Consider the following 115,343-nt stretch of genomic DNA (forward strand, 5'->3'; position numbering starts at 1 on the left):
GGTAGACACTTGTGCCGCAGAGTTTGAGGCCCTATCACCTTACTATTATTCCACTTATGATAAATATGATGAAGTAGTAGTAAGTGACAAAAAGAAGGTAATAGTTATAGGATCAGGACCTATAAGAATAGGTCAAGGGATAGAGTTTGATTATTGTAGTGTGCACTCCATATTAGCTCTTAAAAAACTAGGATATGAGACTATCATAATAAATAATAATCCAGAGACTGTAAGTACGGACTTTAATATATCTGATAAACTATATTTTGAGCCTTTAACAGAAGAGGATGTATTAAATATAATAGACAAGGAAAAGCCGGAAGGAGTTATACTACAGTTTGGTGGTCAAACTTCCATAAAGTTAGCAAAGTTTTTAAATGAGAAGAATGTAAATATACTAGGAACTAGTTATGACAATATAGATAGAGCAGAAGATAGGGAAAGATTTGAGGAACTATTAGATAATCTAGATATAAATAGACCTAAGGGAAAGGCTGTATTTTCCACAGAGGACGGATTATTAGAAGGTGAAAAATTAGGTTATCCACTGTTAGTAAGACCATCCTATGTACTAGGTGGAATGGGTATGGAAATTACCCATAACCATCAAGAACTTGAGAAATACTTGAAAAATGCCTTTAAAAGGGATAAAAAGAATCCTGTGTTAATAGACAAATATTTAGTAGGAAAAGAAATAGAGATAGATGCTATTTGTGATGGAGACCATATACTGATTCCAGGGATAATGGAACACTTAGAAAGGGCAGGAGTTCACTCGGGAGACAGTATTACCATATTCCCTAGTAATGATATAAATGATCATATTAAAAATAAAATAATAGAGTATACTGAAAAAATAGGTAACGGCCTTAATGCTAAAGGTATGATAAACATTCAGTTTATAGAAAGTAACAATGAATTATATGTAATAGAAGTAAATCCACGCTCAAGTAGAACAGTACCATATATAAGTAAAGTAAGTAATGTACCTGTAATAGACATAGCTACTAGGGTAGTTATGGGACAAAAGTTAAAGGATTTAGAATATGGAGTAGGGTTATATAAGAGACCTGAATTAATATCTGTAAAAGTACCTGTATTTTCTACTAGTAAATTACCAGATGTAGAAGTTTCATTAGGACCAGAAATGAGATCAACAGGAGAAGTACTAGGTGTGGGAAGAACCTTAGAAGAAGCCTTATACAAAGGGTTCTTAGGAGCTAACTTCAATATGAAGTGTGAAAATAAAAAAGTATTAGCTACTGTAAAGGATGAAGATAAGGGCGAATTCTTAGAAATAGCTAAGATTCTAGACAAATTGGGATATGAGTTTATATCTACTAGTAAGACCTATGAATTGTTAAAAACTAACAATTTAAGGGTGCAAAAAGTGGATAAACTAAATGAATCTGATGAGTTATTAACTCTTATAAACAGAGATGAAATTCACATGGTAATAAATACACCTACAAAGGGAAATGATTCTAAGAGAGACGGATTTAAAATAAGACGAAAGGCCATTGAGTCTAACGTAAATATATTCACATGTATAGATACCTTTAGGGCCTATGCGGAAGTACTAGAATTTAATAAGGATAATTTAAGAGTATTTAACTTATAAGACGAAGAATAGAGTTATCACCATAACATTGAAAAAACACATTATTTTCAATAATAGCAAATAGACAAAATAAAAAGTTAGAAATTTGAAGGAAGTTTTCTTCAATATTTCTAACTTTTTTGTTTTATTTATCTAGAAGCATCTAATAACAATTCTCTTTGATTTCGTTATTTTTTCAGTGGCGTCCCAATCCCACTCCTTTTTTATTTAATTTTATTGAGGAATAAAAACTTATCACAAATAGTATTAATTAGTCATATATTATATATCGCAAGAATGAACAGGAGCTTAATCTATAAGTTTCAAATATTTTATTTCCTAAAAGGAGGAGTTTTGTAAATGGCAGTTCGTCACTATGTTTTATTAGCAACAGATGGTTTTATAGACCTTCCAAATGAACCAAATACTTGTACAACCGATAGGACAAAAATATATGCTTGGGGATTTATAGGAGGCCTATTTGAGGTAGATGGTAAAAAGGTAAAAGGAAATGAGTACCTTGACTGGAAAGATGAAAAAAATTGGGAGACACTAATGAATCTAAAAGGTACAGCAACAATCCCATCGCCTATAGTTTGGGCAGACGTTGGAGATAGAATATATATTACCCTTATCAACCTTGGTATGAAATATCGTCCTGACCTTCCAGATTTCCATACAATTCATATGCATGGTGCCCATGTTGCCACTCAATTAGATGGTTTCCCTGAAACTTCTTTTGGTGTTCCTATGTGGATGGAAAAAGATGAATCTGGCAAACTTGAAAAACCGCCTGCAGCAACTTACTATTTTAATCCGCAACATCCTGGAACACTTATGTATCATTGTCATATAGAAGCTTCAGAACACGTTCAGATGGGAATGTATGGTGCTTTGATTATATATCCATCAACTGAAAGTTTGGCTAAGGCAGGTATTAAGCAACATAAAGATGGCCGCTGGTTCGTAGGAAAGAAGTGGATACCTTATATTCCTAAAACAGCTACCCACAGAAATTTCGCATATAATAATATCCATACTTACTTTGATAAGGAAAATATTATGCTATTATCAGATATTGATTCAGTATGGCATAAGAGTGTTCTTGAAGACACGGATTTTAATGCTGTAAATTTTAAACCTGATTACTGGCTTGTTAATGGTCGAGCATTCCCTGATACTCTATTACCCCATCCGTTAACACCAGGTAATGAAAGTGACCCGAATCTTACGCAAATTAACTATGAGTCCTACGTTCATGTAAAAACTGACGATAGATTTTTGTTAAGAATGATAAACTTAGGATATCAAGTCGTACCATGGCATATACATGGATGGCATTTTATTCAGGCAGGAAAGGATGCACACCTGAGTCCGTTTTTAGCCCAGCAATCTAGATCTATTAAACTAGATCGTGAGTTAGTAGAGCAAGGATTTACTGCAACTATTGGCTCTGGCGAAACATTTGATTTACTTTTAACAGCAGATAACAAGGCTCCACAATATAGAAATTATATCGTCAATGGTCAAGATGGTTTCCCATCCCTATGTAAGCAAATGAGAGAAATTCAAAAAATTGATAGTGAAGCAATCTTTGATATTCCTACTGAACCAGTAAATTGTCCAGACCCTAATACGGTAAACTATGTGGATATTTGTAATTGTCAATGTGGTGGTAATGATGATAAATTCTTCCCTCAGTTTTACCCAATGCATAATCATGATGACTATAAAGTAACCAATAATGGTGTTTATCCTGGAGGTCAATTAACTTATATTCAAACTGATGCTCCTGAATCATGTGATGGACATAAAGAAGATTATCTAACAGAAACTGAGGATATTATTGATGAAATTGATAGTAAGGAAAATATAACTGAGGTTAATGAAAATATGCCTATAAGAAATAATGAAGACCCTGTAAAGATTGTTTATGATGAAGAGGTTGACAGTATTGATGAAACTATGATTCGCATTATTGAAAAAGATATTAGAGACTGTATAGGAGATATTTAAGCTATAAAAAGAAGACCGTATTAAATCTATATTGAGTAGAATAAAAATACATGTGGAGATATATTTTCCACATGTATTTTTTACTTACTCTACAATTTATAAATTAAAAAAATGATACATGGAGAAGTAAAATGGGTATAAAAGAAAAAGTAGAGAAGAAATTATAATAGAAAAGCTTAAAAAAAGATAAACTATTATCATTGTATATTAATAGGAACATATAATATATGTAGAGAATGATGAAAGTGTAAATGCCATTAGAATAAAGTATGATAAAATAATTATAGGGATATTTTTCTTAGTTTTTTTAAAATTATAAAATTAATAAAAAATTAATATTATAAACTTATCCTTATGTATTAAATATGCTATACTGTAATAATAATGAAAAATAATAAATAAATTTTAATTATACATGGAGATGATGGAAATGAAGTTATGTTCTGCTTGTAATAAAAACATCGCCGTAGTATTCACATCAAAAATGGAAGGCGGTAAAACTGAACTTCAAGGACTTTGTATAGAATGTGCTAAAAAAATGGGCATACCTGTAATAGAGCAATTAATGCAACAAACGGGCATGTCACCAGAAGATGTGGAAAACTTAAATGATCAAATGCTCGGAATGTTTAAGGGAATGGATATGGAAGACTTTGATGAAAAATCTATCATGTCCGAATTATTTGGTCAATCTGAAAATGATGATATGGTAGATAGTCGTGATGAAATAGAAATAGATGAGACTAAAGAAAGTCCTAATGGAGAAGTGAAAAATAAAAGAGATAAAAGTTGGAAGAAAAAGAAGAGAAAACATTTAGAAAAATACGGAATGAATTTAACAGAAAAAGCTAAGAGAAATGAAATAGACAGAATTATAGGTAGAAACAGAGAAATAGACAGGGTAGTACAAATTTTAAATAGAAGAAGTAAAAACAACCCATGCTTAATAGGAGAGCCAGGAGTAGGTAAAACTGCCATAGCAGAAGGATTAGCAGTTAGAATTCATGAGAGACAAGTACCTGCTAAACTATATGATGCAGAAGTTTATCTATTAGATTTAACGGCTGTAGTAGCAGGAACTCAATTTAGAGGCCAATTTGAAGGAAGAATGAAAAATATTATAAACGAAGCTAGGGATAATGGAAACATTATATTAGTTATAGATGAAGTTCATAACATTATGGGAGCTGGAGAAGTTCATGGTGGAGTTATGAATGCAGCTAACATATTAAAGCCAGCTTTAGCTCGTGGAGAAATTCAAATAATTGGAGCTACAACTTTAGAAGAATACAGAAAGCATATAGAAAAGGATGCTGCTTTAGAAAGAAGATTCCAACCAGTACTAGTAGATGAGCCTAGTATAGATGAGTCTATAGAAATACTTGAGGGAATTAAGGAGTATTATGAAGAGTATCATAAAGTAAAAATATCTCATGAAGTAATAGAGGCTGCTGTAAAATTATCAGAAAGATATATTACAGATAGGTATTTGCCCGATAAGGCAATAGATATAATTGATGAAGCTGGTTCACGTGCTAATCTTAAAAATCAAGGATTAGTAGAATTAAAAGCCTTAGAAGAAGAATATGATAAATTAATGGAAGAAATGGAAGCACTATCTAATCAAAATAAGTATGAAGAGGCAGCTAAACTTAAGGTTGAAGAGTGCAGAATAGAAAAGAAAATAAAAGAAATAAAGGCATCTTCCTTAAATATGGATATAACTCCTGAAGATGTGGCCTTTGTGATAGAATCTTGGACAAAAATTCCTGTTCAAAAGATTACAGAGGAAGAAGCTGATAGGTTACTTAGCTTAGAAACTTCACTTCATAAAAGGATAATAGGTCAAAATGAAGCAATAGATAGTATCTCAAAGACCATAAGACGTAATCGTTCTGGATTTAGGAAAAAGAAAAAACCTGCTTCATTCATATTTGTAGGACCAACGGGAGTAGGTAAGACAGAGGTTGTAAAGGCACTTGCTTGTGAATTATTTGGTACAGAGGAAGCTTTAATACGAGTAGATATGTCTGAATACATGGAAAAACATACTGTATCTAAATTAATAGGAGCGCCTCCAGGATATGTAGGATATGATCAAGGAGGACAATTAACAGAAAAGGTGAGAAGAAAGCCTTACTCTGTCATATTAATGGATGAAATAGAAAAGGCCCATCCTGATGTATTTAATATGTTACTTCAAATATTAGAAGATGGAAGACTTACTGATTCCCAAGGAAGAACTGTATTCTTTGAAAATACTGTTATCATAATGACTTCCAATGCAGGAACTAGTATAAAATCTAATACTATTGGATTTGGGAAAGAAGATTATGCTGGCCTTGAGGAGAAAGTTAGGGATGCCCTAAAGAAAATCTTTAGACCAGAGTTTTTAAATAGAATAGATGAAACTATAGTATTTACTCATTTAGAAAAGGATGAGTTAAGACAAATAGTAGACTTAATGTTAGAAGAAGTAAAAGAAGAGGCTCGTGAGGCTGCAGTAACAATAGAAGTAGATGATAAAGTGAAAGAGTTCATATTAGAAAAGGGTTATGATAAAAAATATGGAGCAAGACCTTTGAGACGAACTATTCAAAGTTATATAGAAAATGAAATAGCAGACTTTTATCTACAAAATAGATTAAAAGAAGGAGCTACTATAAAAGTAAAATTAAATGAAGATAATAAGATCGAATTAGAATAGCAGGTTATCACAAGGGACGGTTATATAATTAAAATTAACCGTCCCTATTTAGGTTCAATTCGACAATATCTTTCAAATTTGGAGACATATGTCCTTAAGTGTTATGATGAAAATAAATATAATTAGGATGAGGGATATGAATATAGAGAAATTATTAGATAAAGATTTAGAAATTTTTAAGATTATTTCAAATTCTGAGGAAATTTTCAAAGAAAATTGGGAATATATAAAATATAGGCCAAGAGAGATTCTTTGTGAATATGGAGATGAGTGCAAATATTTTTATGTGATCCTAAGTGGATTTGTAAATATATATCATACTTCGGAAAAGGGGAAAACCTATTCCCAGTCCGTATATGAAAAGGGGTACTACATAGGTGAATTAGAATTGTTCACAGATAAACCCTTCATATGTGGAGTAGAAACTATTACAGATACAGAGATTATAAGACTTAGTAAAGATGTGTTTTTAAAGTGGACAAGGTCTGATATGGATATACTTTATTATCTTATGAAGACCCTATGTGATTCTAGTTATACTTTATCTGAAAAGGCCAGTTATGATACTTTATATTCACTAAAGTTTAGAATCTGTGATTATCTAATAGACTGCAAAAAGAATCCTGATTGTTATAAACACTATAAAATATTTTTAAGTAAAAAATATTTAAGTGAAAGGTTTGTAGTAACTACTAGGAGTATAAACAGAATACTTAAAGAATTACATGAAAAAAATCTCATCGATTTTGAATCTAACTATATAAAAATAGTAGATTTAAAGGGATTAGAAAAAGAAAGAGAAAATGAAAGATTTATGTAAAGAAATAGGTTTAGAGACAAGAGTTAAGAGATTAGAATTTTAATCTCAAAACCCTTAAGCCTAAACTTAAAAAATAAAAATAAAATACAGGGGGAGTAAAAGGTGAAAAAAAAGCTAATTACAATTTTAAGTTTGATACTTATCGTATCAATAGCTTTTGTAGGTTGTGGTTCTAAACCAGCTGAGGAAGCACCTGCAAAGGAAGAAACTAAAGCTGAAGCTTTAAATGTATCTTTAGTAGTTGCGGGAGGATTAGGAGATAGATCTTTCTATGACTCAAGTAATGAAGGAATAACTATGGCTAAGGAAAAGCTAGGTGTAAATGGAACTGTATTAGAGTGTAAGAATGACCCAGCATTATACAGTGACCAATTAGTTCAAGCATCTCAAATTAGTGATGTGGTAGTAGTTGTTGGATTTGAGTTCTATGACGTTATTCAAGAAGTAGCTAAAGAATTCCCAGAGAAAAACTATATCTATATAGATAATACAATCGAAGGTGTATCTAACATCACTTGCATTGACTATATGGAAAATGAAGGGTCTTTCTTAGCTGGAGCATTAGCAGCTATGATGACTACTGATACTTCTGTTGCTGGAATGAACGAAGCAGCTAAGATAGGTATGGTAGGTGGAATGGATATTCCAGTTATAAGAAACTTCCAAGTTGGATATGAAGCAGGAGCTAAGCATGTAAATCCAGATGTGGTAGTAGAAACTATATTTGCTGGAGATTTTGAAGATCCTGCAAAGGGAAAAGAAAGTGCATTAGCTTTATATGCTAAGGACGTAGACATTGTATTCCAAGTTGCTGGAAAAACTGGAGAAGGTGTTTTTGAAGCAGCTAAAGATTCTAATCAATATGCTATAGGTGTAGATTCAGATCAAAGATATATCAACCCTGATAACATTATGGCTAGTATGACTAAGGGTGTTGGACTATCTATATATGAATCTATTGAAAGAATCAAAAAAGGTGAATTCAAAGCTGGAACTGTATATAAGTATGGAATCAACGAAAATGGTGTTGACGTATCTTTCGGAACAGAAGATATGAAGCAAATCGTTAGTGAAGATGTTATGAAAAAAGTTGAAGAATTAAAAGAAAAGATTAAGAGTGGAGAAATCACTGTTCCAGAAGCTAAGTAAATTAAAATGAAGAAGCATAGAGCTTCTTCATTTTTTAACTAAAATATAGTTGAAAAAGGTTAATAGTTACTCGTTAATGGTTGGGCGTTGATCGTTAAACGCCAACGACAAACGAACAACAAATAACGACTAATGAAAGAAAGGAAGAAGGGAGAAAGATGGCTGAAAGGATAATTGAACTTAAGAATGTATCTAAACAGTTTCCAGGAGTTTTAGCAAATGATGACATAAGCCTTCATATAAATAAAGGAGAAATATATGCTATAGTAGGAGAAAATGGAGCGGGAAAATCAACTTTAATGAAGACCATGTATGGCCTACATGCTCCAACTAGTGGTGAAGTATATATAAAGGGAGAGAAGATGGAGCATTTTTCCCCAGGTGAGGCAATTAAAAGGGGTGTTGGGATGGTTCATCAACATTTTATGTTAGTTCCATCATTCACTATTGCTGAAAACATAGTTCTAGGATGTGAACCTAAAAATAATACCCTATTTGTAGACAATAAAAAGAGTGTAGAAATAGTAAAGGATTTAAGTAAGACCTATGGCCTTGAAGTGAATCCCAATATGAAGATAGAAGATGTATCTGTAGGTATCCAACAAAGGGTTGAAATACTAAAGACCTTATACAAGGGAGCGGATATTCTAATATTAGATGAGCCAACGGCCGTTTTAACACCTCAGGAAACGGAAGAATTATTTAAAGTAATTAAAAAACTAGTAAATGAATTAGATAAAACTGTTATAATAATAACTCATAAATTAAATGAAGTATTGGCAATCTCAGACAGAGTTGGAGTTATGAGACAGGGAAAGCTAGAAGGTGTAGTAAACACGACTGATGTAAATGAGAGAATCTTAGCTGAAATGATGGTAGGTAGAGAAGTTTTACTTGGAGACATAAAAAGACCTGAAACTGATGGAGAAAGGCTAATAGAAGTTAAAGACTTAGTATCAAAGGATAACAGGGGATTTGATTCATTAAATAAAATAAGCATTAATGTAGCAGCTGGAGAAATACTGGGAATAGCAGGTATTGAGGGAAATGGTCAAAGTGAGTTAATAGAGGCCATAGCAGGTATGAGAAAAATAGAATCAGGTAAAGTGATTATTAACAATAGAGAGTCTACTACTTTAAATCCAAAGGAAATAAGGGATTTAGGTGTGGCCCATATACCAGAGGATAGACTTGTTACAGGTTTGAGTAAAGAATCATCCATAACAGATAATATACTTATGGGAAAACAACATAGTAATGAATTTAGTAAAAACGGAATTCATTTAAAGAGAGAGAAAATAACTGACTATGCTAAGAATCTAATAAGAAAATTTGATGTGAGAACTGCATCAGAAGAGGTAAAGGTAGGTTCGTTATCTGGAGGGAATATGCAAAAGGTAGTAATTGCAAGGGAGTTTTCCTTCGATACAAAGGTCTTGTTAATATCACAACCTACAAGGGGTGTAGATATAGGAGCCATTGAATTTATTCATGACCAGATTATAAAGAAGCGTAATGAAGGTTGTGCCATTTTGTTAGTGTCAGCAGAGCTAGATGAAATATTTAGATTATCAGATAGAATTATTACCCTTTATGAAGGTGAAATTACTGGTGAATTTAAAAACGGTGAAATCAGTAAGAATGAGATAGGATATTATATGACTGGAAATAGAAAGGAGCTAGAGTAATGTTTAAGATTAAGATAAAAGAGAATATGGAATACTTAACTTCTCTATTTCTGTCTATATTTGCAGCCTTATTAATAGGTGCTATTATAATGGTGTTTAACGGACAAAATCCAATAGTGGGATATGGTGCCCTAGTGGCGGGAGCCTTTGGTTCTAAATACAAAATAGCAACTACCTTTGCAAAGACAGTACCCCTTATATTAACGGGATTAGCCACAGCCATATCATTTATGAGTGGAATATTTAATATAGGCGGAGAAGGACAATTATATTTAGGAGCTTTTGCAGCAGCCTACGTGGGATTCACCTTTGGAAGCTTACCTGTGTTTGTGGCCATAATATTAGCCATAATGGCATCAGCCCTAGTAGGTGGATTATATGCATATTTTCCAGGAGTTTTAAAGGTAAAATATAATATAGATGAAGTTATTACAACTATCATGTTAAATAGTGTGGCAATACTTTTTACTAACTATTTAGTTAACTATCCATTTGCTGCATCTCAAGGTAAAATGGGTGGAACAGACATGATTAGCGAGGCTTTTAAATTTACTAAATTAGTTAGATTATCTAAATTAAACACGAGTATTTTTTACACAGCACTAATAGCTATATTTATGTATTATTTAATTAAGAAGACATCCTTTGGATATAACTTTAAAATGGTTGGAGAGAATAGTATATTTGCTAAATATGCAGGGGTTAATAATAAGAAATACATGATAAGAGCTATGATCATTTCAGGTGCCCTGTGCGGTATAGCAGGAGCTTTTGAAGTATATGGAGTGCACTATAGATTCTTACAAAACATATCTAAGGGATATGCCTTTGATGGAATGTTAATAGCTTTAATCGTTAGAAATAATCCTGTAGGTATTGTACTCATGTCCATATTCTTTGCCATGCTAAAGACAGGTTCAAATTCAATGGAGATTGCAACGGGAATACCATCAGAACTTATATTAGTTATTCAATCCATAATAATACTATTCATAGCAGGAGAAAATGGATTTAAAAACATAATTAAGAAAAGGAAATTAAACAAAGGAAAGTTGGTGAAATAATTATGCAGGACGTATTTAATCTAACCCTACTTCAAAATACTATTAGAACTGCTACGCCTCTTATATTGGCAGCCCTTGGTGGATTATTGACTATGCATGCTGGAATATTAAACATTGGTATGGAGGGAATGATTCTAATAGGAGCATTCTTTGGTGTATTAGGAAGTTACTTTTTTAATAGTGCCCTAATGGGTGTGTTATTAGCAATATTTTCAGGATTATTAATAGGACTTTTATTTGGAGTATTTACTATAGAATTAGAGTCAGATGAATTTATCATTGGTATAGCAATTAATATATTTGCAGGGGGACTTACTGTATTTTTATTAAGAAGTATATTTGGAGTTAAGGGAGCTTTCTCATCGCCAGATATAGTACCCTTACCCGATGTGAATTTTCCTTTCATAGATAAAATAGGATTTTTAGATACTATATTTAATAATCACTCTTTGTTTGTTTATATAAGTTGGATATTAGTTATTTTAGTATATATATTTCTTTATAAGACACCATACGGATATTGGATAAGGGCAGCAGGAGAACATCCTGAGTCTTTAGAAACGGTAGGAATTAGTCCTAAGAAGATGAAGTATATAAGTTCACTACTTTGTGGAGTATTCTGTGGTTTAGCAGGAGCTCATTTATCTTTAGGATACCTAACCCTATTCACAGAGAATATGAGTGCAGGAAAGGGATTTATATCCCTAGCAGCCATCATATTTGGGGCATCTAATCCTATAAAGACCTTCGGAGCAGCATTATTATTTGGATTCTTTGATGCCTTAGGTATAAGACTTCAAGGTGTAGGTATACCATCACAGTTTACTCAAATGATACCTTATTTAGCTACTATATTTGCTCTATTTATAGTGGCAAAGAGAAAGTTAGGTAAGAAGGTAGCATAGTTTATAGATTGACTATGTCCAATCTAAATGTACATGAACTTACTTCGGTCATGTAAATAAAAACGTTTATAAGGTAAGTCACTATCAGACTATAGAGTGTGAATATTATAGTCACGATAGAAGGTTCACAATTGTTTGCAGCATAGGATGTTCTGATGTTCCACCTTCTAAAAATTTTTCATTTACATTCCCTTGTAAGTAGCTAGAGTTTATTGAGTTTGGAAGTGGTATATAGATTTCGACTTGTAGGTATATAGAGCTTGTAGTTTTATAAGTCAGAAGGTAGAAAGAAGGGACAGAAGATGAAATATGATGTGGTAGTATTAGGAGCAGGGCCAGCGGGATATTATTTCGTGAAGGAATTTGCTAAGAGTGGCAAATCTATTGCATTAATAGAGAAATATAAGTTGGGAGGCGTTGGTCTTAGGACTGGATGTCTTCCAGTTAAAAAATATTTAGATACAATAAGAAATATGAACAAGGCTAAGGGCCTTATAGATCATGATATTTTAGATGGTAAATTTAGTTCTCAAAAATTATATGAAAGCGTTAAGGGAAAGCTAAGTAAAGTAGAATCTATGATGGAAGATGAGCTTAATAACCTTAATGTGGACATGTTTTATGGTGAATGTGAGTTTATAGATGAAAATACTATAGTGATAGATGATAAAAGGATAAACTTTCAAAGGGCCGTATTGGCCACAGGAACAAATCCTATTGGGCTAGGTGAACATGAACTAGATGAAGAGTTTATCATAAGTCATATGGGAGCCATAGAATTTGATAAACTACCTGAGTCTATTTGTATAATAGGCGCCAATGTGGAGGGAATAGAATTTGCTTCACTGTTTTCATCATTGGGAGTGAAGGTCACTGTAATAGATATGGATACTCATATATTACAGGGAAATGATGAAGATTTAAAAAAGCTGTCTATTAATTACTTAAAAGAAAATAATGTTACTTTCATACTTGGTGAAAAGGCAGAGAAAATAGAAAAGTATGAAGGTAAAGTTAAAATAGTTTTAGGAAAAGAAGAAATAAGAGCAGACAAAGTACTGGTTACTGGACTTAGAAAACCTAATATTCCAAAGGGTTTAGAGAATATAGGTCTTAAATATGATGAAAATCATATTCCAGTAGATAATAATTTTAAGACAAATGTGGACAATATATATGCTATTGGTGACATAAATGGCACATTAGGCATGGCCCATGTGGCTATAAACCAAGGAATAGAATTAGCTGATTATTTAGAGCGTAATATTGAACCTATGAGAGAATATACTTCCTTACCAAGATCTATTTACACTATCTATGAAATAACTGGAGCTGGGTTCCAAGAAAATGAATTAATGGGTAAAAATATAAATTATAGAGTTGAAAAGACATATTTCAAAGATACTTTTAGAGGATTTTCAAAGGATATAAAAGAGGGTTTTTTAAAGATCATAATCGATGAAAATGAAAGAGTAATAGGTATATGGATTAGTAGTGAAAATGCCTCTGATTTAATAGGACAGATTGGATTATGGATAGATGAAGGTGTCACCATAGATTATATAAAGAAGAAACTTTTTATACATCCAACATTAGGAGAGGCAATTTTAGATACGGCAATAAAATTTTAAGGGGGCAATTATGAAACAACCACATATTCAATGTACTAAAGATGATATTTCAAAAATGGTAATATTGCCAGGAGACCCGGCTAGAGTTGACAGGGTGGCAAAGCATTTGGATGAGTATGAAGAAATAGCTTATAATAGAGAATTTAAGACTATAAAGGGAAAATATAAGGGCATAGATGTGACAGTGACTTCTACGGGCATAGGAGGAGCATCAGCATGTATAGCCTTAGAAGAACTAGTAGCATGTGGAGCTGAGTATTTTATTAGAATAGGAAGCCTGGGGGCCTATCAGGAAGAAATAAAAATAGGTGACTTAATAATAGCAGAGGGCGCCGTTAGGGAAGATGGAGCATCTAAAATGTATATAGGTGAAAACTACCCGGCTGTGGCAAATTCAGAAGTATTAGAAGTATTAAAGAAAAAGGCAAAGGAACTAGAATATGCCCATTATACAGGATTAGTTAGAAGTCATGACTCCTTTTATATAGACAATGAAGATGATGTAGTTAGATATTGGAATAAAAAAGGATTGTTAGGAGCAGATATGGAGACTGCTACTGTAATGACTTTAGGTAGACTTAGGAATGTTAAAGTAGGGTCCATATTAAATAACGTAGTAGTTTATGAAAGTGATGTAAGAGACGGAATTAATGATTATGTAGACAACGGTAAGATGGCTGAAGAAGGAGAAAGAAGAGAAATAATTCTAGCCTTAGAAGCCCTATGTGAGTTAAGTAAAAAATAACATAAAAAAGGCGTGCTTCGTACGCTTCGCTATGGAACCCTATGGTTCCCGCAGGCGTCTGCTAAAGTTGCTGAGCACCCTCCTTCAAAGAGGCAGGGGAATTTTTCCCCTACAACCCCTTCATTTTTTTACTTATGCACAGTGTAAGTAAAAAAATATAAAAGCCTTTGGATTAATCCAAAGGCTTTTGATTATATTAATTCTCTAATATCTTTAGTTGGATGATTTGGGTACTCAAATACTTTTCCTTCCCAAGTTCTAATTGTTGCATAATCTTTTCCTCTCGAAATTAAGTACTGAGGAAGCAGTGGAGTTTTACCATTTCCATTTGGAGCGTTTACAATGTAGTTTGGAATGGCAATACCTGATGTGTATCCTCTTAAGTATTCCATAATCTCTAAACCATCATCAATAGATGTGTTAAAGTGAGCAGTTCCTATAACGTGCTTTGCATGGAATATATAATATGGACGTACTCTTATTTTAACAAGTTCTTGATTCATAGTTCTCATTACAAATTTATCGTTGTTGATTCCATTTAAAAGTACCGCTTGATTTCCTAGAGGAATACCAGCGTTTGCTAACTTTGCACATGCCTCTTTAGATTCAGCTGTAATTTCTTGTGGATGATTAAAGTGTGTGTTTAAGAATACTGGATGATATTTTTTAATCATGTTAACTAAATCATCTGTAATTCTTTGTGGCATAGTTACAGGAGTTCTAGAACCCAAACGTATAACTTCTACGTGGTCTATTTCTCTTAAAGATTTTAAGATCCATTCTAGAGTTTCATCTGTAAGACATAAAGAATCTCCACCAGTTATTAATACGTCTCTGATTTCAGGATTTTCTTTAATGTAATCTATAGATTCCTGAATTACTTCCCTAGATCTATGCTCATCTACTCCACCTATGTTTCTTCTTCTTTGGCAATGTCTACAATACATAGGGCATTGGTTAGTTACGTTTATGATTAATCTATCTGGGTATCTTCTAGTTATAGAACCAGCAGGGTTAGTAGTTTCTTCTCCCATAGGATCTGCGTTAGCATCTGTCTCTACAAGTTCTGTTCCCGTTGGGATAGATAATAATCTTACAGGGTCATATTTATCGTCTGGGTCGATTAAACTTAAATAGTATGGAGTAAGACCCCATCTAAATTCCTCTCCAACTCTTTTTATGTCATTAACTTCTCTTTCAGTTAAGTTTATGAACTTAGATAAAGTATCTATATCTGATATTCTATTTTTTAATTGCCACTTGTGATTTTTCCAATCTTCCATAGTACCATTAAAGTGTTTTAATATATTATCTCTTCTTGCTTGAATTTTATCTTCAATATCTAAACCTCGAGTTATATACTTCTTAGCTTCTAAATAATCTGTGATTCTTCCCTTTAACTCAGCAGCTCTTTCTAGAGATACTAATCGTTTAGCAGTAGTCATTTTATATTCATTCCTTTCAAGTTCTAAAAACTTCAACAATTTATATTAAATGTAAAATTTTTCATGTGGTGTTAGTACCTAGTGCTAAAAGCACGTATTAAATTATAGCATGACATGAAAAAGTTGTAAATGTAAATTTATGATAATTGTAACTTATAGAATATTTTTCAAGGGCTAAAGGTCGTTTAAAGTCATAAAATATATATGAGTGTTTTTTTAGGTTTCATAATAAAAAATTCCAATATTTAAGTGTGAGGTATAAAAGATGAAAAAAATATTTTTCATGAGCATTTTTATTAGTCTTCTCTTTGTTAACATAGTAATGGCTACAACGAAATATGGGGAAAATGAAATACCTATATTAGTGGTTAATGATGAAATTATTAGATATGAAGATAATTATGGTGAAATGAAAGATAATAGGGTATATGTACCCTTAAAGGATTTTTCAAAAGCAATAGGTGGAAAGATGGAATGGAATGAAGATACTAAGAGAGCCATAATTAGAAAAGATACAAAATGGATAGAGTTTGATTGTAATTTGAAAGCTATTTTAACGAGCCATAATATATTAATCTTAGATAGTTTTTATATTAAGGAAAATACTAGCATGATTCCTTTAAGATATGTGGCAGAGTATTTTGGATATGAAATAAGATACGATCTTCATGAAAATTATGTACAAGTATATAACCTTATAGACAGTAAGGAAATGGAAGTACTTAAAATTATAAAAGACAAGGTAAAGAAAGAGAGATTATTCATAAAGGCGGAAATAAAAAGAAAGAGAGAAGAGGAAGCTAGAAGAGCTTCCATGGAAATGAAAAAATATGGAAAAATAGTTTATATAACCTTTGATGATGGACCTGGAAAATATTCCTTAAAAATATTAAATATATTAAAAAAGTACAATGTAAAAGCTACCTTCTTTATGTTATCAAATCGAATAAAAAATTATGAAGATGTGGTAAGGAGTCAAGTGGAGTATGGAAATACCATAGGACTTCATGGAGTAAGCCATAATGTAAAAATAATATATTCTTCTCCTAAGAAGCTGGTATCAGAGATGCAAATATGCAATGATGCATTAGAAAAGGTAACAGGAATTAGGACTAATTTAGTTAGGGTACCATATGGTAGTGTACCTTATATGAAAAAGCCCTTTAGGAGGGCCATTACCAGGGCTGGATATAATGTGTGGGATTGGAATGTGGATAGTAAAGATGGATTAAAACTGAATGTGCCTCCAAATGAAATTATAAGGCAAGTGAAAAAACAATTACCTTATCAGAATCAACCTATAATATTATTTCATGAAACAAAATCCACCGTAGAAGCCCTTCCAATCATATTAGATTATTTGACTAAACAAGGATATATAATATTACCCATAGAAAGTGAAGATAGGCCTTATAATTTTTGGCCAACCATGTAAATTTGATGTTATAATTTAATAGAAATGTAAAAAAGATAGAATACGGAGTAAAAGGTGGGAATGTGATTATGCAATATGTAGAATATGGGAAAACAGGCAAGAAAGTATCTGTAGTAGGCTTTGGTGGTATGCGTTTTGATATGGGACGTTCACTAGAGGAAAACGCAGATATAGTTAGATATGCCTATGAAAAGGGAATAAACTATTTTGATACAGCACCAAATTATTGTGAAGGCCAAAGTGAAATCATATTTGGGGAAGCTTTTAAAAAGATGGACAGAAATAAATTTTATGTTTCAACAAAGGGTATGCCTACAAAATATGATACGGCAGAGAAGGCCATAGAAGCTGTAAAAACATCATTAGAAAGATTAAAAGTCGATAAAATAGATTTTTATCATGTATGGTGCCTAAGAAAAATGGAACATTATCATTTAGCCATGAAACCAGGGGGACAATATGAAGGTTTACTGAAATGTAAAGAAGAAGGATTAATTGATCATATAGTTTTTTCATCTCATCAACCAGGTCATGAAATTAAAGAAATACTTATGGATGATAAGTTTGATGGGGTTTTATTAGGTGTAAATATATTGAACTTCCCTTATAGATGGGACGGAGTAGTAGCAGCTTATGAGAGCGGCTATGGTACAGTTGCCATGAACCCCTTAGCTGGTGGTGCCATTCCTAAAAATGAAGAAAAGCTTTCCTTTTTAAGTGATGGAGAAAAAAGCGCAACAGAAACGGCTTTAGAATTTTTAATTGGGTCTAAAGAAATGACCATAACATTAAATGGCTTTACTACAAAAGAGCAAGTGGATACAGCCTGTAGAATTGCAGATTCTGCTGAAATTAAGCCAGCCCATGTGGAAAATTTAAAAAATAAATTAGGAGAAAATTTAAATTCCATTTGTACAGCCTGCGGATATTGTTGGGATTGTCCTATGAAAATACCAGTACCATCTTATATGCAAGTATATAATGAAAAACAAATGTTTAATGCAACTGATGAAAATATGGGAAAAATATTGAAAGGCTCTAATGAATGGGGACTATTAGTGGGAAAAAAAGCAAGTGCTAAGGATTGTATTCAATGTGGAAAGTGTGAAGAAATTTGTACTCAGCATTTACCAATAATTAAAAGATTAAAGGAAATTGAAAGCTGGGAACAGTAAGGTAAATAAGGGGGACATATGAATAAAGAGTATAAGCGGTCTATAAGCTTAACTTTAATATTTACCATAGCTGTATGTATGGTATTGACAGGAACCTTGACTTACTTGTCCACTTCCCTTACTAAAAACATAATGTTAGATTTAGTAAATGAAAATAGCTTTAGACAGGTACAGGCCTGTTCTAAGGCTATTGGAAAGTGGATAGATAGTAAAGAAACATTATTATATGAATGGGCAATTCCTATAAAAGAAGACGGCAAAATAGACAAAGACGACATAGAAATATTAAAGAGAAGATTAGATTATACATCAAATAAATTTGTGAATTTATTTCTAATAAGTAAAGATGGAATTAAATATGATGTGAATGATAAAAATGAGAATGTAAAATTTCGATATTTTTATTATAAACTAATGAATGGGCAAAAATATACGTCCAATGTAGAAAAATTGGACAGTTTTTTGATACTTAATATGGCCATACCCATAAGGAGTGGGGGAAAAGTTATAGGGGCCATAGGTGGTAGTTTAGATTTAAAATACATAAATGAAATAATGGAAGAATTTAAAATAATATATGATGATTCGTATAGTTATCTGGTAGATAGAGATGGGTATATATTACTTCATCCTGATATGACTATGATAAAAGAAAATGTGAAAATAGAGTCAGATAGAATAAGTGAAGAAATCGTGGTTAAGTTTAAAAATGTATTAGAATCTGATATGGGCATATTAGAATATAACTTTGAAGAAGTTCACTCTAGGGCATATTTTATAGAAATTCCTGGCGCAAATAATTGGAAGCTCATAACAAAAATAGTTACAGATTCCTTATATGCACCCGTTAAAGAAAAAACAGATAGGTTATTATTGTTAGCCACAATGGGTATATTTATTATAGGAATAGTATCCATAATAATAGGAAGAGTAATAGCCAAACCTATTTTAAGTCTAAGTGAAGATGTTACTAATAAAACAAAAGAATTAAAAGAAACAAGGGAATATGATAAGTTGAAAACTGAATTTTTTTCTAATATATCTCACGAATTAAAGACTCCTTTAAATTTAATTTTTTCTACTACTCAATTATTAGAGCTATATGTAAAAAAGGGAAATGGTGTATTAGAGGAAAATGTATTATATAAACATACGAAAATATTGAGACAAAATTCAAATAGGTTACTTAGGCTTATTAATAATTTGTTAGATTCTACTAAAATAGAATCTGGGTTTATGAAGCTCAACTTAAAGAATATGAACATAGTAGAAATTGTAGAGGATATTACCTTATCCACCGTAGAATATGTAAGTAGTGAAAATAAAGAAATAATATTTGATACGGATGTGGAAGAAAAAATAATGGCAATTGATTCGGAAAAAATAGAAAGAATTTTATTAAATTTAATATCTAATGGAGTGAAGTATACTAACCCAAAGGACACTATCCTAGTTAAGATAGAAGACGGAGAGAAATTCATAAGGATTATAGTAAAGGATACGGGCATTGGTATACCTCATGATCATAAAGAGAAAATCTTTAAAAGATTTACCCAAGTTCATTCTTTGTATAATAGGCAAAAGGAAGGCAGTGGAATTGGTCTTTATATAGTGAAATCTTTAGTAGATTTACACAAAGGAAATATAGGACTTGAAAGCGAAGTTAATAAGGGATCCACTTTTATTGTTGAATTACCCATATACACTATTGGAGAAGAGTGTGTACTTCAGTCTAAAAAAATACCAGAACATGAAGGCGATACAAGAAGAGATATAGAATTTTCAGATATATATTAAGAAGAAGTGTTAAGGGGTAGGACCTAGCGTATTGAACATACACTCGTAATCTTAAACCCCAAATTCTTAACCAATAAATAATCCTTTTGAATAGACTTATATTATAATGGTAAGAATGATTAAATGGATATGAAAAATATATGTATAATAAATCAAAAAAATAGTTGACAAACGAAATTTATGATATAATATAAAGGCTATGTAAAAGTTTTATTAAAAAGAATATTAAGGATTTAACAATAGAGGAGGAAATGAAATGAATTCAACATTCGTAAAGAAGGAAAACAATGAAGTAACTTTAAAATTAAACATCCCAGCAGATGATTTTAATAAAGCTGTAGATAAGGCTTACAAGAAGATGAGAGGTAAATTTAACATTCCGGGATTCAGAAAAGGAAAGGCGCCTAAGTTTGTAATTGAAAATAACTATGGAGCAGGAATCTTCTATGAAGAAGCTATAAATGAAATTTTCCCAACAGCTTATGCAGCAGCAATTGATGAGCATAACTTAGAGCCTGTGGATAGACCATCATTAGATGTAGAAGAAATTAAAAAAGGTGAAGATGTAGAGTTAGTTGTAACTGTTACTGTTAAACCAGAAGTAGAATTAGGGGAGTACAAAGGTATAGAAGCTGAGAAAAACGAGTATAATGTTAGTGACGAAGATATTGAAAAAGAAGTTGAAATGTTAAGAGAAAGAAATTCTAGATTATTAGCTGTAGAAAGACCAGTACAAGATGGAGATACAGTTATCATAGATTACAAAGGATTTGCAGGAGATGAGCAATTTGAAGGTGGAACAGCAGAAAAGCAAACTCTAGTAATCGGTTCTGGACAATTTATTCCAGGATTTGAAGAACAATTAGTAGGTAAAAATGTTGGAGATGAACTAGATGTAAATGTAACATTCCCAACTGAGTATCATGCAGAAAATTTAGCAGGAAAAGAAGCTAAGTTTGAAGTTAAAATACATGAAGTAAAAGAAAAGGAATTACCAGAGTTAGATGATGAATTTGCAAAGGATGTAAGTGAATTCGATACTTTAGAAGAATTAAAAGCAGATATTAAGGGTAAAAGAGAAGAAGCAGCAAAGAATAGAGTAGAAGCTGAATATAAAGATGCATTAGTAGAAAAAGCAGTAGAAAACGCTAAAATGGACATTCCAGCATCTATGATTGAATATGAAATAGATGAAGTAGTAAATCAATATGCATATCAATTACAATACCAAGGTCTAGACTTAGATACATACTTAAAGTACACTAACACAACTATGGATGATTTAAGAAACCAAATGAGACCAGAAGGTGAAAAGAGAGTTAAGACTAGACTAGTATTAGAGAAAATTGTTGAAACTGAAAACATTGAAGTAAGCGAAGAAGATGTAGAAAAAGAAATGGAAAGATATGCAACTCAATACAAGATGGAATTAGATAAGTTTAAATCAACTTTAAGAGATGCTGATGTAGATAACATTAAAGACACATTAAAAATGTCACAAGCAGTTACTTTCTTAGCAGATAATGCAAAGAAAGCTGAGTAATTTTCTTAAGCTAGGAGGATTGATACAATGGCTTTAGTACCAATGGTAGTTGAACAAACTAATCGCGGAGAAAGGTCTTATGATATCTATTCAAGATTATTAAAGGATAGAATAATTTTCTTAGGCGATGAAGTGAATGATCATACGGCAAGTTTAGTAGTTGCACAACTTCTATTCTTGGAAGCAGAAGACCCAGATAAAGATATTATGATCTACATAAATTCACCAGGTGGAAGTATTACTGCAGGTATGGCTATTTATGATACAATGCAATATATAAAGCCAGATGTTTCTACTATATGCATAGGTATGGCAGCAAGTATGGGAGCATTTTTACTTACAGCAGGAGCTCCGGGAAAGAGATTTGCTCTTCCAAATTCGGAGATAATGATACACCAACCATTAGGTGGAACTCGTGGGCAAGCAGAGGACATTAGAATTCACGCTGAAAGAATTGTTAAGATGAGACAAAAATTAAATGAAATTTTAAGTGAAAGAACTGGCCAGCCTTTAGAGAAAGTTTCAAAAGACACTGATAGAGATTACTTTATGAGTTCCGAAGAAGCAACAGCTTACGGAATAATCGATAAGGTAATAACTTCTAGATAGTAGAGGTGAAGATATGTCAAGATTTGACGAAAAAAAACAATTAAAATGTTCCTTTTGTGGGAAATCTCAAGATCAAGTAAGAAGGCTTATTGCTGGTCCTAGTGTCTATATATGTGATGAGTGTATTGAACTTTGTCAAGAAATCATCCAAGAAGAGTTTGATGAAAGCATAGAAGTTGATATGGGCGATTTACCTAAGCCAAAGGAGATCAAAAACATATTAGCTGAATATGTAGTAGGTCAAGAAAGAGCTAAGAAGGCCTTAGCTGTAGCTGTGTACAATCATTATAAACGTATTAATCATACGGGTAAAAAAGATGATATAGAAATTCAAAAGAGTAATATAGTTATGGTAGGTCCAACAGGATCTGGAAAGACTTTACTTGCTCAAACATTGGCTAAAATATTAAATGTACCTTTTGCCATAGCTGATGCTACTTCATTGACAGAGGCTGGATATGTGGGAGAAGATGTGGAAAACATCCTATTAAAACTTATTCAAGCGGCTGATTATGATATAGAAAAGGCTGAAAAGGGAATCATCTATATAGATGAAATAGACAAGATAGCAAGAAAATCTGATAATCCGTCTATTACAAGGGATGTATCTGGAGAAGGTGTACAACAAGCCCTACTAAAGATATTAGAGGGAACTGTTGCTAGTGTTCCTCCACAAGGTGGAAGAAAGCATCCACACCAAGAATTCATTCAAATAGATACTACTAATGTGTTATTTATTTGCGGTGGTGCCTTTGATGGATTAGATAAGGTTATTCAAAAGAGAATTGGTAAAAAGACTATGGGCTTTGGTGCTGATATTCAAAGTAAGGAAGTAAAAGACATTGGTCAATTACTTGGTAAAATCGAGCCAGAAGATCTATTAAAATATGGTCTAATTCCAGAATTCGTAGGAAGAATTCCTGTTATGGTAACATTAGAGCAATTAGATGAAGAATCACTAGTGGCCATATTAAAGGAGCCTAAGAATGCTATAGTAAAACAATATAAAAAGTTGTTTGAAATAGATAATGTGGAATTAGATATAGAAGAGGATGCTTTAATAGAAATCGCTAAAAAGGCCATAGAAAGAAAAACTGGTGCAAGGGGACTGCGTAGTATTGTGGAGAACCTAATGCTAGATGTAATGTTTGAAATTCCGTCTAGGGATGATATAGAAAAGTGTGTAATAACTAAAGAAACAGTTGTAAACAAAAACGAACCTACTTTAGTTATTTCAGACAAAAAGAAAAAGAAAAAAGTTAAAAAAGAAAGCGCTTCATAAAAAAGCAAAAGGAGATGAATTAAATTCATCTCCTTTTAATTTAAATACTAACTTGCAGGAACTTGACCAAAATCAGTGTTTATATATTCCTTTAAATCCTCTTCAGACACACTTAGTTCAATAAATTCCTTTGCACTATCATCTAAAGGCATGTAATAAAATACTACATTTTCATCTTTAAAGTATAACCTTACTCCCTCTGCTTCTATTCCTTCTTTTATTCCTTTATCTTTAGCCTTTTGGTCTAGTATTCTCATTACTTCTTCTTTAGACTTAATAAGATTATCATACGTAATCTCATTTGAAGAATTCATATCTAGATTAATACTTTGTTGAATATTAATTTTACCATGACCTTGTATTTCACCAGTACCTTTGAATAATACACTTAATATATTTTCATCCATTCTCGTGATCTCATAGTCTATTTGCACATGGTTGTAAATATCTTCATTTCCATATATATCAGCAATTCTTTTTAAGCTTTGATTCATATAATCCATTAAAAGTTCTCCAGGATAATCTATAACTTGAGGATAATCTATTTTTGTATCTTTAGACTCTACCTCCAGAACTTCTTTAGTTATATTATAGTTTAAAACTAATTTGTTATCTTCAGTTTCCTTCTCTGATATATTTGATTCTTGTTTACTGCACCCTACAAAGGTGAAAATTAATAAAACTGCAACTACTAAACTTAATAATCTTTTCATAATTGTCCTCCTAGTATTTTTTATTACATGCATTAGACGGATGAATAATACAAAAAGTTTCACTAAATATAAAATTTATTTTTTTAGAGTAGAAATGTCTGTGTGAAAAAAACATTTGACAATATTTATTCTTTTAGCTATAATCATATACGTTGTGAAAAACAATTAAATATAATCTTATCAAGAGCGGCGGAGGGACTGGCCCTATGAAGCCCGGCAACCTAGATTAAATTCTGTGGTGCTAAATCCAGCAGGTGATACCTGGCAGATAAGGGACAAAGGAAATTTAACTTCTTGCATTATCTGCAAGAAGTTTTTTTAGTTTATAAGGAAATTAAAAAGTAATTAATGTGCACAGCTTTTTAAATTCAAATGATTGTCCCTAGAAAAATATGTACTTTATTTAAACTATACGTAGGAGGAAGGATTATGAATAATAAAAAAAGTAGTTTAGCATTGTTACCATTATTAGTTTTCTTAGTTATGTATTTAGTAACATCTATTATAATAGGAGATTTTTATAAGATGCCTGTAAGTGTATCTTTTCTAGTGGCTAGCATAGTAGCCATCTGTATGAATCCTAAGGAGAAGATTTCTCATAAAATAGAGATTTTTTGCAAAGGGGCAGGAAACACTAATATTATAATCATGTGCTTTATATTCATATTAGCAGGAGCCTTTGCTGGGGTGGCTAGAGAAATGGGAGCTGTAGATTCTACAGTAAACTTAGGTCTCAGCATATTACCAGGAAACATATTAATAGCAGGAATATTTGTAATTGGTTGTTTCATATCCCTATCTATAGGAACTTCTGTGGGGACTATAGTTGCCCTATCACCAGTGGCCATAGGGTTAGCTGAAAAGATAGACATATCTTTAGGCCTTGCTTTAGGTGCTGTAATTAGTGGAGCCATGTTTGGAGATAACCTATCTATGATATCAGATACTACTATTGCAGCGGCACGTACTCAAGGTTGTGAGATGAGAGATAAATTTAGGATGAACTTCTTAATAGTAGTACCAGCAGCCATTGTAACAGGGATTATATTTGTTTTAATAGGAAATGGAAACAATACTGCCATAGGAGGAGACCATCCATACAGTATAATTAAAGTAGTTACTTATTTAGTGGTATTAATAGGAGCTTTATCAGGAATAAATGTATTTGTAGTTTTAACTGGAGGAACATTATTTGCAGGAGTTGTAGGTATTATGACAAATTCCTTTGACATATGGGGTTTTGTATCAGCCGTATCTAATGGAATCAATGGTATGGCAGAGATTATAATAATATCCTTATTAATTGGTGGTATGGTTGAAGTAATCAAATTTAACGGTGGAATTAATTTCTTACTAGATTTTATTAGAAATAGAATATCTAGTAAAAGGGGAGCTGAATTTGGAATTGCCCTATTAGTTGGTGTGGTTGATTTGTGTACAGCTAACAATACTATTGCCATAGTAATGACAGGTCCAATTGCTAAAGATATAGCAGATGAGTATAATATAGAACCAAAGAGATCAGCTAGTATACTAGATACTTTTTCATGCTTCTGCCAGGGGATTATTCCCTATGGAGCTCAAATTCTTGTGGCAGTGGGAGTGGCATCAAATAAGGTTTCTTCATTTGATATAATGAGATATTTATACTACCCCTACTTAATGGGAATATGTGCAGTAATAGCCATATTAATAGGAGTGCCAAAGCTTAAAGAAGCATAATAAAAACAGGATAGGTAATACCTATCCTGTTTTTATTATGCTTCTTTAAGTATTATATTAACCAAGATCATCTTCAACTTTTTTTAGAAGTATAGATTGGTGATGATTTTGTCCAGGCATGATTTTTATATTGTATATTTTCTCCTTAAAATATCTTCCAAGATATGCATATAAGGTATAATAGCCTGGTGGCAAATTTTCGATGACGAAGTTTCCATTATCATCTGATTTAGTTTGGCATACTGGATATGTCTTAGAATCATCATAGGATCCAAAGTATAGTAAAACAATTGCATTTGGAGTGATTTCCCTATTACTTTTTGAATAGATTACTCCAGCGATTTTACCAGCAAAGTTATCCATATTATTATCCATAGTTAATTGAACATTTTGGAAATTAAATTGGGAAGGATGGGTTTCTAGGTGCTGGTCTTGGCCTAAATCATGCATGCTTTTTTGAATACTAGATTGATCTAGAGTTTTTTCAGTATTGTCTTTTTCTGTTAGGTATTCTGTTTCAATCACATCATTTTTTTTAGTAGAATCATTAATTTGGATTTCTTGTGGAAGATTTTCCCATGGACTCATAAAAGTACCTCCTATAATTTCTAAAAGGATTGGTGCTTATGTATATGATATTTTTAAAATGGTGGGGGGAAGCCCCCCACTATTTTAATGAATATCTAGCACCAAGGATGCTTCTTCTTATCTTCAATTTCGGCTTCTGCTTTAGCTTTGTTTCTATTTTTGTTCTTAGCATCTGCGTCAGCTTTATTTCTAGCTCTATTTTTAGCATCTGCATCTGCCCAAGCATCTGACCAAGCATCTGCGTCAGTATCTGCATCATTTTTAGATAATTGACCTTGATATTGTCTTTGATAAATGTGATTGTGGTTAGTTTGTTTATTATATTGAACTTGTTTATGCATATCTTTTTCTATTTCTACTTCTTTCTCTATTTCTACTTCTTTTTCTACTTCTTTTTCTTCTTCTTTATCAATATCTACATTAAGATTTCTATTTTTTGCTTCTGCTTTTGCTTTTGCATCTGCTTTTGCTTTTGCTTCTGCTTTTGCCTTTGCTTCTGCATCTGCTTTTGCTCTTGCTTTTGCTTCCGCTTCTAATATTTCAACTTTTATTTCTTCTATTAATCTTCTCTTTAATTCTTCATAAGATAATTCATTCATCATATTTTATTCCTCCACTATTATTTTAGTTATTTTTATTTAGATAAGCTCATATTTTTCTGTATGGAAGAGATATAAGCTTATTGAATTGTTGCAGTTGGTTGTCTTTCTAATTTATTGTATTAATTACTCGATAAAAAGGTGCTAGTTAATATTAAAATTTAGAGACATAACTTAGAAAGTTTCAACTTTACATCCTATCGTGAACCACAAATAGCATAGGATTAAGCAACAATTGCGGTGTGAAAAGGTACTTGGTTGATTCCCCTTCCACTAATTATATATGCATTTTTTTCTTATATCGTGACGAATATCACAGAAAATTATTAGATTCAAAGTTAAAATATTAACAATGAAACTTTTAAGGAGGTAGTCTATGGCGTATAAGGTTAGCATTAAACAGTTTAATCACGTCCTAAATACTTTATCTGATAAATATAAGATTTACGGACCTAAAAAAATAGAGAAAAAGGGTAGATATTCAGATACGGATCTAGTCTGTTATAAGCCCATTAGTGGCCTTGATGAAATGGAATTAAATGAAAAGAGTTTCTTTTCTCCAAAGGAAATCATTTACCCAATTCGTGAAACTCTATTTTACTTTACAGAAGACAACGTATCCGTTCCTTCTGTACCTGATGAAAAGATTATAATTTTCTTAAGACCATGTGACATAAATGGAATGAAAAGATTAGATACAATATTCTTACAAAATGGACCAGAACAAGATTTCTATTATAAGAGATTAAGAGAAAAGGTTAAGTTCTTCATGATTGAATGTAATGAAGGATTTGATTCATGTTTCTGTGTGTCCATGAATGGAAACAAAACAGATGAATATGCAGTAGCATGTAAATTTAATAATGACAATGTAATATTAAATATACAAGATGAGGAATTTAAGGCATTATTCAGTGAAGGAGCTGAAGAAGTTCAACATGAAGTAGAATTTGTTGAAGAAAATAAAGTGAAGGTAGAAATACCTCCAGTAGATAAGGTAACTAAAGAAGTATTTGAAAATGATATATGGACAGAATACACTCACAGATGTATTGGCTGCGGAAGATGTAACACATCTTGTATAACATGTGCATGCTTTACTATGCAAGATCAACACTATGGAAAAGATAATAAAATGGGCGAAAGAAGAAGAGTGTGGGCATCATGTCAAGTAGATGGATATAGCACAATGGCAGGAAACCATGACTTTAGAACAAAAAAAGGCGACAGAATGAGATTTAAGACTATGCATAAGATTAACGACTTTCACAAGAGATTTGGTTTCCACATGTGTGTAGGCTGTGGAAGATGTGATGATGTGTGTCCAGAATATATATCATTCCCTAAGTGCATAGAAAAAGTGAACGAAATAGTAAAGGGGGATTCAAATGAATAATCCATATTTACCAAGACCTATAAAGATAATAGATAGATGGGAAGAATCAGGAATAGACCATACTTTTAGAGTAGAAAATGATATGAATCTAATAGGTGGACAGTTCTTACAACTATCTATACCAGGTGTGGGAGAAGCCCCTATATCTATAAGTGACTTTACTGATAAATATTTAGATATGACCATAAGAAAAGTAGGAAAGCTTACAGATGGAATATTTGATTTACAAGCAGGAGATAAAATTTTTGTTAGAGGACCTTATGGAAATGGATTTAATCTTGACCAATATAAGGGAAAGAACCTTGTAATAGTTGCAGGAGGAACAGGTCTTGCGCCTGTAAAAAATGTAGTTAACTATTTCTATAATAACATGGATTTAGTAAAGAGTTTTACACTAATAGTTGGATTTAAAACTCCTAATGATATTTTATTTAGAGATGAAATTAAAAAGTGGAGTGAGAAAATAAATGTAGTGCTTACTGTAGATTCAGCTGATGAAAGTTGGACTGGAGAAACAGGTTTAGTAACAAAACATATAGCTGTATGTGATATGAAAGATTTAGATAATACGGAAGTAATAGTAGTAGGGCCTCCTATTATGATGAAGTTTGCAACAATTGAGTTTGTAAAAAGAGGTTTAGCGGAAGAAAAAATATGGGTATCCTTTGAGAGAAAGATGAGCTGTGGAATTGGTAAATGCGGACATTGCAAGATAGATGAAACCTATGTATGTTTAGAAGGACCTGTATTTAACTATGTAAAAGCTAAAGAACTTATTGATTAATGGAGGTGATTTCGTGAGTGTAAATGTTAAAAAAGTTAAAAAAAATGCCTATAGAATAACAAAGGTAAGGGGAAAAACTGCTTTAAGAGTAAGAATTCCAGGTGGACATATGGAAGCTAAACATTTTGCAATCTTACAAGAAATTGCAGAGAAGTTTGGAGATGGTGGAGTTCACTTAACTACTAGACAGGGGTTTGAATTATCAGGAATTGACTATGATAAAATACCTGAAGTGAATAAAATGGTTGCGCCTATTATAGAAGACTTAGAATTAAACATTGGTGTTGAAATTGCAAATCCAGAGAATGGATATCCAGCAGCTGGTACGAGAAATGTATCTGCCTGTATTGGTAACAGGGTATGTCAAATTGCCAATGACAATACTACAAGAATTGCTCAAAACATAGAAAAGGCCATATTCCCAAATCATTACCACTTTAAAATTGCTGTGACAGGATGTCCAAATGACTGTATAAAGGCACATATGCAAGATTTCGGAATCATATGTACTACTGAACCTCAGTATGATGAATCTAGATGTATTTCATGTGAAGCCTGTGTTAAGAACTGTAGAATAAGGGTTACAGAAGCACTAACTATGGAAAATAGAAAAGTAAAGAGAGATCATAGAAGATGCTTAGGATGTGGAGAGTGTGTTTTAAAATGTCCAACATTAGCTATGACTAGAAGCACTGAAAAGAGATATAGAATGGTAATCATGGGTAGAACAGGAAAGAAAAATCCAAGATTAGCTAGAACTTTTCTAAGATGGGTAGATGAAGATACTATTATTAAGGTAATTAAAAATGCATACGAATATGTGGATAGATATATAGATAGAAGTCTACCAAAGGAGCACGTAGGATATATAGTTGATAGAACTGGATACGAAGTATTTAAAAAAGAAGTATTAGAAGGTGTTAATCTGCCAGAGGGAGCAGACGTTGCTGAATATATTGACTTTGGTGGATACAAGTATGAAAGGGATGCTTTTTTAGATAAACAATAGCTAATTGTCGTTCGTTAATGGTTAATCGTTAAATATAAACGAATAACCATTAACAATTAACGACAAACGAATAAGAATAAAAGGAGGGCAACTGATGTTTGGAGAAGTTGTGGAAAAAATATCTAATGCAGCTAAGGCGAAAGCTACTCTAGTAAAAAAGAGTAAAGCTAAATACTTATTAGCATCAGCTTTAGCAGGATTGTATGTAGGTTTTGGAATTTTACTTATATTTACTATTGGTGGAATCTTAGGCTCACAAGGAAGTGTAGCTACTAAGATTGTAATGGGAACTTCATTTGGTATAGCACTTAGTTTAGTAATCATGGCAGGATCGGAATTATTTACTGGGAATAATCTAATAATGACTATAGGAGCATTGAGAAAGAAAGTAACCTTTGGAGATGCTATGAACGTTTGGTTCTTTAGTTATATTGGAAACTTTGTAGGATCTATTTTAATTGCAGGACTGTTTATATTAACAGGACTTGCCAGTAAAGAAAGTACAATGAACTTCATATTAAAAGTTACTAATGCTAAGATGAATGGAAATTTCTCTGAATTATTCTTTAAAGGAATATTATGTAACATATTAGTTTGTTTAGCAGTATTTTGTGCCATCAAACTAAAAGAAGAAACGGCAAAGTTAATAATGATATTCTGGTGTTTATTTGCTTTCATAACTACTGGATTTGAGCATAGTATTGCTAATATGACAATTTTATCTATGGGACTTATGCTTCCTCATCCAGAGACTATCTCTATTGCAGGGATGTTTAACAACTTAATACCAGTGACCTTGGGTAACTTCGTAGGTGGATCATTATTTGTTGGAGTTTCCTATTGGTTCATATCAAAGGAAGACTAAAAAGATAATAGTTAAACCTAGATTAAAGGGATGTGACGAAAAAAAGTTACATCCTTTTTGTGGTTGTATTTGTTTTTTATTAGTATTTAAGGGTAAAATAAGTTTATAAGGAGGCCATATGAAGATTACTAGGGAAACTTTAATAAACATACCCATACTTGAGAATATAAAAGAGGAAAGTATAGATTATCTTATGGATAATTATTCGGTGGTCACACTAAAAAAGGGCGATATATTATTTCATGAAAAAGGAAAGATAAATAGATTCTACATATTATTAAAGGGAAAAGTAAGTCTTTATAAGATAACTAGCTTTGGCCATAAAAAAGTCATGTATATATTAAATTCTAGGGAAGTCATAAATGAGAATGTATTTGATGAATATGCAGCTACAGTTAGTTGTGAAGCATTTCAAGATATTATCCTTTTATCCTATGATAAAAAAAAATTCATGGAGCTTATGGAAAAGGACTTTATATTGACTAAGAACATATTATTCTCTTTAAGTAAAAAGACGAGAAGATTATACAGGCAACTGAAAAACTCCGTATCAATTAAGATTGAGAAAAAGATTGCATCAAAACTTTGGAAGTTAGGTAAAGATTTTGGAGTAAAACGTGGAGATGGAAAAATCCTAATAGATTTAAAAATTAGTATTACTTACTTAGCAGACATGATAGGAAGTTCTAGGGAAACCATATCAAGGGGAATAAAATCATTAGAAAAATTACAAATACTGGAACTAAAAAACAAAAAAATAATACTAGATTTGAAAAAGGTATCAGATTATTACCATGAAGTCTTATAATCATTGAAAAAACTATTTTGTTTATATATAATAGTGTTATTGTGAAAAATCCTAGTAAATATGGAAAAATCTCTATGATAATTCCTATAAATTATTAAAAGGCCACAATAGGGAATAACATAGCATATAGATACAAAAAATATAAACAAGATTATAACCTTAAGGAGTAGATATTAGTGGAAAAGAAGGATAAAATACAAGAATTACCTCTCATTCCCCTAAGGGGACTTTCCATATTTCCATATATGGTCCTACATTTTGATGTGGGAAGAGAAAGATCAATAAAAGCATTAGAAGAGGCAATGCTTAATGATCAAATGATATTTTTAAGTTCCCAAAAGGATGCGGCAGTAGATATTCCTACTGTGGATGACTTTTATAGTGTAGGAACTATTTGTAAAATAAAACAAATGCTTAAGTTACCAGGAGATGCTATTAGAGTACTAGTTGAAGGAATAAGTAGGGCATCTATTGAAGAAGTAATTGATGATGATCCATATTTTAAATGTAGTGTAGTAGAGCACTTAGATGAAGAAATAGAAATGGATAAAGAGATAGAAGCACTAATGAGAAACATAGTTACAGAGTTTGAAAATTACATAGAAGCTAGCAATAGAATTTCTCCAGAAGTATTTTTAACAGTAACATCCATAAATGAACCAGGAAGACTTTGTGATGTTATAGCATCTAACATGGTTTTGAGAATAGATCAAAAACAAGAAATACTAGATGCCCTTGAAATTAAAGATAGATTAGAAGTAGTATATGCTTTACTAGTAGAAGAGGTAGAAGTATTAGAAATAGAGAGAGAAATTCAAGCTAAGGTTAAAGGTAAAATCAATCAAGTACAAAAGGAGTACTACTTAAAGGAACAATTAAAGGCCATTCATGAAGAACTGGGTGAAGATGGAGATCCAGAAGATGAGATGGACGAATATAAGGATAGACTAGGAAAATTAAAGCTACCAAAGGACGTGGCCGAAAAGGTAGAAAAGGAATTGAAGAGATTATCAAAGCTATCACCTTCTTCTGCAGAAAGTGGAGTTATTCGTACATACATAGAGTGGATATTAGATCTACCTTGGAACAAGCAAACTAAAGATAGAATAGATATTAAAAAGGCAAAAGAAATTTTAGATGAAGATCATTATGGATTAAAGGACGTAAAAGAGAGAATTCTTGAGTATTTAGCTATTAGAAAATTGGCTAAAAACATGAAGGGACCTATTCTGTGTTTAGTAGGACCTCCAGGAGTAGGAAAGACATCCATAGCCAAGTCCATAGGTCGTGCACTTAATAGAAACTTTGTAAGAATGTCTTTAGGTGGAGTTAGGGATGAAGCAGAAATAAGAGGACATAGAAGAACATATATTGGAGCTATACCAGGAAGAATAATGAGTTCTATTAAAGAATCAAAATCTAAGAATCCCGTATTCTTATTTGATGAAATAGATAAATTAGCTAGTGACTTTAGAGGTGATCCTGCTTCAGCATTGCTTGAAGTATTAGACCCTGAGCAAAACAAAGAGTTTGTGGACCACTACTTAGAAGTGCCATTTGATTTATCTAAGGTTTTATTTATAACAACAGCAAATAGTCTAGGTACTATTCCAAGACCACTTTTAGATAGAATGGAAGTAATTGAAGTATCAGGGTATACAGAAGAAGAAAAAGTTAAGATAGGACAAAAATACTTACTTCCAAAACAAATAAAAGAGCATGGGTTTAAAAAGACAAACTTAGAGGTATCAGAGGCCGTAATAAGGGATGTTATAAATTATTATACTCGTGAGTCTGGAGTAAGAAATTTAGAAAGACAACTGGGAACTCTTTGTAGAAAAACAGCTAGAAGGATAGTTGAAAAGGATGCTAAAAAAGTTAGAATTACCACATCAAATCTGAAAAACTATCTAGGAAATAAAAAATACAGATATGACCTAATAAAGGAAGATCATGAAGTAGGAGTAGCTACAGGACTTGCTTGGACAAGGGTTGGTGGAGACACATTATTCATCGAAGTAAGTAGTATGAAGGGTAATGGAAAACTAGTTTTAACAGGACAACTTGGAGATGTAATGAAAGAATCTGCAAGGGCAGGACTTACATATATAAGATCTAAGTGTGAGGAACTAGGAATAGATGAGGAATTCTATAAGACTAGGGATATTCATATACATATTCCAGAAGGAGCCATACCAAAGGATGGTCCATCAGCAGGAATAACTATGGCAACGGCCATGATATCTGAATTATCAGGAGTTCCAATAGATAAGAATGTAGCCATGACTGGAGAGGTAACCTTAAGAGGAAGGGTATTACCAGTAGGTGGAATAAAAGAAAAGGTATTGGCAGCTCACAGGGCAGGTATAAGAAAAATACTACTTCCTATAGATAATGAGAAGGATATAGAAAAAATACCAGCTAATGTGAGAAAGAACTTGGAATTTTTCCCAATGGAAAATATGGACCAAGTAATAGAACATGCCTTAGTTAAAGAGGAGAAAACGGATGAAAATTAGAAGTGCAGAAATATTAATAAGTGCAGTAAAGCCAGCTCAATATCCAGAGGATATAAATCAACCTGAGATTGCCATGGCAGGCAGATCAAATGTGGGAAAGTCATCTACTATAAACATGCTATTAAATAGGAGAAAGCTTGCAAGAACTAGTTCAAGCCCAGGTAAAACTCAAACTTTAAACTTCTACGGTATAAATGATGAGTTTAGACTAGTGGATTTACCGGGATATGGTTATGCTAAGGTTTCAAAATCTGCAAAGGCCACTTGGGGAAATATGATGGAAACCTATTTAAGTGGCAGAGAGAATCTAGTAGCAGTATTTTTGCTAGTAGATATTCGCCACAAGCCTACTGCTCAAGATAAGCAAATGTATGAATGGATTAAACACTTTGGTTTTCAAGGTATTGTAATTGCCACAAAATCAGATAAAATAAGTAGAGGCCAAAGACAGAAGCATTTATCCATTATTAAAAAGGAGTTAGAAATGGAGGCAGATGATATCCTAATCCCAGTTTCAGCTCAAAATAGAGATGGAAAAGAACATGTTTGGAGTCTAATAGAAGAATTATTTAGAGTTAACGATTACGAAGTTAGAGAAGATTAATAAAACCGCCATTAGGCGGTTTTTTTATTGGTTGGAAATATTGAAGTATTTCAATTACCATATAAAATCCTTAAATTTATATGATAGAAATATGAACCATATATTATCTATTCACAATATATAATCTTAGTTCAATTTATTTAAATGAGAACACTTAAATAAATCTTATCTTCCACCTACTTAAAACTAAAAGCCTTAAATAAATGTAGAACCTACTAAAGTAGAATAAATACCCTACTTTAATATTGACTTTACTCCAATACTTCCAACTTAATATTTATAATAGGATGCTACCTATTATTAGTTTAGTGTGTATAATAAATAATCCTTTTATTCAAACTAGAAATAGATTATTAAGTAATAAAAGGGAGAGAAGAGATGAATATAGTTACTGGTGATAGATATTGGATAAAGAAAAGGGAAATTCCTAAAAAATACTCCTATTTACATAAAGATATAAAAACGGATGTTTTAATAATAGGTGGAGGGATTACAGGAAGTTTATGCTTTTACTATTTTAATAAAAACAATATAGATACTATCCTAGTAGATAAAAATATTATAGGATATTTATCTACTAGTGCATCTACCTCCATATTGGATTATTCCATGGATATAAATATGATAGGGGTTAGAGGGTTAATAGGAGAAAAAAGTGCAGCAAAGGCCTTTAAACTAACTAGAGAATCCATAGATCATATTGAAAGGATAATAAAGGAGGATTTAAATTCTGATTGTGGATTTATGAAAAAGGATTTATTATATTATACTAATAACAAATCTTATTATAATGTGTTTCACAAAGAATACAGTTTGAGAAAAAAACATGGTTTCAATGTGGAATTTTTAAAGGATAATGAGGAAAAGTTTGATTTTAATATTAAAAGCGCCATATATTGCAAAGATGATACGGCAGTACTTGACCCTTATGAACTGTCCCATGAATTATTAAATTATGGAGTTAAAAATGGCGGAAGTGTATTTGAAAACACTGAAGTAGTTAACATAAAACCTTTAAAAAACAAGGTTGTCATATATACTGAAAATGGATTTAAAATAGAAGCTAAAAAGGTCATAGTAGCTACCGGATATGAGGGGAGAGATTATATAAAAGAAAGGATAGTAAGGCTTACAAGAAGCTTTACAATAGTTACAAAACCCATTAAAAATACAGAGGGATGGCATAACTTATGCAATATAAGGGATGATAATAGCCCATATATCTATATAAGAGCTACAGATGATAATAGAATTATAGTAGGAGGGGAAGATCTAGCATTAGGTGGAATACGTAGTAAAATGACAAATTTAAAGCAAGAAGATGAAGTATCTTTAACAAAATATAAAACTTTAGAAAATAAAGTTAAAGAAATGTTTCCGCGTATTAAAGATATAGAAATGGAATATGGCTTTAGTGGATTCTTTGGGGAAACTAAGGATGGGTTACCTTATATAGGCAAATATGACGATCCTAATATATACTATTGTTTTGGATATGGATCAAATGGTATATTATATGGAAACTTAGGAGCCAGATTATTATTAGAATTATATAAAGAAAAAGAGAGTCCCTATTTAGAACTCTTCAGATTTAAAAGATAATCATGGGTTTTACCCATGATTATCTTTTAATATGTGTAAATGAATATCTATGTAAAAGCCATTTACACATATATGATTTTTTCACTTTTGAAGTAAAATAATTCATATTCTACCACTTTATTTTAAGATACGGACCCTCTTAACTTTCTAATTTTAAATGTGAATATGTGTGTAGGGATGTTAACTTCAGATATTATAATAGAAAATAATATTAATATTCCACCTACAAAACCACGAAATGGTAAAATTTCTCCTAAAATAATGAATGCGAATATGGCAGCGAATAATGGTTCACTAGATAGTATTAATGCTGCATGGGTAGCGTTTGTATTTTTTTGAGCTACATTTTGAATTAGGAATGCACCAGAAGTACAAACTATAGCTAAAAATAATATTCTACTCCATACATAAGTTCCTTGTGGAATTATGGGAGTTCCAACTATAAAAGATGCAATTAGACTAAGTACAGCTACTACTAATAGTTGAACAATAGTCAGGTTTATGGGATTTACCCTAGGTGCATATGTGGATACGCTTACAATATGACTAGCAAATCCAAAGGCGCAAATTAAAGTTAAAATATCTCCTCTCCCCAATTCTAGATTTCCATCTAAAGTCAAAAGACTAAGACCTATAATTGATATGAAAGCTGCTATTATAGATGCATTAGCAGGTTTTCTTTTTAGGATTATAGATGAAATTATAGGAACTATTACTACAGCAAGGCCACTTATGAAAGCCGATTTTGAGGCTGTAGTGTAGTTAAGACCCACTGTTTGAAATGCGTAGGCTAAAAACATGGCAATGCCTACTATAAGCCCGCTCTTTATAGTTTCTCTATCAATTTGTATAAAAGTTTTATAAAAAATAATTATACAACTAAAAGAAGCTATAAAAAATCTGACGGCTAAAAAATTAAATGTCTCCATGGCGTACAATACATCCTTAGTATATATAAATGTAGTACCCCATAAAATTGCAACCATAAGAAGTCCTAGGTTTGCCTTAAGTTGTCGATTCAATTGTTGTCCTCCTTCTAAGATGTCCATAAATATTCTAACACAAACTTTGCTAACTTAATATTAAAAATTGTATGATGTGTGGTAAAATTTACTTAATATGACAATGATAATATAAATAATGTTTAAGGGAAAATCAGGAGGGGAAATTATGTTAGATTTATTATTAAAGAGAAGAAGTATTAGAAAGTTTAAAGAGGATAAGGTAGAAGTTGAAAAGATAGAAAAAATAATTCAAGGAGCCCTACTTTCACCATCATCTAAAAACAAGAGACCATGGGAGTTTATAGTAGTAGAAGACAAGGAAATACTTGAAAAATTATCTCAATCTAAGGCAAAGGGAATTGCCTTTGTAAAGGATGCTCCATTAGCTATTGTAGTATTAGGAGAGAAGGAAGTAAGTGACGTGTGGATAGAAGATGTGTCCATTGCTACTACACTTATTCAATTAGAAGCAGAGTCCATAGGATTAGGATCTTGTTGGGCACAAATAAGAGAAAGATTCCATGATGATAATAGATCTGCCAGTGATTTTATAAGAGAAGTATTAAATATACCAGAGGACCTAGAAGTAGAATGTGTAGTTGCCATAGGATATGGAGATGAAGAAAAGAGACCTTATGATTTAGAAAGACTTAAGTATGAAAAAGTACATATGGGTGAATACGGAAAAAGCTTTAAATAGTATGACATAAAGAGGGGAATGGGTTCCTCTCTTTATTAATAAAAGGAGAAAGATACTATGAATAATAATGAAAAGCAGGTATATGATATTTTAGATAAGTTAAATATAGTCTATGAGAAAACAGAACATAGAGCTGTTTATACGGCAGATGAGGCCAATGAATTTGCTCCTGTAAAAAAGGGCATGTCTTGCAAAAACTTATTTTTAAGAAATAAAAAGGGAGAGGAACACTACTTAGTAGTAGTTCAAGATCATAAGAGATTAAATCTAAAGGAATTAACTAAAAAGATAGGATGTACTAGTTTAAGTTTTGCATCGGAAAAGAGATTGAAAAAGTATTTGAATTTAGAACCTGGTTCAGTAGGTCCCTTTGGAATACTAAATGATGAAAATAAAGAAGTAATAGTAATAATAGATGAGGACTTAAAAAATGCTGATTATGTAAATTTTCATCCTAATGTGAATACGGCCACGTTGTGTCTGGCTTATGATGATTTTACAAAGTACTTAAATTGGTGTGGAAATAAGATTAAATTTTTAGAAATATAGATATTTTTACATTTATGATGAAAAAGATTTATATTTAATAAAATGCTATTATAATCCATTACATACTCTATAATAGTATGGCAAACACTATTTTATATGGAATGAGTATTATTTCACCTATATAAAATAGTGTTTTTTATAGTATTTTAAGAATTGTAGGTGAAAAATCATATGAAAAATAACAATTCATTTACTTGTATATTAATGGTAAAGCTATAAATGTATGGGTGTGAAGAAAGAGGTTTAAATTCATGGCAAGGGAAGATTTTAAGTCAAAACTAATAACATGCATTTTTACAATAGTTATGTTGATTAGTCTTGTTGTATTTTTCATGAAAAAAGAAATATATTATATTATTTATGTGATTTTTATATATTTTACCTATGTTATTTTTCTTTATCTTGAAAAGAGAAAAATATTAAAAATGAAACTTTATATAAAAATATTGATTCTTGTCACAATTATCATAGATGTTGTAGGAGGGTTTTGCTTTAAGTTGTATGACGTTACAAAGTGGTTTGATAATGCTATACATATGTTTGGTAGTTTTTCATTCACACTTCTTTTAAATTATATTTTCCATGTGAAAAAAATTTCAGACTCTAAAATTGTAATTTTTGTTTATGCAACATCATTAGGTATTGCTACTGGGGTTTTTTATGAATTTGTTGAATTTGCTTTAGATATGATTTTAAAGACTACAACTCAGGAAGGGTTAATAGACACTAATTTAGATTTAATATTTGATACATTTGGTGCTATGATAGCATCTATTCTCATTATATACAGAAAAGATATCCATCAATATGAATAGGACACTCGTGAAGTTATTAAATAATAATTAATAAAGCCAGCTATATTAATAGCTGGCAGTTTTGTTAGTAAATACTTAAAAATCACTTTCGCATAGGGATTAAGACTACTACTTTTTTTTACCTATACTATACCCTAAGAAAGCACCTACTACTAATGGTGTTGGCCCAACTACGGTTACAACTAGGGCTGGATGCATTAGGAGACCACTAAATATTGAAAATAATAGGGCAAATGGCATTCCTGCAATATAACCAAATACTATTTTCATTTTATGTGTATATTCTAGATTTTTTCTTAAGAAGTATATTAATACTCCTCCTGATATAAAGCCTGTAGGAGCAAATACTAGACTTGACATGAATAAATCAAAGGGAAGTTTTGCAAACCTAATAAAAAATATTATATTTTGGATCATTGGAAATAACAAAGTTATGGGAATTAACCATAAATACGATAGCTTCTTTTCCATAGTGAATTCCTCCTTTAAAGTAGTATTATAAAATATGACTTGTTGAATCATAAGTTTTTAGTATAGTTTAATGTACCTCTTTGCTTATAAATTCATTATATATGAATCATGTGTACTTTATGTGTACGTTATGTATAGATAATATGTTTATTATAAAATAACTCTAGTATTTGTGTAGCTGAGGAAATAACACATAGATGTTATGGAGATTATATTTATTAGAATCTTGAATAAATTACATGAAGTAATGATGTTCAGTCTATAATATGGATTTGTGTAGTATAGAAAGTTTAGCTATGTAAGCTATATAGACTATTATAAAAAGAGAGGTATAAAAGGTGAAAAGGAATAAAGAAAATGAGTTGAGGAAGTGGTTATTTCCTGTAATCGCCATGATTGCTTATCAATATTCAAACTATATTCCAGATGAAACAATGAGTTATATATTAATTATTATAGCTTGTGCTCTTATGTATTATCTAGTGAAAGGTAGAATTAAGAAAGAGTCGTATTTATGGACGGGACTATATGCTTGCTTAACAGTAACAACAGTTATTGTAGTGATTATAAGATCATACAAAGGTAGTATCCATGAAAATCCTATTTATAATAAATATTTGTGGCCTGGGTTGGTAATATTCGGAACATTAGGATTGATATTTGGGATTTGGGGAAATTTTAAATATAGTGATGATTCTAGAAGAAGAGAAATGATAATGGTATTAATTATGGTAATAATTTTAGTGTGTATAGGTGTTGTTGGTTTCACTCTTCTTGATAAATTTGCCTAATATTGTATAGATTATCGTATTAGAATAGAGTAGAGAAAAACAAAATTATAAAGAATAATTTCATAAAAAAATGATAAACTTTGTAGTCTGGTAAGGAGAAGATGATGTTATGGATATGGAATCAATTATAGGTATTGTGCTATCAGGTATTATAAGTTTAATTATATATGATCATATAGGTAGGAATTTTACAAAACTTATAAAAATAATTTGTTTTGTATTTATGCCTATTGGAATACTTATTTGGATACATGAAATTTTTATCACTCATAGTATCTCATTTAGTCAGTTTGGAGCTATATATATAGCAGGTTGTTTATTTTTCGTGATTTTGTCTAGTATTGGAAAAATAACAGATGAATATCTAAATATGAATTCACCAAGGTCTGATCCTATTATTTTCCTTTATGTGGGTATTTTTATACTCATTGATTCTATTTACCTCTACATATTTGAAAAATAAGAGTAGATTTAAGGGAGAGAGACAATCAGCATGTGATAGATATCTTTGAATATGTTCTAATGAAAAAAACTCTATGCGAATGAATTATTAATATAAGACTATCAAGACACTTTTAATTATTAAAGTAACTCGTATGGAGTATTATTTAACTAAGGAGGTTGTAGATGTTTGAAAATGAATTTAACGAAAAGTATAATAAGCCTGCCATTTGGAGTCCAAAGAGTATTTTTTGGATAAGTGTTTTTTTTTCTTTTATTGCTGGCGGCATAATGTATATAATTAATTATAAAAGACTTGGATATACCCATAAGGTAAAGACACAAACATTTTACATTGTTTTGGCTATTATAGGGATTATTGTTGCGTCAACTTTTATAGAGATGAACTTAATTTCTTGGGGGATAAACCTAGTAATTGCAAATTTTTACAAAGACGATCAGAAGGAGTTGTTCGAAAATCATATTAAGCTAGGTGGCAAAAAGGCATCTGTTCGAATTCCTTTAATAGTATATATTTTGTGCACAGGTGTTTATTGGGGTCTGATTTATTGGGCTGATATTTTAGAAAATGAGGATTTGGGATTTACTCCACCTACTTCTAGCTATATCTATGAAAACCATCCTGAGCTGTATAAGGCCATTATAAAGAATGAAAATTTCAAGGGGGAATTTACAGTTGATTATGTACAAAGGCCTAAGGACAGCTATGCAAACCATATTCATGCTGAGGGTTTAATTAATGGAAAAGAGTTAAGAGTTGTATCTTCATATGAGAATGTTTACGAATATATACCTTATAAAGAGGTGTATATAAATGGGCAAATCCTTATGAGAAAAGAAGGGAAAGACAAGCCCTGGATTTCTAACCAATTATCAGAGGATAATAGAGATAAATTATATGAGTACAATTCATTCAAAGGGTATAGGATTATTTCTTTAAATAAATTGATTAGAGCATCTAAAGAGGATATTAGTAAATTAGAGAAGGTCAAAATACCAAAAACAGGAGAAATCAAGAGAGATTTAACTATGTATGAAATTACATTTCGTGAAAATGAAACTTTCACGTTTGCAAATCCTATAAATGATCGTGTCAATTACCTTGAAAATGGAGACAATACTGAATTTGACTTAACCCTATTGATTAATTCACAAGATGAAATTGTATGGGAATATGGTGGGTTTTTAAATAATATTGGGTATGAGAACTGTGAGATTGATTATGATCATATAGGTGAAGACATTAGTATTGAAAGGCCTGAAATAAAGTAAATGATAAGGCTGGTGTTAGCATGATAATGTGGATATGAAAATCTCAACCCTATAATTTTATTAAGTACATGTATTGAGGAGTAATATATTTATTCATTTTATTTAAATAAGGAACCGTAAATTTGCCAAAGAAAAAAACTCTAGTTTTTATACTAGAGTTTTTTTCTTTGGTGGAGCCAACGGGAGTCGAACCCGTATCAATAGACTGCCAGTCTACTATTCTCCCATTGAACTATGGCCCCAAAATATTATTCTTATAAATTATATTTTAAAAGAAATTACAAATAATGTCAATGTTTATTGTTCCCAATTTATTATTAAAAAAATTTAAATTAAACTATTTACAAATGAGAAATAATATGGTAAATTATAATTGCAAATGATAATCATTATCAAAAAAGAGGAGATGAAGCTCATGAAAAAAGCAGTTATAATATATTGGAGTGGAACAGGAAATACAGAAGCTATGGCTCAATCAATTTCTGAGGGAGTTAAGAATAAAGGTGTAGAAGTAGATTTAGTTACTGTAGATAATGCAGACGTAAGTATGGTAGAAAATGCTGATTTTGTAGCATTAGGTTGCCCTTCAATGGGAGCGGAAGTATTAGAAGAATATAGCATGGAACCTTTTGTAGAAAGTCTTAAAGATGTAAGTTTTGGTGGTAAGAAACTAGCTTTATTTGGTTCTTATGATTGGGGCGATGGCCAATGGATGAGAGATTGGGAAGAAAGAATGAGTGATTATGGAGCTGACATAGTTGGTGATGGATTAATGGTTCATTTAACTCCAGATAGCGATGGAGAACAACAGTGTAAAGAACTAGGCGAAAAATTAGTAGGATAATAGATTTAACAAGTACTTAAATTTGACATGGAATTAATGTAAAAACCTCAAAAAAGTTATGCGTATATTTAGCTCTTATCTGATGATGGATAAGAGTTCTTTTTTTATAGTATGTAGTTAAAACCTCGTATTTAGTGTAAAATATAAGTATAAACTCATATGTAGGGGGATTTAGCATGACTAAAAAGGGTATTTTGATAGTTAGTTTTGGTACTAGTTATGAACGAGGAAGAAAAATCATTGAATCTATAAATGATAAGATAAAAGAAACCTTTTGTGATTATGAAGTAAGACAAGCCTATACTTCTGAGAAGATTATTAAAAAGCTTGGTACTAGGGAAAATATCTGGATAGATACTTTAGAAGAATCCTTAGAAAAATTCATGTTAGATGGTTTTAGTGAGATCATATTACAACCACTTCATATAATTCCTGGTCATGAATATGAAAAGATAGTAAAAATAGTAGAAGAATATAAACATAAATTTAAAAAGATAGTATTGGGAAAAACTCTTTTATACGATGTGGAGGACTATGAAATTGCGGTGGATAGTATTTTAGAATATTTACCTAATACAAAGGAAGATGAAAAAATAGTATTAATAGGTCATGGGGCAAATCATCCTGCTAATAGTTCTTATCCCTGCTTACAAAGCTTTTTAAATGATAAGGGTGTAAATGCTTATGTGGCTACGGTGGAAGGTTATCCTATGATGGATAATATAATACCTAAATTAAAGAGGGATAATATAAAGAAAGTCATAGTAATTCCCTTTATGCTTATTTTAGGATATCATGTGAAAAAGGACGTATTTTCAGATAAGGAACATTCTACTAAGACTATGTTAGAGAAGGAAGGTTTCCAAGTGGAATGTAAGGTTGTGAGTCTTGGTGAATACTCTAGATGCAAGGATATATATGTGAATAAATTAAGACGGTTGATAGAAGGACAGTAATTATTTACTGTCCTTTCAATATGGTCTAAAATATGTAAATAAGGTAAAACTCTAAAAAAGGATAATAAATTTCAGTTGTAGAAATATATATTTAAAACATATAGTTATGGGGTGATTAAAATAGACAGGATATTTCAAAATTTCCCGGGAAAATTTTTAGTAAATGGCGAAAGAAATAGTGGGAAGACTAGTGCAGCCATAAAGTTATATAAAAAGTTAATAGAAAATAATATTAGTAGTGAAAAAATACTAGTTCTATATTCTGGCTCCATGGCAGGTCTAAATTGGAGAGAAAACTTAGTGTTTCCTAGTGTTAATAAAATAAATGGACAGACTTATTATTCCTTTATAAAAAGTGAGTTAAATATATATTGGCCTATAGTTTTAGAAAATTGTCATAGGATTAATAAAAAGCTTATTAAGCCTAAGTTCATGTCCTATGATTTAAGCTATTATATGATGAAGCTTTTAGTTAACCATTATAGAAATAAAAAGAATATATTATTAGATATTACATCCTCATCTGAGCGAGTTGCAAGGATGCTCATAAGCAATATTAATGTCTGTGCGGAAAACTTAGTGGATTTTGAAAAAATAGGAGAAAAACTATTTTATTCATTAGATCTTGCCACTACCCTTGAGCAAAATACTTATGATGAAATAAATACTGTAATTAATCAATATATAAGTAGTTTAATTGAAAAGGGAACGATAGATTATGCTTTAAGTGTGTACTTATACAATGAATTTCTAATTAAAGATGAAACATACTTAAAGAAACTAAGAAATAGATTTGAGTATGTTATGGTAGATGATTTTGAAAAAAGTAACAAGGCCATATTAAATCTCATAAATAAATTAGAACCTGAGGGCTTATATTTATTTGGTAATATGAAATTTAATAAAAGATATACTAAACATTTATTAGATTATATACAAATTCCTTTTGAAACTATAGATTTACTCTATAAAAGGGGTGAAAATTTAGTAGGAGATTTTACTCAAGATTTTGTAAATTATCATATGGAGGGACAGTCACATAGGGAAAGTCACATTCCTGTTAAGGTAGAGAATAATCATATACTTAGGGGTCAGATGATAGAAGGTATTTGTGAAAAAATAGAAAGACTATTTAAGCAGGGGTATAATGCCAATGATATGGTCATAATTACACCTATTAAGGATGAAATTTTAGAGTACAGTATAAGAGAAAAATTTGAGAATAATAACATAATGAGCTTCATAAATACGGAAAAAATAAGTAAAGATGAGCATATGCACTCCTTTGTATTTTTATGTGCCCTATGTAAAGATTTTAAAAAAGTAAATTTTAATAGGGATGATTATAAGAAATTTTTTATAAACTTCTTTCATTTGGATATGATAGATGCATCTAAATTAGGTGATGAAGCCCATGAAAAGGGATTATTTAATGTGGATTTTCAGAGGGATGAATATAATAAATTAAAAGAATATATAGAAGATAGGATTAAAGAAAATTATAGGATAGATAAATTAATGGAAAAAGTATATATAGATAAAATATTGAAAATGAATGATGGAGAAAAAAAGGCGGGCATTGTGAAAAACATAATAGAGACTAGTTCAAACTTTATGGACATAATGGAGGATTTTAATAAGATAAAGAATCCAGAAGAAGAGCTTTTAAACCTACTCCTAGACGAGAAAATAAAATCAAATAAAACAAATGAATTTAGAGAATTTAAGGATAATGAAAATACTTTATTTATAATGACTCCAGATTCATATGTAAATTCAAATCTAAATAAAAAAATACAAATATGGATAGATATAAGCAGTACTACATGGAATATGAGGACTAAAAAGGAATTATCTAACCCCTATGTATTTAAAGTAAATAAAGATAAATATAATACCTATACGGAAGAACTAGAAGGTATGCTTGAGAAAGAAATTATATTATACAATGTTAGTACTTTATTAAGGGCCTGTACAGATGAAGTATACTTTTTTTCAAGTGAGTATTCTAAAAGGGGATATGAACAAAATAATACAATGTATGATATGTTATTAGATGCCCTAGAAAAGTTTGGTGATAATGATGAATTATAGGGAAGATCAAAGTGAAATAATGAAATATGATGGGGGAACCATGGCCGTTGGAGCTGTTCCTGGAGCCGGAAAGACATTTATAGTGGCAAATTTAGTTGCTAAGCTGATAGAAGAAAAGAGACATTTGCCTGGGAAAATTCTTATAGTTACTTATATGAATAGTGCTGTGACTAATTTTAAGAATAGGATAGGAAATATTTTAAAAGAAAAGAATGTGGGAAATAAAAGGGATTTTGAAGTAATGACTATTCATTCCTTGGCCTATAAGATACTTAGGGAAAAACCAGATGTGGTGGGAGTAAATGAGGATTTTGAAATATTAGATGAAGATAAGAAAAGATTTTTTATTAGTGAAGCCTTAAATAAATGGTTAAAAATTGAAGGGGAGGCCCTTTTTAGAAGTCTTTTAAAAAGTCCAAATAACCAAGTTCAGTATGAAAGATGGAAAGGTGAGTTTATTAACATAAGTGGAGGAATCATATCTAAATTAAAATTGTTAGATATGAAACCAAAGGATTTTAATGAAAAGATAGTTGGAAATTATGATCCATTACTTAAGGCCCTAGGTATCATATATGAAGAATATGATAAAAGTTTGAAAGTACATGGATTTATAGACTATGATGATATTTTAAATATGGCCCATAAGATTATAAAGAAGGATAGGGAAGCCAGGAAAAAGTTTCAGAAGAAGTATACTTATATTTTTGAAGATGAATGTCAAGATTCTAACCTAATTCAATGTAAACTATTAAAATTGTTATCAAAGGATAATGATAATTTAGTTAGGGTAGGAGATTTAAATCAAAGTATAAATGGAACATTTTCTGCATCAGAACCAAGATTATTTAAAGAGTTTATGGATACGGCATCTAAATCCTATCTAATGGATAGGGCTTCTCGTAGTTCGAAAGACATTATAGATGTGGCAAACTATCTAGTAGACTATGTAATTAAGGTCCATCCTACTAGTGAATGTAGGGAGGCTTTAATGGATCAAAAAATAAAGACAGTAAATAAGGGCCCCTGGGGAGAAAATCCCATTACTGAAAAATATGGAGTCCATGCCTACGAAGTAGAAAGTGATAAAAGTGAAATAATAAAGACTTTAAAATTAATAAAGGCCTTTAAAAAGAAACATAATAATAAATCCATAGGGGTTCTTTTGCCAAGTAATGATGCGGTTAAAAAACTAGGAGAATTATTTAAAAGGGAAGGCATAGAATATGAAGATCTATCATCCATGTCTGAAGAAAAGTTTAAGGTTGTTAATTTAGCCATAGAGGTTATAAACTTCATAGATAAGCCCTATGATAAAAAAACCTTAATAAATCTATTAAGCGTAATGGAGACGGAAGGATGGGAGTCTTTAGAGAGTCTAGATATACAATCCATATTAGAAGAAATAAGTGGGGAAAGTAGGAATATCATATTAAAGATTTTAGATATAAAGGATTTATCCTATGAAAATATATTGATTAGACTTATAGATATATTTCAATTGAAAGTGGAAGAGACTTCTTTAATTGAAAGTATAATATCTTACATACAGGTTTTTACCATGATAAATAAGGGGGCGTCCCTAGGAGATATAGGTAAAAATTTGAGAGAAAATAAAAGGGTATTTTTATCTATGGTTGAAGTAGTTTCAGATATAATTGGATATGAACCTAGGAAAGATAAAGTGACCATATGTACTTATCATAAATCAAAGGGACTTGAGTGGGATTTAGTTTTTTTACTTAATCTAACTAAATATAATTTTCCGTCTAGATTTACAGATAGTATAAGATCAGAATGCTGGTATCTTAGAAGTACCTATGCTAACCCTAATGCGGTTTTAAATTCCCTGGTGGATAAATTAATAGGGAAAAGAATTCATGGTAACTACAGTATAAATGCAAAGATAGAAGTAATAAATGAAAGAATAAGGTTACTTTATGTGGGGATAACTCGTGCTAAAGAATACTTAATAGTAATGAGCAATAGATTAAATTCTAAAATAAATAAAAAACAATCTAGTAGTGAATACTTTAATATCCTAAGGGGTTATGTAAATGAGGAGGATAAGCCATGTTAGATATAAGAAATTTAGAAGATTTTCATTATAGTCAAAACTCCTTAAATACATTTAAACAATGCCCATTAAAGTTCAAGTTAAAGTATATGGACAACATTAACTTTAAAAAGGATGAAGAAGGCTATTATGAAAATATAGAAACGGGCCTTAATTTTCACTTATTATGTAATCGATATTTTTTAGGCATAGATACTAGCATAGGAGAACATACAAAGGATAAAGAAAAATTGGAAATCTGGGTAAAAAGCCTAAAATCCAATATACCTATAAATAAAGACTATACTTATTTAAGTGAATATACCATAAGAATGGCAAAAGATCATATGAGATTACAAGCCAATTATGATTTAATAATATTGAAAGAAGATACTATAGAAATATGGGATTTTAAAACGGAAAGTAGAAAACCAATATATAGGGATTTAGAAAAGAGAATCCAGACGGTAGTTTATATGTATGTATTAATGGAAAATCTAAATTTAGTAGGAAAACATATACAAATTTCCAATTTAAAAATGATTTATTATAATCCCCAATATGAAGACCATTTAATTGAAATAAACTATGATGAGTTTAAACATGAAGAAAATTATAAGAATATAAAGTATATAATAGATAGAATAAATGAATATGATTTTCAAGGTGAGTTTAACAAAAGTCTATATGGAAAATATTGTAATTACTGCGAATTTGAGAGAATATGTGAAGATAAAAGTGAATTTTAAAATTCACTTTTATCTTTTTAGTTTACAAAATCTCTGGGCTTTTAAATTGCATATCATACAAGTTTTTATAAAGGCCACCATTATCTAGAAGTTCATTGTGGGTTCCTATTTCTTCTACTTGATTATTGTTAAGAACTACTATTCTGCTAGCATTTTTAATAGTAGATAATCTATGGGCTATTATTAGGGTAGTTTTTCCATTAGATAGTTCATTTAGTGAATTTTGAAGTATGGATTCATTTTGAGTATCTAAGGAAGAAGTTGCTTCATCGAGTATTAGGATAGAAGGGTTTTTAAGAAATACCCGGGCAATGGCAATTCTTTGCTTTTGCCCTCCTGATAATTGAATGCCTTGCTCACCTATGTAGGTATCATAACCTTTATCTAGAGAAATAATGTAATCGTGAATATTAGCCATTTTTGCAGCACTAATTACATCTTCATAGGTGCTATTTAAATTTCCATAGCGTATGTTTTCGTAAATAGTTGACGTAAATAAAAATATGTTTTGATCAACTATACCTATATGAGATCTTAAGGAATTTAGGGTGTAATTTTTCAAACTATTATTATCTATTAAAATATCACCATCACTGAGGTCATAAAATCTTGGTATTAAATTACAAAGGGTTGTTTTACCTACTCCCGATGGTCCAACAATAGCTAAGGTTTCCCCTCTATTTACTTTTAAGTTTATGCCCTTTAATACATAATTTTCATCATCATAAGAAAAGGATGCATTTTTAAATTCTATGTGCCCATGACATTTTTCTAGAGGAAGGGCATGTTCATGATCCTTTATATCTGGTTCTATACTCATAAGCTCATAAAATCTCTCAAAGCCAGCCATGGCAGATTCATACTGCTGAGTAAATTGACTAATTCGCCTTATGGGTTGAATGAAAAAACCCGTATATAATAAATAAGCTACTAAATCTCCAGGGGTTATGGTTTCTGCCATCACTAAATATCCACCTACAACTAGAACTACTACTCTTAAAATATTTATGAGAAAAAATATTCCTGTCATTAAGGTGGCCATGGAGGAAAAGCTCTTTTCTCTAGCCTTTTTAAATTCTAGATTTTGTCTATTAAATTTTTCCATTTCATATAATTGGTTATTAAAGGATGTTGAAACCTTTATACCTGATAGGGAATCCTGTACTTGGGCATTTACCTGGGCAATTTCTTTTTTTTCCCTTTTAAAAGCACGAGACATTTTTCTACGTTTGTTTATCCCGTATATAAGCATTATTGGAATAAAGGCAAATACTACTAAAGTTAAAAATACATTTATATTAATCAATACTATGAAGGACCCTATTATCATAATTGAAGATAAAAATAAATCTTCAGGACCATGGTGGGCTAGTTCAGCAATGTCGTGTAAATCATTTACTATACGAGACATTAAGTGACCTATTTTGTTATTATCATAATACTTAAAGGATAAACTCTGAAGATGTTTAAACAAATCCCTTCTCATATCATGTTCTATCCTAACTCCTAGAACATGTCCCCAATAATTTATTATATAATTGCATACTCCCTTTAAAATAAATAGACCAATCATTAAAAGTCCTATATAAAATAGGTTATCTATTTCCTTACTGGGAATTATATTGTTAATTATTTTTCTTGAATAAGCAGGATAAGCTAGATTTACTAAACTGACCATTAAAGAAGCAAATAAATCTAAAATTAGGAGATGAGCATAAGGCTTATAATATGAAATAAATTTTTTAACCATGTATACCTCCTTGTATGAAACAATAATCTGTCATAATATATTATGCTCATAAACATAAAAAAATTTTATATACTTTTGGAGGTAAAAATTCACAATATAAAAGAGAGTGTGATACACACCCTCTTAAACGTCATGTCTAGGTTTAGTAGAAACAATTTCTATAGCTTTTGCTATTTCCTTTACCACATCAGATATGAACTGCCTATCTAGACTCTTTGCTTTTAAATAGGATTCTCCATCAGATGTGACCACATACATGGGTTTCAGATTATTTAAAGCTATGGCCTTAATATCATCTTTGCACATGTGGCAAGTACATAGAAAGGGATATTCATTTAATGTATTTGGTAACAAGTTATCAACAATATATTCCATATAATTTTTCGGCATTTTTCTATCTCCCCTATTAAGCGTATAATACCATAATTCTACATTATACGCCTATTTTCCTTCAATAATTAATTTGGACTAAATATTTATGAGGATTTTTGGTATTATATTTATATATGGACAATGGTAGGAGGATTTTATGGAAAAAGATAGTATAATTTGTGGTTGTAATATAATACATGAAGATGTAGTAAATGAATTAAGAAAAAAGATGCCGGAAGAAGAAAAACTATATGATTTGGCAGAGCTTTTCAAAGTTTTTGGAGATGGGACTAGAATAAAAATATTATGTGCTTTAATGCACTCGGAAATGTGTGTATGTGATATAGCTGCACTGCTTGAAATGAAGCAATCTGCCATATCCCATCAGCTTAGGGTATTAAAGCAGGCAAGATTAGTAAAGTACAGAAAAGATGGAAAAATGGTATATTATTCATTAGATGATAATCATGTAATGAATGTGTTTGATCAAGGGTTTAACCATATTAACCATAAATAAAGGTTTCAAGAGGTGAATTATGACAAGGGATGAATATTTACATGGATGCACAGGGGTGGTAGTAATTAAGGATAACCACATATTGTTAGGAGAGAGATGTGATGATCAAGGATGGTCATTGGCAGGGGGAAAGCAAGAGAAAAATGAGACCTTAGAAGAGTGTGCCAAAAGGGAATTAAAAGAGGAATTTGGAATAGATTCATTGAAATTGAAATATTTAGGAAAAGTATATTCTAAAGCTATGGTAAAAGGAGTAGAGAAAAAAGTATCTCCTAGTATATATGTTTGTGAAACATTTAAAGGTCAAATAAAATTAGATCTAAGGGAATTTAAAGATTATAAGTGGGTTCATATAAATAATGCTTTAAATATTGAAAATTTATTTTTACCCAGTAGAGAAGGTATAAAGCTTTTAGAAAAAGAAGCTGGAGAAAAAATATGAGCTTGAAGAAAAAAGTCTTGTTTGCGACTTTAATCATTATAGTTACTATTGTTCTAATAAATTTTTCCCAGATAAAAGATTTTTTTTCGCTGAAAAATCTTAAGATTAATGGAAATTTATTACATGATTATGTTGAAAACAATTATGGTAGTTCTGTACTAATATTTCTTTGTATAAGCATAGTTATAATGATTTTTGGAATACCTGCTGTAGGAGTAATATCTGTGGCTGGAGGTTTTTTATTTGATACTCTTTTAGGAAGTATATATAGTGACATAGGCATAACCATAGGCGCCATAATATCTTTTTTAGGAGCGAAACATTTATTTGGCCATTGGGTTCAATACAAATATAGGGATAAACTTCAAAAGTTTAACAGACACATTAGAAGAAGTGGAAATAGATATTTTTTAATAATAAGGTTTATATTAGTAATACCATCCTTTGTAGTAAATATTCTAGCAGGAGCATCAAAGGTGTCCACATTCACCTTTGCATGGACTACCTTTGTAGGCCTATTGCCTGAGATATTTATATATGCTTATGCTGGAAATAAATTAGGTGATATAAACTCAATAGACGAAATTTTTTCCTTTGAAATTATATGTACATTTGTATTGATTGCTTTAATAATGCTTATACCAAATTTAATATATTGGAAAAAGAGGTAAAAAATCTTAACTAGGATTTTTTACCTCTTTTTCCAATTTACAGGCAATTTCCATATTTTTAGACTTTGCCATGATTATATATGAATTAATTTCATCTGGAAGATTAAAAGATTCTTTAAATAAATGAAATTCTAAAATATTTCTAGCTTTGTCCAAATCATTAGAAATTGAGCCTTTATCATATGAGTAACTTAATATTAAAGCAAGTAATCTTATTAAAAATTTCTCATCTATACTTTCCTTTAAATATTCTGGTTCAGATAAAGAGAAATCCAAATGAGTATCGTGAATTTCGTCTTCGATTACTCTTTGTATATATCCAAGGATACAGGATAGTTCCCTACATTTATCACAAGATTTATGATTGATACAGACCTCTTGTGCATATTCTTTAATGAAATGGGCTTGGTCGTATAATGTAGCCGCTACTTCATCAAATTGAACTTTAGAATTATTATTTAAAATTGGTTTTACTTTCATGTAGATTAATCCTAATAAGGATACAAAGAATATGGTTAAAATATATGGATTTTTATAAGTTATAGGTATATTAAAATATAGTTTGGTAATACCAATTAGTATAAATACAAAAGCGGAACAAAATTTAATCTGTATACCAGATATTTTATTTCCTATAATAGAACCCACGAATATACCCATACCACTAGTTAAAACCATACCACTTACAGTGCCTAAAAGAATAAATAGAGGGTACTTTAAAGTGGCTCCTAAGGTTATGGCAGTAAGTTGAGTCTTGTCCCCTAATTCTCCAATAAAAAAGGCTAGGGCAACTGTTAGAATAGGACTCATTTCTTTAAAGTCATCATCTTCTTCATCATCTAAGTTTAAACTCCAAAGGCCAAATAATATGAAAATCATACCTCCAATTATTTGAAGGAATTCATTTGAAATGAAGTTAGATAAAAAGGAACCTAGAGCTACGGCTAAACCGTGGTTTAACATACACCCTATACTTACGCCTAGTAAAACTTGAGAGGTTCTGTATCTCGTTGCAAAAATCATAGCTAAGACTTGCGTTTTATCTCCTAATTCAGATATGAATATAAGGCTTAAGGACTTTAAAAAAGAAATTAACATAATATATCACCTCCACTCTGAAATATTGTAACCTATTAACTTAGTAAAAGTAAATACTTAACTAAATGGTAATAACAGTAAACAAGTTTAAATCATAAAATATAAGTATATTTAATTTGATTCTATGGTGAATAATAAGTTATAGGGGGGAAGTTATATGGATGAGAAATTATTATTAGAAGAGATTTTAAAGGAATTGCAAAAAATAAATGCTAACTTAATTAAAATAAGTAATCAGACTGGTATTAATGGTGGTGAAAACGAAGATTCAGGTAAAACAGAAGGAAAAACTCATAAGAATAGTGGAGGATATTCCTGGGAGAGCCTAATGCCTTATACGGACGCATTAGCTCCATATACAAAAAATAAAAAATAACATATACTATAATATATAAATTATCATACTTATAGCTAGTGAGTGTAATAATATTTTGAAAAGAGGGAAAGCAAAGAATGGCATATACAGTAATAGATTTATTAGACAAAATTATTTTAATAGAAGAAATGGCCAAAGATATGTATGAAGAAATGGGAAAAAAATATGGTGAAGATATAAACATTCGTACTATAGTTAATGTGTTGGTAAGAGAAGAAGAGAGACATATAAAATACTACAAGGATTTAAAAAAAGAATGTAAAGATGAAGAATCTATTGATTTTCATTTATATGATAAAGCATCTTTTTTATTTAATCAATTTAAAGGGAACATAATTGCTCCAAAGATAAGTACAAAGGAAGAACTATTAAACTTTGCCATAGATTTTGAAAGGAAAAATGTGGCCTTTTTAATAGACATAAGGGGAAGACTTGTAACTAGTGTAAATGATTCAGAAAAATGCATGTATAGGGTTCTAGGAAAAATAATAGAAGAAGAACAAAGACATGTGGACAATATTGAAAAGTTTGTAAAATCCGACTAAATTATGGTCGGGTTTTGTTTTATAATATAAGAATAGGGGGGTGGTGATTATAAAAAGGATTATTATTATATTGTTAATATTAATTTGTGCAACCAGTGTGGCCTATTCAGAAGAAATCCAATCTAAAACCATAGTAATAGGGGGAGATAATAACTTTCCACCCTTTGAGTATGTAGATAAAAATGGTGTTGCTAAAGGGTTTAATGTGGATTTAATTAGGGCAATAGCCATAGAAATGGGATTAGATGTGGAAATTAAATTAGAGCCTTGGTTTAAGACTATGGTTAATTTAAACTCAGATCAAATACATGCCATAGAAGGGATGAAATATTCAGAAGATAGAGATTTGTTGTACGACTTCTCAGAACCCTATTTGCAGTCTTCTCAAACAATGTTTGTAAATGTGGAAAATACTTATATAGTTCATCTACAAGATTTAAGGGGACAGAGGGTGGCCATTCAGAAAAATGATATTGCAATAGATTTGCTAAATGAAATAGAAAATATACATATAATAGAATTTGAAAATCAAGAAATGGCTCTAAAAAGCCTTATCACAAAGGAAGTAGATGTATATATAGGAAATAGATTGACGGGTCTTTATAATATACAAAGGAGTAATTATAGGGAATATATAAAAATGGTGGGAGAAGAAATAAATCCTAAGAATTATTGTATAGCTGTTAAAAAAGGAAATGAGGAAATAATAAGCATATTTAATGAAGGTCTTAGGGAAATCAAGTCAAATGGAACTTATGATAAGATTTATAAAAAATGGTTTGGTGAGAGAATTAATTTATCCTATGAAATTGTAGAAAAAATAATTTATGGATTATTAGCAGGAATAATCTTATCCTTAATATTAATATTTAATTTTTATAGGTGGAATTACGTATTAAAAAATGAAGTAAACTTGAGAACTCAAGAATTACAAAAGGAGCTAATATTTAAAGAGCAGATCTTAGATAGTATATTTAGTGGACTTATAACTATAGATAAAGATGAAAATATAACCCTTATAAACAAAAGGGCCCTATGCTTACTCAAAATATCTAAAAATCATTTAATAGGTAAAAATATCAATGATACCATAGTAAAAGACCATTTTCCCATAGATAAAATGAGACAAGTCTTAGGTGGGGGGAAGGAAATTGTTAACTTAGAAAAAAATATATGCATGGAAGAAAAGGAGATAATGGTTCAATATAATATATATCCAATAAATTATATTAAAGAAAAGACCATAGGAGTTACCTTGACCTTTAAGGATATAACTAAGGAAAGTATATTGAGAAAGGAAATTATGATAAAGGACAAGTTAGAGGCATTAGGAAGGATGGTAGCATCTATAGCCCATGAGATAAGAAACCCTCTAACGGCAATAAAGGCATATGTGGATATGATTCCATACAAATACGAAAATGAAGAGTTTAGAAAAAGAATTACTAAGGATGTACCTTTAGAAATAGAAAGGCTAGATAAGCTTATAACCAGTTTATTAGATTATTCAAAGCCAAAAGTTACTCAAAAGAAATACTTTTTATTAAATGAAGAAATGGATAATATTATAATCCTCTTTAAAGCTTTCATAAGAAAGATGAAAATAGACTTAAAAATTAATGTGGAAGAAGATATATATATTTATTTTCATAAGGAAGAATTTAGGCAGATTATAATAAATCTATTACTAAATAGTTTAGAAGCTTTAAAAGATGTGGAGGAACCAATCATTCACATTAGGGCATATAAGGAAGAGGAAAAGGCAAATATAACCCTTTATGATAATGGGTGTGGCATAGAGAAAAAGGATCTAGAACGTATATTTGAACCCTTTTTTACTACAAGGGAAAAGGGAAGTGGTCTAGGGTTATTTACAAGTTATAGGCTTATAAAGGAAAATGAAGGTACATTATATGTGGAAAGTGAAAAGAAGGTTGGAACTAAAGTTAAAATACAAATACCTATAAAAGAGGAGTTGTAATATGAAAAATCTATTGATTATAGATGATGAAAAGACTATTTGCTATTCACTAAAATTTGTATTTGAAGATGAATTTAATGTATATACGGCAACTAATATGTATGAAGTAAATGAACATATAGAAAATAAAGAATTTCACATTATACTACTAGATTTAAAGTTTGGTGATATAAGTGGATTAGATTTATTAGATTCACTAAATTTAAAACAAAAGAGATCTCAAATTATAATGATGACAGCCTATGGGAACATAGAATCATCTGTAAAGGCCATAAAAAAAGGTGCCTATGATTACATAATTAAACCATTAGATATTCCTAAATTAAAGAACCTTATAAATAGAAGCTTAGAGATGAATAAGGTAAAAGAGTTTATTAAAGAGGAAAAGTACAATATCTTAGGCATATCTAAGAAAATGAAGGAAGTATTTGACGTAATAGATAAAATAAAAGATCTAGATATAGGCATACTGATAGAAGGATCTAGTGGGACGGGAAAGGAACTTGTGGCTAAAGCTATTCATGAGTATGGAAGGCGAAAAAGCAAGAAAATGGAAATAGTCAATTGTGGAGCTATACCAGAAAACCTCATAGAAAGTGAACTATTTGGACACAAAAAAGGAGCCTTTACAGGAGCTAATAGGGATAAAACAGGAAGATTTCAATTAGCCAATGGAAGTACTTTGTTTTTAGATGAAATAGGGGATATGGATTTAAACTTACAGGTGAAACTACTAAGGGCCATACAACAGAAGGAAGTATATTCTTTAGGTGGGGAAGAGTGTGAGAAAATTGATGTTAGGATCATTTCTGCCACTAACAAAGATTTGAAAAGAGAAGTTGAAAAGGGACAATTTAGGGAAGATTTATATTTTAGATTAAATGTTGTAAATATAAAGCTTCCTGATTTAAAGGATAGAAAAGAGGATATTCCCATATTAGTAAACAATTTTGTGAAAGAAGCATCTATAAGTATGAATAAGGAAATAGAGGGAATAGATGAAGAGTCCTATGAAATACTTATGAATTACCAATATCCAGGGAATATACGTGAACTTAAAAATATTATTAGAAGAGCAGTAGCTTTAACGGATAACCATGTGATTAAAAGGGAAGATCTACCTAGCGAATTGTGTATTAAAGACAAAAGGAGTATGAATAAGGGAATAGTACCTATTAAAATAGGAACTAATTTAAGTGATGTGGAGAAGAAAATTATACTGGAGACTCTCAAAATTACAGGAGAAAATAGACGAAAGGCTGCTGAAATATTAGGTATAAGTGAGCGAACCATAAGATATAAGTTAAAGGAATATAAAAATATAAGTGGCCAATAAGTTATTCACCTATGGATTAATTAACGGAAATAATTTCCAAGCCTGCAAATTTTGCAGGCTTTTTTATTTTGTGGATAAGTTGAAGGAAGCCTAAATACAGACTTTTTCACATTGGTATATTCCTTGCAAAGATAAAGAGTAAGGAGGGATTTAATATGAAAAAGAAGGTTATAAGCATATTTATGATTATCTTATTAGTATTATCATTAGGAGCGTGTGGACAAGAATCTACAGAGAGTGGAAGCAGTAGTAATGAAAAACAATTTGTTACTGTAGTTACAGGTTCTACAGGAGGAACTTATTATCCAGTTGGAACTATATTCTCAACATTATGGAATGAAAAATTAGGAGATAAGGGTGTAGTTGCTTCTGTTCAATCATCAGGTGGTTCTGTAGAGAACTTAAATATGTTAAAGGATCAGGAAGCGGAACTTGGAATTGCCATGGCAAATTTAACTTTATTTGCTTATAAGGGAGAAGGTAAATTTAAGGATAATAAATTTGAGAATGTAAGGTTTGTAACAGCCCTATGGCCAGATGTTACTCAAATGGTAGTGGCTGAGGATTCTAATATTAATTCATTATCTGATTTAAAAGGAAAGAGATTTAATGTGGGAGGAGCAGGTTCTGGTACTGAGTATAGTACTAATTTAATATTAGAAAATGTGGCTGATATGACGTTTAATGATATTGAGCCTGAACACTTAGGATATTTTGAAGCCTCTAGTGCAATGCAAAATGGACAATTAGCCGGAATGAATGCAGAGGGAGGATTACCAACATCTGCTGTATCGGAAATATTTGCAAGTAAAACTAAGGTTAAAATGTTAGAGTTTAGTGATGCGGATTATAATAAGCTACATGATGTGGCACCTTATTATGGACAATTTACAGTACCAGCAGGTTTGTATTCTAACTTAGATAAGGATATAAAAACTGTAGGAATTAAATCTACTTTAATAGCTAGTGCAGATTTAGATGAAGATTTAGTTTATGAATTAGTTAAAAATATTTATGAAAATTATGATGAAATATCATCATCCCATAAAGCTTTAGAATTTGTAAAGCTAGAAGAAGCTATAAAGGGTCTTCCACCAGTGCCTCTACATAAGGGAGCAGTAAAGTATTTCAAAGAAAAGGGAATTGAGATTCCAAAGGAATTATTAGAAGAGTAAATATATAGGGTTAAGAGATAGAGTTAAGGGTTTAGGTAAAATCTCTTAACTCTAAACTTTTAACTCATATATACATATAACGATAACATATAAGGGGGGAATGGAATGAAAGAAAATAATAGTCATAGTAACAGAAGGTTAGCTGGTAAAGTAGCTTTATTTGTTACCATATATGCAGTATTTACCTCTTTATTTCATGTATGGATGAATAGCGCAAGTTTGATGATTGCTATAAAGAGAAATGCCCTTCATTTGGGGTTGATGTTAGGACTTACTTTTTTAATGTATCCTGCAACTAAAAAGAATTCTAACAAAAAACCTTCCATACTAGATTGGATACTATTTGCGTTAGGTATAAGTATAGGATTGTATATTTATGTTACCTATGACAGTCTTATAGAGAGATCCTTAATACCAAATAATACAGATTATGTATTTGCAATTATGGCCATATTATTAACCTTAGAAGCAGGGAGAAGATGTGTTGGAAATATTCTTCCTTGCCTTTCTATATTTTTTATTTTATATGCTAAATATGGATACCTATTTCCAGGCATGTTAGCCCATAAGGGCTTTTCATGGAAGAGAATATTGACAAGAATGTATTTAACTGATGGAGGTATATTTGGAGTAACCTTAATGGTATCAGCTTCCTATGTGTTTATGTTCATATTATTTGGATCCTTTTTAAATAAAACAGGAACAGCTAAGTTTTTTAATGATTTTGCCCTAGCCTTTGCAGGAAGACTTAGAGGAGGTCCTGCTCAGGTGGCAGTTATGGCCAGTGGTCTTATGGGAACCATAAGTGGAAGTTCTCAAGCCAATGTGGCAACTACAGGAAGCTTTACTATACCTCTTATGAAGGAAGTGGGCTATGAACCTAGATTTGCAGGAGCAGTGGAAGCGGCTGCATCTACAGGAGGAATTCTCATGCCACCTATTATGGGGGCTGCATCTTTTATGATGGCATCTTTCTTAGGAATTCCATATGTTAAGGTTATGTATGCAGGTATAATTCCAGCCTTATTTTATTATTTTGCCATATTTACTATGGTGGACTTTGAAGCCAAAAAAATTGGTTTAAAGGGAATGGATAAGGACAAATTACCAGTATTTAAAGAGGTTATGCTTACCCAAGGTCATTTAGTATTGCCTATAATAATAATACTAATATTACTTATAAAGGGACTAACACCCCTATATGCAGCTTTTTATGGATTAATAGCTACAATAGTTACAAGTTCCTTTAGAAAAAATACTAGAATGGATTTTAAGAAGTTTATAGGGGCTCTAGAAGAAGGTGCTAAAAGTGCCGTATCTGTGGCTATAGCCTGTGCAGTAGTAGGTTTTATAGTGGGAGTTGTGTCCATGACAGGCCTTGGTCAAGTGGTGGCCCACAATATTATTAAGTTATCCTTTGGTCAACTTTGGCTTGCTTTAATTCTGGTTATGATAGCATCCATATTCTTAGGAATGGGTCTACCTGCTACAGCATGTTACATTATAACTGCATCTATAGCGGCCCCAGCCCTAATAAAGATGGGAGTAAGACCAATAGCAGCTCATTTCTTTGCCTTTTACTATGGAACTCTGTCAGCAGTAGTACCGCCTGTGGCGCTTACCTCTTATACGGCGGCGGGTATAGCAGATGCTAATCCCACAAAGGTTGCTGTAACGGGATTTAAATTAGCCCTTGCTGGAATAATGATACCTTTTATGTTTGTTTATTCTCCTATAATACTAATGGAGAACGTAACTATTGGTTCCTTAATAATGACTATAATAACAGGTCTTATAGGTATTGTGGCATTAGCTTCATCGGCAGAAAATTATTTCCAAGGTAAAATGACCATATTGGAAAGAATAAGTACATTTATAGGAGCTGTATTATTAGTAAAACCAGGAGTAATGTCTGATTTGTTAGGACTTGGAATTTTAGCTATAATATTTGTACTTCATAGGATGAGAATTAGAAAAAAGGTAATAGTATAGAACTAGATGAGATTAGGTGTATTATAAATGATTAATCATTTATAATACACCTATTATATTTTATGTATGTTAGCGGATAACAGTTAGCTGTTAGCAGACAAAAACTTCTAATTAATTGCTGCTAACAGCTGACTGCCCACTGCTAACGAGTATATATTGAGTTAAGAAGGAGGTTGTCTATATGTAGGACTTTAGGCTGTTATTTTTATGAAGTTTAATAAAAGACCATCTTCGACAAAACAAGACTTTATATGATGAAGGGGATAAAATGTTTTTGTAGAAGTATCTTAGATAGGGAAATATTTACAAAATCAGGGGGATTAACATGACAAAACGTCGAGGAAGGACTATAATGCTTTGTATATGTATTTTTTTCGCATATATGACTTTATTTAATACAGCTTATGGGCAAGAAAAAAAGCATGTGCTTTTAATTAATGCTTATAATAGTGATGATCTGTGGAGGAAAGAAATAGTTCATGGATTAAGGGAAACTCTAGATAATAGCCTAATTACTAGGGAGTACTTAGGAATAGATGATTTTCATAATAAATTGTATGTGGAGAAATTATATGAGCTTTATAAGGAAAAATATAAAAAGGGTGGAATTGATGTAGTAGTCACAGGAGATATGGATTCTTTTTATTTTATAAAAGAATATGGAAGAGCCATATTTAAGGATATACCAATTGTAGTAAATACTCATATTTCTAATAGGGATCAAGTAGAAAATATGATTGAAAAAGATGAAAAATTCTATGGTGTATATACAAGTGTGGATATGGAGTCAAATATTCAATTAGCCACCAATATGATGCCAGAGAATATGAACTTAGTATTTGTATTGGGAAAAAACTCTAATGGTGATTATTATAAAAATCAGTTAGGAAGACTGAAAGAGGAATATTATGAAAGAGGTAAACGATTTATAATTGTAGAAGAAGAATCCCTTGAAGATACCCTTGAAAAAATGAAAAAAATAAAAAAACCTATATATTTTATGTTGACTCGTGAATTAAATATGAATGGAAATAGAATAAAGTCAGCAAATATAATTGATGAAATGAATAAAAAATTAAATAAACCCGTATTCACAGCATCGAAGGAGGCAGTAAAAAGAGGATTAATAGGTGGACATGTGATAAGTGCTAAGGATAAAGGCATATTTGTGGGAAATTTTTTAGAGGATATATTAGATAATAATTCAAATGTTCAAAGAAGTATAACTTATGATAAAAAAAGTTATGTGTTTAATTATGGATTACTGAAAAAGTATGATATTTCATTTAACAAAGTGCCTAGTGGTAGTTCCTATGTAAATATGATACCTACCTATTATAAGGTATCTAAAGGTGTATTTGGCATATGTATAACATGTATCATAATAATACTGGTCATAATCATATATTGCCTTTTGATTAGTGTTAAAAAGGGCCATAGGGTAAAAGAGGAGCTTAAGGACAAAATAAAGTTTATGGAAGTATTAATAGAAACCATACCTAGTCCCGTCTATTATAAAAATCTTAAGGGAACTTATTTAGGTTGTAATAAGGCCTTTGCCGACTTTGCAAATTTAAAGAAAGAAGAAATAATAGGAAAAAACATAGAAGATATTTTAGACAATGACTATATTAGAAGTTGCAAAGAAACAGATATACAACTTATAAAAATGGGAAGAATAATATCCTATGAAGGTAAAATGAAGAAAAAAGATGGAACTATGGGAGATGCTATTTTTTATAAGGGCACTTTTACTGATAATAATAATCAAGTTGCAGGTATACTAGGTGTAATACTAGATATAACTAATAGAAAGCAAATGGAAATGATTCTTAAGGAAAGTGAAGAGCGATATAGAACACTAGTAGAGTCTATTCCATATGCATTATTAGTTATGAATAAGGGTATAGTAGAATTTGCCAATGATGCAGCAATAAAAAAAATAAATGCTAAAAATAAACATGATCTAATAGGAAGACATTATTATGAATTTATGGGCAAAGAAGATGTGCACATAGCTGGAGATAGGCTTAGTTATATAATGGAAACTAATAAAAGACCTCCTATGCGAGAGATACGATTTAAAAAAATAGGTGGAGGCCATGTGGAAGGCGAAGTAACAGCCCTTCCATATTTTGAAAATGGAATGACCAAGGTTCTAATCATAGCTAATGATATATCCGAGAGAAAGAAAAATGAAAAATTAACTAAACAAATTAGAGAAGCAGAGGAACAGGATAGAATTAGGACAGAATTTTTTGCTAACCTATCCCATGAATTAAGAACTCCATTAAATGTAATACTAGGAAGCATACAATTAATAGAAAGTGATTTGAAAGGAGATAGTTCTGGTTCATATAAGAATACAAAACGTGTAAAAGTATTAAAACAAAATTGTCATAGATTACTTAGGTTAGTAAATAATTTGATAGATATAACTAAAATGGATGCTGGATACTTCGATTTGGCATTTAATAATTATAACATTATAAATATCATCGAGGATATTACCTTATCTGTAGTTGAGTATGTGGAGCAAAAGGGGTTAAATATAGTGTTTGATACGGATGTGGAAGAAAAAATGGTATCCTGTGATCCAGATGCTTTAGAGAGGATAATGCTAAACTTAATATCTAATAGTATTAAATTTAGTCATAGTGGTTCTACCATAAACATTAATATGGAGTATGATGATGATTACATAAAAATAATTGTGGAAGATGATGGAATAGGAATAGAGGACGCAAAGCTAAAGGAAATATTTAAAAGATTTAGGCAGGTGGATAAATCCTTTAGAAGAAGGCACGAAGGTAGTGGAATTGGATTATCTTTAGTAAAATATTTAGTAGAAATGCACAATGGAACTATAGATGTGGAAAGTGAATATGAAAAGGGAACTAAATTTATTATAAAATTGCCTGTTGCAGAAAATCAAATGGCATATGAAATTGAAAATCACATATCAGAAGGAATGATAGAGAATAGAGTAGAAAGAGTAAGCGTTGAGTTTTCAGATATATACAGTTAAAAAGTAAGGTTCTATAATAAATGTAGGGGTGTTAGTATTTGGATAAATACTAACACCCCTACATTTATTATACAGCCAAAAGTAAAAAGCTTGTAATACTTAAATAAGTATTACAAGCTTTTCACCTTTTATATATTATGTCAGTTGTTGTCTAAAATTAAATTAAATTTTCACTCTCAAGATATTTTGAAAATAATTCTGTAGTATTATTAGTATTATCAAGTTTAGCAAATAACATGTCACTAGAAAGCACTTGTAGTTTAGCTTTTCCACCTTCAAAGTTAAATCCACTTGAGAATGATTTATATTTTGATAATACTTCTTCTGTTATTTGATCTATGTTAATATAATTTATTTTGTATTCTAATAAATTACATAAGTTAATTACAGTCTCAATATTTTTACCTAAAGATTTATGGTCATTAATCTTTTGGGTTGTGCCTTCAGAGTTAGTATAAGTTCCCCTAGATTCTAATAGGCCAGCGGAAGGTAATACCACATGGGCGCTATCTGTTGTGTCATTAGTGTATTGATCTAGGGCTACTAAGAACTCTAGTTTACTTGTATCTACACAAGTTGGAATATTCTCACCAAATGTAAGAAGACATTTAATGTTTCCATCTTGAATACTTTCCACTACACTTTCAAAACCATTAATATTCAGGTTTGATAAACCTTGGCTATTACAATTTGGTTTAAGTTGGATTAAACCAGAGCGTGCACAACCTATGTGGTTAGTTACAACAGCCATATTAGCTAATAATTTAGCAGCAGAAGTACTAATATTATTTTGACCAAATACAATCATGGCCTTCTTAGAATTAAAGTAAATATTAGCTATTTCTTTAGCCTCATCACTTGGAGTTATACCTTCTAAACTTTCTTTTAACTCATTAAAGTTATCTGCATTCTTAGGTACAGCACCTAGGTCAACTAAAGCCTTTAATACTTCATTTAAGAATAAAGTATTATTCTCTGGATAGAAACTATTATGAGCCCATTCATCAGCAGTAGTAGACTCAGAATTTATAACTAATAATTTAGTATTATTCTTAACTGCTTTTTTAATTTTAGTACCTACTACAGGGAATTCTTTCATCATATCAGCACCAACTAAAAGAATTGTATCAGTAGATAATAATTCATCATACTTACTAGTAGAAGAATCATAGCCTATAACATCTTTTATACCCTCTGACAGCTTATTGAAAGAGAAAATGTTATTAGTACCTATTACTTCCTTAGCAAATCTAGAAATCATGTGAATTTCTTCGTTAGAATACTTATCAGAGATAGATACTCCTATGGAATCAGAACCATATAAAAACTTTAAGCTTTGGATTTTCTTAGCAGCAGTTAACAGTCCTTCATTCATATCTACTTTTTCTAATGAACCATTCTTTCTAACAAGGGCAGAATCGATTTTCTCACCATGCTTGTGTAGGTCGAAACCAAATCTACCTTTAACACATAATAATCCATTATCGACTTTACTATCCTTATTAGGTACAGATCTAACTACTAAATCTCCCTTAGCATGGAGCGTCATATTACATCCAACACTACAGTGAGAACATACATGGTTAGATTCATCTGTATCAAGAGGAACATTTTTAGCTATAGGAGATTTTTCTCCTAGTGCTCCTGTTGGACATACACTTACACATTGACCACAAGAGATACAATTAGTCTCTTTTAGAGGCTTATCAAGGGCAGGCTTTACGATAGTATCAAATCCTCTATCAACTAAACCTAGGGCACCTACACCCATAACTTCATCACAAACTCTTACACATAATCCACATAAGATACACTTATCAGGATTTCTGTCAATAAATGGGTGAGAGTTATCCACTTTTCTATTATGAACTTCACCAGCTAATCTATCTGGAGCAACATTATAATCATTAGCATAATCAATAAGTTTACACTCAAAATAATCATGGCAACCACATTCTAAACATCTACTAGCTTCTTCTATAGCTTGTTCTTCCGTATAACCTTCAACTATTTCGTTAAAGTTAGTATTTCTTTCTTCAGGAAGTAGATGTCTCATATGAGGTCTGTGTTTCTTTTCTCTATCAGCGAAATCTTCTTCAGTAAGATCATTTCTTTCCACATAGTAAGGCTTTTCATAAGCCACTTCCTTACCATGTAGATAACTATTTATTATATGAGAAGCTTTCTTACCTTCACCAATTGCTTCAATGGCAATACTAGCACCTTTGTTTGTAGCATCTCCAATGGCGAAAACTCCTTCTAAATTAGTTCTAAAAGTATTTTCATCTGCTATTATAGTATTCCACTTAGTAAGTTCTACATTATCTAATCCTTCAGGAGTTACTCCTTGACCAATGGCGACTATTACTGTATCCACATCTAATGTTTCTTCTTCACCCTCAATAGGGATAGGACGTCTTCTGCCACTAGCATCAGGCTCACCTTGCTTCATCTTTTGAAGACGAATCTTAGATACTTTTCCATCTTCTCCAATTACTTCAATTGGGTTTACAAGGGTCTTAAAGATTACGCCTTCTTCTTTACCTTCAACTATTTCTATTTCTTCAGCTGGCATTTCAGCTTCAGTTCTACGATATATATTATAAACTTCCTTAGCACCAAGTCTAATAGCAGTTCTACAAGCGTCCATAGCAGTGTTTCCTCCACCTACTACGGCAACTTTTTCTCCAACTTTCATATGTTCGTTAGTTACTACTTTTCTTAAGAAGTCAATACCACCCATTACTCCATCTAAATCGTCACCTTTACATCTCATAGAGCTACTATTCCAAGCACCGATTGCTAAAACAACAGCATCAGATGATTCTTGTAACGACTCAAAGGATAAATCCTTTCCTAATCTTGTATTAGGTACTAATTTTGCGCCCATTGATTCTATTATTTGGATTTCCTTATCTAAAACAGCCTTAGGAAGTCTGTACTCAGGAATTCCGTATCTCAGCATTCCACCTAACTTAGGCATAGCTTCATATATAGTTACATCATGACCTTCCTTAGTTAAATAGTAAGCAGCAGTTAAACCACCAGGACCTCCACCTACTATAGATACTTTCTTTCCAGTAGATACTTTAATTTCAGGCATATACTTTTCTACGCCGTTTAAATCAATGTCAGCTACAAAGCTCTTTAACCAAGCAATAGATATAGATTCATCAGTTAATTTACGTCTACAGGCGTCTTCACATGGGTGAGGACAAACTCTACCAATACTAGCTGGAAGAGGTAGTTCTTCTTTTATTAATTTCAATGCCTCGTCATATTGTTTGTTAGCTATAAGACCCACATAACCTTGACAATCAGTATTTGTAGGACAAGCAAGCACACATGGTGGTCTACAATCACCTGTATGATCTGATAACAATAACTCTAAGGCAGTCTTTCTTGATTCTTTAATACGAGTAGACTTTGTATTTACTACCATGTTGTCAGATGCCTTAGTAGCACAAGAACGTAGGAGTTTAGGAATTCCCTCAACTTCAACTACACAAAGTCCACAAGAACCATATATTTCAACCCTAGAGTCATAACAAAGGGTTGGGATATATACATCATTTTCTTTAGCTATATCTAAAATAGTTTGGCCTTCATGGCCTATTACTTCTTTTCCATCTATATTAAGACGTATTTGTGCCATAATAAATACCTCCTTAGTCAATTACTATTGCATCAAATTTACAAGCGGCCATACATTTGCCACATTTGATACAAGTATCCACATCAATAGTATGTTTTGTTTTAACACTACCTGAAATTGCATCAACAGGGCAATTTCTACTACAAAGTGTACATCCAATACATTTGTCTGTAATTCTGTAAGTAAGAAGTTCAGTACATTGTTTAGCAGTACACTTCTTATTTAAGATATGATCTTCATATTCATTTCTAAAATATTTAATAGTAGTTAAAACTGGGTTTGGTGCAGTTTGACCTAGACCACATAGAGAACCTTCTTTTATTTTTACAGATAAATCTTCTAATAATTCTATGTCGCCTTCCTTACCGTCACCGTCACAGATACGTGTAAGGATTTCTAGCATTCTTTTAGTACCTATCCTACAGTGGATACATTTACCACAAGACTCTTCACGAGTAAATGCTAAGAAGAATCTAGCCATATCTACCATACATGTAGTTTCATCCATTACTACCATTCCACCAGAACCCATTATGGCACCAGTTTTATTTATTGATTCATAGTCAACGGAAGTTTCGATAAGTTCTTTAGGAATACATCCACCTGATGGTCCACCCATTTGAACGGCTTTAAATTCCTTATTATCTTTAATTCCGCCTCCAATGTTATAGATAACTTCTTTTAAGCTTATTCCCATTGGAACTTCCACAAGTCCACCATTTTGAATCTTTCCAGTTAAAGCGAAAACTTTAGTTCCATTAGACTTCTCCGTCCCCATACTAGAAAAAGCTTCACCGCCATTTAATAATATCCAAGGAACATTTGCAAAGGTCTCAACGTTATTAATATTAGTAGGTTGTTGCCAATATCCCTTTTGAGCAGGGAATGGAGGCTTAAGCCTAGGCATACCACGTTCACCTTCAAGGGATGCAATCAATGCAGTTTCTTCTCCACATACGAAAGCACCAGCACCTGCTTTAATTCTTAAATCAAAGTTAAGTCCCTTAATTCCAAAGATATCTTTTCCTAAGAAACCCTTTTCACGAGCTTGCTCGATTGCTAATTGTAATCTTTCTATAGCTAATGGGTACTCAGCACGTACATATACAATACCTTCTTCAGCTCCCATTGCATAAGCACCAATCATCATTCCTTCAATTAGGTTATGAGGATCTCCTTCTAAAACAGATCTATCCATAAATGCTCCTGGATCTCCTTCGTCTGCATTACATACCATATACTTTGGAGTAGCTTTACTGTTTTTGGCCGCATTCCACTTAAACCATGTAGGGAATCCTGCTCCTCCACGACCACGAAGACCTGAAACTTTGATTACTTCAATAACTTGATCAGGAGTCATTTCTTTTACGCATTTTTGAATAGCTTTATATCCATCGATTTCTGTGTATTCATCTATATTTTCAGGGTTTATGATACCACAATTTCTAAGGGCTATTCTACTTTGAGAATTTAATATAGTTGAAGAAACGTCATCCATTAAATACTCATCTATAGGATTGCCATTTTTTAAGTGTTTTTCAATTATTTCCTTAGCCATTTCTTCATCCACTTTAACGTAAGTGAATTTTTTGTCATTTTCAACTAAATCAATAATTGGTTCAAGATAACACATACCAATACATCCTGTTGTGGAGATGGTAGCCGTTATGTTAGAATTATCTATTTCTTCCTTGAACAATGAGTATACTTTGTTAGCACCAGCTGCAATACCGCAACTTCCTTGTCCGATAATAACCTTCACCTTTTATACCCCCTTGTTACTTTCTTCAGAAGCTTTAATGTCCTTGATAATATCCCTTGCTGATTTAGGTGTAAGCTTGCCGTACGTTTCTCCATTGATCATCATAACAGGAGATAAACTACAACAACCCAAACAGGCAACATTATTTAGTGTAAATAGACCATCTTCAGTAGTTTCACCTTCGCTTACGCCAAGTTCTTCACATATTGCATTTTCAACAGCTTTAGAACCATTAACATGGCAAGCAGTACCTTGACATAACATTATCAAATGTTTTCCTACTGGCTTTAATCTAAATTGCGTATAAAAAGTTGCAACTCCATAAACCTTAGCAGGTTTTACAGAAAGTTTTTCTGCAATATACAATAATACCTTTTCTGGTAGATACCCATAAATATCCTGTGCCTTTTGAAGGACAGTTATCAAGCTACCTTTAGAATCTTTATACTTTTCTATAACTGGATCCAATTCTTTAAAATTGATACAGCAACATTCCATGATACACACTCCTTTTAACAGAAATATTCGAAAATTCAGCCGATTAGAGAAGTAAAAAAAATAAAATTAATTGCGAAATCTTTTTATAATTTTCTTTATCTACGTGAAATTTAATAAACCTATTATAACATACTTTGTGAAACAAACAATAAAAAATTTTTAAAAAAATACAATTTTAAATAATGGAAATTGCATTGTCCTTGAAAAAAGTGGAAGTTGCAAAGTGGACAAGCTAGTATAATACATAAAAAAATACATGTATACAAAAAAATGACCCAGAATATTCTGAAAAAAGAAATTGAAAACTGAAAAAGTCATCAAAATGAAAGGGAGGAGAAGGGGTTTTATCTGAAAATTTAGAAAAGAATCAAATGCCACATGAAATGAATGGAAAAAATTCAAAATACTATAATTAATATTGTATAAAAAAAGAGCTGCAAAGCAGCTCTGGTTTTTATGCATTTCCTAAGGCTAAATCTTTCACATCTACTAGTAATGACTCGCCAGACATTTCTGCTGGTTTATCTAAATCCATAAGAGATAATAAAGTAGGTGCTAAATCAGCTAATTTACCATCTTTTAAATCAAAGTTACAATTTTCTTTAACTAATACAAGGGGAACTGGGTTAGTAGAGTGAGCAGTAATCACATTATCATTTAAATCTAACATTTCATCTGAATTACCATGGTCTGCTGTGATTAATATTTGTCCACCAGTTTTTAAAGTGGCATCTACTACTTTACCTACACAAGCATCCACTGTTTCAACAGCTTTGATTGCTGCAGGTATATCTCCTGTATGTCCTACCATGTCTGGATTAGCAAAGTTAACTATGATTAAGTCATAATCTTGCTTTTCTATTTGTTCAACTAATCTTTCAGTTACTTCGCTAGCGCTCATCTCAGGTTTCATGTCATAAGTTGCAACCTTTGGAGATGGAATTAATATTCTATCTTCACCCTTGTAAGGATCTTCAACACCACCGTTAAAGAAGAATGTAACGTGGGCATATTTTTCTGTTTCTGCTATTCTCAGTTGTTTAAGTCCTAGATTTGATACATATTCTCCCAGTGTATTTACTAATGTTTGAGGCTTAAATGCCACATCCACATTAGGCATAGAGGCATCGTATTGAGTCATGCAAACGTAGTTGACTTTGAAGAATCCTTTCTTTCTTTCAAATCCATCAAAATTACTATCAACAAAAGTACGAGTTATTTCCCTTGCTCTATCAGGTCTGAAGTTAAACATAATAATAGAGTCGTCTTCATTAACAGTAGCAACAGGTACTCCATCTTTTAATATTACAGTTGGTTTAACAAATTCATCTAATTCGTCTTTAGAATAGGAGTTTTCAACGGCTTCTACAGCGTTAGATGCAGTTTCTCCTTCTCCTAAAACTATGGCATTGTAAGCTTTTTCTACTCTTTCCCAACGGTTATCCCTATCCATTGCATAGAAACGGCCACTTATTGTAGCAATCTCACCAACCCCAATTTCTTCTAATTTGTCTTCTAATTGAGAAACAAATTCTTTAGCACTTGAAGGTGGCACGTCACGTCCATCTAAGAATGGATGAACATATACTTTCTTAAGTCCATTTTCTTTAGCAAATGTTAAAAGAGCATAAAGGTGAGTGTTGTGACTGTGAACTCCACCATCTGATAATAAGCCCCATAAGTGCAGTGCACTATTATTATCTTTAGCATTTTTAATAGCCTTTAATAAAGCTTCATTTTCAAAGATAGTTTTTTCTTCAATAGCTTTAGTTATTCTTGTAAGTTCTTGATATACAACTCTTCCGGCTCCAATGTTTAAGTGGCCTACTTCTGAATTTCCCATTTGCCCATCTGGTAATCCAACTTCAAGTCCACTTGCTTGTATGATACTTGTAGGATAGTTGTTAGTCAATTGGTCTAGATTAGGTATGTTAGCTAATTTAATAGCATTACCCTTTTCTGATTCGCTGATTCCATATCCATCTAGAATCATCAATACTGTATTTTTTTTCATGAATATTGCCCCCTTGGATATATTTATATTTATTTTACATGGGAAGGTTATGAAAAGTATATTAGAGGTTTTAGTGTACTACTCAAAATCAAATATAATAACCGACCCTATGGTAGATTGTCTATATTTTATCGATAGATTATATTATACAATAGATGAAGGTATAAATACAACTCGTTTAAATATAATACCTCATATAGAAAAAATACCCTATAAATGAAAACGTATTCACAGAAAAAAGGCAAAATCATAAGGAAAAGTGTTAATTAAATAACAAAGAATTAGCTTCATATTATATGGATTTAAAATTTTTTATGTACAATTATAATGAAAAATAATAGGAATAAATTGCTTAAAAGAATGAATCTGATTAAAAAATTCACAATAATGAACTGTGAAGGAAGATGGGGCTGGGGAAAGATTTCTTTCAAAATTTATTAAATCGATTGTAACTTTTAGGAATTATAGTTTGGAAAAAAAATAAGAGGTAAGGAGAGTTCCTTACCTCTAATCTATTAAGTTCTCACTTATGCACATATCTATGGATAGGATTCTCATTCCTATGGAGTTAAAATCTATTTTCATTAAATCACCAGTTATTTGAAGAATTATTCCTATACCAAATTTAGTGTGGTTTATAACTTCTCCTTCTTCGTAGGGGTGTTTACTAGAATTATCTTCATCTAGTGTTTTTTTCATGGCCTTTGGAGTCCAATTTGTTTTATTTATATAGTCTTTTAAATTAGTTCCATTAACTTCATCTATAAATATGGAAGGCTTAATATATCTACCATTTTGAAATGTAGGGCAGATTATAGAAAGATTTTCTTTTGCTCTGGTCATAGCTACATAAAAAAGTCTTCTTTCTTCTTCTAAATCAGAAAGATTATCTTCATCATCCTCATCTAAATTACTTATGTTTGGAAATTGACCCTTTATTAAATCTATTAAAAAGACACGATTAAACTCCAATCCCTTAGCCGAATGAACAGTAGATAGTATTATGTTTTTATTTTCCTTAGATTTCCTCGCGATCTTGGGAATTTCACTTAATCTTTCCATAAAGGAAATTATATTAGGCTCATCTATAGCTAATAATTTTAAATGACTAAATAATAATATGGCATTTTCATAGCTAGACTTTAATCTAGTACAATTAGATTCTAAATAATTATGATATGCCAAATCATTCTCAATAAATTCTAAGGCCTCATAGGGAGTCATTTTACATAAGGCATTAAAGGAATCCTTGATCCTATTAAGATTTTTTATTTGATAAGATTTAAGACCAGGGAAACTTATTAAATAATCAAAGACTGTAATGGACTTAGGATTATTCCTTATATAAGAAACGGATGCCTTGGAAATATATCCGTTCATTTTATAATATATTCTTTCAAAGGATTCTAAATCATAGTGATTTAAGGATAAATCTAAAAAAGCAAGTATATCCTTAGTTATCCAATGGGTTAGATAATTAGACTTAAATCCATGAATAAAAAAGTCTATGCCATTTTTATTCAATTTATCAATTAAGGGTAGGGCAGATATATTATTTCTGTATAAAATGGCTGTTTGTTCATTAGATGAATTTAAGTGTTCTATTATAAAATTTATTTGGTCTAAACTATCATGGACTTTTATTATATTTACGGGAAGAAATTCTTCATTCTGTGTAAATATATTCTTATTATATCTACTAGAGTTACTCTTTATAAAATCATTACTTATATTAACTATTTCTTTAGAAGAACGATAATTTTCTTCTAAGAAATAAACGCTTCCTTCCTTATAAGTGTTTGAAAAATCAAGAAGTTCTAATGGGCAAGCTCCCCTAAATCCATATATACTTTGGTCATCATCAGCCACCATGAATAAATTGTTATTAGGACTTGCCAATAACTTTACTATTTCGTGCTGTATTTTAGATGTATCTTGAGCTTCGTCCACCTGAATGTACTTGTATTGATTTCTATACTGATTAAGTAATTTTTCATCATTTTTCAATATTTTATAAGCAACTGTAAGCATATCATCAAAATCAATTATACGATTTTGCTTTTTATATTCTTCGTATTTTTCATATATCTTAGAAAAGTGTTCCACGTTAAAGTCGTGGAAGGAAAATTGTTCTTTAGGTATCATTAAGTTTTTTACTAGACTAATATTATTAGATATTTGTTCTAAAATATCTTCTGATGGTGCATTGTGGTTTATATCATAATATATTTTTCTTATTAAATGGTTCTTGGAAATAGTGTCTTTAGAATCTAAAATCTTAAAAGATACATTTTTTTTATAATAATACCTGTTTATTATTTTTAGACACAATTGATGGATAGTGGCAAAATAGATTTTATCAGTAAATTTATCTCCAAACATGGAATAAAATCTAGCCTTCATATCCTTAGCAGAAGCACGAGAAAAAGTTATGGATAATATATTTTCTGCTTTAATCTTATGTTTAAGCAAAAGATATGCAGTTCTACATATTAAAGTAGTAGTTTTACCAGCACCAGGTACGGCTAAAACTAAAGCAGGTCCATCTTTGTGTTTAACTATTTTTTTTTGTGGGTTACTTAAATCTATATTTAAATCTTTAAAGAAAGAAAAATTCAAGAAAAATACCTCCTAAAATTTTGTAACTTATAAAAGTATAACACATTGGTGGCATATTCAAAAAATAAATTAGCCATTTCACTGGTTATTTGAATTATTTTCTTCGTTATTGAATCGCTTACATATGTTCAATATGCTCGCTCACGATTCCTCGGAAATAATCCAAATCCCTCAGTGACTTGACTAGTTTATTTTTCTCATAAGCTTAAAAAAAAATCCATGGGAAAGGACAGGTTATAAGATATAGATTATGACCATACTAAAAAATGTTATAATAAATTTGAGGTGATTCTATGCCAAAGGAAATAAAATTAATAACATCGAGAGCTGGATATGGAAAGACAGATTTTGTTTTTAGAGATATATTAGATAAGTTAAAAAGGGGAGAAGAAAAGTTAATATTAATAGTTCCGGAACAATTTACCCTAGAGACGGAAAAGGACTTAATAGAAAAGTTAAACTTAAAGGGAATTATTAATATAGAAGTACTTAGTTTTACTAGACTTGCCCATAAGATTTTAAGTGAAGCTGGAGGAATAACTAGAACCTTTATAAATGATTTAGGGAAAAATATGATTTTGAAAAAAATAGTCCTAGAGAATAATAAAAATTTGACCATTTATAAAAAAAGTTCTACTCAAGATGGATTTATTAATATGATAAATGAACTTATAGGAGAATTTAAGCAAAATAATATTATGCCTAGGGATCTTAATAAGGAATTAGAACATAAGGATGAAAATATTATTATTTCTCAAAAACTTCAAGATATATCTTTAATATATGAAAACTTTGAAGATTATTTAGAGGGGAAATATATAGATACGGAAAATTTCTTAAATTTATTAATAGAAAAAATTGGAGAAGGAACTTTCCTTGAAAATGCCCATGTATGGATAGATGGATTTTCAAATTTCACTATTCAAATGAATGAAATCATAAGAAAAATAATTAATAAAGTGGATAGTGTGACCATAACTTTTCCTATGGGAGATGGAAATGATAAGGATATATTTACTTTGTGTGAAGATAACTATAGGAGAGTAATAAGAATTATAGAAGATGAAGGCTATATGTCCTATATAAATAGAATAAATTTAGATAGTCAAAGACTTGATTATTTAGAAAAATCAGAGGAAATAAACCATTTAGAAAAAAATATATATGCATATCCCTATAAAACCTATAAAAAGGAAGTAAAAAATTTAGATATATTTCATGGAAGCAATATTTATGTTGAAATTGAATATGTGGCTAGTAAAATTATAGAGCTCATAAGGGATAAAAAATATAGATTAAGGGATATGGCAGTGGTATCAAATGATATGGATAGGTATTCTAGAATCATTGAAAGGATATTTAAAGAATACGACATTCCCATATTCTTAGATAAAAAAAGAAAAATAATGAATAATCCCATAATAGAGTTCATATTATCAGCCTTACTTGTTATACAGAGAAATTATAGATATGAAGATATGTTTAGATATATAAAAACTGGATTCACTAAAATTTCAGTAGAAGAAGGTGAATTAATAGAAAACTATGCACTAAAGTATGGCATAAGGGGAGATGGATGGAAGTTTCCCTTTAAATATGGAGAAAATGAATATGATTTAGAACTATTAAATAAAATTAGAAAAAACATAGTAGAGGACTTGGGATTTTTAGAAGAAAAATTTAAAGGTAAAAAGACGGTAGAAACCATAACTAAGGGGGTTTATAAGTTCTTAGAAAAGGCCCAAGTATTTGAAAAGTTCCAAGGGTTTATAGACTACCTAAAGGATAAAAATCTCTATGAATATATGAATGAAAATACTCAAATATGGAATATTGTAATGGAAACACTAGATCAACTAGTGGAAATATTGGGAACTCAAAAGATGAGTTTAAAGGATTTTATAAAAATATTAGAATCGGGATTTGAGGCTACAGAAGTAGGAATAATACCTACAACCATAGATCAAGTTTTAATAGGTAATATATCTAGGTCTAAAAGTCATGATATAAAAGCACTATTTGTAGTAGGTGTAAATGATGGTATCTTACCTAAGAAAAGAGAGGATGACAAGATACTTTCCAGTGAAGAGAGAATTTTCATGAGGGAGATGGACATACCTATTTATTATGATGATAACAAAAAATCCCTAGAAGAGAGATTTACCATATATTCGTCCTTTGTAAAACCTATGGAATATTTATGGATAAGTTACCCTCTAGCCAATGCGGAAGGGAAGGCCTTAAGACCATCCATATTAATAGATAGAATTAAAAAGATATTTCCACAGATAGTAGAAAAAAGTGACATAGCCTATGAGGATTTAAATCTAAATTTAGTGACTAGGCCCAATAGTACCTTTAAGTATTTGGTAGAAAACTTGAGAAACTATGTGGATGGAAATGAAATGAGCGAGACCTGGTTTTATGTGTATAACTGGTATAAGAATAGGCCAGAATGGAAAGATTTGAGTGAAGAAGTAATAAGGGGATTATTTTATAAAAATAAAGAAAATTATATAGATGAAAAGGACGCAAAGAGTCTTTATAATGTACCAATCCATGCTAGTGTATCTAGATTGGAGAAATTTGTAAATTGTCCCTTTTCCCATTTTATAAGATATGGATTAAGACCAGAGGAAAGAAAAATTTTTGAAGTGAAAAGTCCAGATGTGGGAGAATTATTTCATCAATCTATGGAAAAATTTACAGACAAATTGAAAAATGATTCTATAGATTGGAAGCTATTAAATGAAGAAGAAAGTGGAGCAATTATAGAAACAGTAATAGATGATATAATTCCTAAGTATAGGGATGGAATTATGTTAAGTTCTAATAGATATAAGTATTTAGTTAAGAAATTAAAACGAATTAGTAAAAGAGCTATTTGGACTTTGACAGATCATCTAAGGGAAGGTGGATTTAGTCCAGAGGAATATGAGGTGGCCTTTGGTATAAATAAAAAATATCCTCCCATTGAGATTGAGTTACCAACAGGTGAAAAAATATATTTAGAGGGTAGAATAGATAGGGTAGATATTTTGAAGGATGAAGATGATGAGTATATTAAAATTATAGATTATAAGTCTGGAAATAAGGAATTTAGTTTATCAGATGTATATAATGGTATTCAATTGCAGTTGATAATATATTTAGAGGCCATACTTAAAAATCAAGACCATAAAAAACCTGCTGGAATGTTCTACTTTAAGATTGATGATCCTTTAATTAAAACAGATGAAAAGGTTAAGGAAGTAATAGAGAAGGAAATTAAGAAAAAGTTAAAAATGAAGGGATTAGTTTTAAAGGATGTAAATATTATAAGGCAAATGGATAAAAATATAGATGGCTACTCAGAAATTCTTCCCGTTAGATTGAGTAAAAAGGGAGAAGTGGATGGAAGATCATCTGCTGTAGATGAGGAAACTTTTAAAGATTTAATAAAACATGTGAAAAATCTGGTTAAAGAAATAAGTTATGAAATGATGAAGGGAAATATAGAAATACTACCTTGCAAAAATGGAACTAAGACTGCCTGTGATTATTGTCTATATTCAACCATATGTGAATTTGATACGGCTTTTGATGATAATAGTTATAAAAATATAAAAAAATTATCTAATGATGAAGTTATTAGAAAAATAAAAGAAGAGAATTAATAAAGGCTGTGTCTATGACACAGCCTAATTATTTAACATTATTTAACCTAATTTTTACTCATCCTAATTTCAATAATCTTTATTTTTATTTATCTATCTATTTATTTATCTAATTTTTTAGCTTTTGCAACTCTTTTTTCCCAGAAAGTTGCATTTTCAATTCCTAATTTCTTAGGATCGAAAACAGGGTCTTTTCCAGCAGCCTTTTGCTCTTCGTAATCCTTTAAGGAAGCGAATGCAGGCTTTCTTAACATGATAATACCAACTATGTTTAACCATGCCATGATACCAACACCTAAATCTCCAAGTCCCCAAGCTAGACCAGCAGTCTTAACAGCTCCATAGAAAGTAGCTCCTAATAGTAAAACTCTGAATCCAGTAAGTAACCAAGGTTTGTCGCCCTTTACATTTAAGTATGCAGCATTAGTTTCACCAATGTAGTAGTAAGCCATTAAAGTAGTGAATGCAAAGAATAATAGTGAGATTGCAACAAATGCACTACCAAATCCAGGGAACATAGATTCAACTGCTGCTTGAGTATAAGCAGGACCTATAGCTACTCCAGGCATATTTTCTACAATATATCCACCAGCAGGATTTTCAACGTTATACGTACCTGTGATTAGGATCATAAATGCAGTTGCAGAACATACGAATAATGTATCAATATATACAGAGAATGCTTGAACTAAACCTTGCTTAGCAGGGTGAGAAACTTCTGCAGCAGCCGCCGCTTGTGGTCCAGTACCTTGACCAGCTTCGTTTGAGTAAATACCACGCTTTACACCCCAAGTAATTGCCATACCTATGATACCACCAAATGCAGCGTCAGCAGCAAAGGCACTTCTTACGATTAACATGAAAACTCTTGGTAATTCGCTTATGTTCATAAAAACAATTATAAGTGCAACTAAAATATAAGCTACAGCCATAAATGGCACAACGATTTCAGCAACTTTACCTATACGCTTAACTCCACCAAATACGATTATAGCTAAAACAACTACTAATCCACCACCAGTTATTGCAGGACTAACACCAAATGCATTATCTAAACCAGCAGCTATAGAGTTAGATTGAACGCCTGGTAATAATAGCATTGCTATTATTGTTGCAATGGCGAAAGTAATTCCATACCATTTCATTCCTAAACCTCTTTCGAAGTAATAAGCAGGACCTCCACGGTATTCTCCATCTTGCTCTATCTTGTAAATTTGTGCTAATGCAGATTCAACGTAAGCTGAACCAGCACCTAGGAAAGCGATTGCCCACATCCAAAATACTGCACCAGGCCCACCAAGTGCGATTGCAGTAGCAACCCCAGCGATGTTACCTGTACCAACACGTCCGGAAACAGAAACTGCTAATGCTTGGAATGAAGATATACCCTTTTCAGAATCTCCACCATCCATTAAAAGTTTAACCATTTCTTTAATGTGTCGCACTTGTAAAAAGCGCATTGCAAAAGAAAAATATAGACCAACGCCTAAACATAAATAAATTAGTGCTTTACTCCAAACGAGACCATTCAGAGCATCTACTATTTGAGCCATATTATGTCTCCCCCTTTAATAAAATTTATTAAACAGTAATATAAGATTACTGAATAAAACGTGGTTGACTTTCTTTTAGTATTGCCGTTCTTTTGCTAATTCATCCTAAAAAAAATAATTAAAAAATAAAAGGTATTTCGAAATGTGTTTTTGTAAGAGTGTTTCTTAGATATGGTGTTTCTTATTTGGAATAGATAAAAAATATATTTGTCAGTGACTTTATTGTACCATCAAATGTGAATAATTTCTAGGTATTAAATAAAGAATTTTGAAAAAATTCTAAATGTACTACAATAGGACAAATGATATAAATTCTAAAAAATCAAGTGAAAATCAGGGTTTGAGCTGTGGAAAAATTAAAAATAAAAAATTTAAAATAATGAATTTTTTATTTCTGAATTTTGTATTTTTAATCATTTTAAGGGAAAAAATGTATTCTTCATGGAATTTGGTCCATAAAAAATCATTAATTTTAATATTAATTAGATGAATATTAAAAGATGCGATAAAATATATAGGGAAGGATATATTCATATGATATTTTAGAACTTTATTTAATAGTTATAAATAAGGAGATGAGAAGAGTGGTTATGTGGACAAAAGATCAGCAAGAGGCCATAGACGCAAGAAAAAGTAATTTACTAATATCAGCAGCTGCTGGTTCTGGAAAGACTGCTGTGTTAGTGGAGCGAATAATAAAATTAATAACTAAGGATAAAATAGATATAAATAAATTGTTAATAGTTACTTTTACTAATGCAGCAGCAGGGGAAATGCGTGAAAGGATAGGTAATGCCATAAGTAAAGAACTAGAAAAGTCAGATTCTAATGATAAACATTTGAGAAGACAAATAACATTACTTAATAAGGCTTCCATAAGTACTATACACTCCTTTTGTATAGAAGTAGTAAGGAAGTATTTTCATTTAATTAATATAGACCCTAATTTTAGAATAGGAGATATTACAGAAACCAATATTATGAAAATGGAGGCCCTAGAAGAAGTATTCGAGGAAGAATACAAAAAGGAGAATAATGAATTTGTAGGCCTAGTAGAGCGTTTTGGAGGAAACAGGGAGGATGTACCACTACAAGAAATAGTACTTACTTTATATGAATTTATTCAAAGTCAACCTTATCCAGAAGAGTGGTTAAGGAATAAGGTTTCAGAATTTGATTTAGACATGGAAAATATATATGAAAATAGTTGGTATAAAGAAATTATAAACCAGATAAATATTGGTTTATCTGGAGCACGTGAAATGTTTTTAGAGGCAAAGGACATATGCAATAAACCATTTGGTCCCATTGCATATGAAGAGGCTGCAAATAGTGATATAAGACTAGTGGATGAACTCATAGAAGCTTCTAAGATAGATCTAGATTACTTTTATAAAATACTAAGTAGTGTATCCTATAAGAGGTTGGGACGAGTGAGTAAAGATGTGGATGATAATTTAAAGGAAGAGTTTAAGGATATTAGACAACAGGGGAAAGATATAATAGATGACATAAGAAAGAATATTTTAAATAAAAGTCCAAAGGAATTTGTACAAAACCTAAAGGAACTACATCCATACATGACATATTTATGTGATATTGTATGTGATTTTGAGAAACTATATAAAGAAAAGAAGAATGAAAAGGGTATTGTAGATTTTAACGATTTAGAACATTATGCCCTTGAAATTTTATCTAACAGGGAAGTGGCTAAAGAATATGAGAAAAGGTTTGAATATATATTTGTAGACGAATATCAAGATAGTAATATAGTTCAAGAAACTCTCATTAATTTCATAAAGCGAGAGGACAATATGTTCATGGTAGGAGATGTAAAGCAAAGTATATATAGATTCAGATTGGCAGATCCATCTTTGTTCATAAGTAAATATGAGAGTTTTAATAGGGAACAGGATAGTTTAAATAGGAGAATAGATTTAAGTAAAAATTTTAGAAGTAGAAAAGAAGTAATAGACGGAATAAATTACATATTTAAAAACATAATGAGCAAAGTATTAGGAGAAATAGATTATGATGAAGGAGCCTACCTTTATGAAGGGTTTGAAAAGAAACCTATAGATGAGGCTGAAATAGAAGTAAATTTAATAGATAAAAAATCTAGTGAAGAAATAATAGATGAAGTGGAAGAATTAGAATATACACAAATTGAAGCTAAGATTGTAGCAAAAAGAATAAAGGAATTACTAAACAAAGAAATATATGATTATAAGAGAGAAGAATATAGAAAAGTTCAATATAATGATATGGTTATACTACTTAGGACTACAAGGAATTGGGCAACTTCCTATATGGAAGTTTTAATGGAAGAGGGTATACCTGTTTATGCAGATACTAACAGTGGTTATTTCGAGACTCTAGAGATAGATTTGTTTATGAATTTCTTAAAAGTAATAGATAATAAAAGGCAGGACATTCCACTTATTAGTGTTATGAAATCACCGATTGGAAAATTTAGTATAGAAGAACTTATAAAAATAAGGATAGAAAATAAAAGTGGAACTTTTTTTCATGCAGTGAATTCTTATGTACAGAATAATAAAGATGATTTAAGTGAAAAGTCTAGAGAATTTATGAGTAAATTAAACAATTGGAAGAAGGAAGCCGTGTATATTCCCATAGATAAATTTATAGATAAACTATACATAAATACTAATTATTATAATTATATAGGTTCCATGCCTAGGGGAATTCAAAGGCAAGCTAATTTAAGATTACTAATAGACAAGGCAAAACAATTTGAGCATACAGCAATTAAGGGTTTGTTTAATTTCATTAAGTATATAGATAAATTAAAAAATAGCAGTGGCGACTTAGGGGAGGCAAAATCATTAGGTGAAAATGATAATGTGGTTAGAATAATGAGTATACATAAAAGTAAAGGTCTTGAGTTTCCAGTAGTATTTGTGGGGGCCATGGGAAAGAGGTTTAATTTAAGAGATACTAATAATCCCTTATTACTTCATAAGGATTTAGGCTTAGGACCTAAATATGTGGAACCTAAAATGAGAATTGAAATGGATACTATTGCTAAAATAGCCATGAAAAACAGAATTAAAAGGGAAAGTTTATCAGAAGAGATGAGAGTCTTATATGTTGCTTTAACTAGGGCTAAAGATAAATTAATTCTAGTTGGAGGCATAAACGATTTGGAAAGAACCCTCAAGAAATGGAAAAAATCTCAAAATGTATCTAATTTGTTAAGGTCCCATACTTATATGGATTGGATAGGTCCACTTCTTCTTCGCCATAGGGAACTAGAAAATTTAAGAGAAAATATGGAAGTAAATATAATAGATGATGAATCTAAATGGAAAGTTAATTTACTTAGCAAGAAGCATGTGGAAATAGAAGAAAAGAATAAGGAAGAGCAAAAAAAGGTACTATTAGAAAAAATCAGAGAATACGAGAAGAAGGAAGCTGCCATGAAGGCTGTCATAGATCATAAATTAGACTGGGTATATCAATATAAAAGTGAGAGTAAGATACCATCCAAGCTATCGGTAAGTGAAATAAAGAGGGTGGCAATGAAGGGGATAGAGCACATACATATACCCACATTAGTTAAAAAACCTAAATTTATGGAAAGTAAAAGTGCTTTTTCAGGAGCTCAAAAGGGAGTTATAATTCACTCCTTGATGGAATATTTAGATTTTAAAAGGGTAGACTCTATAGAATACATAAATAATGCTATAGAAGAAATGGCAAATAAGGAGTTATTAACTAAAGAAGAAGCTAGTATATTGGATTCAAATAAAATATGGAATTTCTTTAAATCTAATATAGGTAAAAGGGCTCGAGATGCTAATGTTATTTACAAGGAAGTTCCATTCAATCTTGTGATGAAGGCTAAGGATATAATTCCAAATAGTACAAGTGAAGAGGACATGCTTATTCAGGGAATTGTAGACTGTTATTTTGAAGAGGATGATGGATTAGTTTTACTTGATTATAAAAGTGACTATGTAAAAGAAAGTAATAAGGAAATAATTATGAAATATAAGCCCCAATTAGATCTTTATGAAAAAGCCCTTGAGGGAATTCTAAATAAAAGGGTGAAAGAAAAAATAATATATTCCTTTTATTTAGACGAAGAAATTAGAATAGGATAGTGAGAAATGAAAGAAAAATTAAAAAAATATTGTAATAATATTGGAATAGAATATGTGGGTATTGCTCCAATAAGACCTTATAATGAATTAAAGGATATAATCAAAAAAAGAGAAGAAAATAATTGGTTAAGTGGAATGGAAGAAGGGGATATAGAAAAGAGAATAGATCCTAAACTTATTATGGATGATTGTAGGTCCATTATAGTTTGTCTTTTTCCCTATTACATAAAGGATATAAACAGCAACATTTCTAATTATACCTATGGTAAGGATTATCATATGGTAGTTAAAGAAAAGCTAAATCAAATAGGAAGTTACTTGAGTAGTGAAATAGAAGGATTTAAGTATGAAGCCTTTACTGACACAGGACCTCTAGCAGATAGGTATTTAGCTTATATGGCGGGTTTGGGATTTTTTGGATTAAATCAAAGTTTAATAAATGATAAATATGGGACATATACATTTATTGGATATATTATTAATAATTATCCCTTTAAAGAAGATACACCATTAAATAAGACTTGTTTAAGATGTGGAGAATGCATAGAAGCTTGTCCAGGAAAAGCCCTGTATGATGACTTTAATATGGATGCTAAGAAATGTGTATCCTATTTAACTCAGAAAAAGGAAGAGTTAAGGGTGGATGAGATTGAAAAAGTGAAAAAGGCAAAAAAGGTATTTGGTTGTGATGTATGTCAGCAAGTTTGTCCTCACAACAAAAATGTAGCAAAAACTAATATTATAGAGTTTAAGGAAGATTTACTTACTAGTTTAGACAAAGGGGAAATAGAGAACATGTCTAATAAAGGTTTTAAAAGAGAATATGGGAATAGAGCCTTTAGTTGGAGAGGTAGAAAAATAATAAGTAGAAATTTTTCATATATGGATTAAAAAAGGAGTAACCATTTGGTTACTCCTTAAAATTTATGTTATTAAACGATTCCGTGAGCCTTCATAGCTTCAGCAACTTTTAAGAAACCAGCAATGTTTGCTCCAGCAACATAGTTACCTTCCATACCGTATTCCTTAGCAGCCTTTTGAGCAGCAGCAAAGATGTTAACCATGATTTGGTCTAACTTAGCGTCAACTTCTTCGAATGTCCAAGAAAGTCTCATGCTGTTTTGAGACATTTCAAGAGCAGAAGTAGCAACTCCACCAGCATTTGCAGCCTTAGCAGGTCCAACTAATACTCCATTTTCTAAGAAATATTCTAAAGCTTCGTTTGTACAAGGCATGTTAGCACCTTCTCCAACAGCTAGAACTCCGTTGTCAACTAATTTCTTAGCAGTTTCTAAGTTAATATCATTTTGAGTTGCAGATGGAAGAGCGATGTCACACTTAACACCCCAGATTCCTTGTTGTCCTTCAAAGTACTTAGCTTCTGGATGGTGGTTAACGTACTCTTTAATTCTCTTTCTTTCTACTTCTTTGATTTGCTTAATAGTATCTAAGTTGATACCGTTTTCATCAACTATGTATCCAGAAGAGTCACACATAGCGATAACTTTAGCTCCATATTGAGTAACTTTTTCGCATGCGTAGATAGCAACGTTACCAGCACCAGAAATTACAACAGATTTACCTTCGAAAGAAGTGTTATGAGCTGCTAACATTTCTCTTACAAAGTAGATAAGTCCATATCCAGTAGCTTCTTTTCTTACTAAAGATCCACCATAAGTTAAACCTTTTCCTGTAAGTACTCCAGCTTCGTATTGGTTCTTAACTCTCTTGAATTGTCCGAACATGTATCCAATTTCTCTAGCTCCAACACCAATATCTCCAGCTGGAACGTCTAAATCTTGTCCAATATGTCTATAAAGCTCAGTCATGAAACTTTGACAGAATCTCATGATCTCAGCATCAGATTTTCCTTTAGGATCAAAGTCAGATCCACCTTTACCTCCACCAATTGGAAGACCAGTTAATGAATTTTTAAAGATTTGCTCGAATCCTAAGAATTTAATAATTCCTAAGTATACAGAAGGATGGAATCTAAGTCCTCCTTTGTAAGGTCCGATTGCACTGTTAAATTGTACTCTGAATCCTCTATTAACTTGAGGCTTACCACTGTCATCAACCCAAGGTACTCTGAACATAATAACTCTTTCAGGTTCAACTAATCTGTCGATAATTCCTGCTTCAACAAACTCAGGGTGCTTTTCAATAGCAGGTTCTAACGAACGAAGAACTTCTTCTACTGCTTGGTGAAATTCAGCTTCACCTGGATTTCTTTTTTTAACTTGCTCTAAAACTTGTTCAACAACTGACATGATTTTACATCTCCTTTTTGGGAATGATATTAAATCGAGATTGCATCTTGAGAAAAAAATATCAACCTCGTCCAATTAAAATTTAACATACTGGAGTCTAAGAGTCAATTACATATTTTGCGGAAAAGTGACTTCAATTTAGAATTTTCATAAAACAATTATTTTTTCAATTTAATATTTCAGTATACTGAAATATTAAATTAGTATACGCAAGCTAGTAATCATGATTACTTAAGTAGATAGCTAGTATGCACAGAATTAAGGATTTAGATAAAATTCGAAACTTTATTCTTATAAGATGAAAATAGTTTTTTTAGTTAGAATGGTGACCCTTAATAGATTTTTAGAAAAATTTAATAATCTATTAGTTGATTTTTATAAAGGTAAAAGAGATAATAATTAATGGGCTTAATTAAACTAAAAAGGAGCAAGAAGATGAGTTACTATATAGATAGAAAAACGGGGAAAAAGGTAAAAGAAAAGGTTGCAGGAAGCAAGTTTATAGTTTGGACATATAATACATCTGTAGGAAAAAGTCTATTAGAGTTAATTGTAAAAAGAAAGTTTTTCTCAAGTTTATATGGAAAATTACAAGATTTATCTAATAGTAAAAAGAAAATACAGGATTTTGTAAGGGATTTTAACATTGATATGAGTGAAGCTGAAAGGGAAGATGTATCAGAGTATACCTCCTTTAATGATTTTTTTACTAGAAAGTTAAAAAGTGAAAGTAGAAAAATAGATAGGTCTGAAAAGGCATTAATTTCACCAGCTGATGGAAAAGTACTAGCTTATGAGAACATTCATGTGGAGAAAGTAATTCAAGTTAAGGGATTTTTATATAAACTACAGGATTTATTTGACGATGAAAATGAAGCTAAATTATACAACGGAGGTACATGTGTAGTTGTGAGATTAGCTCCAAATGATTATCACAGATTTCACTTTGTAGATGATGGAATTCCTAGGGATGTGAAAAGGATAAAGGGTGATTATTACTCAGTAAATCCCATTGCATTAAAGGAAGTAATTAGTCTTTATTGTAGAAATAAAAGACATGTTACCATGTTTGATTCCAAAAACTTTGGTCAAGTGGCCTTTGTAGATGTGGGAGCCACTTGTGTAGGAAGTATAATTCAAACCTTTAATGAATATACAGAGGTTAAAAAGGGTGATGAAAAGGGATATTTTAAGTTTGGTGGATCTACTGTAGTCATGTTCCTACAAAAGGGGATGGTTAAAATAGACCCTGACATAGTTAAGAATTCTAAAGCGGGAATAGAAACAAGTGTATTTATGGGTGAGAAAATAGGAGAGAAATAATAAAAGATGATAATGAAATTTCATTATCATCTTTTTGTATATATAATTATGATGAAGCTAAATCTTACTTAAGAACTGCTCCAGTGCTTGCTGATGTAACTAATTTTGCGTATCTTGCTAAATATCCTTTAGTAACTTTAGGCTCAGGTCTTACATGGGATTTTCTTCTTTCTTCTAATTCTTCATCTGTTAAAGCCACTTCTAAAATTTTATTAGGTATATCTATATTGATAATATCACCGTTTTTAATAAGGCCAATTACTCCACCTTCCATGGCTTCTGGAGATACATGACCTATGGCAGCACCACGAGTGGCTCCTGAAAATCTTCCATCTGTAAGTAAGGCCACATCCTTATCTAGACCCATTCCAGCAATAGCCGAAGTAGGAGACAACATTTCTCTCATACCAGGGCCACCCTTAGGTCCTTCGTATCTAATAACTACCACATCACCCTTTTTAATTTGATTATTGAATATGGCCTCTACTGCCTCTTCCTCGGAGTTATACACCTTAGCAGGACCACTATGAATTAGCATCTCCTCTGCCACGGCAGATTCCTTAACTACAGCACCATCCATTGCTAGGTTTCCTGTTAAGATAGCAAGTCCACCCCTATTTCTATAAGGATTATCTATAGGTCTTATTATATTATGATCTAGTACTGTAGTAGTTTTTATATTTTCCCCAACTGCATAGTTTGTAACTGTCATACAATCTTCATTAATAAGATTTAGTTTAGTTAATTCATTCATAACGGAAGGAATACCACCGGCTCTGTGCAAATCCTCAATATGATGGGGACCACTTGGGCTTAATTTTGTTATATAAGGAGTTACTTTACTTATCTCATCAAATAAATCTAGTGGAAGCTTTATTCCTGCCTCATGGGCTATAGCTGGTAAGTGTAGTACCGTGTTAGAAGAACCAGCCATGGCCATATCTACAGTAATGGCATTTTTAAAAGCATCTAGAGTAAGTATATCAAGAGGCTTTAAGTTCTTCTCTACACATTCCATTACTTTCATGCCTGCATATTTAGCCAATTGAATTCTTTCACCAGAGTGGGCCATGGCAGTACCGTTAAAAGGAAGTCCCATGCCAAGTACTTCTGTTAAACAATTCATACTATTAGCAGTGAATAAACCAGAACAAGAACCACATCCAGGACAAGCCCGTTTAGCGTATTCTTCTAATTCTTCCATAGATATTTCATTATTTTTATAAGTTCCTACCCTTTCTATTACAGAACTAAAGTCAAGATTTTCCCCTTTGTATTTTCCAGCCCACATGGGACCACCACTTATAACTACTGATGGAATATTAAGTCTTGCAGCAGCCATAATCATTCCAGGAACTATTTTGTCACAATTAGGAATTAAAACAAGTCCATCAAAACCGTGGGCCATGGCCATAGCTTCAATGGAGTCAGCTATAAGTTCACGACTTGCTAGTGGGTATTTCATTCCTTCGTGACCCATGGCAATACCATCGCATATTCCTATGGCAGGAAATTCAATAGGAGTACCTCCAGCCATGGCCACCCCTAATTTTGCAGCACGTGCTATTTCGTCTAAGTGCATATGTCCTGCTACTATTTCATTTTGGGCATTTACTATACCTATTAAGGGTTTATCTATTTCTTCTCTTGTATAACCCATTCCATAAAAAAGGGATCTAGCAGGAGCTCCTTTAGCTCCACCTTTAATTTTATTACTTCTCATTATTATAACCTCCTAAAAATTTTTCCAATTAAAAAAACCCCGCTCTAAGGTAAATTACAACCTTAGGGACGAGGTAAGTTTCGTGGTACCACCCTAATTTAAAATTTGCTCACACAAATCAACTCTTCAAGTCATTAATTAACTCTAGCCTTATAACGGTGGCACATGTGATTTAGCACAATACCGGCCTTGCCTACTAATATATTCGGCTTAGCAGTTTAGGAGTGATCATTATATACAATATTTAGCGCCTACTCTCAGCTAAATGTAGGTTCTCTGTAACTAAAGGAATTGTATTTTTCTCTCCATCATTACTTTTAATCATATTATTAAAAGCAATTGTACTACAATAACGAACAGAGGGCAATAGGGAATTTCAAAAATGCATAAAAATTCTTTAAATTTAATATTTTCAATAAAATTACACAAAATATAAATGTTGTTATTGTGATTTTCTAAAATCTTGATAAATGGACGAATATGGCATATAATAAAGAAGTAAGGACAATAAGGACGAATATGGCATATAATAAAGAAGTGAAGACAATAAGAAGGTACTTATACAAAAGACTATGGGCTGTTTTATTATAGCCTATTTTTTAAGTTAACTTTTAAATGTTTTTTTAAGAAGAATTTTTATTAAGATAAATTTTGAGAAAGTTGGTGATGGTTGTGGAATCAAGTCCTGTCCCCCAGATGGGTTATGGAAAATTCAATAGAAATAGGAGAAGCATAATCATTACAATAAATATAGGATGTGGTTCTCCTTTGTAAGGAGGGTCTAATTTGTGAAAGAAAATATTTTTGAACTTATTGAAGATAAGAAATATGGATTAGTTAGAAAAGAAATTATAAAGTTAAATACAGTAGATATAGCAGAATTTATTGAGGAATTACAGAAGGACCAAGCAGTAATTTTATTTAGGTTGCTTCCTAAGGACATGAGTGTAGAGGTATTTTCAAATTTAGAAAATGATACTCAAGAAGCTATTATAAGAGCTATAACAGATAAGGAAATTGCAAACATAGTAAATGATCTGTATTTTGATGATATGATAGACTTTATAGAAGAAATGCCAGCTAGTATTGTAAAGAAGATTTTAAAGCATTCTAAAGAAGATGAAAGAAAGCTTATAAATCAATTTTTAAATTATCCTGCCGATTCTGCAGGAAGCCTTATGACTATTGAGTATGTGGGTCTTAAAAAGGAAATGACATTAAAACAAGCTATGGAACTCATAAAAAGAGTTGGTATTGATAAGGAAACCATATATACATGCTATGTTATGGATTCGAATAGAAAACTAGAGGGCATAGTGTCTTTAAGAAAGCTTGTAATCAGTGATGAAAATAAAACTGTAGAAGAGATAATGGTAACAAATCCTATTAAAGTATATACTCATGATGATCAAGAAGAAATTGCTAAGGTGTTTAAGAAATATGATTTCATAGCTCTTCCTGTTGTGGATAAGGAAGATAGATTAACGGGAATTATTACAATAGATGATGTGGTAGACGTAATAGAACAAGAAAATACTGAAGATTTTCATAAGATGGCAGCTATGGAGCCTACAGAAGAAAATTATTTAGATACTAGTGTATTTACTTTAGCTAAAAGAAGAATAATGTGGCTTATGATATTAATGGTATCTGCCATGTTTACAGGAAGTATAATAAACAATTTTCAGGATGTATTAGAAAAAGTAGTAATATTGGCATCTTTTATGCCCATGTTAATGGGTACAGGTGGAAATGCTGGATCACAATCTTCAACTCTTGTAATTCGTGGTATGGCTCTAGAGCAAATTGAATTGTCAGATGTATTTAAAGTAATTGGAAAAGAATTAAGGGTAAGTATGTTAGTTGGATCAGGGTTAGCACTACTGAATTTTATTAGGATGTATTACTTGCAAAGTGTAGATATAAAAATTGCAACTACTGTATGTTTAACCTTAATAGTGGTAGTAGTAATAGCTAAACTCGTAGGTGGAACACTACCTATATTGGCAAGAAGTTTAAAGCTAGACCCAGCAATCATGGCAAGCCCATTTATAACTACTATAGTAGATGCAGTATCATTGTTTGTATACTTTAGTATGGCTAGTTATTTTCTAGGAATAGGCTAATAGTCCCTTAAGAAAATCATGAATTTTGCCGATTATAGAATGTAAGCTAAAATCGGAGGTAGGTTATGTCAAAAAATATAATGCTAGATGATAAAATAATTAAAAAAAATAAAATTGGAATTTTAATATATGATAAAGATTGGAAAGAATTATTTGTAAATAATATGACTAGGTCCATGAAAAAAAATGCTAAAATTTTAGATGAACTATGTAATGAACATAAGAGTGCAGAGAAAAATTCCATTTTACTTAAGAAAAAAAAGAAGCAGATTATAAAGGCCATACTAGAACTTTCAGATGAAATAAATAACAAAAATGAAGGTTCCGTAGAACGCCTTGAAAATATAAAGGAACAATTGGTACAAATAAATGATCAGATAGATGAAAATCAATTTTTATTAGAGACTTTACCTAGGAAAATTAAAAAATATAATTTAGAATTATTAGAGGAAAGTACCTATATAGCATATAAAAGTATAGAAAAAGAAAGTAAACGAGTTGAAGAGTTAGAAAGTGAAATGACCATACTAAGAGAGAAATTAGGAAATATGAGAGACGAAAAGATAAGCTTACAGGAAAAGGTAGATAAGGTATATGAATATATTCATAATACCCTTGGCCACAAGGAAGCTAATAAGTATGATACCAAATATTTATAAAGTGTGAATTAGTTTAAGCTAATTCACACTTTTAATTTTATGGAGAAATAAATTGGGTTTTCGTATTGAATGTGTCTATCCATATAGTATGAAAATTTGAAAATATGCTAAAATTGGTTAAACTAGTAATGTAGAAGGTTTTTTTTGAAATAAAGAGAATTAAATCATGTAGGAGTGATAGACTTGATAAAAGGTATAGGAATAGATATTATAGAAATATATAGAATTGAAGAGGCAATAGAAAGAAACAAAAGATTTATAGAAAGAATTTTTACTGAAAAGGAAATAGAATATTTTCAAAAGGTAAACTACAATACTAATACTATAGCAGGAAATTTTGCGGCAAAGGAAGCAATAATGAAGGTGTTGGGAACTGGTCTGAGAAATTTCAAACTAAAAGATATAGAAGTAGTTCGTAATGAATTAGGGAAGCCAGAGGCCATTCTTCATAATAATGCAAAAAAAATAAAGGAACAATTAGGAATAAGTAATATAATGATAAGTATATCTCATAGTAAAAAATATGCAGTTGCTAATGCTGTTGGAGAGTAAAAAAATAAAATAAAGTGAGTGTGAGTAATGAAAGTTGTAAGTGGAGAAGAGATGAAAAATATTGATAAAATGGCCATTGATAAATATAAGATTCCAGGAGTTGTTCTCATGGAAAATGCAGGACTGAAAGTGGTTGAGGAAATATGTAAATCTTTAGAAAAATATCGTAATAAAGTGATTACTATTATTTGTGGGGCAGGAAATAATGGAGGAGATGGCTTTGTAGTAGCAAGGCATTTAAAGAATATGGGAATTCCTATAAACTTATATCTCCTTGGAAATCCAGCTAACATAAAGGGTGACGCAAAGATAAACTATGATATAATATCAAAACTTAATATAGAAATTGGACTTTTAACTACTATTAATATACTAAAGAAGTTTTCAGAACATGTAAATAGAAGTTCCATAATAATAGATGCCATATTTGGAACGGGATTAAGCCGTCCCGTAGATGGATATATAAAGCAAGTAATTGATATTATAAACACATCTAATAATGAAGTTATATCAATAGATATTCCTTCTGGAATTTCAGCAGATGATGGTAGTGTATGTGGTGGTGCCATAAAAGCCAGTAAGACAGTAGTATTTCATTTACCTAAGTATGGAAATATATATTATCCAGGGAAGGACTATTGTGGAAATGTACTTATTAAAGACATAGGGATTCCTAAAGAAGTTGAAGAACAATTTGGATTGAAGGGAAATCTAATTACTCCTAAATACATAAAAAATAAGCTTAAAAAAAGAAATGGAGATACCCATAAAGGCACTTATGGAAAGGGATATATAATAGCTGGATCCGTAGGTATGACAGGAGCAGCCATGTTAACATGCAAAGGGGCTTTAAGAAGTGGTATAGGGATTCTAAGGCTAGCCATATCTCAAAGATTAAATTCCATATTAGAGTCAAGTCTCACAGAAGTTATAACAGTACCCTTATCAGAAACTAAAACGGGTACATTTAGTATAGCTGATATAGAAAAGATTATAAAGACTATGGAAGATAGTAATGTGGTAGGAATAGGACCTGGTTGTGGTAAAAGTAGGGAAATTGAAGATTTAATAAGGAATATATTAGAAAGGACTAGTATTCCTATTGTAATAGATGCAGATGGACTAAATGCTTTAGCTAGAAGGAAGGAAATTTTATCAGAAATAAAATCTCCTTGCGTAATGACTCCCCATATGGGAGAAATGGCTAGGCTTACAGATTTGGACATAGAGTATATAAAAAAGAATAAGATACAAGTAATATCTGAATTTGCTAAAAAGGTAAATTGTGTAGTAGTACTAAAGGATGCAAGAACAATGGTAGTTAATCCACAAGGGCAAGTTTTCATAAATACTACAGGAAATCCAGGTATGGCTTCAGCTGGAAGTGGAGATGTACTTACTGGAATTATTACAGGATTAATAGGTCAAGGGTTATCAACCTTCGAAGCAGCCGTATGTGGAGTATATATTCATGGGAAAGCAGGAGATTTTGCAGCACAAAAGTTAAGTGAATATAGTTTAAATGCTTCAGATATAGTAAATGAAATTGGAAGTGTATTTAAAGAGCTGTTACTATAAAAAATATATAAGTTTAGAGATTAGGGTTAGGGGTTTAGAGATAAAAACTCTCAACTCTTAACCCTTAATTAAAAAAAATAGAATATAAGTGAATAAATTCACGTAAAAATTATAAAAGACTCTTTTGTCTTTTAATAATTTTTATGGGTGATTGGGTGTATGAAGAAGGTCCTATGTGTAGCGTGTATTTTATTAATAGTTTTATCAGCTTGCGGTAAGAAAACAGATGAAGACATATTTTATAGTGTACAAAAAAAATTAAATAAAATGGAGCGTTATTCTTGTGAAATAGAAATAACATCTATTGGGAACAAAACTCCTCAAAAGTATGAAGTAAGGCAATGGTTTAAGAAACCAAATATGTATAAACTAGAAGTGATGAAACCTGAAAATTTAAAGGGAAAGGTTACTATTTCAGATGGAAATAAGACCTATATATATCATCCACAAATAGAGCAAACTTGGATGGTACAAAGAAATTCTAAGGAAAAAAATTTGTTTTTGGGATACTTTTTAGATAATTGTCTTAAAAGTGAAGACTCTACTATTGGCAGAAAAACTAAAAATGATATGGAATATGTGATTATAGACACTAATATACCAGGAAATCATCCTTATTATTCAAAAGAAAGATTATGGATACATACAAAGAACTTAAAACCAGCCTATTTAGAGGTGTTTGATAATAAGGGCAACACTAGAATATATATAGAATATTGCAAGTTTGTCTATGATCCTAAATTATCTGATGACTTTTTTCAGATGAAATAAAAGTTACTTAAGAAAAAGTGTGGGGGGACAAACAAATGAAGGATCTGACTAAACTAAGACCCGTATGGGCAGAAATTAATTTAGACAATTTAAAGTACAATATGATGCAAATAAGAAATAGAGTATCAAAGGATATTAAGGTTGGTGCAGTTATAAAGGCCGATGGATATGGTCATGGAGCATTAGAGATTGCAGATACTCTACTTGAAAGTGGAGCTGACTATTTAATGGTAGCCACTTTAGGAGAAGCATTACAATTAAGAGAAAAATATGATCAGGTACCCATACTTGTATTAGGGTATACGCCTAATGAATGTGCAGACGATGTTATTAATAACAATATATCTCAAACTATATATAATATGGAACAAGCAAAATATTACAATGAAATGGCGGAATATTTAGAAAAGAAAGCAATTTTGCATATTAAGATTGATACGGGAATGGGGAGATTGGGATTTAAGCCTACCCCAAGTTCAGTAGAAGATATTTTGCAAATAAATAGTTTATCCCATGTGGAATTAGAAGGAATATATACTCATTTTGCAGTGGCTGATGAAACTGATAAGACCTTTACAAAAGAACAATTTAATAAATTTGTATATGTAATAGAAACTTTAGAGAAAAATAATGTGAATATAAAAATAAAACATACATCTAATAGTGCAGCCATAATAGATATGGATAGCACCCATTTAGATATGGTTAGAGCAGGTATTATATTGTATGGACTTTACCCATCAGAAAATATTCAAAAAAGTTTATTAGATGTAAAACCCATCCTTAGCTTAAAGGCTAAAGTAAGTAATGTTAAAGTTATAGACAAGGGAGAAACGGTAGGGTATGGACGTAAATACCAAGCCCCAGATAAAACTAAAATTGCTACAATACCTATTGGATATGCAGATGGATTTACTAGAATGTTATCAGGAAAGGCGAATGTATTAATAAATGGTAAGTTGGCTCCTGTTGTAGGCAGAATATGCATGGATCAATGTATGGTAGATGTATCTTCAATTGAAAATGTAAAAATAGGAGATGAAGTAGTATTAATAGGAAGTTCAGGAAAAAATTACATAAGTGTAGATACTATTGCTCAAAGTTTAGATACTATAAACTATGAGGTTGTATGTATGATAAATAAGAGGGTTCCTAGGGTATATATAAGAGAAAATCAGGTTATTCATATAAAATCGTGAAAAAAAGTATAAAAAAGTAGTCATATTGACACACTTATAATGAATATTATATAATTGAGTATATATTTGAGTAAATATTATTTATATATAATGTAAATATTAAAATAAACATGTTGCTTACTGCAGGAGGTGTGGATGTGGCTGAGTCAAAGCGTATAATGATCAGCTTACCGAATAGCTTACTACAAGAGGTGGACCATCTTGTGGAGATGGAAAAAAGAAATAGGAGCGAGTTCATAAGAGAAGCTATGAAGTTATATATTAGGGAGAGAAGGAAAATACAAATAAGAGAAAATATGAAAAAAGGCTACCGAGAAATGGGCGCTATGAATCTAGCTTTATCTGAAGTTGGACTGGATTTAGATATGAATGCTCTTAAGAGATATGAAGAAAAGTTAGCGGAGTGTGAGTAATGTGATTATTAAAAGAGGAGATATTTTTTATGCAGATTTAAGTCCTGTTGTAGGTTCGGAACAGGGTGGTGTTCGTCCTGTTTTGGTCGTCCAAAATAACGTGGGAAACAAATATAGCCCTACAATTATTGTAGCGGCTATAACCTCACAAATTAATAAGGCAAAGCTCCCAACACATATAGAAATTAATGCATCTGAATACGGCCTCCCAAAGGATTCTGTAGTTTTGCTAGAACAAGTAAGGACTATAGATAAAAAAAGGTTAAGAGAAAAAATTGGTCATTCTGACGAAGATATGATGAGTAAAGTGGACGAAGCTTTAATGATAAGTTTTGGACTGGTAGATTTTTAAATAATAGAGTTTTTGTGGTAAAATATAAAATAAGGAGTGAATATATATTTACTAGACTTATTTTATAAAGGAGTATCATATGAAGAAGAATGTACTACTAATCATCATGTCCACTTGTATATTGTTTTTGTTATCACCCATAAGTAAGGCTAATAGTGTCATGCCTGGATCGGAAGATGACCCATTAGTAACACAAACTTATGTGGAAATGAGAAATTCCCAACTAAAATACTATGTGGATGAAAAATTATCACAAATATCTCAAAATGATAGTGGTGGCCAAACTACATATCCTGTATTTGAAGTAATTGAAACTTATAGCGGACAGAGAATTATAGCAGGAGCAAGTACGGAGTTGATTGTACGTTCAGGAAGTGCAACTGCAATTGGAAGTGCTTCTGGTGGTGTGCTAGATTTGATTTCTGGAGTAGACCTACAAACAGGCCAAAATGTGCCCCTTAATCACCTTTTGTTATTTCCAAGGGACGATGGAAGGGGAATTGTGGTAGGTCAAGATAAAACTTATATATTAATAAAAGGACCATACGAGATTAAATAAAAGCGCTCAGGCGCTTTTTTTACTTGTGACGGAGGAAAATATGAGCAATTATAAAAAAACTGCAAAAACCATTTTAATGGTAATAATACTGAGCTTCTCAGCAAAATTTATGGGGTTTCTAAGGGATGCTTTGATAGGAAGCCAATTTGGAGCTAATAAAGAATCAGATGCATATTTGATAGCTTTAAATTGTACGTCAATAGTATTTGTAAGTATAGGAAGTGCCCTTATAACAGGTGTAATTCCAATTGTTATAGGGGAGATGAAAAAGGGAAAGGAACATGCTTTTAAATTTGTAAATAATCTGTTAAATATACTTATTTTAATATCAGTAATATTATCTAGTTTAGGAATAATATTTTCCAGGGAAATAATGACTGTGGTAGCAACGGGGTTTGATGAAAATAAATTGAATCTGAGCGTTGAACTAGTTAAAATTATGTATCCCATATTAATATGTATTTCTATAACCTATGTGTTTGTGGCCATGCTTCAATCTTTAGAAATGTTTAAAGTCACATCACTAATAAGTTTTCCTGCTAATATTATTAGTATATTGTATCTCATGTTTTTATCTAAAACATATGGTGTTAAGGGCTTAGCCGTAATAACCTTAGTAGGATGGGTGTTTCAATTTTTAGTACAAGTACCTTTCTTGTTAAAGGAAGGATATAAATATAGATTTAAAATAAATTTTAAAGATGAGAATATAAAAAGAGTATTTAAAGTATTAATTCCTATGATTATAGTGGCATCTTCTATACAAATGAACATATTGATAGATGAAAAGTATGCTTCTTTATTAAAAGACGGAACTGTTTCTTACATACACTATGGAAATACATTGTATCAGGCTATAGCCACTACGACCATATTGGGAATTAGCATGGTTGTATTTCCTAAATTTGCTCAAATGTCAATCAAGTTAAAGGACAAGGAGTATTCAGAATTTGTATCAAAGGTCTTAGGCGTAATTATCTTTATATTAATACCTGTTACCATAGGAATTATAGTTCTTAGGAATGAAGTAATAGGAATTGTTTATGAAAGGGGAGCCTTCGGAAAAGAGGATACCCTAATAGCAGGAATAGTTTTCGCCAGTTATTCTCTAGGAGCAGTATTTTTAGGTATACAAGATTTAGTTAACAAGGCTTTTTATGCAAAAAATAATGTATTTAGTCCCATGAAGGTGAGCTTAATAGTAATAGTTTTAAACATAATACTAAATGTTACTACTGTAGAAAACTATGGTGTGGTTGGACTGGCCATAAGTACCTCCGTAAGTATGATAATAGGAACTTTCCTATTAATATATGAGTTTATGAAAAAATTAAATTATTTAAACATCAAAGGAATAATTGTGACTTTCCTTAAAAGTTTACTTGCTGCAACCATAATGTTTATTGTGGTGACTTTGGTAAAAGATGGATTGTATTTATATGTTGATAAAAACTCATTATTGTATAAAATTGTAGTAGTAGGTATAATTACTACTACAGGCGCAATAACCTATGGTGTAGCTTCAATAAAATTGAATATTAAAGAAGCAATTTATATATATGATGATTTTTTAAAAGGTAGATTTAAGAAATTAACTTAAAGGAAGTGATAAACTTGAGGAAAAATCCTTTTCTTATATGTGTATTAATAGTGAGTATACTAGCATCTATGTTTGTAGCAGTGGGTAGGATTAATACGGAAAAAGAGAACAAGTATGTGGATGTAATATTAGATTATGATGAAATGAATAAAATGGCTAAACAATCGGAAAAAGATTTAAAATGGTGGCTTGAGAAATTCAAAGAAATGAATGTTTATGGAGTGGCCATTAATGAAGAGTCCATAAATTCCATGATAAAAGAAGGTAAAAATATAAAAGCGGAAATGATAGGAAATATAATAGAGAAAGAAAATTGGGAAGAAAAGTATCCTGATAGTCTATTAGCCCTTATAGACAAAAGGGATGATATATACGATGTATTATTACATACAGATAGTGAAGCAAACTATAATTTTATAAAAGAAGGTCTTACTACTAGATATGGAAAAGAAAAGTTTTGGACCTTTAAGGATGATGAAAAGTATTACATATATATGGACGGTAGAGTTGACGAAGCATTATATACAAAGGATATAGAACTTGTAGATTACGAAGAGAAAGTATTTAAACAAAAGGGAAAGCTTTATTCTACAAAGGTTCTGAATATGGGACTTGGGCTAGATAAGGATAAAATAGATTTTATTAAGAGTACAGGCCTTAAGGTTATTCCTAGACCTATGTATTATGAAATTTGGGGGAATGGAAAAACTGTACATAGTATTCTTAATCAATATGAAGAGTTAGATGTGGTACCTAAATACATGATATTTGCAGGATCTGAAGTATTAGGATATAAAGAGTATATGGATGAGACGGCTAAATATATGAAAGAAAATAATATTTTAGTAGGTATGATAGAATCGGGAGTTCAAAGGGAACACATAAAGCAAAAGGGATTATATGAACTAGTAGAAAAGATGAACTACGATGTCACAAGGGTTTTCACCGTATGGCCTTATATACAAGAACGATACAAGTATTATAACTATGAAGGAGCAGAAGAAATAGAAAATACTTTAAATCGTGCCATAACAGAGAGAAATATAAGACTTATTTATTTTAAGCCTTTTAAATATAGTGCGTCAAAATACGTAACAGAATATGATGCATATGAGGACATGTTTAAACGCTTTGAAACAAGACTTAGTAAGAGTAATCTAGAAATAGGAAGAGTAGTTCCTATGAAAGAAAGACATGTTCGTGTGAGACATAAACTTCTAATAGGACTAGGAATAGTATCAGGAACTATATTATTGCTTAACAATTTAATTGAGACTAAGAAAAAGTATCAATATATTTTATTTGGCCTGGGAAGTGTATGTGTATTCTTACTTACTAGAATGTCTCTGGGAGACAAAATATTGGCTATGATGGCTGCTATTGTGTTCCCGTCTTTGAGCGTTACTTATATGATGAAAAAATGGAAAGAGTATAATGAGAAAAAGATTACAGACCATAAGAAAATTATTGTTTTAGGCATAAAAACACTATTAGTTGGAAGTTGTATTTCATTAATAGGTGCTTTTATGGTAGGCACAATTTTATCAGATATTAGATATATGCTTGAGATGGATATCTATAGGGGGGTTAAGTTTAGTCAGCTTCTTCCTATATTAGTAATGAGTATAGCCTATTTAATTTACTTTGGATATAAGAGAGGCGAAAATGAAAAAAGTATATTACCTTTAAGGGATATAAAGAGATTGTTTTTAGAAGACATAAAGGTGCTTTATGTATTTGCTGGAGTAGTGGTATTAATTGCAGGATATGTATATATGGCAAGAACTGGTCATGAAAGTAATATACAGCCTTCTACCCTAGAGATGATATTTAGAAATATACTAGAAGAAAAGTTAATAGCTAGACCTAGAAATAAAGAGTTCTTAGTAGCTTTCCCGGCAGTTATAGTGTGTACCTATGCAGCATGTAGACGATATAACATGTTAATATTTCTATCTGCATTAGCAGTTATAATAGGACAAACTTCCATAGTAAATACTTTTTGCCATTTAAGAACGCCAATGCTAATGTCCATAATCAGAACTATTTATTCTTTAGGATTTGGTATTGTTTTAGGAATAGTATATATGATTGCTTTGGAAATTATAATACAGATAGGTAAGAAATTGAGGGGATTGAATGTGTAGAATAACTATTTCAGGATATTATGGATTTAATAATATTGGTGATGAAGCCATTTTAGTATCCATGATCAATAGCCTGAAAAAGAGGATAGATAAGGTACAAGTGACGGTTTTGTCTGCTAATCCTCATATGACTAGTGAAAAGCATGGTGTTAGTGCTGTTGACAGAAAGTCATTAAAAGGTGTGCTTGATGCTATTAAGGATTGTGATTTGTTTATAAGTGGAGGCGGAAGCCTCCTTCAAGACGTGACTAGTAGAAGAAGTATCATCTACTATTTAGTAATTATGTTTATGAGTCTTATCTTAAGGAAAAAAATATTAATATATTCTCAAGGGATAGGTCCTATTAGTACTACTTCTAATAGGATATTTACCAAATTCATATTAAATAGGGTAGAAGCCATAACTGTAAGGGATGAAAAATCAAAGAAAGAATTAATAGATATGGGAGTAAGTGAGCCACCCATATTTGTTACTGCTGACCCTGTTATAGGATTAGATAAAGTATGCTTAGATTTTGGTGAAAAAATAATAAAAGAAGAAAAAAGGAATAATAATAAAATTATAGGATTTGCCATGCGTGGATGGCGAGATAATGTGGAGTTTAATAATAAAATATGTAAAGTGGCAGATAGAATAATAAAGGAACTAGGCTATGAAGTAGCTTTTATACCATTCCATTATGGAGAAGATATAAAAATAATGGACTATATTGAAAATAATATGGAAAAGGATGCTATTTTCATAAGAAAGAGATATGAAATTCATGAGATGCTTAGTATTATAGGTAATTTTCAGCTACTAGTAGGTGTGAGATTACATTCCCTAATATTTGCAGCTGTAATGAACACTCCTATTATAGGCATATCTTATGATCCTAAAATTAATAGTTTCATGGAGTCTATCAATTTAGATACATGTGGAACAGTAAAGGATCTAGATGAAGAGGCCTTGTTCTTAGATATAAGGTCAAAGCTAGATAATTTAGATGAAGAAAAATCTGACCTTTATAACAATGTGGAAAAGATAAAGGACGATTTAAAAATCAATGATGAGGTTGTACAAAAGTTGATTAAAGGAGAAAAAATATGAGAAACATAGCACGTATAATGGGTGTACCTGTGGATAAGGGATCTTTAGTAGATGCTACTAATAGGATAAAAGAGCTTTTAAACAAGGATGGTTGTAGTCAAGTTGTTACTCCAAATACAGAGATAGTCATGTCTGCACAAGAAGATAAGGAGTTATTAAAAGTCATAGAAGAAGCTGATTTAGTAATTCCAGATGGTATAGGTCTTATCTATGCTTCAAAGATAAAGAAAAAGGGCTTGACTGAGAGAGTAACAGGAGTAGACCTTATGGCACAAATATTAAACTATTGTAATGAAGAAGAAAAAAGTATATACTTGTTTGGTGGCAAGCCTAATGTGGCTAATATGGCTGCTGAGAATATATTGAAGAAATTCCCCAATATAAAGATAGCTGGAACACAGGATGGATACTACAAAGCAGAAGATGAAGAAAAAATAATAGATTCAATAAATGAGATAAAACCAGATGTACTATTCACAGCTTTAGGAGCTCCAAGACAGGAAAAATTAATATATAAGTATAAAAACATTTTAAAGGTAAAGTTAGCCGCCGGAGTAGGTGGTAGCGTTGATATCTGGGCAGGAACTGCTAAGCGTGCTCCGGAAGTTTATCAAAAGCTTGGTCTAGAATGGTTTTATAGACTTATGAAAGAACCGTGGAGATACAAAAGAATGTTAGTTTTACCTAAATTTATGATTAAGGTAATTTTAACGAAAGATATATAGGTGTGAATAATAGGTGACGAGGAAATCTGGCTTTTTGGCTTCAGAATCTTACTTGGCGCCTATTTTTGTGGCAATAATTTTTTCAAATTGAACATTGATTGAAAAAATTACTATGATATAATTAGTGAGGTGGACAGATGAAAAAGAGTAAAAAAAAGGTAATAATTGACGAAATATCATTTTTGGTGGGTATATTTATAATAGCATTTGGGCTGATATTTTTCTTAAAGCCCCATACTCTTGCACCTGGAGGAATTTCAGGATTTGCTGTAGTAATTGATAAACTATTTAATATTCCCATGGATGTGACTAATATAGTAGTAAATATTCCATTATTCCTTGTAGGAATTAGGATTTTAGGTAAAAAGTTTACACTAAGATCTTTTGCTGGAACTTTGATATTATCACTTTTTATAAGATTAATTATAAGTGTTTTAGGAGAAAATATTATAATGGTAGATGATGTATTGTTATCTGCCTTATACGGTGGAGTTTTACTGGGAACTGGATTAGGTCTAGTTTTTAGAAGTGGAGGTTCTACTGGTGGAACAGATTTAGCTGGAGCCATATTAAATAAGTATTTTCCTCATATTAGTATTCCTAAACTGATGATGATATTTGACTTCTTTATAGTTATTTCATCAGGTATAGTTGGTGGAAAGCTAGAGAATTCTCTATATTCCCTTGTAAGTTTATACATAATTGTAAAGGTGGCAGACTTTATAGTGGAAGGTTTAAATTATGCTAAAGCTTTCTACATAATATCTGATAAATCTGAGGAAATAGGGAAAAATATTGTAGATAATTTAGGTAGAGGTGCAACTATACTAAAGGGTGTAGGAGTATACACAGGTGCAGAGAAAAATGTAATCATGTGTATAGTAGATACAAGACAAATTACAAAGCTAAAGAATATTGTAAATGACATAGATTCTAATGCCTTTGTAATGGTAACGACAGTGCATGAAGTCCTAGGAGAAGGATTTAAAATAAATAACTAAGGAGGAATTCTTGTGCAAAATGTAAATATTCAACAGCTACAAGAAGTTGCAACTAACATTCGAAAAGACATAATACAAGCAGTTAATGCTGCAGGGTCAGGTCATCCAGGTGGATCATTATCAGCAGCAGATCTGTTAACAGTGCTATATTTCCATAAAATGAATATAGACCCTAAGAATCCTAAGATGGAAAACAGAGATAGATTTGTTTTATCAAAGGGTCATGCAGCACCAGTATTATATGGTGCGTTAGCTGAAAGAGGATTCTTTCCAAAGGAAGAATTATTAAAATTAAGACATATGGGAGCAATGCTTCAAGGTCATCCTGACATGAAGAACATCCCTGGAGTAGAAATGTCTACAGGATCATTAGGTCAAGGATTCTCTACTACAATAGGAATGGCACTTGCTTCTAAGTTAGACAAGATAGATAACAGAATCTATACTCTATTAGGAGATGGAGAAATACAAGAAGGTCTTGTATGGGAAGCAGCAATGGCAGCAGGACACTACAAGTTAGATAACTTAACTGCAATTGTGGACTTCAACGGTCTTCAAATAGATGGTAGAAACGACGATGTTATGACAGTTTCACCTATTGATAAAAAGTTTGAAAGCTTTGGATGGAATGTAATCACAATTGACGGACACAACATGGAAGAGATAATTAATGCCTTTGATGAAGCAGAAAAGACTAAAGGAAAGCCAACTGTAGTTATAGCTAAGACTATAAAAGGTAAGGGCGTATCTTTCATGGAAGATCAAGCTGGATGGCATGGATCGGCTCCTAATGATGAGCAAACAACTACAGCTTTAGATGAACTTGGAGGTGTAAAGTAATGACAAAGATTGCAACTAGAGTAGCCTATGGAGAGGCTTTAGTAGAACTAGGACAAAAGAATGAAAATGTAGTAGTATTAGACGCTGACCTTTCAAAGTCAACTAAAACTAATGGATTCTTACAAGAATTTCCTAATAGATTCTTTAACATGGGAATAGCAGAACAAAACTTAATGGGTACTGCTGCTGGTCTATCAACTTGCGGTAAAATACCTTTTGCAAGTACATTTGCCATGTTTGCAAGTGGAAGAGCTTTTGAAATAATCAGAAACTCTATCTGTTACCCAAAATTAAACGTTAAAGTATGTGCAACTCACGCTGGAATCACAGTAGGAGAAGATGGAGCATCTCACCAAGCACTAGAAGATTTAGCTTGTATGAGAGCATTACCAAACATGGTAGTATTAAACCCTGCTGATGCAGTATCTGCAAAGAAGGCAGTATTTGCAATGGCAGAGCTTGACGGACCTGCTTATGCTAGATTCGGTAGAGCTAATGTACCAGTTATCTACGATGAAGATTTCGTATTTGAAATTGGTAAAGGAGTAGAAGTAAAAGAAGGTACTGATGCTACAATCATAGGAACTGGAATCCTAGTAGCAGAAGCTATGGAAGCTCATGAAACACTTAAGGCGCAAGGTATTAACGTACGTGTTATAGATATGCATACTATAAAGCCAATTGATAAGGATATTATCATAAAGGCAGCTAAGGAAACTGGTGCTATAATAACTGCTGAAGAGCACAACATTATTGGTGGTCTTGGATCAGCTGTTGCAGAAGTATTAGTAGAAAATTCTCCAGTACCAATGAAGAGAATAGGAGTTAAAGATACTTTTGGTGAGTCTGGAAAGCCAGCTCAGTTAATGGAAAAGTATGGATTAACTGCTGCTCACATTGTTGAAGCTGTTAAGGACATAGTTAAAAATAAATAGTTATAACTAACTGCTGATGATTTAATCGTCAGCAGTTTTTTGTTGTCTGTTTACATGAAATTATAAATGAAGGTAATTTATGATGATAAATATAATATATATTGATACAAGGGATTATTAAAACTAATATTCTATAATATATAAAAGTAGATTAATATGAGTGTTAATGGTAGCAATTATAATTGCTGAAACTATATGGTATTAATGTTTACAGCTCTATTCGTTTTAGGGAGTATCCTAAAAATAATAAATGTTTAGGAGGTAATTATGAAAAAGATTATTGATCTAATCCTTATAGCTGTTTCATTAGGTATGGGTGTATCCAGTTTAGTAATTAATATTATTAAAAGGAATGGTGATACAACAAGTATGCTATTAAGTATAGGATTGACTACTATTTCAATTTATTTACTAGACAAATTTAGTTCAAAAGAAGAAAATATTAACTAGGTTGTAATAGTAAGAGCTTTCAACTATAGGGGGGGAGATAATGAGAACTGTTGTTATATATAAGTCTAAATCTGGTTTTGTAAAGAAGTATGCGAAATGGATTGCAGAAGAATTATCTGCTGATATTTTTGAAACTACAAACTTATCCATAGATAAGCTACTAGATTATGACACCATAATATATGGAGGAGGTCTGTATGCCGTAGGAATAAATGGAATTAATATGATAACAAAGAATTTTTCTAAACTCAAAAATAAAAATATAGTAGTTTTTGCTTCTGGAGCATCACCTTTTAGGGAAGAAGTACTTAGTGAAGTTAAGAATAAAAATTTTAACTTAGAGCAACAAAAGCACATAAAATTTTTTTATTTGAGAGGTGGCTTTGATTATAGTAAGTTAAATAAAGTTGACAAAGTACTTATGAAATTACTAAAGTTCAAACTTAAAAGAAAATCAGAACTAACACCTGATGAAAAAGGTATGCTTGCTGCCTATGATAAACCAGTAGATTTTACTAGAAAGAAGAATATAGAAAAATTAATTGAATATGTGAATAGTATTAAGTAAATTTATCATTATGGTATATGGGATCTAAAAAGAAGAAAAAAAATTTATGACGCTCATAGCATTTGCATATACTAAGATAGAGTTGATGGTGAAATTAAAAGGGTTCAGTAAAAAGAGATGATAAAAAAATTATATATATTAAACCTTATTAAAAAGTATCGGAGGTAATCATGGGACCTTACAATCTGCCATATAAACAAAAATCTAGTACAAATGTGTATTCATACTTTTTTGTGGTACTCTTTTGTATTGCATGGGCTGGGTTCTTTTTTCTTGTAATTATGAAAGATGACCTAATCAAGGGTCTTTTTGGAGGGGGAGCATTTATATCATTAAGTGTTTGGGCTTGTTATATAATTATTTCTGTTCAAGTTTTAAAAAAGTTTAGTTTACATTTAACATCAGAATATATAGAAGTCGTTCTCCCATTTAAGGCGACTATTGCACGTTGGGAGGAAATAGCTTCCGTAGATACATATTACTCTCATGGGAATGACTATGTAGCAGTGTTGCTTAAAAGTCACAAAGAGAAAAAATCATTTACAAGAAACTTTGAATCGGTTTTTGGAGTACCATCATATTCTTTTCAAATTCCAGCTAGATTTTTCAAAGATGTAGATATGAATCGTTTGCTCCTGACTATAAGTGAACAAATCAACAGTAGACTAGCGAATGAAGGACAACATGTGGATAGAATTACCCACGGGAAAGATGAGAATAACATAATAGGGGCTTTGTCCACATCGGGTTTAATGGGTTTAATCCTTAGTGTTGTATATGGAATAAGCATATGGCAACTTGAAGAGAATTTTGTATTTATTCCAATTTTTGGATCTTTTTTAATTATATCCATGTTTAATACATATTATAAAGAGGAATCATTTAACCTTATGGCAAGACTGTATATAGGTTTTTTGTGCTTAGTGCAAATTCCTTTAGGCATAATTTTAGCTACTACATTAGAAACAGAGATGTATTTTGCCATAGATGATATTTTTTTTGTTATTAAGAAGTATTTTAAATACGTTGTTAAATACCCAGCCGAACAATGGTTTAGTATAGTAATTGGGTTAATTTGTTTTGGTATAGGGGCAATTCGCGGAAGAGTTAAGTAAAATAGGGGGAATATAGTGTGGAGTTTATATTAAAGATTGAACTTAATGGTGAAGATTATATTATAAAGATAATTAACTCAGAATATGAAGAGAGTCTTCAACAATTATGTGAACGATGTTCAGATTATTTTCAAATAGAGAGGGATGATTGTCCATCTATTAATGAAGGTCATGAAATTTTAAATATGTTACCTTCTGACAAAAAACATAGTGATAAATTTGTCTTTGGAATCTTTAATGAAAAATCAGAGTTAGTAAGCGTTATTGATATTATTAAGGATTATCCAGTTGCGGGTGAATGGATGTTAGGGCTAATGCTGATTGATCCAAAAGAAAGAGGAAAGGGACTTGGAAGGAAGATTCATGATTTTTTAGTACAATGGACTTCAGAATTAGGAGCAGATAAATTGAGAATAGGTGTAGTTGAACAAAACTACAAGGGATATGAGTTTTGGAAAAGTAGGGGTTATAAAGAAATTAAGAGAACAAAGGTGAAACATGGAAATAAAGAAAATAATGTAATTGTAATGAATTACTTAATATAAATTTAGTTAATAGTCACATAGACACCACAAGAGAAATCATGTTAGATAAATGAATGTAGACTATCCTTATTTTAATAAAAATCTCCTTAACTAGGTAAAATAATTTAAGCTTAAAATTTATTTTAGACAATGGAATATTTGTCTCACATATAGAATAGTATTTACTATAATGTTTGATTAAGTAAGGGGAGGTTAATATGGGAAAATTGGCAAATTGGTTTAGCATGAAAAAAGTTTTAGTACTAATTTTAATCATGATTTTAATTATAGGTGGCGTGTTTATGATGAAAAAAATGTTTAAAGGAAACAAGAACGTATCTTTTGAAACGGTAGCAGAAGAAAATATCCCTGAGAAGATAAAAGAAATACTTCCTAGATACAAAAATCTAGAAAGGGCATTAGCTTGTAAAGTTGATGATGTAGTATACGTAATTGCTACAAGGGGAGAAAAGCCAACAGGTGGATATACTATTAAAATAGATAAAATAGGTAAAGAGAAAATAGACGAAAAGAATAAAGTCGTAGTTTATACTACTTTTAAAGACCCAAAAGCTGGAGATGTGGTTACTCAAGTAGTTACATATCCTTATGCTATAGTTAAAACAGATCTAAAAGAACTTCCAGATACTATTGAATTAAAAGTTAAATATGAAGATTAATTAAAAAGATTAACCACTAGTTGGTTAATCTTTTTTGTCTCTTGTGACTAAATTTATCACTATTAGAAAATACTAAGTCTTGTATAGAGAATTTTAAAAGTGGAGGAAACTTATGAATTTAGAAAATTATAAGGTGAGTGTTGATAATCTAAGGAAAAAATGTAATATAGATAACATGAAATTTAACACCACAGCAGATATAGAAGTTTCTAGTGATATAATAGGTCAAAAAAGAGCGGTAGAAGCTTTGGAATTTGGACTTGAAATGGATAAAAAGGGATATAACGTATTTGTAGCAGGTGAAATAGGAACGGGAAGAAGCACTTATACGGAGGCAATCGTTAAAGAAAGGTCTAAGGAAGTAGGGCCACCTTTTGATTGGTTATATGCAAGAAACTTTAAGAAGCCTGATGAACCTATGGCTTTATATGTGAAAAATGGCATGGGAAAAATGCTTAAAGAGAATGTGGACAAGATTGTTGAAAGGCTAAAAAAGCAAATTCCTGAAATATTCATGAGTAAAGAATATGAAAATCAAAGAAATATACTCATAGAAGAATATCAAAACTATACTAAAGATGCAATTGATAAATTAAATGAGATAGCTAAGGATTATGGATTTGTATTTCAAAAGACTGAACGAGGCCTAATAAGTATGCCTGTATTAAATGGCAAAATTTTAAATGAAATGGAATATAGGAGTTTGTCAGAAGAAGAAATAGATTATTTTAGAAAAAATTCTGCCCAACTTAGTATTGAAACCATAGAGAGATTTAATGAACTTAGAATGTTAGAAGAGGAATATAGAACTAAAGTAAAAGAATTAGATAAAAAAATAGGATTTCACGCAGTAGATTATTACATAAGAAAGTTAAAGGCAGAATTCTCCCATAATGAATGTATCGAAGAGTATTTAAAGGAATTACAGGAGGATATAATAGAAAATATTAATCATTTTAAGGGAGATAATATGGCACCAAAGCAGCCACTACCTTTCTTAAGTAAAAATCCAACTAATTTCTTTGAAAGATATGAAGTTAATTTACTTGTAGATAATTCTTCTTTAGAAAGTGCACCTATAGTGGTAGAAACCAATCCAAGTTACTATAATCTAATAGGACGAGTAGAGTACAAAAATGAGATGGGCCTTTTGAAAACTGACCTAATGAAAATAAAGCCAGGAGCATTTCATAAGGCAAATGGAGGATATTTAATAATTCAAGCAAAAGATCTTCTAATGAATCCATTTGCCTTTGGTGCATTAAAAAGAGCATTGAAAACTAACAAAGTAAATATAGAAGGATTAGATAAACAATATGGATATATTATAACTTCAACTTTAAAGCCTCAGCCCATAGAATTAAATGTGAAAGTCATATTAATAGGTGACATGTATACTTATCAACTTTTATATCACTATGATGAAGATTTTAGAAAATTATTTAAAGTTATGGCTGACTTTGATATAGAAATGAAGAGAAATGATAGAAATATAATGAAGATGGTAGAGTTAGTAGCCCTTCATTGTAAAAAGGAAAAACTGTACCCATTTACTAAGGAAGCAGTAGAATGTCTTATAGAGTATAGTTCTAGAATTTGTGAGAACAAAGAAAAATTAACGGCAAAGTTTAATAAAATAGTAGATATAGTCTATGAAGCTGATAAAATATGTAGAAAAGAAGATAAAAAATTAGTAGATAAAGAACATGTACAGGAGACTATAGATAGAAAAATCAGTAGAAATAATAAGTATGAAGAAAAATTATTAGAAATGATAGAATCAGGAGATATATTAATTGATATAGAAAATAAGAAAATTGGACAAATAAATGGTCTTGCTGTAATTGGTAATGGAGAATATTCCTTTGGAAAGCCAAGCAAAATTACTGTTACCACATACAAGGGTAAAAAAGGAATAATCAATATTGAAAGGGAAGTTAAAAAAAGTGGAAGTATCCATGATAAAGGCGTTATGATATTAAATGGATACATAGGACAAAGGTTTGCACAAAAAAATCCATTGTCTTTAAATGCTAATATAGTATTTGAACAATTATACTCAGGGGTTGATGGAGATAGTGCATCTTCTACAGAATTATATGCTATATTATCTAGTTTAGCAGAAGTGCCCATAAAACAGTCTATAGGTGTAACGGGTTCTGTAAATCAAAATGGCGAAATTCAACCAATAGGTGGAGTTAATGAAAAGATAGAAGGCTTTTACAAGGTATGTAAATTAAAAGGATTAAATAAAGATCAAGGAGTTTTAATTCCACATCAAAATGTGAAACATTTAATGTTAAATGATGAAGTGGTAGAGGCTGTAGAAAAGGGAGATTTCCATATTTATGCAATAAAGACTATAGAAGAGGGTATAGAAATATTAACAGAAGTAGAAGCAGGACATGCAGATGATCATGGGAATTATCTAGAGAATAGTATATTTTATTTAGTTAATAAAAAATTAGAGGAATTTGTAGACAAAGAAGATGAAGAAAAGAAAGGTGATTAATTAATCGCCTTTCTTTTTTTTTATTCAAAAAAGGGGGTGTGGCATCCTCAGTTATAGGAAGGGATCTAGCTTTTTAACAATATTTGTTTGTTGACTGGTTAGATGAAAGTAGATAGCATTATAATGTGGCGAATTATGATTTTTAACATATAGAGAGGAGAGAGGTGACTATGAGAAAAAGGAAACTATTTGGTAAATTAATGAAAGTAAGTGTGATGATGACTCTTGTTGTTACCTTGATCCTAACGGGACAAGTAACAGTTGAGGCTCAAAAGTTCAACATGTCATATTTATATTTTGGTGACTCAAATGATTATATAAATTATGTGGATAGAACTAACGATTCTTTACAGGTAGTTGCACCTAGTTATTTAGATATAAATGTTGATGGAACCTTAAATACGGAAAAACTAGATTTAAATCTTGTTAATGAAATGCACAAAAGAAATGTAGAAGTTGTACCTTTTTTAAGTAATCATTGGGATAGAACTGCAGGAGAAAATGCACTAGAGAATAGAGAAGCATTAGCTACACAAATTGCCGATGCTGTTGAGCAATATAATTTAGATGGAGTCAACGTGGATATTGAAGGTTTAACAGAAGCGAGTCGTAATGATTTTACTGACTTTGTAAGACTTATAAGAGAAAAAATACCTAGTGAAAAGGAAGTATCTGTGGCAGTAGCTGCTAATCCTTCTGGTTGGACACAGGGTTGGCATGGAATGTATGATTATACGGAACTTGCTAAGTATAGTAATTATTTAATGATTATGGCTTATGATGAAAGCTGGAGTGGGGGGAGCCCTGGTCCTGTTGCCAGTATCTCCTTTGTGGAAAAATCTATACAATATGCATTAAACCAAGGAGTACCTAATGAGAAGATTGTTTTAGGGATTCCATTTTATGGACGTATTTGGAATTTAGATGATACAGTAGATTATACTAAACCAAAGAGTGAAAAAATCTTAGGACGTGGGGTTTCTTTAAGTAAAGTCGATGATCTTTTATCTAATTATGATGCTAAGATTGAATATTTGACAGGTGAAGAAGTAATAAAAGCTACTTTTGAAATAAAAGAAGAAGACCCTGAAGTAAAATTATATAGTTGGGGAGAACCGCTAGATGTTGGGACCTATGAACTATGGTTTGAAAATGAAAAATCCATAAAGAAAAAATTAGAGCTTGTTCAAAAGTATAATATTAAAGGAACTGGAAGTTGGAGTTTAGGACAAGAAAAAGAAAATCTATGGGATTATTATACTATGTGGTTAAATGGTGAATATTTTGTAGATATTGAAGGTCATTGGGCAGAAGAAGATATTTTAAAAGTAAAAGAAAAAGGGTGGATGGTAGGAATGTCTGAAACTCATTTTTCACCTAATGGATCTTTAACTAGGGCTCAAGCAGCTGTAATATTAGTGAAAGCTTTTGACTTAGAGAAGAAGGGAGATACACCATTTTTTAAAGATGTTTCTTCTAGTCATTGGGCCAAGAATGCAATTGAAATTGCATACCAAAACGAAATTATGAAGGGGAAGGGAAATGGAATATTCGCCCCTGATGAAAAGATTACAAGAGAAGAAATGGCCATGGTGTTATATAACCTGTTAGCAGATAAAGAAGTTGCAGAAGAAGAAGACAATCCATACGGGGACGTTTACTCAGAACATTGGGCATATAACGCAATTGTAACAATGAGTGAATATGGAGTTTTCAGTGGATTTGGTGATGGAACATTCCGTCCAAAAGAAGAAGTTAGTCGAGCTCAAATGGCTGCTTTAATGAATAAAATTTCTATAGATAATGAATAAACAGCTGCATATTGCAGCTGTTTTTTTACTTACAATGAATTATTTTACTTTCTGTAAGGATATAATCTAGTTTTTGATCAAACTCATTTATTGGAACTTTTTCTATTAATTGTAAGTCAAAAGAAAGGGCTATAGTTGGTACTTTCTTTTTTAATGAAGATATGAATCGATCATAATAACCAGCACCATAGCCTAACCTATAACCTGAAGTGTCAAAGGCTACTCCTGGAACTAATATTAGGTCTAAATCGTTAGGATCAAAGGGCCTTATTTTATCTTTTTTAGGCTCTAATACTCCATAGGTGCCTTCTTCTAGATCTTCCTCAGGATTTTTTAACTCTGATAATATTAATTCTTTAGTAGATGGAACACTTATAGGAATAATAGGTCTTTTATCCTGTTTTAACATGTAATTTATTAGTTCATCTGTTTGAACTTCGTTTCTAAAGTCCATATATACCATGATAGATTTACTCTTTTTAAATAAATCCATATTACATAAGTTTGTAAAAATTTTATGGCTTTTAGCTTCTACCTCTGATTTTGTAAGGCTCCTACGTATCCTTAGCAAATCTTTTCTAATAAGTTTTTTCACAAAATCACCTCTAATAAAAAATTCTTTTAATATATTTATAATCCTCCTAAAGGATGAAAAAAATACCAAAGTTGCCATAATGTAATTTGGAAAAAGTAGAAATTAATAATATAATATATAAGTAGAACGAACTATGGCTAGCTTTAAAAAATAAAGAGGAGTTTTAACATAATTTGTAGAAATTAATTGGGTAGGAGTTGATATAATGATAAAGTTTATTAATGTTACTAAACAATATGCAGAGAACTCTGTAGCATTGTCGAATATAAATTTAACTATAGATAAGGGGGAGTTCCTTTTCTTAGTAGGACCCAGTGGTGCTGGGAAATCCACCTTTATTAAATTATTATTAAAGGAAATCGAACCCACTTTTGGAAAAATATTAATTGAGGGTACAAACATTACGAAATTAAGCCAGAGAAATACTCCAGCATTGAGAAGAAAATTAGGAGTAGTATTTCAAAATTTTAGA

General features: G+C 31.2%; 92 protein-coding genes, 1 tRNA gene, 1 riboswitch and 1 other annotated feature (1 of these 95 running past the window's edge). Of the genes, 74 read left to right on the forward strand and 19 right to left on the reverse strand.

Annotated elements, in window-relative coordinates; translation table 11 throughout:
- The 10 genes from carB to CCE28_RS13560 all read left to right on the forward strand — a co-directional run.
- Window positions 1-1,621: carbamoyl-phosphate synthase large subunit (gene carB / locus CCE28_RS13515; protein WP_095134261.1), on the forward strand; the 1,621-nt coding region annotated here is incomplete at its 5' end.
- A 339-nt stretch (window positions 1,622-1,960) separates the two neighbouring features.
- Complete coding sequence (locus CCE28_RS13520) at window positions 1,961-3,616, forward strand: multicopper oxidase domain-containing protein (RefSeq protein ID WP_095134262.1); 1,656 nt, start codon at window positions 1,961-1,963, stop codon at window positions 3,614-3,616.
- A gap of 430 nt (window positions 3,617-4,046) precedes the next feature.
- Window positions 4,047-6,323 carry an ATP-dependent Clp protease ATP-binding subunit gene (locus CCE28_RS13525; protein WP_095134263.1) on the forward strand — a complete coding sequence of 759 codons (2,277 nt, stop codon included), beginning with the start codon at window positions 4,047-4,049 and terminating at the stop codon, window positions 6,321-6,323.
- A 136-nt stretch (window positions 6,324-6,459) separates the two neighbouring features.
- On the forward strand, window positions 6,460-7,143 hold the full coding sequence (locus CCE28_RS13530) for a Crp/Fnr family transcriptional regulator (protein WP_176461830.1): 684 nt from the start codon (window positions 6,460-6,462) through the stop codon (window positions 7,141-7,143).
- 102 nt (window positions 7,144-7,245) lie between these two features.
- Window positions 7,246-8,292, forward strand: coding sequence for a BMP family lipoprotein (locus CCE28_RS13535; RefSeq protein ID WP_095134265.1), 1,047 nt, complete (start codon window positions 7,246-7,248; stop codon window positions 8,290-8,292).
- Between the two features lie 158 nt (window positions 8,293-8,450).
- Window positions 8,451-9,980: an ABC transporter ATP-binding protein gene (locus CCE28_RS13540; RefSeq protein ID WP_095134266.1), complete on the forward strand. Its 1,530-nt coding sequence runs from the start codon at window positions 8,451-8,453 to the stop codon at window positions 9,978-9,980.
- Complete coding sequence (locus CCE28_RS13545) at window positions 9,980-11,044, forward strand: ABC transporter permease (RefSeq protein WP_095134267.1); 1,065 nt, start codon at window positions 9,980-9,982, stop codon at window positions 11,042-11,044. The genes CCE28_RS13540 and CCE28_RS13545 overlap by 1 nt, the downstream gene beginning before the upstream one ends.
- Before the next feature lie 2 nt (window positions 11,045-11,046).
- Window positions 11,047-11,949, forward strand: a complete 903-nt coding sequence (locus tag CCE28_RS13550) for an ABC transporter permease (RefSeq protein ID WP_095134268.1) — start codon at window positions 11,047-11,049, stop codon at window positions 11,947-11,949.
- Window positions 11,950-12,251: 302 nt separating this feature from the next.
- A complete protein-coding gene (locus tag CCE28_RS13555; protein WP_095134269.1) occupies window positions 12,252-13,580 on the forward strand; it encodes a dihydrolipoyl dehydrogenase family protein in 1,329 nt (442 codons plus the stop codon).
- Between the two features lie 10 nt (window positions 13,581-13,590).
- Entirely contained in the window at window positions 13,591-14,325 is a 735-nt protein-coding gene (locus CCE28_RS13560; RefSeq protein ID WP_095134270.1) for a nucleoside phosphorylase, read from the forward strand.
- Between the two features lie 191 nt (window positions 14,326-14,516).
- On the opposite strand, the gene eam is transcribed toward CCE28_RS13560, so the two are convergent.
- Complete coding sequence (gene eam / locus CCE28_RS13565) at window positions 14,517-15,809, reverse strand: glutamate 2,3-aminomutase (protein ID WP_330396859.1); 1,293 nt, start codon at window positions 15,807-15,809, stop codon at window positions 14,517-14,519.
- A 226-nt stretch (window positions 15,810-16,035) separates the two neighbouring features.
- Between eam and CCE28_RS13570 the strand changes: the two genes are divergently transcribed.
- The 6 genes from CCE28_RS13570 (at window position 16,036) to clpX (ending at window position 23,611) form a co-directional block, all read left to right on the forward strand.
- Window positions 16,036-17,205, forward strand: coding sequence for a polysaccharide deacetylase family protein (locus CCE28_RS13570; protein ID WP_095134272.1), 1,170 nt, complete (start codon window positions 16,036-16,038; stop codon window positions 17,203-17,205).
- A gap of 68 nt (window positions 17,206-17,273) precedes the next feature.
- Window positions 17,274-18,380, forward strand: coding sequence for an aldo/keto reductase (locus CCE28_RS13575; protein WP_095134273.1), 1,107 nt, complete (start codon window positions 17,274-17,276; stop codon window positions 18,378-18,380).
- Between the two features lie 18 nt (window positions 18,381-18,398).
- Window positions 18,399-20,177, forward strand: coding sequence for a sensor histidine kinase (locus CCE28_RS13580; protein ID WP_095134274.1), 1,779 nt, complete (start codon window positions 18,399-18,401; stop codon window positions 20,175-20,177).
- Window positions 20,178-20,433: 256 nt separating this feature from the next.
- Window positions 20,434-21,720, forward strand: coding sequence for a trigger factor (gene tig, locus CCE28_RS13585; RefSeq protein WP_095134275.1), 1,287 nt, complete (start codon window positions 20,434-20,436; stop codon window positions 21,718-21,720).
- Window positions 21,721-21,747: 27 nt separating this feature from the next.
- Window positions 21,748-22,329 carry an ATP-dependent Clp endopeptidase proteolytic subunit ClpP gene (clpP, locus tag CCE28_RS13590; RefSeq protein ID WP_095134276.1) on the forward strand — a complete coding sequence of 194 codons (582 nt, stop codon included), beginning with the start codon at window positions 21,748-21,750 and terminating at the stop codon, window positions 22,327-22,329.
- A 13-nt stretch (window positions 22,330-22,342) separates the two neighbouring features.
- Window positions 22,343-23,611, forward strand: coding sequence for an ATP-dependent protease ATP-binding subunit ClpX (gene clpX, locus CCE28_RS13595; RefSeq protein WP_095134277.1), 1,269 nt, complete (start codon window positions 22,343-22,345; stop codon window positions 23,609-23,611).
- Window positions 23,612-23,658: 47 nt separating this feature from the next.
- Here the strand turns inward: clpX and CCE28_RS13600 are convergent, their stop codons facing one another.
- Complete coding sequence (locus CCE28_RS13600; RefSeq protein WP_095134278.1) at window positions 23,659-24,324, reverse strand: hypothetical protein; 666 nt, start codon at window positions 24,322-24,324, stop codon at window positions 23,659-23,661.
- Window positions 24,325-24,498: 174 nt separating this feature from the next.
- A riboswitch (SAM riboswitch) is annotated at window positions 24,499-24,599 on the forward strand.
- A 154-nt stretch (window positions 24,600-24,753) separates the two neighbouring features.
- On the opposite strand from CCE28_RS13600, the gene CCE28_RS13605 reads away from it, so the two are divergent.
- Window positions 24,754-26,046, forward strand: coding sequence for a Na+/H+ antiporter NhaC family protein (locus CCE28_RS13605; protein ID WP_095134279.1), 1,293 nt, complete (start codon window positions 24,754-24,756; stop codon window positions 26,044-26,046).
- A 57-nt stretch (window positions 26,047-26,103) separates the two neighbouring features.
- Here the strand turns inward: CCE28_RS13605 and CCE28_RS13610 are convergent, their stop codons facing one another.
- Both CCE28_RS13610 and CCE28_RS21870 read right to left on the reverse strand, forming a co-directional pair.
- A complete protein-coding gene (locus CCE28_RS13610) occupies window positions 26,104-26,634 on the reverse strand; it encodes a peptidase associated/transthyretin-like domain-containing protein (RefSeq protein WP_095134280.1) in 531 nt (176 codons plus the stop codon).
- 95 nt (window positions 26,635-26,729) lie between these two features.
- Window positions 26,730-27,236, reverse strand: a complete 507-nt coding sequence (locus tag CCE28_RS21870; RefSeq protein WP_141228367.1) for a hypothetical protein — start codon at window positions 27,234-27,236, stop codon at window positions 26,730-26,732.
- A gap of 373 nt (window positions 27,237-27,609) precedes the next feature.
- Between CCE28_RS21870 and asrA the strand changes: the two genes are divergently transcribed.
- From asrA to CCE28_RS13655, 8 genes are all read left to right on the forward strand, one after another.
- Window positions 27,610-28,629 (forward strand): anaerobic sulfite reductase subunit AsrA, encoded by a 1,020-nt coding sequence (asrA, locus tag CCE28_RS13620; RefSeq protein ID WP_095134282.1) that lies wholly within the window; start codon window positions 27,610-27,612, stop codon window positions 28,627-28,629.
- The gene (gene asrB / locus CCE28_RS13625) at window positions 28,622-29,413 is read left to right on the forward strand and encodes an anaerobic sulfite reductase subunit AsrB (protein WP_095134283.1); all 792 of its coding nucleotides are present in this window, start codon (window positions 28,622-28,624) and stop codon (window positions 29,411-29,413) included. Before asrA ends, asrB begins: the two co-directional genes overlap by 8 nt.
- Before the next feature lie 13 nt (window positions 29,414-29,426).
- A complete protein-coding gene (gene asrC, locus CCE28_RS13630; RefSeq protein WP_095134284.1) occupies window positions 29,427-30,422 on the forward strand; it encodes a sulfite reductase subunit C in 996 nt (331 codons plus the stop codon).
- A 94-nt stretch (window positions 30,423-30,516) separates the two neighbouring features.
- On the forward strand, window positions 30,517-31,287 hold the full coding sequence (locus CCE28_RS13635; RefSeq protein ID WP_095134285.1) for a formate/nitrite transporter family protein: 771 nt from the start codon (window positions 30,517-30,519) through the stop codon (window positions 31,285-31,287).
- Window positions 31,288-31,405: 118 nt separating this feature from the next.
- Complete coding sequence (locus tag CCE28_RS13640) at window positions 31,406-32,095, forward strand: Crp/Fnr family transcriptional regulator (protein WP_095134286.1); 690 nt, start codon at window positions 31,406-31,408, stop codon at window positions 32,093-32,095.
- A gap of 176 nt (window positions 32,096-32,271) precedes the next feature.
- Entirely contained in the window at window positions 32,272-34,614 is a 2,343-nt protein-coding gene (gene lon / locus CCE28_RS13645) for an endopeptidase La (protein ID WP_095134287.1), read from the forward strand.
- Window positions 34,604-35,218, forward strand: coding sequence for a ribosome biogenesis GTP-binding protein YihA/YsxC (gene yihA, locus CCE28_RS13650; RefSeq protein WP_095134288.1), 615 nt, complete (start codon window positions 34,604-34,606; stop codon window positions 35,216-35,218). Before lon ends, yihA begins: the two co-directional genes overlap by 11 nt.
- A 378-nt stretch (window positions 35,219-35,596) precedes the next feature.
- A complete protein-coding gene (locus CCE28_RS13655) occupies window positions 35,597-36,820 on the forward strand; it encodes an NAD(P)/FAD-dependent oxidoreductase (protein WP_095134289.1) in 1,224 nt (407 codons plus the stop codon).
- Between the two features lie 122 nt (window positions 36,821-36,942).
- Here the strand turns inward: CCE28_RS13655 and CCE28_RS13660 are convergent, their stop codons facing one another.
- The gene (locus CCE28_RS13660) at window positions 36,943-37,842 is read right to left on the reverse strand and encodes a DMT family transporter (protein ID WP_095134290.1); all 900 of its coding nucleotides are present in this window, start codon (window positions 37,840-37,842) and stop codon (window positions 36,943-36,945) included.
- A gap of 148 nt (window positions 37,843-37,990) precedes the next feature.
- On the opposite strand from CCE28_RS13660, the gene CCE28_RS13665 reads away from it, so the two are divergent.
- The 3 genes from CCE28_RS13665 (at window position 37,991) to CCE28_RS21875 (ending at window position 39,888) form a co-directional block, all read left to right on the forward strand.
- Window positions 37,991-38,524 (forward strand): nitroreductase family protein, encoded by a 534-nt coding sequence (locus CCE28_RS13665; RefSeq protein WP_095134291.1) that lies wholly within the window; start codon window positions 37,991-37,993, stop codon window positions 38,522-38,524.
- Window positions 38,525-38,581: 57 nt separating this feature from the next.
- Complete coding sequence (locus CCE28_RS13670; protein WP_095134292.1) at window positions 38,582-39,073, forward strand: prolyl-tRNA synthetase associated domain-containing protein; 492 nt, start codon at window positions 38,582-38,584, stop codon at window positions 39,071-39,073.
- A gap of 497 nt (window positions 39,074-39,570) precedes the next feature.
- Window positions 39,571-39,888 (forward strand): hypothetical protein, encoded by a 318-nt coding sequence (locus tag CCE28_RS21875; RefSeq protein WP_141228368.1) that lies wholly within the window; start codon window positions 39,571-39,573, stop codon window positions 39,886-39,888.
- Between the two features lie 108 nt (window positions 39,889-39,996).
- On the opposite strand, the gene CCE28_RS13680 is transcribed toward CCE28_RS21875, so the two are convergent.
- Complete coding sequence (locus tag CCE28_RS13680; RefSeq protein WP_095134294.1) at window positions 39,997-40,359, reverse strand: hypothetical protein; 363 nt, start codon at window positions 40,357-40,359, stop codon at window positions 39,997-39,999.
- Window positions 40,360-40,697: 338 nt separating this feature from the next.
- Here CCE28_RS13680 and CCE28_RS13685 point away from each other — a divergent pair, with 338 nt between their 5' ends.
- The 3 genes from CCE28_RS13685 (at window position 40,698) to CCE28_RS13695 (ending at window position 42,884) form a co-directional block, all read left to right on the forward strand.
- Window positions 40,698-41,150 carry a hypothetical protein gene (locus CCE28_RS13685; RefSeq protein ID WP_095134295.1) on the forward strand — a complete coding sequence of 151 codons (453 nt, stop codon included), beginning with the start codon at window positions 40,698-40,700 and terminating at the stop codon, window positions 41,148-41,150.
- 109 nt (window positions 41,151-41,259) lie between these two features.
- Complete coding sequence (locus tag CCE28_RS13690) at window positions 41,260-41,613, forward strand: hypothetical protein (RefSeq protein WP_095134296.1); 354 nt, start codon at window positions 41,260-41,262, stop codon at window positions 41,611-41,613.
- A 164-nt stretch (window positions 41,614-41,777) separates the two neighbouring features.
- The gene (locus CCE28_RS13695) at window positions 41,778-42,884 is read left to right on the forward strand and encodes a hypothetical protein (protein WP_095134297.1); all 1,107 of its coding nucleotides are present in this window, start codon (window positions 41,778-41,780) and stop codon (window positions 42,882-42,884) included.
- A 168-nt stretch (window positions 42,885-43,052) separates the two neighbouring features.
- Here CCE28_RS13695 and CCE28_RS13700 read toward each other — a convergent pair.
- A tRNA-Ala gene (locus tag CCE28_RS13700) sits at window positions 43,053-43,126 on the reverse strand.
- Between the two features lie 173 nt (window positions 43,127-43,299).
- Between CCE28_RS13700 and CCE28_RS13705 the strand changes: the two genes are divergently transcribed.
- The 5 genes from CCE28_RS13705 (at window position 43,300) to CCE28_RS13725 (ending at window position 49,583) form a co-directional block, all read left to right on the forward strand.
- Window positions 43,300-43,728 (forward strand): flavodoxin, encoded by a 429-nt coding sequence (locus CCE28_RS13705; RefSeq protein ID WP_095134298.1) that lies wholly within the window; start codon window positions 43,300-43,302, stop codon window positions 43,726-43,728.
- A gap of 176 nt (window positions 43,729-43,904) precedes the next feature.
- Entirely contained in the window at window positions 43,905-44,684 is a 780-nt protein-coding gene (locus CCE28_RS13710; RefSeq protein WP_095134299.1) for a sirohydrochlorin cobaltochelatase, read from the forward strand.
- A 111-nt stretch (window positions 44,685-44,795) separates the two neighbouring features.
- Window positions 44,796-46,778 (forward strand): UvrD-helicase domain-containing protein, encoded by a 1,983-nt coding sequence (locus CCE28_RS13715; RefSeq protein WP_095134300.1) that lies wholly within the window; start codon window positions 44,796-44,798, stop codon window positions 46,776-46,778.
- Window positions 46,765-48,858 (forward strand): ATP-dependent helicase, encoded by a 2,094-nt coding sequence (locus CCE28_RS13720; protein ID WP_095134301.1) that lies wholly within the window; start codon window positions 46,765-46,767, stop codon window positions 48,856-48,858. The genes CCE28_RS13715 and CCE28_RS13720 overlap by 14 nt, the downstream gene beginning before the upstream one ends.
- Window positions 48,852-49,583, forward strand: a complete 732-nt coding sequence (locus tag CCE28_RS13725; protein WP_095134302.1) for a PD-(D/E)XK nuclease family protein — start codon at window positions 48,852-48,854, stop codon at window positions 49,581-49,583. The genes CCE28_RS13720 and CCE28_RS13725 overlap by 7 nt, the downstream gene beginning before the upstream one ends.
- 22 nt (window positions 49,584-49,605) lie before the next feature.
- On the opposite strand, the gene CCE28_RS13730 is transcribed toward CCE28_RS13725, so the two are convergent.
- Window positions 49,606-51,333: an ABC transporter ATP-binding protein gene (locus CCE28_RS13730; RefSeq protein WP_095134303.1), complete on the reverse strand. Its 1,728-nt coding sequence runs from the start codon at window positions 51,331-51,333 to the stop codon at window positions 49,606-49,608.
- 123 nt (window positions 51,334-51,456) lie between these two features.
- Window positions 51,457-51,723, reverse strand: coding sequence for a late competence development ComFB family protein (locus tag CCE28_RS13735; protein WP_095134304.1), 267 nt, complete (start codon window positions 51,721-51,723; stop codon window positions 51,457-51,459).
- A 139-nt stretch (window positions 51,724-51,862) separates the two neighbouring features.
- Here CCE28_RS13735 and CCE28_RS13740 point away from each other — a divergent pair, with 139 nt between their 5' ends.
- The 3 genes from CCE28_RS13740 to CCE28_RS13750 are packed head-to-tail and all read left to right on the forward strand — an operon-like array spanning window position 51,863 to window position 53,335.
- Window positions 51,863-52,222, forward strand: coding sequence for an ArsR/SmtB family transcription factor (locus CCE28_RS13740; RefSeq protein ID WP_095134305.1), 360 nt, complete (start codon window positions 51,863-51,865; stop codon window positions 52,220-52,222).
- A 19-nt stretch (window positions 52,223-52,241) separates the two neighbouring features.
- Window positions 52,242-52,664, forward strand: coding sequence for an NUDIX domain-containing protein (locus tag CCE28_RS13745; protein WP_095134306.1), 423 nt, complete (start codon window positions 52,242-52,244; stop codon window positions 52,662-52,664).
- Window positions 52,661-53,335: a TVP38/TMEM64 family protein gene (locus CCE28_RS13750; RefSeq protein ID WP_095134307.1), complete on the forward strand. Its 675-nt coding sequence runs from the start codon at window positions 52,661-52,663 to the stop codon at window positions 53,333-53,335. The genes CCE28_RS13745 and CCE28_RS13750 overlap by 4 nt, the downstream gene beginning before the upstream one ends.
- A gap of 6 nt (window positions 53,336-53,341) precedes the next feature.
- Here CCE28_RS13750 and CCE28_RS13755 read toward each other — a convergent pair whose 3' ends face one another.
- On the reverse strand, window positions 53,342-54,433 hold the full coding sequence (locus CCE28_RS13755; protein ID WP_095134308.1) for a TMEM165/GDT1 family protein: 1,092 nt from the start codon (window positions 54,431-54,433) through the stop codon (window positions 53,342-53,344).
- Window positions 54,434-54,590: 157 nt separating this feature from the next.
- On the opposite strand from CCE28_RS13755, the gene CCE28_RS13760 reads away from it, so the two are divergent.
- The 7 genes from CCE28_RS13760 (at window position 54,591) to CCE28_RS13790 (ending at window position 64,866) form a co-directional block, all read left to right on the forward strand.
- Window positions 54,591-54,809 (forward strand): hypothetical protein, encoded by a 219-nt coding sequence (locus CCE28_RS13760; RefSeq protein ID WP_095134309.1) that lies wholly within the window; start codon window positions 54,591-54,593, stop codon window positions 54,807-54,809.
- Window positions 54,810-54,886: 77 nt separating this feature from the next.
- Window positions 54,887-55,354, forward strand: coding sequence for a ferritin family protein (locus tag CCE28_RS13765; RefSeq protein ID WP_095134310.1), 468 nt, complete (start codon window positions 54,887-54,889; stop codon window positions 55,352-55,354).
- A gap of 70 nt (window positions 55,355-55,424) precedes the next feature.
- Entirely contained in the window at window positions 55,425-57,335 is a 1,911-nt protein-coding gene (locus CCE28_RS13770; protein ID WP_176461831.1) for a transporter substrate-binding domain-containing protein, read from the forward strand.
- 1 nt (window position 57,336) lies between these two features.
- Complete coding sequence (locus tag CCE28_RS13775) at window positions 57,337-58,671, forward strand: sigma-54-dependent transcriptional regulator (protein ID WP_095134312.1); 1,335 nt, start codon at window positions 57,337-57,339, stop codon at window positions 58,669-58,671.
- 155 nt (window positions 58,672-58,826) lie between these two features.
- A complete protein-coding gene (locus tag CCE28_RS13780; protein ID WP_095134313.1) occupies window positions 58,827-59,846 on the forward strand; it encodes a TAXI family TRAP transporter solute-binding subunit in 1,020 nt (339 codons plus the stop codon).
- Window positions 59,847-59,951: 105 nt separating this feature from the next.
- Complete coding sequence (locus CCE28_RS13785) at window positions 59,952-61,838, forward strand: TRAP transporter permease (RefSeq protein WP_095134314.1); 1,887 nt, start codon at window positions 59,952-59,954, stop codon at window positions 61,836-61,838.
- Between the two features lie 325 nt (window positions 61,839-62,163).
- Window positions 62,164-64,866: a sensor histidine kinase gene (locus tag CCE28_RS13790; protein ID WP_095134315.1), complete on the forward strand. Its 2,703-nt coding sequence runs from the start codon at window positions 62,164-62,166 to the stop codon at window positions 64,864-64,866.
- 157 nt (window positions 64,867-65,023) lie between these two features.
- On the opposite strand, the gene CCE28_RS13795 is transcribed toward CCE28_RS13790, so the two are convergent.
- The 5 genes from CCE28_RS13795 to CCE28_RS13815 all read right to left on the reverse strand — a co-directional run bounded on the left by CCE28_RS13795 (window position 65,024) and on the right by CCE28_RS13815 (window position 75,414).
- Complete coding sequence (locus CCE28_RS13795; RefSeq protein ID WP_095134316.1) at window positions 65,024-68,521, reverse strand: FAD-dependent oxidoreductase; 3,498 nt, start codon at window positions 68,519-68,521, stop codon at window positions 65,024-65,026.
- Between the two features lie 13 nt (window positions 68,522-68,534).
- The gene (locus CCE28_RS13800) at window positions 68,535-70,283 is read right to left on the reverse strand and encodes an NADH-quinone oxidoreductase subunit NuoF (protein ID WP_095134317.1); all 1,749 of its coding nucleotides are present in this window, start codon (window positions 70,281-70,283) and stop codon (window positions 68,535-68,537) included.
- Window positions 70,284-70,286: 3 nt separating this feature from the next.
- Window positions 70,287-70,781, reverse strand: a complete 495-nt coding sequence (gene nuoE / locus CCE28_RS13805; protein ID WP_095134318.1) for an NADH-quinone oxidoreductase subunit NuoE — start codon at window positions 70,779-70,781, stop codon at window positions 70,287-70,289.
- A 454-nt stretch (window positions 70,782-71,235) separates the two neighbouring features.
- Complete coding sequence (gene gpmI, locus CCE28_RS13810) at window positions 71,236-72,795, reverse strand: 2,3-bisphosphoglycerate-independent phosphoglycerate mutase (protein WP_095134319.1); 1,560 nt, start codon at window positions 72,793-72,795, stop codon at window positions 71,236-71,238.
- Window positions 72,796-73,302: 507 nt separating this feature from the next.
- The gene (locus tag CCE28_RS13815) at window positions 73,303-75,414 is read right to left on the reverse strand and encodes an ATP-dependent helicase (protein WP_095134320.1); all 2,112 of its coding nucleotides are present in this window, start codon (window positions 75,412-75,414) and stop codon (window positions 73,303-73,305) included.
- A 293-nt stretch (window positions 75,415-75,707) separates the two neighbouring features.
- Between CCE28_RS13815 and addB the strand changes: the two genes are divergently transcribed.
- On the forward strand, window positions 75,708-79,070 hold the full coding sequence (gene addB / locus CCE28_RS13820) for a helicase-exonuclease AddAB subunit AddB (RefSeq protein ID WP_095134321.1): 3,363 nt from the start codon (window positions 75,708-75,710) through the stop codon (window positions 79,068-79,070).
- Between the two features lie 101 nt (window positions 79,071-79,171).
- On the opposite strand, the gene CCE28_RS13825 is transcribed toward addB, so the two are convergent.
- The gene (locus CCE28_RS13825; protein WP_095134322.1) at window positions 79,172-80,623 is read right to left on the reverse strand and encodes an alanine/glycine:cation symporter family protein; all 1,452 of its coding nucleotides are present in this window, start codon (window positions 80,621-80,623) and stop codon (window positions 79,172-79,174) included.
- 590 nt (window positions 80,624-81,213) lie between these two features.
- Between CCE28_RS13825 and addA the strand changes: the two genes are divergently transcribed.
- Window positions 81,214-84,753, forward strand: coding sequence for a helicase-exonuclease AddAB subunit AddA (gene addA / locus CCE28_RS13830; protein ID WP_242972983.1), 3,540 nt, complete (start codon window positions 81,214-81,216; stop codon window positions 84,751-84,753).
- A 6-nt stretch (window positions 84,754-84,759) separates the two neighbouring features.
- Entirely contained in the window at window positions 84,760-85,644 is an 885-nt protein-coding gene (queG, locus tag CCE28_RS13835) for a tRNA epoxyqueuosine(34) reductase QueG (protein ID WP_095134324.1), read from the forward strand.
- 41 nt (window positions 85,645-85,685) lie between these two features.
- Here the strand turns inward: queG and gdhA are convergent, their stop codons facing one another.
- Window positions 85,686-87,023: an NADP-specific glutamate dehydrogenase gene (gdhA, locus tag CCE28_RS13840; protein ID WP_095134325.1), complete on the reverse strand. Its 1,338-nt coding sequence runs from the start codon at window positions 87,021-87,023 to the stop codon at window positions 85,686-85,688.
- 435 nt (window positions 87,024-87,458) lie between these two features.
- On the opposite strand from gdhA, the gene CCE28_RS13845 reads away from it, so the two are divergent.
- Window positions 87,459-88,346, forward strand: coding sequence for a phosphatidylserine decarboxylase (locus CCE28_RS13845; RefSeq protein ID WP_095134326.1), 888 nt, complete (start codon window positions 87,459-87,461; stop codon window positions 88,344-88,346).
- Window positions 88,347-88,410: 64 nt separating this feature from the next.
- Here CCE28_RS13845 and ilvD read toward each other — a convergent pair whose 3' ends face one another.
- Window positions 88,411-90,069: a dihydroxy-acid dehydratase gene (ilvD, locus tag CCE28_RS13850; protein ID WP_095134327.1), complete on the reverse strand. Its 1,659-nt coding sequence runs from the start codon at window positions 90,067-90,069 to the stop codon at window positions 88,411-88,413.
- 61 nt (window positions 90,070-90,130) lie between these two features.
- Window positions 90,131-90,390, reverse strand: a binding site (T-box leader).
- 467 nt (window positions 90,391-90,857) lie between these two features.
- Here ilvD and mgtE point away from each other — a divergent pair.
- The 23 genes from mgtE to CCE28_RS13965 all read left to right on the forward strand — a co-directional run bounded on the left by mgtE (window position 90,858) and on the right by CCE28_RS13965 (window position 114,276).
- A complete protein-coding gene (mgtE, locus tag CCE28_RS13855) occupies window positions 90,858-92,195 on the forward strand; it encodes a magnesium transporter (RefSeq protein WP_095134328.1) in 1,338 nt (445 codons plus the stop codon).
- Window positions 92,196-92,260: 65 nt separating this feature from the next.
- Complete coding sequence (locus tag CCE28_RS13860; RefSeq protein ID WP_095134329.1) at window positions 92,261-92,854, forward strand: hypothetical protein; 594 nt, start codon at window positions 92,261-92,263, stop codon at window positions 92,852-92,854.
- Between the two features lie 183 nt (window positions 92,855-93,037).
- On the forward strand, window positions 93,038-93,406 hold the full coding sequence (acpS, locus tag CCE28_RS13865) for a holo-ACP synthase (RefSeq protein WP_095134330.1): 369 nt from the start codon (window positions 93,038-93,040) through the stop codon (window positions 93,404-93,406).
- Window positions 93,407-93,433: 27 nt separating this feature from the next.
- Window positions 93,434-94,984 carry an NAD(P)H-hydrate dehydratase gene (locus tag CCE28_RS13870; protein WP_095134331.1) on the forward strand — a complete coding sequence of 517 codons (1,551 nt, stop codon included), beginning with the start codon at window positions 93,434-93,436 and terminating at the stop codon, window positions 94,982-94,984.
- Between the two features lie 159 nt (window positions 94,985-95,143).
- Entirely contained in the window at window positions 95,144-95,755 is a 612-nt protein-coding gene (locus CCE28_RS13875) for a LolA family protein (protein ID WP_095134332.1), read from the forward strand.
- 35 nt (window positions 95,756-95,790) lie between these two features.
- Complete coding sequence (gene alr / locus CCE28_RS13880; protein ID WP_095134333.1) at window positions 95,791-96,954, forward strand: alanine racemase; 1,164 nt, start codon at window positions 95,791-95,793, stop codon at window positions 96,952-96,954.
- Between the two features lie 137 nt (window positions 96,955-97,091).
- Window positions 97,092-97,367, forward strand: a complete 276-nt coding sequence (locus tag CCE28_RS13885) for a CopG family ribbon-helix-helix protein (RefSeq protein WP_095134334.1) — start codon at window positions 97,092-97,094, stop codon at window positions 97,365-97,367.
- The gene (locus CCE28_RS13890) at window positions 97,360-97,719 is read left to right on the forward strand and encodes a type II toxin-antitoxin system PemK/MazF family toxin (protein WP_456297861.1); all 360 of its coding nucleotides are present in this window, start codon (window positions 97,360-97,362) and stop codon (window positions 97,717-97,719) included. Before CCE28_RS13885 ends, CCE28_RS13890 begins: the two co-directional genes overlap by 8 nt.
- Window positions 97,720-97,798: 79 nt before the next feature.
- Entirely contained in the window at window positions 97,799-98,278 is a 480-nt protein-coding gene (locus tag CCE28_RS13895) for a hypothetical protein (protein WP_095134336.1), read from the forward strand.
- A gap of 40 nt (window positions 98,279-98,318) precedes the next feature.
- Window positions 98,319-99,878 (forward strand): murein biosynthesis integral membrane protein MurJ, encoded by a 1,560-nt coding sequence (gene murJ, locus CCE28_RS13900; RefSeq protein ID WP_095134337.1) that lies wholly within the window; start codon window positions 98,319-98,321, stop codon window positions 99,876-99,878.
- A 14-nt stretch (window positions 99,879-99,892) separates the two neighbouring features.
- Entirely contained in the window at window positions 99,893-102,025 is a 2,133-nt protein-coding gene (locus CCE28_RS13905; RefSeq protein WP_095134338.1) for a DUF5693 family protein, read from the forward strand.
- On the forward strand, window positions 102,018-103,115 hold the full coding sequence (csaB, locus tag CCE28_RS13910) for a polysaccharide pyruvyl transferase CsaB (RefSeq protein ID WP_095134339.1): 1,098 nt from the start codon (window positions 102,018-102,020) through the stop codon (window positions 103,113-103,115). The genes CCE28_RS13905 and csaB overlap by 8 nt, the downstream gene beginning before the upstream one ends.
- Window positions 103,112-103,840, forward strand: a complete 729-nt coding sequence (locus CCE28_RS13915; protein ID WP_095134340.1) for a WecB/TagA/CpsF family glycosyltransferase — start codon at window positions 103,112-103,114, stop codon at window positions 103,838-103,840. The genes csaB and CCE28_RS13915 overlap by 4 nt, the downstream gene beginning before the upstream one ends.
- 137 nt (window positions 103,841-103,977) lie before the next feature.
- On the forward strand, window positions 103,978-104,841 hold the full coding sequence (locus CCE28_RS13920) for a YitT family protein (protein ID WP_095134341.1): 864 nt from the start codon (window positions 103,978-103,980) through the stop codon (window positions 104,839-104,841).
- Window positions 104,842-104,853: 12 nt separating this feature from the next.
- Window positions 104,854-105,681, forward strand: a complete 828-nt coding sequence (locus tag CCE28_RS13925; protein ID WP_095134342.1) for a transketolase — start codon at window positions 104,854-104,856, stop codon at window positions 105,679-105,681.
- Window positions 105,681-106,616: a transketolase family protein gene (locus CCE28_RS13930; RefSeq protein WP_095134343.1), complete on the forward strand. Its 936-nt coding sequence runs from the start codon at window positions 105,681-105,683 to the stop codon at window positions 106,614-106,616. Before CCE28_RS13925 ends, CCE28_RS13930 begins: the two co-directional genes overlap by 1 nt.
- A gap of 267 nt (window positions 106,617-106,883) precedes the next feature.
- Window positions 106,884-107,066, forward strand: a complete 183-nt coding sequence (locus CCE28_RS13935) for a hypothetical protein (RefSeq protein ID WP_095134344.1) — start codon at window positions 106,884-106,886, stop codon at window positions 107,064-107,066.
- A gap of 40 nt (window positions 107,067-107,106) precedes the next feature.
- Entirely contained in the window at window positions 107,107-107,634 is a 528-nt protein-coding gene (locus CCE28_RS13940) for a flavodoxin domain-containing protein (RefSeq protein ID WP_095134345.1), read from the forward strand.
- A 281-nt stretch (window positions 107,635-107,915) separates the two neighbouring features.
- Window positions 107,916-108,749 carry a hypothetical protein gene (locus tag CCE28_RS13945; protein ID WP_141228370.1) on the forward strand — a complete coding sequence of 278 codons (834 nt, stop codon included), beginning with the start codon at window positions 107,916-107,918 and terminating at the stop codon, window positions 108,747-108,749.
- A gap of 17 nt (window positions 108,750-108,766) precedes the next feature.
- Complete coding sequence (locus CCE28_RS13950) at window positions 108,767-109,294, forward strand: GNAT family N-acetyltransferase (RefSeq protein WP_242972982.1); 528 nt, start codon at window positions 108,767-108,769, stop codon at window positions 109,292-109,294.
- Between the two features lie 197 nt (window positions 109,295-109,491).
- Window positions 109,492-109,953 (forward strand): protease complex subunit PrcB family protein, encoded by a 462-nt coding sequence (locus CCE28_RS13955; RefSeq protein WP_095134347.1) that lies wholly within the window; start codon window positions 109,492-109,494, stop codon window positions 109,951-109,953.
- A 112-nt stretch (window positions 109,954-110,065) separates the two neighbouring features.
- Window positions 110,066-112,465, forward strand: a complete 2,400-nt coding sequence (locus tag CCE28_RS13960) for a Lon protease family protein (RefSeq protein ID WP_095134348.1) — start codon at window positions 110,066-110,068, stop codon at window positions 112,463-112,465.
- A 170-nt stretch (window positions 112,466-112,635) separates the two neighbouring features.
- Window positions 112,636-114,276 (forward strand): S-layer homology domain-containing protein, encoded by a 1,641-nt coding sequence (locus tag CCE28_RS13965; RefSeq protein ID WP_095134349.1) that lies wholly within the window; start codon window positions 112,636-112,638, stop codon window positions 114,274-114,276.
- A 25-nt stretch (window positions 114,277-114,301) separates the two neighbouring features.
- Here CCE28_RS13965 and CCE28_RS13970 read toward each other — a convergent pair whose 3' ends face one another.
- Window positions 114,302-114,871, reverse strand: coding sequence for a 5-formyltetrahydrofolate cyclo-ligase (locus CCE28_RS13970; RefSeq protein WP_176461832.1), 570 nt, complete (start codon window positions 114,869-114,871; stop codon window positions 114,302-114,304).
- Between the two features lie 205 nt (window positions 114,872-115,076).
- Between CCE28_RS13970 and ftsE the strand changes: the two genes are divergently transcribed.
- On the forward strand, window positions 115,077-115,343 hold the start of the coding sequence (gene ftsE, locus CCE28_RS13975) for a cell division ATP-binding protein FtsE (RefSeq protein WP_095134351.1). Its footprint extends 420 nt past the window's final position; the window shows 267 of its 687 coding nt (coding positions 1-267); the start codon lies at window positions 115,077-115,079; the stop codon falls past the right edge of the window.

The sequence above is a fragment of the Anaeromicrobium sediminis genome (assembly GCF_002270055.1).
GTDB classification, from domain to species: domain Bacteria; phylum Bacillota; class Clostridia; order Peptostreptococcales; family Thermotaleaceae; genus Anaeromicrobium; species Anaeromicrobium sediminis.

Coding starts and splice junctions, on each gene's coding strand:
- nuoE (WP_095134318.1), bottom strand. CDS start 70,781: ATGGAATGTTGCTGTATCAATTTTAAAGAATTGGATCCAGTTATAGAA.
- tig (WP_095134275.1), top strand. CDS start 20,434: ATGAATTCAACATTCGTAAAGAAGGAAAACAATGAAGTAACTTTAAAA.
- CCE28_RS13920 (WP_095134341.1), top strand. CDS start 103,978: ATGAAAAAGAGTAAAAAAAAGGTAATAATTGACGAAATATCATTTTTG.
- CCE28_RS13765 (WP_095134310.1), top strand. CDS start 54,887: ATGGCATATACAGTAATAGATTTATTAGACAAAATTATTTTAATAGAA.
- CCE28_RS13940 (WP_095134345.1), top strand. CDS start 107,107: ATGAGAACTGTTGTTATATATAAGTCTAAATCTGGTTTTGTAAAGAAG.
- CCE28_RS13955 (WP_095134347.1), top strand. CDS start 109,492: ATGGGAAAATTGGCAAATTGGTTTAGCATGAAAAAAGTTTTAGTACTA.
- CCE28_RS13695 (WP_095134297.1), top strand. CDS start 41,778: ATGTTTGAAAATGAATTTAACGAAAAGTATAATAAGCCTGCCATTTGG.
- CCE28_RS13875 (WP_095134332.1), top strand. CDS start 95,144: ATGAAGAAGGTCCTATGTGTAGCGTGTATTTTATTAATAGTTTTATCA.
- CCE28_RS13575 (WP_095134273.1), top strand. CDS start 17,274: ATGCAATATGTAGAATATGGGAAAACAGGCAAGAAAGTATCTGTAGTA.
- CCE28_RS13655 (WP_095134289.1), top strand. CDS start 35,597: ATGAATATAGTTACTGGTGATAGATATTGGATAAAGAAAAGGGAAATT.
- CCE28_RS13945 (WP_141228370.1), top strand. CDS start 107,916: ATGAAAGATGACCTAATCAAGGGTCTTTTTGGAGGGGGAGCATTTATA.
- CCE28_RS13825 (WP_095134322.1), bottom strand. CDS start 80,623: ATGGCTCAAATAGTAGATGCTCTGAATGGTCTCGTTTGGAGTAAAGCA.
- CCE28_RS13550 (WP_095134268.1), top strand. CDS start 11,047: ATGCAGGACGTATTTAATCTAACCCTACTTCAAAATACTATTAGAACT.
- CCE28_RS13895 (WP_095134336.1), top strand. CDS start 97,799: ATGAAGAAGAATGTACTACTAATCATCATGTCCACTTGTATATTGTTT.
- CCE28_RS13680 (WP_095134294.1), bottom strand. CDS start 40,359: ATGGAAAAGAAGCTATCGTATTTATGGTTAATTCCCATAACTTTGTTA.
- addB (WP_095134321.1), top strand. CDS start 75,708: ATGCCAAAGGAAATAAAATTAATAACATCGAGAGCTGGATATGGAAAG.
- CCE28_RS13780 (WP_095134313.1), top strand. CDS start 58,827: ATGAAAAAGAAGGTTATAAGCATATTTATGATTATCTTATTAGTATTA.
- yihA (WP_095134288.1), top strand. CDS start 34,604: ATGAAAATTAGAAGTGCAGAAATATTAATAAGTGCAGTAAAGCCAGCT.
- CCE28_RS13930 (WP_095134343.1), top strand. CDS start 105,681: ATGACAAAGATTGCAACTAGAGTAGCCTATGGAGAGGCTTTAGTAGAA.
- CCE28_RS13540 (WP_095134266.1), top strand. CDS start 8,451: ATGGCTGAAAGGATAATTGAACTTAAGAATGTATCTAAACAGTTTCCA.
- CCE28_RS13555 (WP_095134269.1), top strand. CDS start 12,252: ATGAAATATGATGTGGTAGTATTAGGAGCAGGGCCAGCGGGATATTAT.
- CCE28_RS13785 (WP_095134314.1), top strand. CDS start 59,952: ATGAAAGAAAATAATAGTCATAGTAACAGAAGGTTAGCTGGTAAAGTA.
- queG (WP_095134324.1), top strand. CDS start 84,760: ATGAAAGAAAAATTAAAAAAATATTGTAATAATATTGGAATAGAATAT.
- CCE28_RS13760 (WP_095134309.1), top strand. CDS start 54,591: ATGGATGAGAAATTATTATTAGAAGAGATTTTAAAGGAATTGCAAAAA.
- ilvD (WP_095134327.1), bottom strand. CDS start 90,069: ATGAGAAGTAATAAAATTAAAGGTGGAGCTAAAGGAGCTCCTGCTAGA.
- addA (WP_242972983.1), top strand. CDS start 81,214: ATGTGGACAAAAGATCAGCAAGAGGCCATAGACGCAAGAAAAAGTAAT.
- CCE28_RS13600 (WP_095134278.1), bottom strand. CDS start 24,324: ATGAAAAGATTATTAAGTTTAGTAGTTGCAGTTTTATTAATTTTCACC.
- CCE28_RS13635 (WP_095134285.1), top strand. CDS start 30,517: ATGTTTGGAGAAGTTGTGGAAAAAATATCTAATGCAGCTAAGGCGAAA.
- CCE28_RS13790 (WP_095134315.1), top strand. CDS start 62,164: ATGACAAAACGTCGAGGAAGGACTATAATGCTTTGTATATGTATTTTT.
- asrA (WP_095134282.1), top strand. CDS start 27,610: ATGGCGTATAAGGTTAGCATTAAACAGTTTAATCACGTCCTAAATACT.
- CCE28_RS13730 (WP_095134303.1), bottom strand. CDS start 51,333: ATGGTTAAAAAATTTATTTCATATTATAAGCCTTATGCTCATCTCCTA.
- CCE28_RS13710 (WP_095134299.1), top strand. CDS start 43,905: ATGACTAAAAAGGGTATTTTGATAGTTAGTTTTGGTACTAGTTATGAA.
- CCE28_RS13750 (WP_095134307.1), top strand. CDS start 52,661: ATGAGCTTGAAGAAAAAAGTCTTGTTTGCGACTTTAATCATTATAGTT.
- asrB (WP_095134283.1), top strand. CDS start 28,622: ATGAATAATCCATATTTACCAAGACCTATAAAGATAATAGATAGATGG.
- alr (WP_095134333.1), top strand. CDS start 95,791: ATGAAGGATCTGACTAAACTAAGACCCGTATGGGCAGAAATTAATTTA.
- CCE28_RS21870 (WP_141228367.1), bottom strand. CDS start 27,236: ATGATGAATGAATTATCTTATGAAGAATTAAAGAGAAGATTAATAGAA.
- CCE28_RS13570 (WP_095134272.1), top strand. CDS start 16,036: ATGAAAAAAATATTTTTCATGAGCATTTTTATTAGTCTTCTCTTTGTT.
- CCE28_RS13775 (WP_095134312.1), top strand. CDS start 57,337: ATGAAAAATCTATTGATTATAGATGATGAAAAGACTATTTGCTATTCA.
- CCE28_RS13755 (WP_095134308.1), bottom strand. CDS start 54,433: ATGTTAATTTCTTTTTTAAAGTCCTTAAGCCTTATATTCATATCTGAA.
- CCE28_RS13690 (WP_095134296.1), top strand. CDS start 41,260: ATGGATATGGAATCAATTATAGGTATTGTGCTATCAGGTATTATAAGT.
- CCE28_RS13795 (WP_095134316.1), bottom strand. CDS start 68,521: ATGGCACAAATACGTCTTAATATAGATGGAAAAGAAGTAATAGGCCAT.
- CCE28_RS13960 (WP_095134348.1), top strand. CDS start 110,066: ATGAATTTAGAAAATTATAAGGTGAGTGTTGATAATCTAAGGAAAAAA.
- clpP (WP_095134276.1), top strand. CDS start 21,748: ATGGCTTTAGTACCAATGGTAGTTGAACAAACTAATCGCGGAGAAAGG.
- clpX (WP_095134277.1), top strand. CDS start 22,343: ATGTCAAGATTTGACGAAAAAAAACAATTAAAATGTTCCTTTTGTGGG.
- CCE28_RS13520 (WP_095134262.1), top strand. CDS start 1,961: ATGGCAGTTCGTCACTATGTTTTATTAGCAACAGATGGTTTTATAGAC.
- CCE28_RS13870 (WP_095134331.1), top strand. CDS start 93,434: ATGAAAGTTGTAAGTGGAGAAGAGATGAAAAATATTGATAAAATGGCC.
- CCE28_RS13605 (WP_095134279.1), top strand. CDS start 24,754: ATGAATAATAAAAAAAGTAGTTTAGCATTGTTACCATTATTAGTTTTC.
- gpmI (WP_095134319.1), bottom strand. CDS start 72,795: ATGAAAAAAAATACAGTATTGATGATTCTAGATGGATATGGAATCAGC.
- CCE28_RS13845 (WP_095134326.1), top strand. CDS start 87,459: ATGAGTTACTATATAGATAGAAAAACGGGGAAAAAGGTAAAAGAAAAG.
- CCE28_RS13530 (WP_176461830.1), top strand. CDS start 6,460: ATGAATATAGAGAAATTATTAGATAAAGATTTAGAAATTTTTAAGATT.
- CCE28_RS13670 (WP_095134292.1), top strand. CDS start 38,582: ATGAATAATAATGAAAAGCAGGTATATGATATTTTAGATAAGTTAAAT.
- CCE28_RS13965 (WP_095134349.1), top strand. CDS start 112,636: ATGAGAAAAAGGAAACTATTTGGTAAATTAATGAAAGTAAGTGTGATG.
- CCE28_RS13610 (WP_095134280.1), bottom strand. CDS start 26,634: ATGAGTCCATGGGAAAATCTTCCACAAGAAATCCAAATTAATGATTCT.
- CCE28_RS13915 (WP_095134340.1), top strand. CDS start 103,112: ATGAGAAACATAGCACGTATAATGGGTGTACCTGTGGATAAGGGATCT.
- murJ (WP_095134337.1), top strand. CDS start 98,319: ATGAGCAATTATAAAAAAACTGCAAAAACCATTTTAATGGTAATAATA.
- CCE28_RS13860 (WP_095134329.1), top strand. CDS start 92,261: ATGTCAAAAAATATAATGCTAGATGATAAAATAATTAAAAAAAATAAA.
- CCE28_RS13560 (WP_095134270.1), top strand. CDS start 13,591: ATGAAACAACCACATATTCAATGTACTAAAGATGATATTTCAAAAATG.
- CCE28_RS13720 (WP_095134301.1), top strand. CDS start 46,765: ATGATGAATTATAGGGAAGATCAAAGTGAAATAATGAAATATGATGGG.
- CCE28_RS13935 (WP_095134344.1), top strand. CDS start 106,884: ATGAAAAAGATTATTGATCTAATCCTTATAGCTGTTTCATTAGGTATG.
- CCE28_RS13545 (WP_095134267.1), top strand. CDS start 9,980: ATGTTTAAGATTAAGATAAAAGAGAATATGGAATACTTAACTTCTCTA.
- CCE28_RS13735 (WP_095134304.1), bottom strand. CDS start 51,723: ATGCCGAAAAATTATATGGAATATATTGTTGATAACTTGTTACCAAAT.
- CCE28_RS13705 (WP_095134298.1), top strand. CDS start 43,300: ATGAAAAAAGCAGTTATAATATATTGGAGTGGAACAGGAAATACAGAA.
- CCE28_RS13665 (WP_095134291.1), top strand. CDS start 37,991: ATGTTAGATTTATTATTAAAGAGAAGAAGTATTAGAAAGTTTAAAGAG.
- CCE28_RS13725 (WP_095134302.1), top strand. CDS start 48,852: ATGTTAGATATAAGAAATTTAGAAGATTTTCATTATAGTCAAAACTCC.
- gdhA (WP_095134325.1), bottom strand. CDS start 87,023: ATGTCAGTTGTTGAACAAGTTTTAGAGCAAGTTAAAAAAAGAAATCCA.
- CCE28_RS13525 (WP_095134263.1), top strand. CDS start 4,047: ATGAAGTTATGTTCTGCTTGTAATAAAAACATCGCCGTAGTATTCACA.
- CCE28_RS13580 (WP_095134274.1), top strand. CDS start 18,399: ATGAATAAAGAGTATAAGCGGTCTATAAGCTTAACTTTAATATTTACC.
- CCE28_RS13640 (WP_095134286.1), top strand. CDS start 31,406: ATGAAGATTACTAGGGAAACTTTAATAAACATACCCATACTTGAGAAT.
- CCE28_RS13740 (WP_095134305.1), top strand. CDS start 51,863: ATGGAAAAAGATAGTATAATTTGTGGTTGTAATATAATACATGAAGAT.
- csaB (WP_095134339.1), top strand. CDS start 102,018: ATGTGTAGAATAACTATTTCAGGATATTATGGATTTAATAATATTGGT.
- CCE28_RS13745 (WP_095134306.1), top strand. CDS start 52,242: ATGACAAGGGATGAATATTTACATGGATGCACAGGGGTGGTAGTAATT.